General features: G+C 60.0%; 106 protein-coding genes, 1 tRNA gene and 4 pseudogenes (1 of these 111 only partly in view). 63 read left to right on the forward strand and 48 right to left on the reverse strand.

Translation table 11 applies throughout. From position 1 onward, the window contains the following. Positions 1-395 precede the first annotated feature (395 nt). From ACSQ83_RS16915 to ACSQ83_RS16925, 3 genes are all read left to right on the forward strand, one after another. Positions 396-1,703 (forward strand): dicarboxylate/amino acid:cation symporter, encoded by a 1,308-nt coding sequence (locus tag ACSQ83_RS16915; RefSeq protein WP_414952408.1) that lies wholly within the window; start codon positions 396-398, stop codon positions 1,701-1,703. An 85-nt stretch (positions 1,704-1,788) separates the two neighbouring features. After that, positions 1,789-3,798, forward strand: a complete 2,010-nt coding sequence (locus ACSQ83_RS16920; protein WP_436228940.1) for a sensor histidine kinase — start codon at positions 1,789-1,791, stop codon at positions 3,796-3,798. A 94-nt stretch (positions 3,799-3,892) separates the two neighbouring features. Next, a complete protein-coding gene (locus ACSQ83_RS16925; protein ID WP_414952410.1) occupies positions 3,893-5,233 on the forward strand; it encodes a sigma-54-dependent transcriptional regulator in 1,341 nt (446 codons plus the stop codon). A gap of 102 nt (positions 5,234-5,335) precedes the next feature. On the opposite strand, the gene ACSQ83_RS16930 is transcribed toward ACSQ83_RS16925, so the two are convergent. Further along, positions 5,336-5,872, reverse strand: a complete 537-nt coding sequence (locus ACSQ83_RS16930; protein WP_436228941.1) for a peroxiredoxin family protein — start codon at positions 5,870-5,872, stop codon at positions 5,336-5,338. Between the two features lie 258 nt (positions 5,873-6,130). On the opposite strand from ACSQ83_RS16930, the gene ACSQ83_RS16935 reads away from it, so the two are divergent. Next, entirely contained in the window at positions 6,131-6,745 is a 615-nt protein-coding gene (locus tag ACSQ83_RS16935) for a hypothetical protein (RefSeq protein WP_436228942.1), read from the forward strand. A 386-nt stretch (positions 6,746-7,131) separates the two neighbouring features. On the opposite strand, the gene ACSQ83_RS16940 is transcribed toward ACSQ83_RS16935, so the two are convergent. Beyond that, a complete protein-coding gene (locus ACSQ83_RS16940) occupies positions 7,132-8,826 on the reverse strand; it encodes a YifB family Mg chelatase-like AAA ATPase (RefSeq protein ID WP_436228943.1) in 1,695 nt (564 codons plus the stop codon). Between the two features lie 102 nt (positions 8,827-8,928). Continuing rightward, positions 8,929-9,213 (reverse strand): accessory factor UbiK family protein, encoded by a 285-nt coding sequence (locus ACSQ83_RS16945; protein WP_414952413.1) that lies wholly within the window; start codon positions 9,211-9,213, stop codon positions 8,929-8,931. Between the two features lie 463 nt (positions 9,214-9,676). Here ACSQ83_RS16945 and ACSQ83_RS16950 point away from each other — a divergent pair, with 463 nt between their 5' ends. The 7 genes from ACSQ83_RS16950 to ptsP (ACSQ83_RS16980) all read left to right on the forward strand — a co-directional run bounded on the left by ACSQ83_RS16950 (position 9,677) and on the right by ptsP (ACSQ83_RS16980) (position 17,494). Continuing rightward, entirely contained in the window at positions 9,677-10,015 is a 339-nt protein-coding gene (locus tag ACSQ83_RS16950) for a P-II family nitrogen regulator (protein WP_031364354.1), read from the forward strand. A 32-nt stretch (positions 10,016-10,047) separates the two neighbouring features. Continuing rightward, positions 10,048-11,538 (forward strand): ammonium transporter, encoded by a 1,491-nt coding sequence (locus ACSQ83_RS16955; protein WP_414952414.1) that lies wholly within the window; start codon positions 10,048-10,050, stop codon positions 11,536-11,538. Between the two features lie 287 nt (positions 11,539-11,825). Beyond that, complete coding sequence (gene gshA, locus ACSQ83_RS16960; RefSeq protein ID WP_414952415.1) at positions 11,826-13,115, forward strand: glutamate--cysteine ligase; 1,290 nt, start codon at positions 11,826-11,828, stop codon at positions 13,113-13,115. Positions 13,116-13,266: 151 nt separating this feature from the next. Further along, entirely contained in the window at positions 13,267-14,226 is a 960-nt protein-coding gene (gene gshB, locus ACSQ83_RS16965) for a glutathione synthase (RefSeq protein ID WP_414952416.1), read from the forward strand. A 358-nt stretch (positions 14,227-14,584) separates the two neighbouring features. Further along, the gene (locus ACSQ83_RS16970; protein WP_414967131.1) at positions 14,585-15,100 is read left to right on the forward strand and encodes a PTS sugar transporter subunit IIA; all 516 of its coding nucleotides are present in this window, start codon (positions 14,585-14,587) and stop codon (positions 15,098-15,100) included. Between the two features lie 129 nt (positions 15,101-15,229). Continuing rightward, positions 15,230-15,499 carry an HPr family phosphocarrier protein gene (locus ACSQ83_RS16975; RefSeq protein ID WP_414952418.1) on the forward strand — a complete coding sequence of 90 codons (270 nt, stop codon included), beginning with the start codon at positions 15,230-15,232 and terminating at the stop codon, positions 15,497-15,499. Between the two features lie 234 nt (positions 15,500-15,733). Continuing rightward, positions 15,734-17,494 carry a phosphoenolpyruvate--protein phosphotransferase gene (ptsP, locus tag ACSQ83_RS16980; RefSeq protein ID WP_436228944.1) on the forward strand — a complete coding sequence of 587 codons (1,761 nt, stop codon included), beginning with the start codon at positions 15,734-15,736 and terminating at the stop codon, positions 17,492-17,494. On the opposite strand, the gene ACSQ83_RS16985 is transcribed toward ptsP (ACSQ83_RS16980), so the two are convergent. From ACSQ83_RS16985 to gpmA, 4 genes are all read right to left on the reverse strand, one after another. Further along, on the reverse strand, positions 17,482-18,723 hold the full coding sequence (locus ACSQ83_RS16985; protein WP_436228945.1) for an autotransporter strand-loop-strand O-heptosyltransferase: 1,242 nt from the start codon (positions 18,721-18,723) through the stop codon (positions 17,482-17,484). The genes ptsP (ACSQ83_RS16980) and ACSQ83_RS16985 overlap by 13 nt on opposite strands. Before the next feature lie 149 nt (positions 18,724-18,872). Then, entirely contained in the window at positions 18,873-19,631 is a 759-nt protein-coding gene (locus ACSQ83_RS16990; RefSeq protein ID WP_436228946.1) for a HesA/MoeB/ThiF family protein, read from the reverse strand. Between the two features lie 340 nt (positions 19,632-19,971). Beyond that, positions 19,972-21,585 (reverse strand): S41 family peptidase, encoded by a 1,614-nt coding sequence (locus ACSQ83_RS16995; RefSeq protein WP_414952422.1) that lies wholly within the window; start codon positions 21,583-21,585, stop codon positions 19,972-19,974. A 563-nt stretch (positions 21,586-22,148) separates the two neighbouring features. Then, the gene (gpmA, locus tag ACSQ83_RS17000; protein WP_414952423.1) at positions 22,149-22,895 is read right to left on the reverse strand and encodes a 2,3-diphosphoglycerate-dependent phosphoglycerate mutase; all 747 of its coding nucleotides are present in this window, start codon (positions 22,893-22,895) and stop codon (positions 22,149-22,151) included. A 200-nt stretch (positions 22,896-23,095) separates the two neighbouring features. On the opposite strand from gpmA, the gene ACSQ83_RS17005 reads away from it, so the two are divergent. The 4 genes from ACSQ83_RS17005 to ACSQ83_RS17020 all read left to right on the forward strand — a co-directional run bounded on the left by ACSQ83_RS17005 (position 23,096) and on the right by ACSQ83_RS17020 (position 25,408). Continuing rightward, positions 23,096-23,521 (forward strand): rhodanese-like domain-containing protein, encoded by a 426-nt coding sequence (locus ACSQ83_RS17005; RefSeq protein WP_436228947.1) that lies wholly within the window; start codon positions 23,096-23,098, stop codon positions 23,519-23,521. Beyond that, the gene (gene grxC / locus ACSQ83_RS17010; RefSeq protein WP_158937140.1) at positions 23,518-23,778 is read left to right on the forward strand and encodes a glutaredoxin 3; all 261 of its coding nucleotides are present in this window, start codon (positions 23,518-23,520) and stop codon (positions 23,776-23,778) included. Before ACSQ83_RS17005 ends, grxC begins: the two co-directional genes overlap by 4 nt. 133 nt (positions 23,779-23,911) lie before the next feature. Further along, entirely contained in the window at positions 23,912-24,385 is a 474-nt protein-coding gene (gene secB / locus ACSQ83_RS17015) for a protein-export chaperone SecB (RefSeq protein ID WP_414952425.1), read from the forward strand. Between the two features lie 24 nt (positions 24,386-24,409). Further along, entirely contained in the window at positions 24,410-25,408 is a 999-nt protein-coding gene (locus ACSQ83_RS17020; RefSeq protein ID WP_436228948.1) for an NAD(P)H-dependent glycerol-3-phosphate dehydrogenase, read from the forward strand. Positions 25,409-25,439: 31 nt separating this feature from the next. Here ACSQ83_RS17020 and trmL read toward each other — a convergent pair whose 3' ends face one another. Continuing rightward, the gene (trmL, locus tag ACSQ83_RS17025; protein ID WP_436228949.1) at positions 25,440-25,910 is read right to left on the reverse strand and encodes a tRNA (uridine(34)/cytosine(34)/5-carboxymethylaminomethyluridine(34)-2'-O)-methyltransferase TrmL; all 471 of its coding nucleotides are present in this window, start codon (positions 25,908-25,910) and stop codon (positions 25,440-25,442) included. Between the two features lie 21 nt (positions 25,911-25,931). Continuing rightward, positions 25,932-26,675, reverse strand: a complete 744-nt coding sequence (locus ACSQ83_RS17030) for a ComF family protein (RefSeq protein WP_436229018.1) — start codon at positions 26,673-26,675, stop codon at positions 25,932-25,934. Between the two features lie 228 nt (positions 26,676-26,903). Here ACSQ83_RS17030 and ACSQ83_RS17035 point away from each other — a divergent pair, with 228 nt between their 5' ends. From ACSQ83_RS17035 to ACSQ83_RS17070, 8 genes are all read left to right on the forward strand, one after another. Next, complete coding sequence (locus ACSQ83_RS17035; RefSeq protein WP_436228950.1) at positions 26,904-27,875, forward strand: methyltransferase domain-containing protein; 972 nt, start codon at positions 26,904-26,906, stop codon at positions 27,873-27,875. Positions 27,876-28,158: 283 nt separating this feature from the next. Next, positions 28,159-28,635: a DUF2244 domain-containing protein gene (locus tag ACSQ83_RS17040; RefSeq protein WP_299702502.1), complete on the forward strand. Its 477-nt coding sequence runs from the start codon at positions 28,159-28,161 to the stop codon at positions 28,633-28,635. A gap of 173 nt (positions 28,636-28,808) precedes the next feature. Further along, the gene (gene coxB, locus ACSQ83_RS17045) at positions 28,809-30,467 is read left to right on the forward strand and encodes a cytochrome c oxidase subunit II (RefSeq protein WP_414952430.1); all 1,659 of its coding nucleotides are present in this window, start codon (positions 28,809-28,811) and stop codon (positions 30,465-30,467) included. A gap of 89 nt (positions 30,468-30,556) precedes the next feature. Beyond that, positions 30,557-32,176, forward strand: coding sequence for a cytochrome c oxidase subunit I (ctaD, locus tag ACSQ83_RS17050; protein ID WP_414952431.1), 1,620 nt, complete (start codon positions 30,557-30,559; stop codon positions 32,174-32,176). A gap of 106 nt (positions 32,177-32,282) precedes the next feature. Then, positions 32,283-32,423, forward strand: coding sequence for a cytochrome oxidase small assembly protein (locus tag ACSQ83_RS17055; RefSeq protein ID WP_089165287.1), 141 nt, complete (start codon positions 32,283-32,285; stop codon positions 32,421-32,423). Positions 32,424-32,428: 5 nt separating this feature from the next. Continuing rightward, positions 32,429-33,001, forward strand: coding sequence for a cytochrome c oxidase assembly protein (locus ACSQ83_RS17060; RefSeq protein WP_436228951.1), 573 nt, complete (start codon positions 32,429-32,431; stop codon positions 32,999-33,001). Between the two features lie 73 nt (positions 33,002-33,074). Further along, positions 33,075-33,281 carry a DUF2970 domain-containing protein gene (locus ACSQ83_RS17065; RefSeq protein WP_414952433.1) on the forward strand — a complete coding sequence of 69 codons (207 nt, stop codon included), beginning with the start codon at positions 33,075-33,077 and terminating at the stop codon, positions 33,279-33,281. An 85-nt stretch (positions 33,282-33,366) separates the two neighbouring features. Beyond that, positions 33,367-34,224 (forward strand): cytochrome c oxidase subunit 3, encoded by an 858-nt coding sequence (locus ACSQ83_RS17070; RefSeq protein ID WP_414952434.1) that lies wholly within the window; start codon positions 33,367-33,369, stop codon positions 34,222-34,224. A 314-nt stretch (positions 34,225-34,538) separates the two neighbouring features. Here the strand turns inward: ACSQ83_RS17070 and ACSQ83_RS17075 are convergent, their stop codons facing one another. Next, positions 34,539-34,748 (reverse strand): twin transmembrane helix small protein, encoded by a 210-nt coding sequence (locus ACSQ83_RS17075; RefSeq protein ID WP_089165283.1) that lies wholly within the window; start codon positions 34,746-34,748, stop codon positions 34,539-34,541. Positions 34,749-34,847: 99 nt separating this feature from the next. Between ACSQ83_RS17075 and ACSQ83_RS17080 the strand changes: the two genes are divergently transcribed. The 5 genes from ACSQ83_RS17080 (at position 34,848) to ACSQ83_RS17100 (ending at position 39,105) form a co-directional block, all read left to right on the forward strand. Continuing rightward, on the forward strand, positions 34,848-35,600 hold the full coding sequence (locus tag ACSQ83_RS17080) for an SURF1 family protein (protein ID WP_414952435.1): 753 nt from the start codon (positions 34,848-34,850) through the stop codon (positions 35,598-35,600). A gap of 161 nt (positions 35,601-35,761) precedes the next feature. Further along, positions 35,762-36,421, forward strand: a complete 660-nt coding sequence (locus ACSQ83_RS17085) for an SCO family protein (protein ID WP_436228952.1) — start codon at positions 35,762-35,764, stop codon at positions 36,419-36,421. A gap of 30 nt (positions 36,422-36,451) precedes the next feature. Then, entirely contained in the window at positions 36,452-37,597 is a 1,146-nt protein-coding gene (locus tag ACSQ83_RS17090; RefSeq protein ID WP_436228953.1) for a COX15/CtaA family protein, read from the forward strand. A gap of 6 nt (positions 37,598-37,603) precedes the next feature. Beyond that, the gene (gene cyoE / locus ACSQ83_RS17095; RefSeq protein WP_414952438.1) at positions 37,604-38,509 is read left to right on the forward strand and encodes a heme o synthase; all 906 of its coding nucleotides are present in this window, start codon (positions 37,604-37,606) and stop codon (positions 38,507-38,509) included. Further along, positions 38,506-39,105: an SCO family protein gene (locus tag ACSQ83_RS17100; protein WP_436228954.1), complete on the forward strand. Its 600-nt coding sequence runs from the start codon at positions 38,506-38,508 to the stop codon at positions 39,103-39,105. The genes cyoE and ACSQ83_RS17100 overlap by 4 nt, the downstream gene beginning before the upstream one ends. Positions 39,106-39,264: 159 nt before the next feature. Here the strand turns inward: ACSQ83_RS17100 and ACSQ83_RS17105 are convergent. The 9 genes and pseudogenes from ACSQ83_RS17105 to ACSQ83_RS17145 form a co-directional block, all read right to left on the reverse strand. Continuing rightward, positions 39,265-39,492 (reverse strand): annotated as a pseudogene (locus ACSQ83_RS17105) (transposase domain-containing protein); the annotation flags it as partial. A gap of 132 nt (positions 39,493-39,624) precedes the next feature. Next, on the reverse strand, positions 39,625-40,632 hold the full coding sequence (locus ACSQ83_RS17110; protein ID WP_436228955.1) for a site-specific integrase: 1,008 nt from the start codon (positions 40,630-40,632) through the stop codon (positions 39,625-39,627). After that, positions 40,625-41,557 (reverse strand): tyrosine-type recombinase/integrase, encoded by a 933-nt coding sequence (locus ACSQ83_RS17115; RefSeq protein ID WP_436228956.1) that lies wholly within the window; start codon positions 41,555-41,557, stop codon positions 40,625-40,627. The genes ACSQ83_RS17110 and ACSQ83_RS17115 overlap by 8 nt, the downstream gene beginning before the upstream one ends. A 32-nt stretch (positions 41,558-41,589) precedes the next feature. Further along, positions 41,590-42,264, reverse strand: a complete 675-nt coding sequence (locus ACSQ83_RS17120; protein WP_436228957.1) for a tyrosine-type recombinase/integrase — start codon at positions 42,262-42,264, stop codon at positions 41,590-41,592. A gap of 734 nt (positions 42,265-42,998) precedes the next feature. Continuing rightward, positions 42,999-44,333: pseudogene (gene tnpC / locus ACSQ83_RS17125) on the reverse strand (IS66 family transposase); the annotation flags it as partial. A 30-nt stretch (positions 44,334-44,363) separates the two neighbouring features. Next, a complete protein-coding gene (gene tnpB / locus ACSQ83_RS17130; RefSeq protein WP_436228958.1) occupies positions 44,364-44,708 on the reverse strand; it encodes an IS66 family insertion sequence element accessory protein TnpB in 345 nt (114 codons plus the stop codon). Then, positions 44,705-45,130: an IS66-like element accessory protein TnpA gene (gene tnpA, locus ACSQ83_RS17135; RefSeq protein WP_436228959.1), complete on the reverse strand. Its 426-nt coding sequence runs from the start codon at positions 45,128-45,130 to the stop codon at positions 44,705-44,707. Before tnpA ends, tnpB begins: the two co-directional genes overlap by 4 nt. 112 nt (positions 45,131-45,242) lie before the next feature. Next, positions 45,243-45,533, reverse strand: a complete 291-nt coding sequence (locus tag ACSQ83_RS17140) for a YciI family protein (RefSeq protein WP_436228960.1) — start codon at positions 45,531-45,533, stop codon at positions 45,243-45,245. A gap of 84 nt (positions 45,534-45,617) precedes the next feature. Then, positions 45,618-46,514, reverse strand: a complete 897-nt coding sequence (locus tag ACSQ83_RS17145; RefSeq protein WP_436228961.1) for a bifunctional helix-turn-helix transcriptional regulator/GNAT family N-acetyltransferase — start codon at positions 46,512-46,514, stop codon at positions 45,618-45,620. Positions 46,515-47,217: 703 nt separating this feature from the next. Here ACSQ83_RS17145 and nagA point away from each other — a divergent pair. From nagA to cyoD, 10 genes and pseudogenes are all read left to right on the forward strand, one after another. Beyond that, positions 47,218-48,321: an N-acetylglucosamine-6-phosphate deacetylase gene (gene nagA / locus ACSQ83_RS17150; protein WP_414952442.1), complete on the forward strand. Its 1,104-nt coding sequence runs from the start codon at positions 47,218-47,220 to the stop codon at positions 48,319-48,321. After that, positions 48,314-49,321, forward strand: a complete 1,008-nt coding sequence (locus ACSQ83_RS17155; RefSeq protein ID WP_436229019.1) for an SIS domain-containing protein — start codon at positions 48,314-48,316, stop codon at positions 49,319-49,321. The genes nagA and ACSQ83_RS17155 overlap by 8 nt, the downstream gene beginning before the upstream one ends. Before the next feature lie 14 nt (positions 49,322-49,335). Then, the gene (ptsP, locus tag ACSQ83_RS17160) at positions 49,336-51,927 is read left to right on the forward strand and encodes a phosphoenolpyruvate--protein phosphotransferase (protein WP_436228962.1); all 2,592 of its coding nucleotides are present in this window, start codon (positions 49,336-49,338) and stop codon (positions 51,925-51,927) included. A 118-nt stretch (positions 51,928-52,045) separates the two neighbouring features. Then, entirely contained in the window at positions 52,046-53,815 is a 1,770-nt protein-coding gene (gene nagE, locus ACSQ83_RS17165) for an N-acetylglucosamine-specific PTS transporter subunit IIBC (protein WP_436228963.1), read from the forward strand. Positions 53,816-54,130: 315 nt separating this feature from the next. Beyond that, a complete protein-coding gene (locus ACSQ83_RS17170) occupies positions 54,131-54,910 on the forward strand; it encodes a DUF1996 domain-containing protein (protein WP_436228964.1) in 780 nt (259 codons plus the stop codon). Positions 54,911-55,000: 90 nt separating this feature from the next. After that, positions 55,001-55,513 carry a CBM96 family carbohydrate-binding protein gene (locus ACSQ83_RS17175; RefSeq protein ID WP_414952445.1) on the forward strand — a complete coding sequence of 171 codons (513 nt, stop codon included), beginning with the start codon at positions 55,001-55,003 and terminating at the stop codon, positions 55,511-55,513. A gap of 281 nt (positions 55,514-55,794) precedes the next feature. After that, positions 55,795-56,688: a ubiquinol oxidase subunit II gene (gene cyoA, locus ACSQ83_RS17180; RefSeq protein ID WP_436228965.1), complete on the forward strand. Its 894-nt coding sequence runs from the start codon at positions 55,795-55,797 to the stop codon at positions 56,686-56,688. 15 nt (positions 56,689-56,703) lie between these two features. Next, a pseudogene (gene cyoB / locus ACSQ83_RS17185) lies at positions 56,704-58,588 on the forward strand (cytochrome o ubiquinol oxidase subunit I); the annotation flags it as partial. A gap of 115 nt (positions 58,589-58,703) precedes the next feature. Continuing rightward, entirely contained in the window at positions 58,704-59,312 is a 609-nt protein-coding gene (cyoC, locus tag ACSQ83_RS17190) for a cytochrome o ubiquinol oxidase subunit III (RefSeq protein ID WP_436228966.1), read from the forward strand. After that, on the forward strand, positions 59,313-59,642 hold the full coding sequence (gene cyoD / locus ACSQ83_RS17195; RefSeq protein ID WP_436228967.1) for a cytochrome o ubiquinol oxidase subunit IV: 330 nt from the start codon (positions 59,313-59,315) through the stop codon (positions 59,640-59,642). Between the two features lie 223 nt (positions 59,643-59,865). Here cyoD and rpoH read toward each other — a convergent pair whose 3' ends face one another. Continuing rightward, a complete protein-coding gene (gene rpoH, locus ACSQ83_RS17200) occupies positions 59,866-60,801 on the reverse strand; it encodes an RNA polymerase sigma factor RpoH (protein WP_414953240.1) in 936 nt (311 codons plus the stop codon). A 385-nt stretch (positions 60,802-61,186) separates the two neighbouring features. On the opposite strand from rpoH, the gene ACSQ83_RS17205 reads away from it, so the two are divergent. Further along, complete coding sequence (locus tag ACSQ83_RS17205) at positions 61,187-61,753, forward strand: acyloxyacyl hydrolase (protein ID WP_436228968.1); 567 nt, start codon at positions 61,187-61,189, stop codon at positions 61,751-61,753. Between the two features lie 45 nt (positions 61,754-61,798). Continuing rightward, positions 61,799-62,194 (forward strand): nuclear transport factor 2 family protein, encoded by a 396-nt coding sequence (locus ACSQ83_RS17210; protein ID WP_299713707.1) that lies wholly within the window; start codon positions 61,799-61,801, stop codon positions 62,192-62,194. A 169-nt stretch (positions 62,195-62,363) separates the two neighbouring features. Here the strand turns inward: ACSQ83_RS17210 and leuA are convergent, their stop codons facing one another. Together leuA and ybiB are read right to left on the reverse strand one after the other, a co-directional pair. Continuing rightward, positions 62,364-64,022 carry a 2-isopropylmalate synthase gene (leuA, locus tag ACSQ83_RS17215; RefSeq protein WP_436229020.1) on the reverse strand — a complete coding sequence of 553 codons (1,659 nt, stop codon included), beginning with the start codon at positions 64,020-64,022 and terminating at the stop codon, positions 62,364-62,366. A gap of 465 nt (positions 64,023-64,487) precedes the next feature. Then, positions 64,488-65,447, reverse strand: a complete 960-nt coding sequence (gene ybiB / locus ACSQ83_RS17220) for a DNA-binding protein YbiB (protein ID WP_414953238.1) — start codon at positions 65,445-65,447, stop codon at positions 64,488-64,490. 362 nt (positions 65,448-65,809) lie between these two features. On the opposite strand from ybiB, the gene ACSQ83_RS17225 reads away from it, so the two are divergent. The 3 genes from ACSQ83_RS17225 to ACSQ83_RS17235 are packed head-to-tail and all read left to right on the forward strand — an operon-like array spanning position 65,810 to position 67,782. Beyond that, positions 65,810-66,508 carry a fumarylacetoacetate hydrolase family protein gene (locus ACSQ83_RS17225; protein ID WP_436228969.1) on the forward strand — a complete coding sequence of 233 codons (699 nt, stop codon included), beginning with the start codon at positions 65,810-65,812 and terminating at the stop codon, positions 66,506-66,508. Between the two features lie 21 nt (positions 66,509-66,529). Next, positions 66,530-67,174: a maleylacetoacetate isomerase gene (maiA, locus tag ACSQ83_RS17230; protein ID WP_414953236.1), complete on the forward strand. Its 645-nt coding sequence runs from the start codon at positions 66,530-66,532 to the stop codon at positions 67,172-67,174. After that, entirely contained in the window at positions 67,171-67,782 is a 612-nt protein-coding gene (locus tag ACSQ83_RS17235; RefSeq protein ID WP_436228970.1) for a LysE/ArgO family amino acid transporter, read from the forward strand. Before maiA ends, ACSQ83_RS17235 begins: the two co-directional genes overlap by 4 nt. 64 nt (positions 67,783-67,846) lie before the next feature. Here ACSQ83_RS17235 and ftsY read toward each other — a convergent pair whose 3' ends face one another. Further along, on the reverse strand, positions 67,847-69,181 hold the full coding sequence (gene ftsY / locus ACSQ83_RS17240) for a signal recognition particle-docking protein FtsY (protein ID WP_436228971.1): 1,335 nt from the start codon (positions 69,179-69,181) through the stop codon (positions 67,847-67,849). Between the two features lie 372 nt (positions 69,182-69,553). Between ftsY and rsmD the strand changes: the two genes are divergently transcribed. The 3 genes from rsmD to ACSQ83_RS17255 all read left to right on the forward strand — a co-directional run bounded on the left by rsmD (position 69,554) and on the right by ACSQ83_RS17255 (position 71,280). Next, a complete protein-coding gene (rsmD, locus tag ACSQ83_RS17245; protein WP_436228972.1) occupies positions 69,554-70,243 on the forward strand; it encodes a 16S rRNA (guanine(966)-N(2))-methyltransferase RsmD in 690 nt (229 codons plus the stop codon). Between the two features lie 189 nt (positions 70,244-70,432). After that, a complete protein-coding gene (gene coaD, locus ACSQ83_RS17250; RefSeq protein WP_299713726.1) occupies positions 70,433-70,936 on the forward strand; it encodes a pantetheine-phosphate adenylyltransferase in 504 nt (167 codons plus the stop codon). 86 nt (positions 70,937-71,022) lie between these two features. Continuing rightward, positions 71,023-71,280 (forward strand): YfhL family 4Fe-4S dicluster ferredoxin, encoded by a 258-nt coding sequence (locus ACSQ83_RS17255; protein ID WP_414953232.1) that lies wholly within the window; start codon positions 71,023-71,025, stop codon positions 71,278-71,280. Between the two features lie 20 nt (positions 71,281-71,300). Here the strand turns inward: ACSQ83_RS17255 and hisC are convergent, their stop codons facing one another. From hisC to ACSQ83_RS17295, 8 genes are all read right to left on the reverse strand, one after another. Continuing rightward, a complete protein-coding gene (gene hisC, locus ACSQ83_RS17260) occupies positions 71,301-72,365 on the reverse strand; it encodes a histidinol-phosphate transaminase (RefSeq protein ID WP_436228973.1) in 1,065 nt (354 codons plus the stop codon). Positions 72,366-72,428: 63 nt separating this feature from the next. Beyond that, positions 72,429-73,037: an aminoacyl-tRNA hydrolase gene (gene pth, locus ACSQ83_RS17265; protein WP_414953230.1), complete on the reverse strand. Its 609-nt coding sequence runs from the start codon at positions 73,035-73,037 to the stop codon at positions 72,429-72,431. Between the two features lie 143 nt (positions 73,038-73,180). Beyond that, complete coding sequence (locus ACSQ83_RS17270; RefSeq protein WP_436228974.1) at positions 73,181-73,810, reverse strand: 50S ribosomal protein L25/general stress protein Ctc; 630 nt, start codon at positions 73,808-73,810, stop codon at positions 73,181-73,183. A gap of 154 nt (positions 73,811-73,964) precedes the next feature. Beyond that, positions 73,965-74,918 (reverse strand): ribose-phosphate pyrophosphokinase, encoded by a 954-nt coding sequence (locus tag ACSQ83_RS17275; RefSeq protein ID WP_158937177.1) that lies wholly within the window; start codon positions 74,916-74,918, stop codon positions 73,965-73,967. A gap of 48 nt (positions 74,919-74,966) precedes the next feature. Then, positions 74,967-75,043 (reverse strand) — tRNA-Gln (locus ACSQ83_RS17280). A gap of 55 nt (positions 75,044-75,098) precedes the next feature. Then, positions 75,099-75,995 carry a 4-(cytidine 5'-diphospho)-2-C-methyl-D-erythritol kinase gene (gene ispE, locus ACSQ83_RS17285; protein WP_436228975.1) on the reverse strand — a complete coding sequence of 299 codons (897 nt, stop codon included), beginning with the start codon at positions 75,993-75,995 and terminating at the stop codon, positions 75,099-75,101. 45 nt (positions 75,996-76,040) lie between these two features. Beyond that, entirely contained in the window at positions 76,041-76,652 is a 612-nt protein-coding gene (gene lolB / locus ACSQ83_RS17290; RefSeq protein ID WP_436229021.1) for a lipoprotein insertase outer membrane protein LolB, read from the reverse strand. Positions 76,653-76,672: 20 nt separating this feature from the next. Next, positions 76,673-78,541: a tetratricopeptide repeat protein gene (locus ACSQ83_RS17295; RefSeq protein ID WP_436228976.1), complete on the reverse strand. Its 1,869-nt coding sequence runs from the start codon at positions 78,539-78,541 to the stop codon at positions 76,673-76,675. Between the two features lie 85 nt (positions 78,542-78,626). On the opposite strand from ACSQ83_RS17295, the gene mutM reads away from it, so the two are divergent. After that, on the forward strand, positions 78,627-79,457 hold the full coding sequence (gene mutM / locus ACSQ83_RS17300) for a bifunctional DNA-formamidopyrimidine glycosylase/DNA-(apurinic or apyrimidinic site) lyase (RefSeq protein ID WP_436228977.1): 831 nt from the start codon (positions 78,627-78,629) through the stop codon (positions 79,455-79,457). Between the two features lie 4 nt (positions 79,458-79,461). Then, entirely contained in the window at positions 79,462-80,520 is a 1,059-nt protein-coding gene (mutY, locus tag ACSQ83_RS17305) for an A/G-specific adenine glycosylase (RefSeq protein ID WP_436228978.1), read from the forward strand. 7 nt (positions 80,521-80,527) lie between these two features. On the opposite strand, the gene ACSQ83_RS17310 is transcribed toward mutY, so the two are convergent. From ACSQ83_RS17310 to hpf, 5 genes are all read right to left on the reverse strand, one after another. Next, on the reverse strand, positions 80,528-81,160 hold the full coding sequence (locus ACSQ83_RS17310; RefSeq protein WP_436228979.1) for an LON peptidase substrate-binding domain-containing protein: 633 nt from the start codon (positions 81,158-81,160) through the stop codon (positions 80,528-80,530). Between the two features lie 34 nt (positions 81,161-81,194). Continuing rightward, positions 81,195-82,091: an RNase adapter RapZ gene (rapZ, locus tag ACSQ83_RS17315; RefSeq protein WP_436228980.1), complete on the reverse strand. Its 897-nt coding sequence runs from the start codon at positions 82,089-82,091 to the stop codon at positions 81,195-81,197. A gap of 122 nt (positions 82,092-82,213) precedes the next feature. Further along, positions 82,214-83,182: an HPr(Ser) kinase/phosphatase gene (gene hprK / locus ACSQ83_RS17320; RefSeq protein WP_031357600.1), complete on the reverse strand. Its 969-nt coding sequence runs from the start codon at positions 83,180-83,182 to the stop codon at positions 82,214-82,216. 185 nt (positions 83,183-83,367) lie between these two features. Further along, entirely contained in the window at positions 83,368-83,859 is a 492-nt protein-coding gene (gene ptsN / locus ACSQ83_RS17325) for a PTS IIA-like nitrogen regulatory protein PtsN (protein ID WP_306427252.1), read from the reverse strand. Positions 83,860-84,272: 413 nt separating this feature from the next. Beyond that, complete coding sequence (hpf, locus tag ACSQ83_RS17330) at positions 84,273-84,632, reverse strand: ribosome hibernation-promoting factor, HPF/YfiA family (protein WP_031357598.1); 360 nt, start codon at positions 84,630-84,632, stop codon at positions 84,273-84,275. Positions 84,633-84,634: 2 nt separating this feature from the next. Here hpf and ACSQ83_RS17335 point away from each other — a divergent pair, with 2 nt between their 5' ends. Then, complete coding sequence (locus tag ACSQ83_RS17335) at positions 84,635-84,781, forward strand: hypothetical protein (RefSeq protein WP_436228981.1); 147 nt, start codon at positions 84,635-84,637, stop codon at positions 84,779-84,781. 24 nt (positions 84,782-84,805) lie between these two features. Here the strand turns inward: ACSQ83_RS17335 and ACSQ83_RS17340 are convergent, their stop codons facing one another. From ACSQ83_RS17340 to kdsD, 6 genes are all read right to left on the reverse strand, one after another. After that, entirely contained in the window at positions 84,806-86,332 is a 1,527-nt protein-coding gene (locus ACSQ83_RS17340; RefSeq protein ID WP_436228982.1) for an RNA polymerase factor sigma-54, read from the reverse strand. Positions 86,333-86,496: 164 nt separating this feature from the next. Beyond that, a complete protein-coding gene (gene lptB / locus ACSQ83_RS17345; RefSeq protein WP_414953247.1) occupies positions 86,497-87,264 on the reverse strand; it encodes an LPS export ABC transporter ATP-binding protein in 768 nt (255 codons plus the stop codon). Between the two features lie 11 nt (positions 87,265-87,275). After that, on the reverse strand, positions 87,276-87,974 hold the full coding sequence (gene lptA, locus ACSQ83_RS17350; RefSeq protein ID WP_414953221.1) for a lipopolysaccharide transport periplasmic protein LptA: 699 nt from the start codon (positions 87,972-87,974) through the stop codon (positions 87,276-87,278). A 48-nt stretch (positions 87,975-88,022) separates the two neighbouring features. Next, positions 88,023-88,622 (reverse strand): LPS export ABC transporter periplasmic protein LptC, encoded by a 600-nt coding sequence (gene lptC, locus ACSQ83_RS17355; RefSeq protein WP_414953220.1) that lies wholly within the window; start codon positions 88,620-88,622, stop codon positions 88,023-88,025. Positions 88,623-88,627: 5 nt separating this feature from the next. Continuing rightward, complete coding sequence (locus ACSQ83_RS17360) at positions 88,628-89,191, reverse strand: KdsC family phosphatase (RefSeq protein WP_436228983.1); 564 nt, start codon at positions 89,189-89,191, stop codon at positions 88,628-88,630. Further along, positions 89,191-90,174 (reverse strand): arabinose 5-phosphate isomerase KdsD, encoded by a 984-nt coding sequence (gene kdsD / locus ACSQ83_RS17365; RefSeq protein ID WP_436228984.1) that lies wholly within the window; start codon positions 90,172-90,174, stop codon positions 89,191-89,193. The genes ACSQ83_RS17360 and kdsD overlap by 1 nt, the downstream gene beginning before the upstream one ends. Before the next feature lie 180 nt (positions 90,175-90,354). On the opposite strand from kdsD, the gene ACSQ83_RS17370 reads away from it, so the two are divergent. The 5 genes from ACSQ83_RS17370 to purU all read left to right on the forward strand — a co-directional run bounded on the left by ACSQ83_RS17370 (position 90,355) and on the right by purU (position 95,503). Next, the gene (locus ACSQ83_RS17370) at positions 90,355-92,355 is read left to right on the forward strand and encodes a cation:proton antiporter domain-containing protein (RefSeq protein ID WP_436228985.1); all 2,001 of its coding nucleotides are present in this window, start codon (positions 90,355-90,357) and stop codon (positions 92,353-92,355) included. 31 nt (positions 92,356-92,386) lie between these two features. Continuing rightward, complete coding sequence (locus ACSQ83_RS17375) at positions 92,387-92,962, forward strand: adenine phosphoribosyltransferase (RefSeq protein ID WP_414953246.1); 576 nt, start codon at positions 92,387-92,389, stop codon at positions 92,960-92,962. A 34-nt stretch (positions 92,963-92,996) separates the two neighbouring features. Beyond that, positions 92,997-93,611 (forward strand): LysE family translocator, encoded by a 615-nt coding sequence (locus ACSQ83_RS17380; protein WP_414953216.1) that lies wholly within the window; start codon positions 92,997-92,999, stop codon positions 93,609-93,611. A gap of 130 nt (positions 93,612-93,741) precedes the next feature. Then, complete coding sequence (locus ACSQ83_RS17385; RefSeq protein ID WP_414953215.1) at positions 93,742-94,587, forward strand: NUDIX hydrolase; 846 nt, start codon at positions 93,742-93,744, stop codon at positions 94,585-94,587. A gap of 46 nt (positions 94,588-94,633) precedes the next feature. Beyond that, complete coding sequence (purU, locus tag ACSQ83_RS17390) at positions 94,634-95,503, forward strand: formyltetrahydrofolate deformylase (RefSeq protein ID WP_436228986.1); 870 nt, start codon at positions 94,634-94,636, stop codon at positions 95,501-95,503. 1,059 nt (positions 95,504-96,562) lie between these two features. Here purU and ACSQ83_RS17395 read toward each other — a convergent pair. After that, complete coding sequence (locus ACSQ83_RS17395; protein WP_436228987.1) at positions 96,563-97,636, reverse strand: AI-2E family transporter; 1,074 nt, start codon at positions 97,634-97,636, stop codon at positions 96,563-96,565. Between the two features lie 88 nt (positions 97,637-97,724). Then, positions 97,725-100,598: an excinuclease ABC subunit UvrA gene (gene uvrA / locus ACSQ83_RS17400; protein ID WP_414969599.1), complete on the reverse strand. Its 2,874-nt coding sequence runs from the start codon at positions 100,596-100,598 to the stop codon at positions 97,725-97,727. Positions 100,599-100,938: 340 nt separating this feature from the next. Between uvrA and ACSQ83_RS17405 the strand changes: the two genes are divergently transcribed. Next, positions 100,939-102,141, forward strand: a complete 1,203-nt coding sequence (locus ACSQ83_RS17405; RefSeq protein WP_414953210.1) for an MFS transporter — start codon at positions 100,939-100,941, stop codon at positions 102,139-102,141. Positions 102,142-102,221: 80 nt separating this feature from the next. Then, on the forward strand, positions 102,222-102,749 hold the full coding sequence (locus tag ACSQ83_RS17410) for a single-stranded DNA-binding protein (protein ID WP_436229022.1): 528 nt from the start codon (positions 102,222-102,224) through the stop codon (positions 102,747-102,749). 69 nt (positions 102,750-102,818) lie between these two features. On the opposite strand, the pseudogene ACSQ83_RS17415 reads toward ACSQ83_RS17410, so the two are convergent. Continuing rightward, positions 102,819-103,394: pseudogene (locus ACSQ83_RS17415) on the reverse strand (transposase domain-containing protein); the annotation flags it as partial. 283 nt (positions 103,395-103,677) lie between these two features. Between ACSQ83_RS17415 and ACSQ83_RS17420 the strand changes: the two are divergent. Further along, positions 103,678-104,094 carry a CHRD domain-containing protein gene (locus ACSQ83_RS17420; protein ID WP_414949676.1) on the forward strand — a complete coding sequence of 139 codons (417 nt, stop codon included), beginning with the start codon at positions 103,678-103,680 and terminating at the stop codon, positions 104,092-104,094. 115 nt (positions 104,095-104,209) lie between these two features. Beyond that, positions 104,210-105,145, forward strand: a complete 936-nt coding sequence (locus ACSQ83_RS17425; RefSeq protein ID WP_436228988.1) for an alpha/beta hydrolase — start codon at positions 104,210-104,212, stop codon at positions 105,143-105,145. An 8-nt stretch (positions 105,146-105,153) separates the two neighbouring features. Here the strand turns inward: ACSQ83_RS17425 and ACSQ83_RS17430 are convergent, their stop codons facing one another. Then, a complete protein-coding gene (locus ACSQ83_RS17430; protein ID WP_436228989.1) occupies positions 105,154-105,996 on the reverse strand; it encodes an EcsC family protein in 843 nt (280 codons plus the stop codon). A 105-nt stretch (positions 105,997-106,101) separates the two neighbouring features. Between ACSQ83_RS17430 and ACSQ83_RS17435 the strand changes: the two genes are divergently transcribed. Together ACSQ83_RS17435 and ACSQ83_RS17440 are read left to right on the forward strand one after the other, a co-directional pair. Next, positions 106,102-107,700 (forward strand): MDR family MFS transporter, encoded by a 1,599-nt coding sequence (locus tag ACSQ83_RS17435; protein ID WP_436228990.1) that lies wholly within the window; start codon positions 106,102-106,104, stop codon positions 107,698-107,700. A 95-nt stretch (positions 107,701-107,795) separates the two neighbouring features. Further along, on the forward strand, positions 107,796-108,284 hold the full coding sequence (locus tag ACSQ83_RS17440; protein WP_436229023.1) for a MarR family winged helix-turn-helix transcriptional regulator: 489 nt from the start codon (positions 107,796-107,798) through the stop codon (positions 108,282-108,284). A 2-nt stretch (positions 108,285-108,286) separates the two neighbouring features. Here the strand turns inward: ACSQ83_RS17440 and ACSQ83_RS17445 are convergent, their stop codons facing one another. Next, positions 108,287-109,561, reverse strand: coding sequence for an amino acid deaminase (locus ACSQ83_RS17445; protein ID WP_436228991.1), 1,275 nt, complete (start codon positions 109,559-109,561; stop codon positions 108,287-108,289). A gap of 147 nt (positions 109,562-109,708) precedes the next feature. Between ACSQ83_RS17445 and ACSQ83_RS17450 the strand changes: the two genes are divergently transcribed. Genes ACSQ83_RS17450 through ACSQ83_RS17460 form a run of 3 tightly spaced genes read left to right on the forward strand, consistent with a single transcriptional unit; the run spans position 109,709 to position 112,504 of the window. Continuing rightward, positions 109,709-110,620 carry a MurR/RpiR family transcriptional regulator gene (locus tag ACSQ83_RS17450; protein WP_436228992.1) on the forward strand — a complete coding sequence of 304 codons (912 nt, stop codon included), beginning with the start codon at positions 109,709-109,711 and terminating at the stop codon, positions 110,618-110,620. A 2-nt stretch (positions 110,621-110,622) separates the two neighbouring features. Further along, complete coding sequence (locus tag ACSQ83_RS17455; protein ID WP_436228993.1) at positions 110,623-112,104, forward strand: N-acyl-D-amino-acid deacylase family protein; 1,482 nt, start codon at positions 110,623-110,625, stop codon at positions 112,102-112,104. A 19-nt stretch (positions 112,105-112,123) separates the two neighbouring features. After that, positions 112,124-112,504, forward strand: coding sequence for a RidA family protein (locus ACSQ83_RS17460; RefSeq protein ID WP_031357567.1), 381 nt, complete (start codon positions 112,124-112,126; stop codon positions 112,502-112,504). 52 nt (positions 112,505-112,556) lie between these two features. Here ACSQ83_RS17460 and queF read toward each other — a convergent pair whose 3' ends face one another. Further along, positions 112,557-112,857 carry the final stretch of an NADPH-dependent 7-cyano-7-deazaguanine reductase QueF gene (gene queF, locus ACSQ83_RS17465; RefSeq protein WP_436228994.1) on the reverse strand. It continues 530 nt past the right edge of the window, so 301 of the gene's 831 nt are visible here — the last part of the coding sequence; the start codon falls outside the window, past its right edge; the stop codon is at positions 112,557-112,559.

The raw sequence follows: 112,857 nt of genomic DNA on the forward strand, positions 1-112,857 counted from the left end.
TCTAAACCTCTCCAATCGGCCGGAACGCATCACGTCACTGACCGCCGTACCAAACACCCCAAAAACCTCGGGAAAGCCCGTAGATAAAGCGTCTCAGGGATAACCCGAATGCCGTCTGGATGGTCGGACGATGTCATTCCCGAATTCCGGAAACACGGATTTTGACCGCTTCTTGTCAACAAAAAACCCTTAAAAATCAACGCTAAACCCGAGTCAAAAACTGGCATCGACCTTGCAATATGAAGGGCAGGCCAGACAGCCCACAAAAAAGACAGGGAGACGACTCGATGCACCCCATCCCATCCAGCTTGATCTGATTTTGCCGACGCCAGACGCGCATCGCCGCAACCTAGCGCCGGCGCGTTTTTGTCTCACCCTTTTGCGACTCGCCGACCATGCCCGGAACCACTGTGACAACCGTCAAGAAACCTTTTTATAAAGTCCTGTACGTGCAGGTGCTGTTGGCGATTGCCATCGGCATTGCGCTCGGGCATTTCTATCCCGCGCTCGCCACCGAGATGAAACCGCTTGGCGATGGCTTCATCAAGCTCATCAAGATGGTGATCGGCCCAATCATCTTCTGTACGGTCGTGACCGGTATTGCCGGCATGGAAGACATGAAGAAGGTCGGGCGCGTGGGCGGCAAGGCGCTGCTGTACTTCGAAGTCGTCTCCAGCTTCGCGCTCGTGCTCGGCCTGGCCGCAACGCACCTGCTGAAACCGGGCGTTGGCTTCAACATCGATCCGGCTACGCTGGATGCCAAGGCAGTCGCCTCGTACGCCGCGAAGGCGCACGGCCAGACGACCACCGACTTTCTCATGCACATCATTCCGGACACGATCTCGTCGGCATTCGCTCAAGGCGAAATCCTGCAGATCCTGCTCGTCGCGCTGCTGTTCGGCGCGGTGCTGGCTACCGCCGGTGAGAAAGGCCGCGTGGTGACGAGCTTTATCGAAGGCTTGTCGCACATCCTGTTCGGCATCGTGCGCATCATCACGAAGCTGGCCCCGATCGGCGCGTTCGGCGCAATGGCGTTCACCATCGGCAAGTACGGCATCGGCTCGCTGGTGCCCATGCTCAAACTGATCGGCACGTTCTATCTGACATCGATCGTGTTCGTGGTCGTCGTGCTCGGCGCGATTGCACGCATGGTGGGCTTCAACATCTTCCGCTTCGTCGCGTACATCAAGGAAGAAATGCTGATCGTGCTGGGCACGAGCTCGTCGGAAGCCGCCTTGCCGCAACTGATGCTCAAGCTCGAAAAGCTCGGCTGCTCGCGCTCGGTCGTCGGTCTCGTGGTGCCGACCGGTTATTCGTTCAACCTCGACGGCACCAACATCTACATGACGATGGCCGTGCTGTTCATCGCCCAAGCGACGAATACGGACCTCACGTGGACGCAGCAACTGACGCTGCTCGCGGTGACCATGCTGACGTCGAAGGGCGCAAGCGGCGTGACCGGCGCTGGGTTCATCACGCTGGCTGCAACGCTGGCTGTGGTGCCGACCATCCCGCTGTCGGGCATGGTGCTGATCCTTGGCATCGACCGCTTCATGAGCGAGTGCCGCGCGTTGACGAACATCGTGGGTAACGGTGTGGCGACGGTGGTTGTCGCGGCATGGGAAAAGGAACTGGACCGCAACAAGCTGCGCGATCAGCTCAAGCACGGCGCAGTGGATACCGAAGCCGAAACCGTGTCCTGATCGGGCGAAGCAGCGGCTTATCTACGCGCGCTGCTTACCCGATACTTCCATTCACGCCTATTCACGCGAATCAGGATCAACAGCAATGAAAGCGGCGAAGCATTCGGTGGCGGATGCTTCGCCGCGTCCGTTTACGGGGACTGTCGCGAAGACGCCGGCCGACAACGCATTCGAAGCGGTGCGTGCCACAATCGGGGGTCTCCATCGTCTGGAACCCGTTCACGTGACGCGGCGTTTGATCGTTTTCCTGATTCTTCTCGCTGCGCTCGCCGGCGCGTGCACGCTGACGTGGAGCATCGCGTGGCAGCGTGGCCTCGACACCTTGCGTCAAAACGCGGCGGCGCGCGTCGACCGCACGACGGCCGAGCTGAAAAGCACGCTCGACCGTTACGAATATCTGCCTTATCTGCTGTCGCGCCATCCGTTCGTGCAGGAAGTTCTCGCCGATCCGAACCCGCAATTCGCCGCCCGCGCGGACCATTATCTCGCCGACCTCAACACGCGCGCGCGCGCCACCGCGACCTACATCATCCAGTCGAACGGGCGCTGCGTGGCGGCAAGCAACTGGAACGGCCCGGATAGTTTCGTGGGAGCGGAATACCTGTTCCGGCCATATTTCGTCGATGCCGTCAAAGGCGGGACCGGCCGCTTTTTCGGACTGGGCACCATCTCGCGCGAGCCCGGTTATTTCATCTCGCAACCCGTACTCAAAGAAGGTACGCACGAGATTATCGGCGTGGCGGTGGTCAAGCTGAATCTCGAATGGCTGCAAGGCGCCGATGCTTCCGAGCCGCTTCTCGTCACCGACGATCACGGCGTGATCTTCCTGTCGTCCGTGCCGGCGTGGAAATATCACACGCTGCGGCCGCTGCCTAAGGATATCGAAGCGTCGGTTTATTCCGCGCGGCAGTACGCGCAGCATCCGATCACCGCGTTGCCGATGACCGTCGTGCGCACGCTCGAAGGCGGCGCGCAAATCGTGCGCGTGGGCGGCGGCCGTGATGCGCCGAGTTTCCTCGCCACGCAGCGCGCGCTGGGCGAGCCCGATTGGCACTTGATGACCATGGTCTCACTCGATCCGGCAGTCGATGCCGCGTGGAGCGCGACCATCGTGACGGCGCTGGTGTTTGTGTCGCTGTGTTTGCTCGCGTTCTACTGGCGCATGCGCCGTGCGCGGGTACGCGAAATGATCCGCAGCCGCGCGTTGTTGCAGACCGCTTATGCCGAGTTGAACGAACGCGTGGCTGAGCGGACGGCGGATTTATCGGAGGCGAACGCGTTGCTGACCAAGGAGGTGAGCGAGCGCACGCGGGCCGAACAGGACTTGCGCGCCGCGCACGACGAACTGATCCAGGCGAGCAAACTCGCGGCGCTCGGACAGATGGCGGCGGGCATCACGCATGAGCTGAACCAGCCTCTCGCTGCGTTGCGCAGTTTCTCCGACAACACCCGCGTGCTGATCGAGCGCGGCGATCACGTGGCGGCGCATGAGAATCTAGAGGCGATCGCCGCGCTGACCGAGCGAATGGGAAAGATCACGAATCAGCTGAAATTGTTTGTATCGAAGGCCCGTCCGAAAAACGCGCGTACCGATGTCGGTCGCGCATTGCGCAACGTGCTCGCCATGTTGCAACCGCGCATGAAAAACGTGGCGCTCGCCTTCAACGCCAACGAACGAGCCGATTCCAGTCCACCGCTTTACGTGCGCTGTGAAGACCTGCGGCTGGAGCAAATCCTGATCAACCTGATCGGCAACGCGCTGGACGCGGTGGCCGCGTGCGATGTGCCGCGTATCGAAATCGAATTGATGAGGCATGAAAGGACCGTCGACATCGTCGTGCGCGACAACGGTCCGGGCATTCCACCCGACGTCCTGCCGCGCCTTTTCGAGCCGTTTTTCACGACGAAGGAAATGGGCCACGGATTGGGTTTGGGGTTGGCGATTTCATCGGCTATCGCACGGGATTACGGCGGCACGCTGGTCGCGCGCAATCTGATCCCGCAGATGGAAGTGGATGGGCCCGAAGGCGGCACGCAGGCCGACGCGGATCGCTCGCACGGCGCAGAATTCGTGATTACGCTGCATCGCGCGTGACCGGCGCACCAGCACGCTTCGCTTGCTGGGAAAATGCCGGGGCACAAAGGCGATTCACGCTGAAAGCAGCAACACGACGCAGGAGTAGAAACCCATGACCACAGGCCTTCAGGTGATCTTCATCGAAGACGATGAACTGGTGCGCCGCGCAAGCGTGCAAAGCCTTCAGCTCGCGGGCTTCGAGGTGACCGCATTCGGCAGCGTGGAGGGCGCGTCGCGTCTGATCGATGCCAGTTTCCCCGGCGTGATCGTGAGCGATATCCGCCTGCCGGGCGCGAGCGGTCTCGACCTTCTGGCTCAATGCCACGAACGCGCGCCCGAAGTACCGGTGATCCTCGTGACAGGCCACGGCGATATCTCGATGGCCGTCCAGGCCATGCGCGACGGCGCCTACGATTTCATCGAAAAACCATTCGCGTCGGAGCGCTTGATTGAAGCGGTCCGGCGCGCGCTGGAACGGCGCACGCTCGTGCTGGAGAATCGCGCGCTGCGGCGCGAACTCGCCGGGCAAAGCAGCGTGGCGCCAAGGATCATCGGACGCAGCCCGGCGATTGAACAGGTGCGCAAGCTGATCGCCAACGTAGCGCCCACCGACGCCTCCGTGCTGATCAACGGCGACACCGGTGCCGGCAAGGAACTGATCGCGCGCAGTCTGCACGACTTGTCGCCGCGCCGGGACAAGCCGTTTATCGCGGTGAATTGCGGCGCGTTGCCCGAGCAGATGTTCGAGTCGGAGATGTTCGGCTACGAAGCCGGCGCGTTCACCGGCGCGCAGAAACGCCGCATCGGCAAGCTCGAACATGCGTCGGGTGGCACGCTGTTCCTCGATGAGATCGAAAGCATGCCGCTCGCGCTGCAGGTGAAATTGCTTCGGGTGCTGCAGGACGGTGTGCTGGAGCGGCTTGGCTCGAATCAGCCGATCCGCGCGAATTGCCGTGTGATCGCCGCCGTGAAGGGCGATATGGCCGAGCACGTCGCGGCGGGCACGTTCCGGCGCGACCTGATGTATCGGCTGAACGTGGTGACGATCACGCTGCCGCCGCTTGCTGAACGCCGCGAAGACGTGGTGCCGTTGTTCGAGCATTTTCTGCTCGATGCCGCCGTGCGATACGAGCGCCCCGCGCCATTGCTCAGCGATCGCCAGCGAGCAGAACTGATGCAGCGCGACTGGCCGGGCAATGTGCGCGAACTGCGCAACGCGGCGGACCGGATGGTGCTGGGTATCATCGACGAAACAGGCGTTCCGCTCGATGCCGCCACGCAATCGCTCAAGGAGCGCACGGAGCAGTTTGAACGTGCGGTGATCGGGGAGGCGCTGGAGCAGTGCGGCGGCGTGGTGGCTGCCGCAGCCGATCGGTTGCAGCTCGGCAAGGCTACGCTCTACGAGAAGATCAAGCGTTATGGGCTGGCGGCGAAGGGTGAGGCTGAGCGCTAGGATTTTCTGCGTATCGTTACGCTCGCCATAAACAAAAACGCCCGCCGATGAATCGGCGGGCGTTTTTGTTTTGCTCGTGTAACGCGTGTGCTCTCGGCGACTTCAGGCTGCGTTCAGCGCTTTGTCGAGAAGCGCGTCGAGTTCTGCGAACGTCGGCTCGCCGACGTAGCGCTTCAAGATCTTGCCGTCCTTATCCACGACAAACGTAGTCGGCGTCAGTTGCACGTTGCCGAACTGCTTTGCTGCGCTGCCGTCGTCCATGGCGACCTTGAACGGCAGGTTGCGCGTCTGCGCGTAGTTGGTGACGTACATTGGCGCGTCGTATTTCATCGCCACTGCGACGAATTCCAGGCCGCGGCCCTTGAAACGGTTATACGTGTCGACCATCGCCGGCATCTCTTTCATGCAGGTTTCGCAATCGGTCGCCCAGAAGTTGATCAGGTAGACCTTGCCCTTGAGATCCGTCGATGTCGATATCTTCTGGCCCGACAACAACGTGAACGTCGCGTCCGGAACACGTTGCTGACCGCCGAACGCAAAATAGCCGGTGCACGCGATCACGCCCGCGACAATCGCCATCACGACGTAGCGCAGCGGGCTCTTGCTGCGCCCCGGTGAAACCTGTGAATTCTCTGACATGGAAACCTCGAGCGTGCTCGGTTCGTACTGGGTTCGTACCCGATCCGTAGTTGGCAAATTCGCAACGACGCCAGCTTGACTGGATGGACCGCATTTTAGCCCCAATCTTGAAAAGGCGTTTTGCCGATGGCTGCCTGAGCCTTGCCGTGAGCTGTTTGGAAGACAGGGCGCCGCCTCGTTCGAACGCTGCCACTTTGGTCGCCGGCGACGGTTTCAGCACCGGCAGCGGATAATCACGCTTTTCCCCGCAGCTTTCTCATGATCCGATCTTTTCCCCGCGCCTTGAAGCGCGCTGTTTTTGATACCGCCGGGCGTTCCCCGCGCACGTTGCTCAAATCGGCCGCTTCGGCCACCACGCTCTTGATCACCGCCGGCGCGCTGTTGGCGTGCACGCCGTCCTACGACTGGCGCACGATCCAGAACAACGACGACGCCTACGAAGTCACCTTCCCGGCGAAGCCGCGCTCCGATGCCCGCGATATCGACATTGCCGGCAAGCCCATGCACATGAAGATGCAGACGGCCGAAGCTGGCGACGCGGTATTCGCCGTCGGTACGGTTGACCTGCCCGATGCCGACCCCGCGACCCAGCGCGCCGCGCTCGATTTTCTTCAGCAAGGCTTGGCCCGCAATCTCAACGCCGCGCCCGCTGCGCACCCGGTGGATATCGAAGTGGCGGCCGGAGGACGTTTGTCCGGCGCGGAAATCACCGTCAGCGGCACGAGCGGCAACACCGAAAAAAGCGAAACGCGTCAGATCCGGGCGCGTTTCATCGCCAAAGGGAATCACGCATACCAGGTCGCGATCGTCTCGACCAAGGCCCCGCCGCCCGATCAAATCGACCAGTTTTTTTCCTCGTTCAAACTTTTCTAAATATTTGCCCTAAACCGCATGCATTCATTCGCGCCTATTTCTCAAATTGAACGACACGCAGCAAACGTTTCGCGCATGAGAAATCGCACAAGCATTTTCAGCTAAAACTAGGATTTGTCTCAGTTTTTTGAACTATCCACAGAGGCTGTGGATAACTTTGTGGAAAACCTCACGGGAGCCTCGCCAAGTGCCCGTCTGACGCGGCTTTCCTTACTTTGCCTTGAATCAGTGCACCCGAAAATAGTTAATTAAATCAATGGTCTGCTGATCATTGCCAAAATCAGTGTTTGATCAGATGTTAGGGAAACGCAGAACGTTGCAGTGTGCATAAGTCAAGTCTTGACAGGCGATTTTCTTTTTTGTGAGGGCTGCAACGCGGCGGTGGATTATGCGGTCGTAAATGCCCGTCGATATTGAATCGCTTCGGCGAGGTGCGCCGCGGTCGGCGAATCCGCCGCCGCGAGATCGGCGATCGTGCGGGCCACTTTCAGCACGCGGTAATACGCCCGCGCTGACCAGCCAAATCGTTCGCCGGCCTCGCGAAGCAGGGCTTCGCCGGTGGCATCGAGTTGGCAGACGGCGTCCACTTCACGGCCGTCCAGCTCACGATTCGTCTTGCCTTGCCGTTCGAGTTGCCGGTCGCGCGCGATAGCAACGCGCCGCGCCACGACGGCGCTGGTTTCGCCGACGGATGCCTTTCTCCCCGACAATTCCGCCGGCGACAGGGCGGGCAGTTCGATCTGGATATCGATGCGATCCAGCAGTGGCCCGGACAGTTTGCGCAGGTAACGCGTGGCGACATCAGGCGTGCAGCGGCATCGGCCGTTCGGATCGCCGCGCCAGCCGCACGGGCAGGGATTCATGGCTGCGACCAATTGACACGCCGCCGGAAAATCAGCCTGATGCGCGGCGCGCGAAATCGTGATGCGGCCAGCCTCCAGCGGTTCGCGCAGCGTTTCAAGCACTTTCCGATCGAATTCTGGCAGTTCGTCGAGAAAAAGAACGCCTAGATGCGCCAGCGTGATTTCGCCGGGTTGCGGCGGATTGCGACCGCCAACTAGCGCAACGGAGCTCGACGAATGGTGCGGCGAGCGAAACGGCCGCTGGCGCCATTGAGAGGGCGAAAATCCGAGCATGCTCGCGGAGAGAATGGCCGCCGACGACAACGCTTCGTCATCGGTCATGGGCGGAAGGAGGCTGGGTAGCCGGGCGGCGAGCATTGACTTGCCCGCGCCGGGCGGCCCGACCATCAGCAGATGATGTCCACCGGCTGCCGCAACTTCGAGCGCGCGGCGTGCGCCGGGATGGCCAATCACATCGACGAGATCGGGCAACGGCGCGCGCTTGCGCAGCGGGGAATCGGGCGCTGCGCCGCGGATGGGCGTAAGACGGCCATCGACTGAACCGCTGAGATGTGCACACAAAGCGGGCAGATCAGAAGCGCCGAATACATCGATACCCGGCACCAGCGCCGCTTCCGCTGCACTTCCCAGGGGCAGATAGATTTCGGGCATGCGGGGATCGGACTCGCGAACGGACCCGCCTTCGAGCGCTGACCCCGACCCCGACCCCGACCCCGACCCCGACCCCGACCCCGACCCCGACCCCGACCCCGACCCCGACCCCGACCCCGACCCCGACCCCGACCCCGACCCCGACCCCGACCCCGACCCGGCGCGCGCATACTGACGCGCTGCACCACAGGCCATGGCGAACGCGCCGCGCATGGGGCGCAGTGCACCGGTCAACGACAACTCTCCGGCGAACTCCCGATGCAGCAGCGCCTCGGCCGGAATCTGGCCGCTCGCCGCCAGAATGCCCAATGCGATTGGCAAGTCGAAACGGCCAGACTCCTTAGGCAGGTCGGCGGGGGCGAGATTGACGGTGATGCGTCGAACCGGGAAATCGAAACCGCAATTCTGGAGTGCTGCGCGCACTCGCTCGCGGCTTTCGCGAACTTCGAGATCGGGCAGGCCGACGATTGAAAACGAAGGTAATCCATTGGCGAGATGAACCTCGACGGTCACCTCGGGCGCGCGCCCAGGGGCGGGCGCGCGGCTGCGCACCACGGCAAGCGACATGATTTTTCCCCGCTGCCGTTGCCTCGATGATTCGAGGCGCCGGCTTAATGACCCAACATCACGGCTCGCTTAGCCTATGACACGCTTTAGAACTTCCGGACGTTAGTCCTGGACGCTGGACGAACTCGACGAAGACGACGATGGTCCGCCGCCCAGCTTCGCTTCCAGTTTCGCGACGCGTTGTTCCAGTTCCTCGAGCCGGGCGCGCGTGCGGACGAGCACTTGCGTCTGAGTATCGAATTCTTCGCGTGTCACCAGGTCCAGTTTCGAAAAGCCCTGGGACAGCATGGCTTTCATATTCTTTTCAATGTCCTTTGCCGGCGAATTCTTAAGCAATTCGCTCATCTTGGCCTGGAAGTCATTGAATACGTCGTTCGGCTGTTTCATGCAGATTTCCTCTTGCGCACCATATAAGTGCATTCATTGTTAGCTCAGTGCTCCGGCAAACCGGATGATCCGTTTTGGTGCGCTTTCTCGCGCACCACGAGAACGGCGGCACATCCGCGCAGCATGTTTCTGCGCTTTGGAACTTGTCCGTTTGCCTGAACCTTGCGAGCACTCTAGCAACGTTCCACGGTGCGCGCCAGCGAACGCAAGCGTTGCTGGCCATCCGGTCTACCCCACGCACACCATGCCTTTCGAGCCAATCAGCAGGCTGCGGACACGCGCATGGCATACGAGTTGCATATGTGCCCCGGGCCTTGTCCGTGCGCGCTTTTCCGGGCGGTCGATAACGCGGCGCGGCGCAACAGACGCCGCTCGCGACGGGCATGAAGCAGCGAGGGAACCGGCATCGGACCAGATTAAGGCGCTCAAGCGCCAGCTCTGTTCGACACACAGCGAGGGATAAATGAAGCTCATTACCGCAATCATCAAGCCGTTCAAGCTCGACGAAGCACGCGAAGCATTGTCGGCTATTGGCGTCTCGGGCATCACCGTGACCGAGGTGAAAGGCTTCGGCCGCCAGAAGGGCCACACGGAGCTGTATCGCGGCGCCGAGTACGTGGTCGATTTCCTGCCGAAAGTGAAGATCGAAGCAGCGGTTTCCGACGACATCGTCGACCAGGCGATCGAAGCGGTCGAGCGTGCCGCCCGCACGGGCAAGATCGGCGACGGCAAGATCTTTGTCACCCCGATTGAACAAGTCATTCGCATTCGCACCGGTGAGACCGGCGCGGACGCTCTCTAAAAAAAGACACGGCGATAAGAGGAAACAGCAGAATGCGTAAATTATTGATGTCTTTGTTGATGGCGGGGTCGCTGCTGGGAGTCAGCGCCGGCACCGTGATGGCGCAGGATGCGTCCGCGCCAGCGGCTGCATCCGCCGCGGCCTCAGACACGACCGCAGCAGCGCCTGCCAGCGCACCGGATACCGCCAGCGCGGCCCCGGCGTCGGGCGCTGACGCAGCATCGGCGGCCGCTCCGGCTTCCGGCGCATCCGATGCCGCAGCCGCACCTGCCGCACCGACGGAACCGTTCTCTGTTGATTCGTCGAAGATCAATTCCGGCGATACCGCCTGGATGCTGACTTCCACCGCCCTCGTGCTGTTCATGACGATCCCGGGCCTGGCGCTTTTCTACGCGGGCATGGTCCGCAAGAAGAACGTGCTCGCGACCGTGATGCAGAGCTTCGCGATCTGCTGCCTGGTCACGATCCTCTGGACCGTGGTGGGCTACAGCCTTGCGTTCACGCCGGGTAACGCGTTCATCGGCGGCTTCTCGCGGGTGTTCCTGCACGGCATGAACTACATCCACGGCGACAAGGCGACCACCCTGACCGTCAGCCATCTGGCTCCGACGATTCCGGAATCGGTCTACTTCGTCTACCAGATGACGTTCGCGATCATCACCCCGGCGCTGATCGCCGGCGCGTTCGCCGACCGGATGAAGTTCTCCGCGATGCTGGTCTTCATGGGACTGTGGACGATCATCGTCTACTCGCCGATCGCGCACATGGTCTGGGAACCGACGGGCTGGTTGTCGGCCGCTGGCATCCTGGACTTCGCAGGCGGCACGGTGGTTCACATCAACGCCGGTATCGCAGGCCTGGTGTGCTGTCTGGTGCTCGGCAAGCGCGTCGGTTACGGCCGCGAAGTCATGGCGCCGCACAACCTCGTGCTCTCGCTGATTGGTGCTTCCATGCTGTGGGTCGGCTGGTTCGGTTTCAACGCGGGTTCGGCAGTGGCGGCTGATGGCCGTGCCGGGTTCGCAATGCTGACGACGCAAATCGCTACCGCATTTGCCGCATTCGGCTGGATGTTCGCCGAATGGCTGGCCAAGGGTAAGCCTTCGGTGCTCGGCATCATCTCGGGCGCGGTGGCCGGTCTGGTGGCCATTACGCCGGCTTCGGGTTTCGTCGGCGTGACCGGCGCGATCGTGATCGGTATTGCGGCTGGCGTGGTCTGCTTCTGGTCGGCAACGTGGCTCAAGACGAAGCTCGGCTACGACGATTCGCTCGACGCGTTCGGCGTCCACGGCGTGGGCGGTATTCTCGGCGCGCTCCTGACCGGCATCTTCGCGGTCAAGGACATCGGCGGCGCGGACGGCAGCATCCTGCTGCAAGCCAAGGGCGTGCTTACCACCCTGGTCTACAGCGGCGTGGTCAGCTTCATCTTGTTGAAGGTTATCGACATGGTCATGGGTCTGCGTGTCACAGAAGAAGAGGAACGTGAAGGCCTCGACGTGACACTGCATGGCGAGCACGTCGAATAAGAAGTTTTCGTTTTGGGCGATGCCCGGCGCGAGAGGCCGCGGCGTCGTCCCTATCATCGTGCGCAGGCTTTAAGCACGACTCCGAGACAAGCGCAGCGATTTTGCCCGCCCACTGACCGGCGGGCATTTTTTTGTTCCGATTTTGTACGAGGTAACGGTTTCCGGCAGGCAGGATTGATGCAAGCAGCGGCACGAACCGTGCGAATAGGCTTGGGAAAAGGGAGTTCATACCCAAATACGTGAGGCGTTTGCTCTACAATCTTTCCTCTTAAGTCCGCGAGTCATCAATGGTTCCGCACCTCGTTACGGCTTTAAACGGCCCCTTGCTCGATCTCGAGCGGAAGATACTCGACGCGACGCCGTCCATCGAACGCTGGTTCCGGCTGGAGTGGCAAGAGCACACTCCGCCGTTCTACTGCTCGGTAGACTTGCGCAACGCCGGTTTCAAGCTCGCTCCCGTCGATACCAACCTGTTCCCCGGCGGCTTCAACAACCTGCCGGTGGAAGTGCTGCCGCTCGCCGTCCAGGCCGCGATGGCGTCGATCGAAAAGATCTGTCCCGACGCAAAAAACCTGCTCGTGATCCCCGAGCGTCATACACGCAACGCGTTTTATCTCGAGAACGTTGCGCGGCTCGCGACCATCATGCGTCAGGCCGGGTTGAATATCCGCTTCGGCACGCTCGATGAAAATATTCACGGACCTGTCACTATCGCGCTGGCCGACGGGCAGAAGATCGTCCTGGAACCGCTTGAACGCACGCCGCGCCGGCTGGGCCTGAAAAACTTCGATCCCTGCTCGATCCTGCTGAACAACGACTTGTCCGGCGGCATTCCGCCGGTGCTGGAAAATCTCCACGAGCAATACTTGCTGCCGCCGCTGCATGCAGGCTGGGCCGTGCGCCGCAAGTCGAATCACTTTGCGTGTTATGACGACGTCGCGAAGAAGTTTTCGAAGCTTGTCGAGATCGATCCGTGGATGATCAACCCCTATTTCGCGCACGTGGAAGGCGTGGATTACGAGGCGCGGACCGGCGAGGAAGCGCTGGCGGATGCTATCGATGGCGTGTTGAAGAAGATCGCGAAGAAATATCGGGAGTACGGAATCAGCGAGAAGCCGTATGTCGTGATCAAAGCCGATGCCGGCACCTACGGCAAAGGTGTCATGACGGTGCACGACGCGTGCGAAGTCGCCGCGCTGACCAAACGTGAACGCGTGAAGATGAACGACGCGAAGGACGGTCTCGAAGTCCACGACGTGATCGTCCAGGAAGGCGTGCATACGTTCGAGCGCGTGGAAAACGCGGTCGCCGAGCCGGTGGTTTATATGATCGACCGGTATGTGGTCGGCGGGTTTTATCGTGTGCATGATTCGCGCAACCGCGACCAGAACCTCAACGCGCCGGGCATGCATTTCGTGCCGCTCGGCTTCGAACACACGGCCTTGCCCGACGCCCACGCGAAGCCGGGCGCCGCGCCGCCGAACCGCTTCTATATGTATGGCGTGGTGGCAAGGCTGGGGTTGCTCGCGGCATCGGTGGAACTGGAAAAGACCGATCCCGAAGCCATTCAGGTCTAAGCTTCAACCCATCACGACGGCCGCACGAAGTTGCGGCCGTTTTGCACTTCAGGCGCGAACCTGCGCGACGTGTTAAAAATCGCGTATTGCAGACTGCGGTCTGCCGCCACCTCTTGAATCAATCAAGGCCGAACGGCCGCTCTGGACGCTTATGGATATCCTTTTTATCGCCGATCCGCTCGATCATTTCAAGATCTACAAAGACACGACCTACGCGATGATGGCCGAAGCCGCGCGTCGCGGACACACGATCTACGCGTGCGAGCCGCAGCATCTGGCGTGGGTTGACGGCAAGGTCGAGGGGACGGTTCAGCGCATAACCATCGTCGGCGACGAAGCGGATTCGGCGCGCTCGCCGTGGCACGAAGCCGCCGCGCCGGAGATCCTCGACCTCAAGCATTTCGGCGCTGTCCTGATGCGCAAAGACCCGCCGTTCGACATGGAATACGTGACGTCCACGTGGCTTTTGGAACTGGCGGAGCGCACCGGCGCACGCATCTTCAACAAGCCAAGCGCGATCCGCGATCACTCGGAAAAGTTGGCGATTGGCGAGTGGCCGGAGTTCGTCGTGCCCACGCTGGTGACACGCGATGCCGCGCGCCTGCGCGCTTTCCACGCCGAACACGGCGATGTGATCCTGAAGCCGCTCGACGGCATGGGCGGCATGGGCGTGTTTCGCGTGAAGGCTGATGGCATGAACCTCGGCACGATCGTGGAAATGCTTAGCGACAACGGCGCGCGCAGCGTCATGGCGCAGAAGTTCATCCCGCAAATCACCGATGGCGACAAACGTATCCTGCTGATCGGCGGCCAACCCGTGCCGTATTCGCTTGCCCGGATTCCGCAAGGCAACGAAGTGCGCGGCAATCTGGCTGCCGGCGGTTTGGGCGTCGCGCAACCGCTCACCGAGAACGATCGCAAGATTGCGGAAACGCTGGGTCAGACGCTTTTCAATCGCGGCTTGCTGCTGGTTGGACTCGATGCCATCGGTGACTATCTGACCGAAGTGAACGTGACCAGCCCGACGTGCTTCCGCGAAATCATGGACCAGACAGGTTTCGATGTCGCCGGCATGTTCATCGATGCGTTGGAACGAGCGGCTGCAGCCTAGCAACAGGCTTCGCTCTCAAGCGGGAAAGCGGGAAAATTAGAGGGGGCTGTCGAAGAGGCAGCCCGGCTGTTGATTTCTCCCAGACTGTTACAATCTCCCGCTCATGAGATTCGTTTCGTGGCGCGATCCGGCCCCGAAATTGAAGTGGAAACTTGCTGCAGCGCAAAACGCTGCGCATTGCGTGCAAAATCCGACTAAGCTTACGTATAGACGCTCGTTGACCGTTTTGCACCCGGATCGATGTTGCAGTCGCGTTTTGCAATGTTTGTGCAGTATTTGGCGCCGCAATCGCATATATAACAGCAGGTTCCCACGATTTCCGACGTATCTCGTCGTTTTTGGGGCAGCACACTCTGACATGGCTGGCATTCTAATCATTGCTCACGCTCCGTTCGCTTCGGCGTTACGTGAGTGCATTACCCACATTTACGGCGGTTTGCCCGCGCGCATTGGCGTGATCGATGTGAAGCCGGATTGCGATCCCGTGGAAGTTCGGGCGTTTGCGCGCTCCGAAATCGACCGTCTGAAGGAAGAGAACGGTGCGATCGTCCTGACCGACGTATTCGGCGCAACGCCTGCGAATATCGCGCAAAGCCTGGCAAGCAACAGCGTTCGCGTACTTGCCGGCGTCAATCTGCCCATGCTGGTCCGCGCTGTCTGCTACAGGACCACGCCGCTCGACACGCTGGCTGAAAAATCGCTGCAAGGGGGATCGAAGGGCATTCAGGAACTCGATGCCTCGACGCCCGCCAATCCTTGCGCAATGGCCAGCGCCGCAGCCGCTGCGGCGGCCGCCGTGAGTAGTTGCGCTGCAGGCGTTGCCGCGACCAGTTGCATGCCGGCCAAGATACCGGCCAAGGCGGAAGCTCACTGAGTCAGCAGGTGGCGTTGATGCCCATTTGCCGGCTTGCTGGCAGCATACTGGCCGCACGTTAAAAGTCCGTTGGAAAAGAAATGACCCGGCTGCATCGCGTCAGCCATCTCACTTAGCGCCCGGAGCATCATGCTGCAACAGGAAACAACTATCGTGAACAAGCTGGGGCTGCACGCGCGTGCTTCAGCCAAGCTCACACAAATGGCAGGAAACTTTCAATGCGAGATCTGGATGAGCCGCAACGGCCGCCGGATCAACGCGAAAAGCATCATGGGCGTCATGATGCTTGCGGCGGGAATTGGCAGCACGGTGACCATAGAAACCGAAGGCTCCGATGAAGCCGAAGCCATGAAGGCCATCCTTGCGCTTATCGCAGATAAATTTGGCGAAGGACAATGACCTTGTCCTGCCTGCAGCACTCAGAAAAAGCCGCGCATCGACGCGGCTTTTTTGTGTCCGCAGACTGGACGACGGGTGACATAGGGCGCAATAAACTGCGTCGTTTTGTGACAGAAACTTGCTGCAGCGCGAAGGGTGTCAAATCGCGTTCGAATTTATAATGGTGCGCGGACTCGCATCGCCAGCCGGTGATCGACAAAACCGTGAGACACCCATAACTAGAGAGAGGTGCGCGTGTCGTTCACGCTGCATGGAATTCCCGTTTCGCGTGGTATCGCTATCGGCCGCGCGTATCTGATCGCGGCGGCTGCACTCGATGTCGACCACTATCTGGTTGAACCGGATCGCATCGACAGTGAAATTGAACGCTTTCACGCAGCGCAGGCGCAGGTTCACGCGGAGCTGGACGCTCTGCGCGACGACCTGGCTGCGGATGCGCCCAGCGAGATGGGCGCGTTTATCAACGTCCATTCCATGATCCTGAACGACGCCATGCTCGTTCACGAAACCATCGATCTCGTGCGTACGCGCCGCTACAACGTAGAGTGGGCGCTGACCGAACAGCTTGAAATCCTGAGCCGCCATTTCGACGATATCGAAGACGAATATCTGCGCGAGCGAAAGGCCGATATTCAGCAAGTCGTGGAGCGCGTTCTCAAAGCGCTGGCCGGCGCACCGTCCACCGCTACGCTCGTCGTCGATGGCGCGGCCACCAACGGCCACAACGACATGATCGTGGTCGCTCATGACATCGCGCCCGCCGACATGCTGCAGTTCAAGACCCAGGCGTTCAAGGGATTCGTGACGGACCTCGGCGGCCGCACCTCCCACACGGCTATTGTGGCTCGCAGCCTCGGCATTCCCGCGTCGGTCGGCGTGCAGCAGGCGAGCGCGTTGATCCGGCAGAACGACTTGATCATCGTGGATGGGGATCACGGCATTGTGATCGTCGATCCGGCGCCGATCGTGCTGGAAGAGTATTCGTACCGGCAGAGCGAGAAGGTGCTTGAGCAGCGCAAGCTGCAGCGCCTCAAGTTCTCGCCGACGCAAACGTTGGACGGCACGAAGATCGACTTGTGCGCGAACATCGAATTACCCGACGACGCCAAGACCGCGCTCGACGCGGGCGCAATGGGCGTAGGCCTGTTCCGCAGCGAGTTCCTGTTCATGAACCACAAGGACGAGTTGCCGGAAGAGGAGGAGCAATTCGCGGCCTACCGGCGTGCAATCGAGCTGATGAAGGGCCGTCCGGTGACCATTCGCACGATCGATGTGGGCGCGGACAAGCCGCTTGAGTCCATGAGCGGCGGCGACGGTTACGAGACCGCGCAGAACCCGGCACTTGGCTTGCGAGCGATCCGCTGGAGCTTGTCCGAGCCGCAGATGTTCATGACGCAATTGCGGGCAATCTTGCGGGCATCGGCGTTCGGCCGGGCGAAGATCCTGATCCCCATGCTCGCGCACGCGCAGGAAATCGACCAGACGCTCGACCTGATTCACGAAGCGAAGCGTCAACTTGACGACGCGGGGATCGACTACGATCGCAACATCCAGGTCGGCGCGATGATCGAGATTCCGGCGGCCGCGATTGCCGTGCGGCTGTTCCTGAAGCGGCTGGATTTCCTGTCGATTGGCACCAACGACCTGATCCAGTACACGCTTGCCATCGATCGCGCCGATAACGCCGTCGCGCATCTTTACGATCCCTTGCATCCCGCGGTGTTGCACTTGATCGCGTTCACGTTGCGTGAAGCGAAAGCGGCGGGCGTCCCGGTTTCCGTCTGTGGCGAAATGGCCGGCGATCCTTCCGTGACGCGCTTGCTGCTCGGCATGGGCCTCACCGAGTTTTCGATGCACCCAAGCCAGTTGCTCGTGGTCAAGCAAGAGATCCTGCGGGCGGATCTGAAGGCGTTGCAAAAGCCGGTCGCGGACGTGCTCGCCGCGTATGAACCCGCGGAGTTGCTCGCGTCGCTGGCCGTGCTTCAGAAGGCCTGAGCCTGAGTTTGAGTTTGTATAAGGCTGCGCTCGGCGATGAGTTTATCGACGACGCGCATCACGAACTCAGGGGTGATCACCGCCGTGCATTGGAACGGTTGCGACTTGTCGAAGCGGCGGGGGCACCAGGCGAAATTCTGGGCATCGAACTCGGTGGTCGTGTCGTTGAAGCAGCTATTGCAGCCGTGGAAATTGATCACGCGATACGGCGTGCGGAACTCGGTCGATGGATGCGAGAAGCCGCTGATCATGACCACGGGCGTACGGGCTGCCCATGCGAGCCACGATAGTCCGCTCCCCAATCCGATAAAGAAATCCGCGTGATGCAACAGGCTCATGCGTTCCTGCAACGGCCGGTTGCCGGTGAAATCCTCGGCGCCTTCCGGCATCAGGTTCATGTATTCCGCGTTGCCGTATTGCTTGTCGCGGTCAATGCACAACACTCTATAACCCAGCGTTTTCAAATGCTCGATCAGCGTCGGCCAGCCGCGCGGATTGTTCCAGTACTTGCATTGCGCGGTGGATTGCGTCGCGATGCATACATAACGTTCGGCAATCGTGCGCGTCTTGTTTTCTATCACCACATTCGGCCGGCGTTCCTCGCAAGGCACGCCCAGCAGATACGCGATCATGTCCTGCATGTTGCTGACGCGCGGATCGGTGGGCTGGTGATCGCGTTCAGAGAATGGTTTCAGCAGACCAAGGTAATACGTCGCGTAGTACGTACCGTTCTGGCGGTCCAGTTCAACCTCGGTCGCGATGTTCAGGTCCGGATAACCATCGCGGAAAAGCGGCTGCAAATGCGCTGGCAAAGGGAGGGAAACCTCGCAGTCATGTTGCTTGCGGAATGCATCGATAACCGGCACCCACGCGAGCGAATCGCCCAGTGCCAGCGCGTGCATGCGTAGCAAAACCTTCTTGCCGGTTGCGTTGTACGAATGGGAAAACACGAGCCGCGAGCCGTCGAATACTTCAAGCAGGAAGCGCACGAAGTACTTGCGTCGGCTCGTGATCACGGCGTTTGCTTCCACCGCTTCATCCAAGAGGACGTTGAATGTATCGAGATCGGTCATGCGGACACGCCAGCCATCGACTGGCACTTGTACGCGGCAACCGTAGTTGAAGTCGTAGAGGATGCCTTCCGGACCGCTCAGGGCGAGTGCGCCGGGCCGCGCGAATTCGGTTTCAATCCGGCCGCGTTGGGTGCTGGGGTGTGCTGTCTCGCTCACGTGTTGCTCCAGTAGCGTTGATAAGTGATGCGACCACGATAAGTCGGCCGAACCCTCAGGCAAATTGGAGAACTCTTAAATTTGAGACGGCGGCGCGAATAGACGTTCGCTTGGCAAGTGAAGGGGCGATGTCCGTTCCCGTGAACAAACTATTCCTGTGCGTGCGTTCCACAAACCGGGCAGGTCGCCTGTCGCGTAATGCGCATCGTGTTCCATTCCATGCGCAACGAATCGAGCATCATCAGGCGGCCTTGCAGCGTCGTACCGAAACCGCCAATCACGCGTAACGCCTCGGCCGCCTGCATCGCGCCGATGATGCCGACCGTTGGCGAGAAGACACCCATCGTCGAGCACGCGACTTCCTCGAACGCTTCGTCCGGCGGGAACACGCAGGCGTAGCAGGGCGATTCGGCGGAGCGAAAGTCGAAGGTGCTGATCTGGCCATCGAAGCGCAGCGCGGCGCCTGATACGAGCGGCACGCCGTGGGCAAAACAGGCGGCGTTGATGGCGTGGCGAGTGGCGAAGTTGTCGGTGCAATCGAGTACGGCGGTGGCCTTCGGGACGTTTGCGTCGAGCCACGCGGCATCGGCGCGAACGGCGGCCGTGGTGACCTTTACGCCGGGGTTGAGCGCCGCGAGCGTAGCGCGGGCAGAATCCACCTTTGGTTCACCAACCGATGCACTGGTGTGCAGGATCTGGCGCTGGAGATTGGTGAGGTCGACGGTATCGGCATCGACCAGCGTGATCTCGCCCACACCGGCTGCGGCCAGGTACATCGCAGCCGGAGATCCGAGACCACCCGCACCAATGATGATGGCGTGTGCATCGAGGAAGCGCTGTTGCGCTTCAATGCCGATTTCATCGACGAGGATATGCCGGGAATAACGGAGAAGCTGATCGTCGTTCATCGAGCGCTCAAGTAGGCTACGACCGGAACGCCTGGCAGCAGAAAGCAGGCGTGCGATCGCGTGAAATTGCCATTTTAAGCGCGTGTCGAGGAGAGTTGGCGTTAGCGCTTGATCAGCGCGTACTCCGGCACTGCGGCATTGCGGGTCCCATGGAGGGCGTCTACTCCCGGTTCCAATGCAATCATGGTATGCCGGGGTGAAGCTGAGGGGCAGAGGGAAAACTGGCGCGACACTCAGGGTGTGCCGGAAGAGACTGATGCGGATTCTTTGGTGCTTGCAGCTTGCTGTTGAGAATCGGTTGGCGCAGAAAAGCCCGCGCCAACCGAAACCTGGACAAAACTTACTGTGCAGCCGAAGCGGCGGCCGGTGCGGATGCCGGCGCCGGCGTAGCGTTTGCACCCGGTGCGCCCGACGCAGGCGTTGCATCTGCCCCTGGCGTAGCCGGCAACGCTGGCTTGACAACGATAGGAGCCGAAGCCGATGGAGCCGGCTTATCCTGCGCCAGTTTCCGTTCGGAATAAGACTTCGATTCCTGAACCGGCTTGCCTTCAAGCTTGTTCAGCGCTTGCGTGAGCATGAAGTCGTCAGCCGTGCCGAAGTCAACAGGCTTACGCTCGCGATCCTTGCGGCGCTGCTCCGGCGTCTTTTTGTCGTTCTGTTCTTCAAGAATCCGCAGTTGCTCGAGCCGGTCCGCTTCGCGCGCTTCCTGTTCCTTCTTCTCGTTCGGATCCTGCGTATTGGCCAAGTGGTTCGAATAATCCACTTCGCGCGTAACGAGCGCGTCGTCCGGATCACCTTCAGCGTATTGATCGACCGGAACGTCCGGGCGGATGCCCTTGTTCTGGATCGACCGGCCGCTCGGCGTGTAGTAATACGCCGTGGTCAGGCGCAGCGCGGTGTCAGCGGTCATCGGCCGGACGGTTTGCACCGAACCCTTTCCGAACGTGGTCTTGCCGACAATCAATGCGCGATGATGATCCTGCAGCGCACCCGCGACAATCTCGGAAGCCGACGCCGAGTACGCATTGGTCAACACGACCATGGGCACCTTCTTGAAGATTTCCGGGAGGTTCTTCAGCGGATCGGAGTCGAAGGAAGGCAGGCGATAGTTGTCGTAGGTGTCGCGGAAGGTTTGCTTCGCGTCCGCAATTTGTCCGTTCGTCGACACCACCACCGCGTTGTCCGGCAGGAACGCGCCGGCTACGCCGACCGCGCTCTGCAGCAAACCACCGCCGTTGTTACGCAGATCAAGCACGAGGCCCTTCAGGTCTGGCTGCTGGCGCGCGAGATCCTGCAGCTTTGCAGCGAGATCCGGCACGGTACGTTCCTGGAAGCTTGTGATCCGGATGTAGCCGTAACCTGGCGCCGGAACCTTCATCTTCACGCTCTGCACGCGGATGATTGCGCGCGTAACCGTGACAGGGAAAGTCCGGTCGTCGGTCTTGCGGAAAATGGTCAGCGTGACCTTGGTGCCCGGATCGCCGCGCATTTGCTTGACGGCGTTATCCAGCGTCATGCCGCGTACCGGCTTGTCATTGATGCGGGTGATCAGGTCGCCCGGACGAATGCCGGCGTGAAACGCCGGCGTATCTTCAATAGGCGAAATCACCTTGATCAAGCCATCTTCCGACGAAATCTCGATACCAAGGCCCGCGAAGCGACCTTTGGTCTGCTCCTGAAGCTCTTCGTAATCGGTTTTGTCGAGATAGGACGAATGCGGATCTAGGCTCGACACCATGCCTTTGATGGCCGCGGTGAGAAGCTTTTTATCGTCGACCGGCTCGACGTATTCATGCTTGATTTGCCCGAATACTTCGGCAAACAACCGCAATTGATCGAGCGGGAGAGGCGCGGTGGCGGCTTGCTGGGCAGATGCGGAGAGTTGCAGCGTTGCAAATGCGCCGGTAGCAAGGCCCGCGGCGATCAGGCCGATGTTTTTCAGGTTCTTTCGCATAGAGTCTGTTGCGGTCGGAAGCGGATTAGGCTGCGTCGTGGTTGACTGGGCAGTATAACTGCAAGCCTCGGACCACGACTTAAACGCAGCTTAAAGGGCTTCGCCGGGAAATGGATGGGCGGGGTTCTTTTAATGTGCGGCGGTTTCCAAACCGGTATACGGCCGCAAAAGTCGGGCCCGGTTTAAAGGTGATCCGCAAAGCATGAGATCGCATACCCTTTTTTCATGCGTTTGTACGATAAATGCCTGTGAGCTGGCGGAATGGCGAATCCGCGCGCTTGCCCGGATGCTGATTAATCTGGACGTGCCGGCCGAAAGCGCGAAGGCGCAGGTTGCCGTCGCCATAAGCCACGCCGCGGGGCGGGGTGCATAAATCACGGGTGGCGCATTCGAGCCAACACGAGACCTCGCGCGGCCGATCTCTGTGCGATACATCCGGAGAACACCACGAGCGACGTGCACAGCGAAAAAAACATTGGACGCTGTTTCAAGCCCGCGGTCACCGGCGCGAGATCAAAGCACCCGCGACCGCCGGCCATTCTCGAAACAACAGAACAACAGCCTTAGCCCGCCTTCCCTTGCTTCGCCACTGCCGCCTGCGCCTTGGCAATCGCTTCCGGGTCGCCGAGATAATAGTGCTTGATCGGCTTCAGGTTTTCGTCGAGTTCATACACGAGCGGCACGCCGTTCGGGACGTTCAGCCCGACGATGTCGTCGTCGGAAATGCCGTCCAGGTACTTGATCAGCGCGCGCATGGAATTGCCGTGTGCCGCAATCAGCACACGCTTGCCCGATTTGATAGCCGGCGCGATGGACTCGTTCCAGATGGGCATGACGCGGGCGACCGTGTCCTTCAGGCATTCGGTCAGCGGCAACTGTTCACGCGGCACTTTTGCGTAACGCGGGTCGTTGAACGCCGTGCGTTCGTCGGAAGGATCGAGCGCAGGCGGCGGCGTGTCGTAGCTCCTGCGCCAGATCAGCACTTGCTCGTCGCCGTATTTCTTCGCGGTCTCAGCCTTGTTCAGGCCGGAGAGGGCGCCATAATGCCGCTCGTTCAGCCGCCACGAATGGACCACGGGCAAGTACATTTCGTCCATCTGATCCTGCACGTGCCAGAGCGTGCGGATCGCGCGCTTGAGCACCGATGTGTAGGCCAGGTCAAAGCTGAAGCCGGCTTCCTTCAGCAGCAGCCCCGCCTGTTGCGCCTCGCGGGTGCCTTGTTCTGTCAGGTCGACGTCGACCCAGCCTGTGAATCGGTTTTCCTTGTTCCACGTGGATTCGCCGTGGCGGATGAGCACTAGCTTGTACATGATGTCCGTTGAGAGGTCGGTTAGTTAGGAAGCGGCAAAAAAGCAGGAAACTGGCATCGATTCTGTGCGGCAACGCGTTCTGACGCAACTCAGCCGATCGGCCGAGTCCATCGCGGAGGACGGTTATTTTATAATGACCGGATTGTCCCGATTTTTTTCGACCTTTCATTTTTCCACAATCCCAATCCGGCGGTCCCGACGTGAAGTTTTTCACCGATTACACCAACCTTGTTCTTATCGCCGTCGCCCTCATTTCTGGTGGGTTGCTGCTTTGGCCGACGATTGTCCGGCGTGGCCGCGGAGGGGTTTCCGCGCCCGAGGCTATTCAACTGATCAACCGGCGCAACGCCTCCGTGATCGACGTGCGGCCGGCCGCCGAGTATTCGAAGGGGCATTTGCCGGCGGCGCGAAACTTCGAAATTTCGGAGCTTCAAGCAAAAATTGGCCAAATCGCGAAGAATAAGAGCAATCCGGTCTTGCTCGTATGTCAGACCGGCCAACAGTCCCAGAAGGCGAGCCAGATCGTGAGCGATGCCGGTTACGCCGAGGTCCACGTATTGCAAGGCGGGCTGGATGCCTGGCAAAAAGCCGGCATGCCGGTCGTGAAACAAGGAGCGGTAAAGTGAATAAAGTGATCATGTACAGCACGCAGGTGTGCCCGTATTGCCAGATGGCCGAACGTCTACTAAAGTCGCGCGGCGTGGAAAACGTCGAGAAGGTGCTGATCGACCGTGATCCGGCCCGGCGTGAAGAAATGATGACGCGCACGGGCCGCCGCACGGTGCCGCAGGTGTTCATTGGCGAGACGCATGTTGGCGGTTACGACGATCTGTCCGCGCTCGATCGCAAAGGCGGCCTGGTGCCGCTGCTCGAAGCCGCCTGAACAAGCAGCGGATCATCGGGCCGGGCGCGTCGGCCTGTATGCATTCGCTGCGCAATTAAGCTGCCCGTGGTTTTTAGCCGGAAAAAACCGGAAAAACCACGAGCGGCACATTAAATAATCAAGGGAATCAACCATGTCTGACGACAACAACCAGCCGTTCTTCAACATCCAGCGCATCTACTTGAAGGACATGTCGCTTGAGCAGCCCAATTCGCCGGGCATTTTCCTCGAGCAGGAAATGCCGTCGGTTGAGGTAGAAGTGGACGTGAAGGCCGAGCGCTTGGCGGAAAGCGTGTTCGAAGTGCTGGTCACGGGCACGGTGACCGCGAAGGTCGCGGACAAGGTCGCGTTCCTGATCGAAGCCAAGCAAGCCGGTATTTTTGATATCCGCAACATTCCCGCTGATCAAGTTGATCCGCTGGTCGGCATTGCGTGCCCGACCATCTTGTTCCCGTATTTGCGCTCGAACATTGCCGACGCCATCACCCGCGCCGGTTTCCCGCCGATTCACCTCGCCGAGATCAATTTCCAGGCGCTGTACGAACAACGTATTTCGCAGTTGTCGGCAGCTCAGGAAGGCGTGGCCAACGGCGCGACGCTGAACTAAATCCCGCATATTCCGGAGCCGGGCATGCAAGTAGCCGTTCTCGGCGCCGGTGCGTGGGGCACCGCGCTGGCTGGTCATCTGGCCACTCGCCACCCCACGGTGCTCTGGGCGCGCGATCGTGCGCTCATCGAGTCCTTGTCACATTCGCACGAAAACGAGCGTTACCTGCGCGGCATCACGCTGCCCGCAGCGCTTCAGTACGACCCCAATCTCGCTTCAGCACTGGCCCACGGCGCCGCCGAAGATGCCCTGTGCGTGGTTGCCGCTCCGGTAGCCGGGTTGCGTGCGTTATGCCGCAGCATGCGCGAACTCGGCATTGTTCCTGCGCATATCGTCTGGTTGTGCAAAGGTTTTGAAGCCGACACACAATGTCTGCCGAACGAGGTGGTCGCGGCCGAACTGCCGGAGCAAGCGAGCAACGGCACCCTTTCCGGGCCGAGCTTCGCGCGTGAAGTTGGGGAAGGTTTGCCTGTGGCGCTGACGATCGCGAGTGCATCGGTCACGCTGGGCGAGCGGACCGTTGCCGCGTTTCATCACGGCGCGATGCGCATTTACACCGGCGACGATGTAATTGGCGTTGAAGTGGGCGGCGCAGTAAAGAACGTGTTGGCCATTGCAACCGGCATTGCCGATGGACTCGGCCTGGGCCTGAACGCCCGGGCCGCGCTGATTACGCGCGGACTCGCCGAAATGTCGCGGCTCGGTGTCGCGCTTGGCGGCCGTGCGGAAACCTTCACGGGCCTGACCGGGCTCGGCGACCTGATTCTCACCGCAACGGGTGACCTGTCGCGCAATCGCACGGTCGGCATGCAGTTGGCAACAGGCCGTTCGCTTACCGACATTCTCGCCGCGCTCGGTCATGTGGCCGAGGGTGTGCGCTGCGCGCGTGCCGTGCTGGCGCTGGCGGAGTCTCGCGGCATCGAAATGCCTATTACGCACGCGGTGTGTCGCGTGTTATTCGAAAACGTCGCCCCGCGCGACGCGGTTCACGCGCTGCTGAGCCGGGACGCAAAAGCGGAGTGAGGGTTCTCGTGGGCGCGGGGAAAGTCGAGAACTATTCGCCGCCCTCGAACCCTGTCTGACGCCACGCTTCGAACGTCACGATTGCCACCGTATTCGATAAATTCAAACTCCTGTTCCCGGGCCGCATCGGCAAACGCACGCGCCGCTCGTTCGTGAACTGCCCAAGCACTGAGTCCGACAAGCCCCGGGTTTCGGCACCGAAGACAAACCAGTCACCCGCTTTGAATGCATGCCCGAAAAATGGCGTTGAGCCGCGCGTGGTGAAGGCGAACATGCGGCTGGCGTCGGGGACTTCCTTTGCGAGAAAAGCGTCCCAGTTCGCATGGACATGCATCTGCGCGTACTCGTGATAGTCGAGTCCGGCGCGACGCATCTTGGCGTCGTCGAGAGGAAAACCGAGCGGTTCGATCAAATGCAGGCGCGCGCCGGTATTGGCGCACAGCCGGATCACGTTGCCGGTATTCGGCGGGATTTCAGGTTCGACCAGTACGACATTGAACATAAGCGATATAAACCCGTGGAATTAGTCTTGCGGCGTGCGCAGCGCGACGAAGTTGGTAACACGCCGCGCGCCGGCGGCTTTCAGCGTAAACGCCAGCGCGTCGAGCGTGGCGCCTGAGGTCATCACGTCGTCGACGATTGCCACGTGCTGGCCGCGTATGTCACGCAACACTGTGAACGCACTGCCGACGTTTTTGCGTCGTGTATCGAGATCAAGCTTTGCTTGCGGCGCCGTATCTCTCGTGCGCTCGATCAGCGTTGCGTCAGCCAACGAGCCGAGCCGGCGCGCAAGCGGCTTTCCGATCGACCACGCCTGGTTGTAACCGCGCGTCCTCAGGCGCCGTGGCGACAGCGGCACGGGTGCAACGACATCGGGCGTCGCCGCGTCTGTGCTCTCGAACGCCGCTTGCAACTGGCGCGCGAACTCGTCGGCCGTTGCCAGCCGCGCGTGGAACTTGAGATCGAGCGCGAGTGTATCGAGCGGCGCATGATAGTCGGCCAGCGCAATAGTCGCGTCGAAATGCGGGGGCTCCGCAATGCACCGCCTGCAAGGCAAATAGGCGCCATTTTTAACGCCGGCGGACGCAGCCGGGCCCGCCGCGAGAACCGGCACGGGTAATGCACAAACCGGGCACCGTGTGCGCGCCTGATTCCAATACTGTTCATCGCAACCGGCACACAACACTTTCTGCGACAAATTGCCACACAATGCGCACTGACTGGGCAACGCGATGTCGCGCAACTGGCCGATCCGCCGCAGCGCCATGGCAGAAGCCTCGCGCAGCGAGCCTGGAGCGCGCCATACGACACCAAAGCATAGCTTCATACGTTCGATCCAAAGAATGCGCGGCAGCGCAAAAATCCGCCCTGAGTGAGCACGGGATCAGCCCACGAGCGCATTGGAGAACCGCGGGAAACCGTTGTGCTGCCTGGTTTGGCTGAACGTTTCAGGAATCGACCGAGTATACTTCGCACTCTTAGAAAGTAGGTTGTCATGTCCCCAACTCCTGCCAATGCTGGCCGTCCGGCCTACGATTCGCGCCATTTGCAGCGAATTTTCGACCGTCGGGCCGCAACGTTCGATGACGTTGCATTCCTGCCGCGCGAGATCGCGCAGCGCATGCGCGAGCGCCTTGACTACATCAAGGTAACCCCGGTGCGCGTGCTCGACGCGGGCTGCGGCATGGGCGCAGACCTGCCGGGCCTGCGCGAGCGTTTCGCAGATGCGTCGGTGCTCGGCATGGATTTGTCGGCAGCCATGTTGGCCCGGGCGAACCAGGCCGAGATGGCCGAATCTGAAGCCAACGCCGGCTGGCGGCGGTTTCTTCCGGCCACGCTGGGCAAGGCATTCGGCGCGCGCGGCCCGCAACTGGCGCAGGGCGATTTTGCCCACCTGCCCTTTGTTGCAAGTGCGTTCGAGATGCTCTGGTCGAACCTCGCGCTGCACTGGAATGCGCGCCCTGACCTCGTATTTCCCGAATGGGCACGTGTGCTCAAGGTGAACGGCCTGCTGATGTTCAGCACGCTCGGTCCCGACACATTGAAAGAGCTCAGCGGCGCATACGCGCAGGCGGAAAAATCACTGGGTCTGACGCCGCAGCGCCACACTATCGAATTCGTCGATATGCACGATCTCGGCGACATGCTCGTCGAGAGCGGTTTCGAGATTCCGGTGATGGATCAGGAGGTGCTGACGATCACGTACAAGTCGCCGGAATCGTTGCTGAAGGACGTCCGCCGATGGGGTGCTTATCCGCGTGACGTTGCACCGCAAAAGCAGGCTCGGGCGTTGCGTGACGCGCTTCACACGGCGCTTGAAGCGCGTCGCCGCGAAGACGGCACGATCCCGCTGACCTTCGAAGTGATCTACGGGCACGCATGGAAGGCGGTGCCGCGAATGACGGCGGAAGGGCACGGTATTGTGAGGCTGGAAGATATAGGACGAGGCTCAAAACGGAGCAAGTAAACCAGTCAAAAAGGCCATTCCCACCCCTCGAATACACGCGTTGACAAGCATCCAAAAGGATGCGGCAAAAGGGCGCAGAGGCTTGTGCGGCTTGGCTTTGCGGCGTGCACCACCTTGCTTGTGGATGCTGGGCAACGCGCCTATAATGCGTCAGTTTGTCGCCGGGCTGGCATGATTTTGGGCGCATTCCGAGTAGTTGGCGCTGGCCCAATAGGTGAGCAATAGATAGGCAATACACGCAACACGCAGCGCGGGTGAGACAAATCTGACGCGGGAGACGGCGATGCAAGCAACTGATCTGCCGATGGACACCGAACCGGTCGTAAAGGACTGGTTGATCAAGCGGAACTGTTCTGTCTCGCCGCGGCAATTCGTGGCCTTCTATGTGTCGCTGGCGCTGTTCTCGTTGCTGATCGCGAGTTTGCTGGTGTGGGCGGGCGCTTGGCTGGTGCTGCCTTTTACGGGTATCGAATTGCTGGCGGTCGGTATCGCGTTCGTCATTTATGCGCGGCATGCTGTCGACTATGAACGGATTCTGCTGTTTCACGATCGGCTGTTGATCGAGCGCATGGATGCGGAAACGCTCACGCAGATGGAGTTCAATCCGCGCTGGGTGAGAGTCGAGCCGGGAGCAACGCCGAGAGATCCGGTCAAGCTCGTGTCGCGGGGGGAGTCGGTGCCGGTCGGGATACATCTGGCGCAGCATCGTCGCAAGCAGTTCGCCGTCGAGTTGCGCATGTGGCTGAGACGTTGCAACTGACGGCCTGAAAATCGGCCACCCGCGATGTCCGGTTCGCAGCGCCCGGTTTGAAGAGAAGAAGCAGTGAAGGTCGTAGCAAGCGGCACACGCATCGACACGCGCCGCCGAGTAGATCGTTTCCAGGGGAGGCGATGCATGAGTCGGACGGGTGCATACGGGGGTCGAGGGTCTGAATGGAAATTTTGGGTAAGGAAGCTATGAAAACAATCAAGCGAGCCCTCTCGGGCGTGCTGGCGTTAAGCGGACTCCTGTTCGCCGGCGCAGCCCTGGCGGTCAACGACAGTCCTGGCGGTCCTGCAGTTAACGAACTTAACTTCCAGACGCCGGTGACGAAGATCGCCGAAGAGCTCTACAGCCTCCATACGTTCATGCTGATCATCTGTACGGTGATTTTCCTCGGCGTGTTCGGCGTGATGTTCTATTCGGTCCTGATGCACCGGAAGTCGAAAGGACACAAGGCTTCGAATTTCCACGAAAGCACCACCGTCGAAATCATCTGGACGATTGTTCCGTTCGTGATCGTCGTGCTGATGGCGCTGCCGGCCACGAAGGCCGTCGTCGCCATGAAGGACACAACCAACGCCGACCTGACCGTGAAGGTCACCGGCTATCAGTGGAAGTGGGGTTACGACTACGTGAAGGGGCAGGGCGAAGGCATCAACTTCCTGTCCACGCTTTCTACCCCGCGTAGCGAAACGAACGGCCAGGCGCCCATTTCCGAGCTGTATCTGCAAGAAGTCGACAACCCGCTCGTGGTTCCGGTCGACAAGAAAATCCGCATCATCACCACCGCTAATGACGTCGTCCACTCGTGGTACGTCCCGGCATTCGGCGTGAAACAGGATGCGATCCCCGGCTTCGTGCGTGACACGTGGTTCAAGGCCGAGAAGACCGGCACGTTCCGCGGCTTCTGTACCGAGTTGTGCGGCAAGGAACACGCGTACATGCCGGTCGTGGTCGAAGTGTTGTCCGCTGAGGACTACACGGCATGGGTCGATGGCCAGAAGAAGAAAATGGCCGCCAGCGCGGACGATCCGAACAAGACTTACACCATGGACGAACTGAAGGCGCGCGGCGCGCAGGTCTATTCGTCGAATTGCGCGGTCTGTCACCAGCCGACCGGCAAGGGCGCAGGCCAGTTTCCGGCGCTCGACGGCAGCAAGATCGCCAATGGCCCGATCGCGGACCACGTGAGCATTGTGCTGAAAGGCAAGGGCGCAATGCCGAACTGGGGCGCGACATTGAACAACGTCGAGATCGCTTCGGTGATCACGTACGAACGCAATACCTGGGGCAATCACACCGGCGACATCCTGCAACCCCTTCAAGTTGCCGATGCACGTAACGGCAAGATGCCGGCGGGTGGCGACCATCTCGCGGGTGCAGGTGCTGCAGCAGCTTCGGATACGGCGGCGAGCGGCGCGGCAGCGGGTTCGGATGCGGCAAGTGCGGCTCCGGCGGCATCTGCTGCGCCGGCAGCGGCATCGGACGCATCGGCTCCGGCGGCAACCGCCGCTTCGTTGCCGGCGAGCGTCTATTTTGAGACGGGTAAGAATGCTTTGCCCGCCGATGCCGCCAGCGCAGTCCAGACAGCAGCTGATTACGCGAAGGCGCATCCGGACGCTAAGCTGACGCTGTCGGGCTTCACCGACGCAACCGGCTCTGCCGCGAAGAACGCCGAACTGGCGAAGACGCGCGCGCAGGCCGTTCGCGATGCGCTGAAGGCCGCGGGCGTAGCGGAAGACCGCATCATTTTGAAGAAGCCGGAAACGATCACGGGCGGTGCTGACCCGAGAGAAGCACGGCGCGTTGAGATCAGTCCGGCTGCCTGACGGTCGTACCCAAACGGCCAGCTTCCTTCTGAAAGGAAGCTGGCGTAGCGTACACCCAAGTGCCGCAGTATTCGCTTTAGGAGATTGTCATGTCTAGCATCGGACACGATGTAACCGCGGGCCATGAACATGGTCACGCCCACGACGAGCATGCGCACGAGCTGCCGTACGGCTGGCGTCGCTGGCTATTTGCGACGAACCACAAGGACATCGGTACCTTGTACCTGTTGTTCTCGTTCATCATGTTCCTGTCCGGGGGCGTGATGGCGCTGATGATCCGCGCGGAGCTCTTCGAGCCCGGCCTGCAGATCATGCGGCCAGAGTTCTTTAACCAGTTGACCACCATGCACGGCCTGATCATGGTGTTCGGCGCGATCATGCCGGCGTTCGTCGGTTTCGCGAACTGGCAGATTCCGCTGCAGATCGGCGCATCGGACATGGCCTTCGCGCGGATGAATAACTTCAGCTTCTGGCTGCTGCCGGTGGCTGCCATCCTGCTGATCACGTCGTTCTTCGTTCCCGGCGGCGCAACCGCTGCCGGCTGGACGCTGTACGCACCGCTGTCCACGCAGATGGGCCCGGGCATGGACTTCGCCATTTTCGCGATCCACTTGATGGGTGCGTCGTCGATCATGGGCGGTATCAATATCGTCGTGACGATCCTGAACATGCGCGCGCCCGGCATGACGCTGATGAAGATGCCCATGTTTTGCTGGACCTGGCTGATCACCGCCTACCTGTTGATTGCCGTGATGCCGGTGCTGGCAGGCGCGATCACCATGGTGCTGTTCGATCGCCACTTCGGCACGTCGTTCTTCAATGCAGCAGGCGGCGGCGATCCGGTGATGTACCAGCATATTTTCTGGTTCTTCGGGCATCCCGAGGTGTACATCATGATCTTGCCGGCGTTCGGGATTGTGTCTCAGGTGATCCCGGCGTTCTCGCGCAAGCCGCTGTTCGGTTATAGCTCGATGGTGTACGCAACGGCATCCATCGCGATCCTCTCGTTCATGGTGTGGGCGCACCACATGTTCGCCACCGGCATGCCGGTGACGGGCCAGCTCTTCTTCATGTACGCGACCATGCTGATCGCGGTGCCGACGGGCGTTAAGGTGTTCAACTGGGTCGCCACCATGTGGCGCGGTTCGTTGACCTTTGAATCGCCCATGCTGTTCGCCATCGGCTTTCTGTTCGTGTTCACCATGGGCGGTTTCACGGGCCTGATCCTCTCCATGGCGCCGCTCGATATCCAGATGCACGGCACTTATTACGTAGTGGCGCACTTCCACTACGTGCTGGTGGCGGGGTCGTTGTTCGCGCTCTTTTCCGGGTGGTACTACTGGTCGCCGAAGTGGACCGGCTGGATGTACAACGAGACGCGCGGGAAGATCCATTTCTGGGCGTCGATGATCTTCTTCAACATCACCTTCTTCCCGATGCACTTCCTGGGCCTCGCCGGCATGCCGCGTCGTTATGCGGATTACCCGGCGCAGTTCACGGACTTCAACCAGGTTGCGACAATTGGCGCGTTTGGTTTCGGTCTGGCGCAGGTGTACTTCCTATTCGCGGTCGCATTGCCGGCGTATCGCGGCGGTGGTGATCTGGAGAAAGCCGAGGACAAGCCGTGGGACGGCGCTGAAGGTCTGGAATGGACCATCCCGAGCCCGGCTCCTTTCCATACGTTCGAGCAGCCGCCGCACGTGGAGTGAATACTGGCGGCGTGTCCCGTTGCGCTGATGTTGAAGTGGAACGGGACGCGCGCCACGCAGGACAATGACAGCGAAGCGCATGACTAGCGGAATAAAGCCTGAACGGATGACCCGGAATTCACAGAAGCAACGCACGCCCGCGCAGGTTCGCGCAGGCAACAAACGGCTTGGCCTGATCCTGTTGGCAGTGGCCGCGGTTTTTTTCGCGGCAGTAGTCGTCGATCAGTACGTGCGCTCCAGAGGGTAGCGAACGTGTCGACGCCCGAGGAGATCAAGGAAGATCGCGCGTTCAACCGCTCGATGATGGTCAAGCTGATTGTGGTGGCCGCCGCCATGTTCGGTTTCGGTTTTGCGCTGGTGCCCATGTATCGCGCGATCTGCTCGATTACCGGCATCAACAATCTCGTGCAGCGCGATGTCGGCGCACGGGAAGCGAAGAATACGCAGGTCGACATGAGCCGCAAGATTGCCATCGAATTCGATGCAAACGCGCGCGGCCCATTGCAGTTCAAGCCGGAGCAGAACACGCTGGACGTGCATCCGGGCGAAGTGATGACGGTGATGTACGAGGTGACCAACCAGCAAGCCCGCACGGTTCAGGCGCAAGCCATTCCGAGTTATGCGCCCATGCAGGCCACCGAGTATTTCAAGAAGATCGAGTGCTTTTGCTTCACGCAGCAGACGTTGAAACCGAACGAGACCCGGCGAATGCCCGTGGTGTTCGTGGTGGATCCAAAGCTGCCCAAGGATGTGAAAACGATCACGTTGTCGTACACATTCTTTGAATTGACCGCGCCTGCGTCGGTGTCGAAAAACGGTATTTAGTGCAAGGCTGCACTTTCCGGCCAATAAGCGCGGCAGGCCGTATATAAACCGAGCAACGCGGCGGAGACGTGAGATGGTTGAATCACAAAAGCAGGCGCCGAAGAACAGTTTTCTCCGGTTGCTGAAGGCGGTTTTCTGGTCGTTTTTCGGCGTGCGCCGTCGCAGCGACCTGGAAAACGATGCCTCGCTGAATCCGCTGCATTTGATCGCGGCCGGGGTAATTGGGGCGGTGCTATTTATCGTCGTGTTGCTGGTGGTGGTACGGGCGGTGGTGGGGTAACGCTAGTGGTGTTGCTGCGGAAGGATCAAGCGGCGGCAGTGGCAGCAAAAAATTCAAGCAACTGGATCGAAGTGGAGAATCAATAATGAGCGGTCAAAACGAAAGCCCGTACTATTTCGTCCCGCAGCCGTCGAGACATCCGATCATGGCCGCCACCGGCCTTCTGATCTCGATGGCTTCACTGGCGTCGTGGGTCAATGGTGAACCATGGGCGCCGATCACGTTTGTCATCGGCCTGCTTTGGCTGCTGTACACGCTATGGCACTGGTTTGGAGACTCCATCGGGGAATCCGAAGGCGGGATGTACGGCAAGAACGTGGATTTGTCGTACCGCTGGAGCATGAGCTGGTTCATTTTCTCCGAAGTGATGTTCTTCGCGGCGTTCTTCGGCGCGCTGTTTTACGCCCGCCAGATTGCGTTGCATGAACTGGGTAGTCTCGATTACAAGCTGATCTGGCCGGACTTCACCGCTGTATGGCCGAATAACGGTCCCGCCGCGCTGGTGTCGCACTTCCGTTCAATGACGCCATGGCCGCTGCCGACGATCAACACCGCGTTGCTGCTCAGTTCAGGCGCTACGCTGACGGTCGCTCACCATGCACTGCGCGAAAATCATCGGAACAAAACAATCATCTGGCTGGCCGCGACCGTGCTGCTCGGTCTGTGCTTCCTGTTCTGCCAGGGCTACGAATATTTCCACGCGTACAACGAACTGAACCTCACACTGGCTTCTGGCGTGTACGGCTCCACGTTCTTTTTGCTGACGGGCTTCCACGGCTTCCACGTGTTTCTCGGCGGCACAATGCTCACCGTTGTCCTTGTGCGTGTCATCCGTGGGCACTTCACTGCAGAACATCATTTCGCGTTTGAAGGCGCCGCGTGGTACTGGCACTTTGTGGACGTGGTGTGGCTCGGACTGTATGTAGTCGTGTACTGGTTGTAAGTAGTCAGATAGCGATTAGGCCGGACGGGTGCGGCGGATTGATCCACTTGCGCTGGTCTCGCTTGATGAGCTGAAGTGGAATGAAGGAAGTCGATTGAAAAAGATGCTTTGCAAAGCGCCGCCTCGACCTGACTCGGGCGGCGCTTTTTGCTTTTGAGTGCGGCTTGTGGAAATGTGAAGAAGGCGTTTCGTGCGCGGTTTTGTCGCAGCGTTGAGCGCAACGGCTCGCTAGTATTCCGCGATCCGGGGCGAACCTTCACGCTGCCGGAAAGCCCAACTTACTACGCAAATGCAACGCGTTGTTCGGAGCTTATTCAGCGTCCGAGTGGAATCCCGGTGGACTGGATCCAGCCCATCCAGTGCGCGAACAGGATGAAGAGGAACAGCGAGATCGACAGCCCGACCCGCATGGCGAGCGACCACACCATGCGCTTGGTCTTGCCCTTGTCGGTCATCATGAAGTACAACGCCGAACCCAGGCTCGCGATGATGAGAATGAATGCAACGGCAACGAATATGTGCATGAAAACAGCCAGTTGGCCTAAGAAGTTCGATCTGTCGATTATCGCACCGCAGGTAACATGCCGCGTGGGCGCTCAGGTTTCCACCGGTGGAAACGCGGTATGAAAATTCGCTTCTGGCCGGCGCTGATCATCCTGATCGTCATGGCGGTTACGGTGCGGCTTGGCTTCTGGCAACGGGACCGCGCGCATCAGAAAGAGCAGTTGAACGCGCAGATTGTCGCGTTCGAAAACGCGCCGGTGCAGCGCGTGGGCGCGACGCCGATTGCGTTGAAAGATATCAATTTTCATCGTGTACTGGCGCGTGGCACATTCATGCCCGATCGGGTCGTCTATCTCGACAACCGGCCTTATAACGACCAGCCGGGTTTCTACGTCGTGATGCCGCTCAAGCTCGATGGCGGCGGCGTCGTGCTTGTAAACCGCGGCTGGTTGCCACGTAACCTGGTGGATCGTACGGGCATTGAGCCGTATGACACGCCGTCCGGTGAAGTCGAGATTGAAGGCGTTGCGCGGGCGAATGCGTCGCAGGCTTTCGAGTTGGGACACGGCGGTTCCGCGGCGCAGCAAAAGATTCGGCAGAATCTCGATGTCGCCGCCTATGCCGCCGAAACGGGTTTGCCGCTGCAACCGTTCGTCATCCAGCAATTGAACAATAGCGGCGACAAGCTGGTGCGTGACTGGCCGGCGCCGACCATGGGCGTGGATACCAACTACGGCTATATGCTGCAGTGGTGGGGCATGGCGCTTGCCGCGCTCGGGTTCGGTTTGTACGCCGCGAGGCGCGCGGCGAAGAACGAAGGGAAGAAGGACGACGGGCCGAATGCGCCAGAACCGCTCGATGGGAAGGTTTGATCCCGCACCCTACTAACCTCGAGCAAGGTCCAGCACGGCGAATTGGCCGATAACGGACCTCCGCGCTTACGCCACAACGCAGGCGCCCAGCGCTTGATTGATTGCGTCGCGTGAATAATGAGTACGCGACGTCGCAAACGAATAGAGGCAACATTTTGTCCATGCAAACTCCCCGACCGTCCGCGTCTGCCGTTCACAAGGCGCGTGCCCAGCAGCAGGAACGCACGCCCGGCTCATGGAACAAGGGGCGCTGGATGCTGATCCTGCTCGCAGCCGTTTGCGCCGCGCCGGTCCTCGCGTCCTACTTCATGTACTACGTGGTCAAGCCTACTGGCGGCACTACGAGCTACGGCGCGCTCATTGATCCTCAACGGCCGATTCCCGACCAGCTCGCCGTCACCGACGAACAAGGCAAGCCGATGCCGCTCACCGCGCTGCGCGGCAAATGGCTGATGGTCACGGTCAATGGCAGCGATTGCAACGAACAGTGCGTCACGCGTCTGTTCTTCATGCGGCAGGTCCGTGTGCTGCAAGGGGCGGAACGCGATCGGGTGATCAACGTCTGGCTTCGTACCGATGACAAACCAGTGTCGGACGTGATCCGCACGGCTTATCCGCAGCCGGACACGCGCATGCTGGTCGCCGCCGATCCCAAGGCGGTTGCGGCGTGGTTGCCGGCGGGTGCGGATTCGCAACTCACCGATCACATCTTCCTGGTCGATCCCAACGGCAATCTCATGATGCGGTTCCCGAAGAATCCGGAGCCGGAGAAGATCAAGGCGGATCTGGCGAAGCTGCTGAAGTGGTCGCGGATCGGTTGAAGACGAGTTGAAGTTGAGGACAGGGCACGCATGACTTACGTTTTACAACTCGGGTTGATCGGCATCTGCATTGCGTTGTTGCCGCTTTCGTACGTGTGGGTGAAAGCCGACGACAACAAATTTCGCAAGCTCGTCTGGCTCACCACCTTCCTGACGCTCGACCTCGTGATGTTCGGCGGTTTTACGCGTCTCACCGATTCGGGTCTCGGTTGTCCTGACTGGCCAGGCTGTTATGGCACGTCGTCGCCGTTTATTGCGCATGCGGCCATCAACGCCGCGTATCAGGCGATGCCGACGGGACCGGTGAGTATCGGCAAGGCGTGGATCGAGATGATACATCGCTATTTCGCGATGGCGATTGGCGTGTTGATCATCGCGCAGGTCCTGATTGCCTGGACGGCCCGTATCAAGCGCCGGCCGCTGCACGTGTCGCCATGGTGGCCGACGGGCATCCTGATGCTGATCGTGGTTCAGGGCGCGTTCGGGGCGTGGACGGTCACGATGAAACTGCAGCCCGTGATTGTGACCACGCATTTGTTGCTCGGATTGGCGTTGCTCGGCTCGCTCGGGTGGCTGGCTGCGCGCTTGACGCCGATTCCGGCTATCGATCCCGCCGCCGCCCGCTGGTTGCCCGCGGCGCTCGTCGGCGTATTGCTGCTGGTCGTCCAGATCGCGCTGGGCGGCTGGGTCAGCACGAACTACGCGGTGCTCGCGTGCACGGATTTCCCGCTGTGCAACGGCGCGTGGATTCCGCCGATGAACTTCGAGCACGGCTTCCACCTTTGGCGGGCGCTCGGCATGACCGGCGACGGCGATGTCATTTCGCAAGACGCGCTCGTCGCGATTCACTGGACCCACAGGACCTTTGCGATCGTTGTCGTGCTATACACGTTGTGGCTCGCGGCGAAACTGCGGCGATTTGAGTCGTTGAGAAAACCTGCCAACGGCATCATGATCGTGATCCTCGTGCAGTTCCTGACGGGGTTGTCGAACATCCTGCTGCAGTGGCCGCTGCCTATCGCCGTGGCCCACAACGGCGGGGCGGCCATCCTTTTGCTCTTGCTCGTTATGGTAAACTTTCGAATCTCTTCCAGCCGTCCCGGCCACGTTGTGGGGTCGTCTGCCTCCGTCTCGCGCGAGCCCGTTTCCGCATCGCTTCCGCGCCAAGCTCCGTGAGTTTCTATGGACAGCACGACACTAATTTCCCCTTCCGGTAACCGCCTCTCGCAGTACATCGCGTTGACCAAACCGCGCGTGACGCAACTCGCGGTTTTCTGCGCGGTCATCGGCATGTTCCTGTCCACGCCGGGCATGGTGCCGTGGACGGTGCTGATCGGCGGAACCGTGGGCATCTGGTTGCTGGCCGGGGCCGCGTTCGCCATCAACTGCCTGATGGAACAAAAAATCGATGCCATGATGCGCCGCACCGCGTGGCGTCCGTCCGCCCGCGGCGAGATCACGCCTGCTCAGATCCTGCTGTTTTCAGCGGTGCTCGGCGGCGCGGGCATGTGGACGCTCTACACGTTCACGAACGGGCTGACCATGTGGCTGACCATTGCCACGTTTGTCGGCTATGCGGTGATTTATACGTGCTTGTTGAAACCCGCTACGCCGCAGAACATTGTGATTGGCGGCGCGTCGGGCGCCATGCCGCCGGCGCTTGGCTGGGCAGCCGTTACGGGCCACGTGCCCGGGGACGCTTGGATTCTTGTCCTGATCATCTTCGTATGGACACCGCCGCACTTTTGGGCGCTGGCGTTGTACAGGCGCAAGGACTACGAGAACGCAGGCTTGCCCATGCTGCCGAATACGCACGGCGAGAAATACACCCGTCTGCATATCCTTTTGTACACGGTGATCCTGTTTGCCGTGACCATGATGCCGTTTATCTCCGGCATGAGCGGGGTGCTCTATTTGGCGTCCGCTGTCGTGCTCGGCGGCATTTTCCTGGGTTATGCGTGGAAGATTTATCGTGAATATTCCGATGCTCTCGCGCGCAAGACCTTCCGGTTCTCCATCGTGTATTTGTCGCTGTTGTTCGGCGCGCTGCTCGTGGATCACTACGTGCGAACGGTGATCGGTTTATGAAGTTTTCAGCTCGGGGAATCGCTGTCTGGTTGGGATTCGTTTTGGCCGCCGCGCTGCTCGCAGGATGCGATAGCAAGCCGGCGTTCACCAATCTCGACATCACGGGTAATACGCAGTTCGGCAGCGATTTTTCGTTGCCCGACACCAGCGGCAAACCGCGCACGCTCGGCGATTTCAAAGGCAAGGCGGTGGTGCTGTTCTTCGGCTATACGCATTGCCCGGACGTTTGCCCGACCACGCTCGCTGAACTGTCACAGGCAATCGCAAAACTCGGCGACGACGGCAAGCGCGTTCAAGTGCTGATGGTCACCGTCGATCCCGCACGCGACACAGCGCCATTGCTGGGCGAATATGTATCGGCGTTTAGCCCGACGTTCATCGGGTTGCGTCCTGCTGACACGGCGGAACTCGTCAAGATCACGAAGGATTTTCGCGTGTATTACGCGCAGGTCCCCGGCAAGGCGGCCGGCGATTACACCATGGACCACACGGCCGCTAGCTATGTATTCGATCCGCAAGGGAAACTCAGGTTGTTCGCACGTGACGGACAGGGCGTGGATACCTGGGTGCATGATCTGAAGTTGCTGCTCGATTAAACGGGCGCTTGCGATGAGTGATGCCAAGGCCGTTTCAACTTACGTTGAAGCGGCCTTTTTCATGGGTGATGGTAAGCACCTCGCGAGGACCGTTCGCAATACGGTGGACACGTGAGGCATGATCGGGTTTCGGACGATGTGGTGCTCGCCGGCTGGCAATCAGTGCGTGGAGCCAGATAGGCAGGGCTGCTCTGGCAGTTTCCTGGCGACGTTCCAGGGTAGCAGTTCGTCGATACGATTGATGGGGTGATCAGCGATATGGGTCAGGACGTATTCGAGGTAGGTGCGCGGGTTGATCCCGTTGAGCTTGCACGTGCCGATCAGACCGTACATCGCGGCAGCCCGCTCGCCCCCGCTATCGGAGCCGGCGAACAAGAAGTTCTTGCGTCAATGCACATATGTGCATTGACGCAATAATGCGCAGCCGCAAATTATGCGGAGTCCGTCACTTTCTGAAGAGTGCCAGGCGAGTCGCCGAAGCGATCTGCAAGGATTCGCGGTTCGGCGAGCTGCGCATAATTACAGCGACTCCAGGAACTGCAGGATGTGGTCCGGCGGTCGATATCGAGGATTCTTTACTTGCGGCAGCTGAATCCTGTTCAGCGCTCGCTCCTTCATTGTCAGATCAGCTTCCATGTAGCCGTGCGTTGTCGATGGGCTTTCGTGTCCCAGCCACAACGCGATGACTGACAGGTCGACGCCTGATTGAAGTAGATGCATGGCGGTCGCGTGTCGAACCAGATGAGGAGAAACACGTCGTTTGGCGAGCTGCGGACATTGGTCTTTCGCGCGCGTTACGGCAATTCTCAGCCGGTCGGCGACATTGGAGCGAGTCATCGCATTTCCCGACCGATTTGGAAAGAGCCTCTGACTTGGTGCATCCTGGATCTGAGGCAACCACCCTTTGATGAGCCTGGCCGTAGATCGCCATAAAGGCACCGTCCGCTCCTTTCGTCCTTTACCGACAATATGGACACAGGGCGACGTGCCCAGGATTACATCGCTGACGCGCAGTGCAAGGATTTCCGAGACCCGTGCTCCGGTGTTATACATGGTTGTCAGGAGGACCCTGTCGCGTTGGCCCGGCCAAGTGTCTGGGTCGGGCGCGATCAACAGGTGCTGAATCTCATCGCGAGACAGGAATCCAACCATAGGTTTATCGCAACGCTTCATCGGCACCGAGAGTGCACGCTGTATAACGGCCAACGACGCAACGTCACGGTGTGCCGCGTACTTCAGGAACGAGCGCAACGCTGCGAGTCGAACGTTACGGGTCCGCGTGCTGTTGTGCCGTTCAACCTCGAGATGTCGCAAAAACTCCAGGATCAGCGGCGCATCCATGTCCGACAGCGTCAGATCAGTTGGGCACCTGCCAAGGCGATTCGATGCGAACTGGAGAAACAGACGAAACGCATCGCGATAGCTCGATACCGTCTCCGGACTCACCGCGCGTTGCTGCATCAACCGTTCGACGAAGAAGTCCTGCAGGAGCGTCGCGAAGGAAGGAACCAGGCGTGCTTTAGTCATGACCCACCCCTTCGGCAAAACCCGCAAATTTCTGGCTCACGATTTCCATGAGATCGGGAACCGCAGTCAGATACCAGTAGGTATCGCTCGGCTTCACATGTCCCAGATATGTTGACAGCGCGATCATCCGGTTGTCGACGTTCTCGCCATCCTGATACCACTTCAGGATTCGCCAGCACACGAACGTGTGGCGAAGATCATGGATACGAGGCAATGCATGGTCGCCTCGCGCAATCCATCCGAGTTGCTCGCGAAGCCGACCAAACGCCCAGTGCACTGTCCTGGGATGCAGCTTCCTGCCATCAAGGTTCACAAAGAACGAGTTGCACGGCTCGGTAGCGACGACCAGCGTACGGCGGGCAGCGTAACGCTTCATGGCCCGAGTTACCGTAGGATGCAACGGAATAAGCCTCGACTTGTGGAACTTCGTCTCGCGGACAGTTAGCGTCCCAGCAACAAGATTCACGTCATCTCTGGACAGATTGATGGCTTCCGAGATTCGCAGACCGGTTGCCGCAATCAAACCGAATAACGCTTCATAGGTGAGCGGTCTGATCGAACCCGCGGGTAGCATCGCCGCCGACGCAGCGAGAAGTTCGTTGAGTTCCTGCTTTGTGTAGATATGTGGTGTCAGACGACGATGAGCTCGCCCGCACAGGTCGCATCGTGGAACAACGGTGTCAGGATAGAGCTGTTTGAGATGCTTCGCGAAGGGACGGATTACCTCGATTCGACGCGCCCAGGTAATGGGCCTTTGGCTCGGCGTCGAGTGTGCCCAGGCGAGCGCCAAATCTTCGGTGATCGAACCACGATGCTCCATCGCGTCCGCAAAGCGGGCGAAGTTCATCAATACGTGTCCAGAGATCTTGAGGTCGAATCCAAGGCAGCGTCGCTCTGCGAGATATGCTTGCGCCAGCGATACCATCGTGTCAGTCGGGTTGACGTGAGCGGTGCGTTTCATGATTTACTCCCCGGCCATGGGAGCGCGACCGCCTCCATGCCTTGCAGGTCGATCTTCGTGTAGATCGCGGTCGTGTCGATGCTTTGATGGCGCAGTACATCAGCCACTTCCTTTAGCGACGAGCCGGAACGAAGCAGTCGTCTGGCAACGCTGTGTCTCAGAAGATGAGTTCCAGATTGTTCAGTCCAACCACAGCGAACATATGCGGCACGCACTGCCTGATGGACACGACCGGTTCCCAACGGAACGTCGGCAGGCGCGTAGTGCCGCACAAAGACGGCTCGCGAGGTCGTCGTTGCCCTTCGGGCTAACCGGAGATAGTCGGCGATCGCGCGACCTGTCGGCTCCGGCAGCGGAATGATGTAGCCCCGGCGTGATTTGGTACGACGGATTTGCAGCGTGCCTTCGCGCCAGTTCAAATCGTCGAGCTGGATTTGCACGACTTCCGCAGCACGCAATCCAAGGTCTGCCAGACAACGTACCATTGCGTAATCACGCAAGTCGGCCGCTGTCTCATGATCAAAGGAATTCAGGATCTGTCCGATCGCAGCGTCCGAAAGCGTTTCGGGTATTGCCGCCAACCTCCATCCTGCTACGTTTGGGACCGCCGCGATCAGCTCTGCGACCTGTTCGTTATATTGCAAACTCCTGAATCGCAGATAACTGCGCAACGTTACGCCTGCTACGTGAGCTGTTCCAGCTTTGCATCCGTCGGGGTAGCGTGTCACGAATCGACGGACATCCCGAATCGTTAGCTGCTTCATGACGATGGGTCTGCTACCAAAGCACCGATGCAAGAAGTCGCGAATGATCCGACCACGTTGATATCGAGTACACTTGGCTAGGCCGCAAACGTCCTTGAGATGGTCAGTAAAGCGACACACCTCCTGCTGCACCGAGTCCGATTGTGCCCGCAGAAACCGAGGGACAGCGCACGCGCCCAGGACGACCAGCAAATGCCGAAGTGCAGCGTTCACGTCTGGCCGCCCCCTCGGAATCGGGTCGGGACAGGTACATCGCCGCAAATGGTCGTTCACGAAGCTGCAGACAAGTCGGTCGTCGACACTTGCTACGGCTATACGGTGCGTTGTAAGCCAATACGCAAAGTGCGCGACGCACCTCACGTAGATGTTGATGGTGCGAGCTGCGTAGCCGGTATCAACGAGATATTCGCAGTAGCGCTCTGCGAAAGGAGAAAGGACGCTACGCCACAACCATGCCTGAGGTTGCGGCTGTAAGGGGATCAAGCCGATCATGATGATTCTCCTGAATGGATAACAACCCAAACAGGAAAGCACCTTTTTTATGTGCAGTTTGCTCCCACCCAACGATCCACACAACGCGCGCCCCACGGACGATCGTGACGTCCCGTACAACGCAAACTCCGCATAATTTGCGGCTGCGCATTATTGCGACCCAAACTCACACAGCGCAGCGCGTTTTCGGCCAGAGCGTTGCTGATCTCAGCACGGCCTTGTTCGCAGTACAGCGCGAGCGCATCCCACTGGTTGAGCGAGTAACGGATCGCTTTGGCCAGATCGGATTTCTTCGACAGCGTGGCGAGCTTGTCCGTCATCCACGTCTTGATGCTCGCGAGCAGCGGCACGCTTTTCTCCTGCCGCACGCGCAGCCGTTCAGCGGCTGGCTGGCCGCGGATGTCGGCCTCGATGCCGTAAAGTTCGCCGATCAGTTCGAGCACTTGTCGAGTCGCGTCGGTAGGCGTGCGGACGTGAACGTCGTATATGTACCGTCTCGCGTGGTCCCAGCATGCAGCCTCACGAATCTTGCCGCCTTCATACAGTTCGTTGAAGCCACTGTAGGCGTCGGCCTGCAGAATGCCCTCGAATCCAGCGAGATGGGTCTGGGGATGGATGCCTTTGCGGTCGGGCGAGTAAGCAAACCACACCGAGGCCGGTTCCGTCGAGCCCGAGCGGGTGTCATCGCGCACATACACCCACAGTCGCCCAGTCCTTGTCTTCTTCTTGCCCGGCTCGAGCACCGGGATCGGCGTGTCATCCGCGTGCAGCTTCGACGGTGTCATCGTGTAGCGGCGCAGCGCCTCGGTCAGCGGCTCGCAAAGGGCCTCACACTGGCCGACCCAGCGTCCCATGCTGGCCGGGTCGAGCTTCACGCCGTCGCGCGCGGCAATCTGCGACTGCCGGTACAACGGGGCGTGGTCAGCGTACTTCGAGACGAGGATGTCGGCCAGCAGGCTCGGGTGGGCGATGCTGCGCGTGATCGGCATGCCGGGCATGGGCGGCTGCGAGAAGTGGTGGCCGCATGGACAGAGCGTCTTGCGCCGGATCGTGCGAATCACCTTGAACATTGCCGCGACGCGGGAGAGCTGCTCGGACACGTCTTCTCCGAGCGGCTGCATGGCGCTGCCGCACTTCGGACAGGTCGCGTCAGCGTCGAGGACACGTTCTTCGCGTGGCAGATGCGGCGGCAGCGCTTCTTTTGGCGACACGTCGCCCACAGGCGTGCTCGCGCTTGATTGGCGGGCGCGTCGCACATCAGCGACACCACGCTCACCCGTCAAATCCTCGAGTGCGCTTTCGAGCCGCGCGACCTCCCGGTCCAACTGCTCGGACTTGCGTCCGAACTGCATGCGCTTAAGCTTGTCGATCTGCGCCTTGAGCTGCTCGATCTCCAGATCGCGCTCGGCAAGCTGGGCACGGGCCTCGACCAGCAAGGCCCGCAGGGTTTCAACATCGTCGGGAAGTTCGGCGCCGTTCGACATGTGGCGCAGTTTACGAGCCTTCCGCGCGGTTTACAACATCGACAGTGCAGCGGTCCGACGCGGCTGCCGCCAATCGATGCCTTCGAGCAACATCGACAGTTGCGCCGCCGTCAGATGGACCTTGCCGCCATCGGCCTGCGGCCAGACGAAGCGGCCACGCTCAAGCCGCTTCGCGAGAAGCCAGAGCCCGTCCTCCGTTGCCCACATGACCTTCAGAAGATCGCCTCTGCGTCCTCGGAAGATGAACACGTTGCCACCCAGCGGATTGTCCTCGAGCGCCGTCTGCACCTTCGCCGCCAGCCCTTGGAATCCGCAGCGCATGTCGGTGACGCCTGCCACCAACCAGACGCGTGTACCAGTGGGCAGAGAGATCACGATCGCACGCTCCCCAGTACGACCCGTAGCGTGTCGGCGTCAACGGCGCCGTCGACCTTGACTACCACGCCACCGAACCGAATCTCGATCGTCCCGGCTCGCGCAGTCGGATTGCCGACGTCGCGTCCATTCGGGGGCATCGCCACGCGCTGCGGCGGCGTCTCATGAACTACCGCCACTGGAATCAGGGACGTCGTTTCGGCTTGCAATTGCTCGCGATAGCGACGCCGCCAGGTGAACAGCATGTTTGCATTGATGCCATTGTCCCGCGCCAGCTTAGCGACCGACGCACCAGGCTCACACGCTGCGGCCGCAAGCCGGCGTCGAAACTCACGATCATAATTCGGGCGTCCCTTGCGGCTACCCGGTTTGGCTTCCGACTCTGTCACAGTGATGTCCATCAAATCAAAAATGATGGGCACTACTTTGACGTCGGTTCTCGCCGTCGTCTACGACGGTCGTCGTGAGGTGCTTACGGTGATGCGGATTGATTCCCGCACCACTCCGTCGAAGAAGAAAAATTGCAAACCACCCTTACGGCAACTGCGGCAAATGCATTCCCGGAGCGAGCCGCGTGGCATTGAATTCGATGATCTCGTAATGCACGAGCCGTTGCTGCGAGAACGGATCTTCCGCGATGATCGCGTCAAGCCGGTCACGGTCCATGGCCACCGCCACAATAACGCCGCCGTCGCGCGGCACTTTGGGTCCGGCGATAACAAACGCGCCTGCGTCGAACTGCCGTTGGAGATAGAGGCGATGCGCGTCGAGTGCATCGTCGATTTCAGCGAGCGCGCCGGTGTAGCGCAGATGGATGACGTACATGGGCGATTCCAGCCAGTGAGGAACGGGCCTTAATATTAAGCCCACGCAGTCGACGCAGTGCGCACGCTTTTAAACGGTGCGGAGCTATTTCAAGCGCTTTTCCCATTCTCGCTGGCCGCTCAGTTCCTCGAACCCGAACGGGCTAAGAAGAGCGGCGAGCGGAGCCGGGCTCACATCGGATGCGCAGACGATGCGGTCATATCCGGCCTCTGTGGCAAACGTCACGCACGCTCGGACCAAACGGCGGGCGATACCGCTCCGCTTCACGCCCGGTTCCATGAACAAAGCCGCAAGCCGTGCATTCCCGGCCTGCGCGCCTATCAGCAGGCTCGCGCCTACGCTGACGCCATCGCACTCGGCGATCCAGCAGCCATTGCGCAGCGGATCGGGCGCAGTCAGGTAATCCGCCACGACCATCGCCGTACGCGTTTCCCGCTCATGTTGCGCTTGCATTCCACCCGGGGCGAGTTGCGCTTCACGCTCGACAATCCAGCCAAAATCGCCCGGTCGCGGACCCCGCAGATGAACGCGCGCCGCGTCGATGTTCGGCCCCAGCAAGCGCTGGATACAGCCCAAGGACGCCAGCAATTGCGCGCGTTCATCCGGCGACATCGCGTCCATCGTGGCAGAAAGGTCGTCGCGCACGTGCGCGCTTCCTGCTGCCAGCGTCGTTTCTCCGGCCGTGGTCAATGAAAGCTGGTTGCGGCGCGCATCGCCGGAAAACGGCTGCCGCTCGATCAATCCGACGGCTTCGAATTGCGTCAGCATCCGGCTCAGGTAACCGGTATCGAGCCCGAGCGTGCGCGAGATGTCGGCCGCCGTGCAGGTACCGGCATGCATGACGGCAAACAGCACACGCATTTCTGTCAACGACAGTGCGCTGTGCTCGACCCACTCATGCGGCGCCCTGACGTGGCGTGCATAAAACCACTGGAAGCGGCGCACCGCGTCCGTCAGGCCGTCGCTCATAGAACTGTCCATATCCGCCTCGATCTCTCGTTTTTATGTCGTTCACCGTTTTCCCCAGTGAATCCGTTGAGACCATTGTGCCGATTAAAAGCATGATCGTGCATTAAAGCATTGGCGGCACCTCTTGCCGCGGTTAAAGGGCGTCTATAGTGTGTAGACCGGCCACAGGGAAGTGGGCTGTCATTCAAGGGTAATTACCGATACGAAAGCGTTCCAGAAATAAATTTGAGACGCGTTCAACCCGTTGATAATTAACAATTTTGTTCGCATTTGAGCAATTGATTTTGAAAATTGACTGGTATTATTTTGGTTATATAATGGGCTCGCCAAAGATAGCCGCTTCATGACCATTCTTATGCACATTCGATCAGTCCAACGATCGTAAAAATTCGTCGCAAAGTGTCAATCAAGGTGTCTGGATAACGCCCTGTTCTTGCGTTATCCGTGCATCTGGCATCGCACCAGAGTCCTCTCTGCTAACGGACCGGCGAGACGTCGAAACAGGCGTCGCAAAACAACTCCAGAGGCGAAAAACGCCCTCGCGGAAAGTCACCGGGGAAAGGTTTTATCGGCGACTTTCGGCCTGCTCGCAGCGGGTGCGAAGGTTGATGGAGCTTCGTTATGCGCACAGCGCGCGCCGCCAGACGCGCAAAACGCGCCAAATGTGCCGAACGTGCCGACGTACATTAAGCGGCACGTTTCATGAGAGAGATTGATGCTGAAAGGAAACATCCTGACGACCGATGGCTGGATATACGGCTCGGTCGAGTTTGCGAACGGACGGGTGACTGCGCTCGAAGGCGCGCGCGTGGACCCGAAGACCAACGATGCGCCGTACATCTTGCCGGGCTTTGTTGACTGCCATGTGCATGGCGGCGGCGGTGCGGACATCATGGAAGGCGGCGACGCCGCGAGTACCGTTGCGCGCGAGCACGCAAAGCATGGCACCACCAGCATGCTTGCCACCACCATGACCGCTCCACGCGACGAACTCATGGCGGTTGTAAAAGGCCTGGGCGAACAATCCATTCGCCGTGCGGCCGGTGGCGCACGCGTGCTTGGCGTACATCTTGAAGGTCCCTATATCAATCCCGGCAAGCTCGGCGCGCAACCTGATGCGGCAGCGGTTGCCGTGCGCGACGAAGTGCTGAAGTACCTGTCGCTTGCGCCCATCCGCGTGGTGACAATTGCGCCGGAAATTTCCGGGCATATTGAAGTAATCCAGGAAATGGCGGCGCGCGGCGTGCGCGTGCAAGTGGGCCATTCGCTCGCAACTTACGACGACGCGGTCAACGCGCTCAAACACGGCGCCCGCGGCTTCACACACTTGTTCAACGCCATGTCGCCGCTGCATCACCGCGATCCCGGTGTGGTCGGCGCTGCGCTCGCGCATGCCGAGTATGCCGAACTGATTCCCGATCTCATACACGTGCATCCCGGTGCGATCCGCGCCGCGCTGCGCGCCATTCCGCGCCTATATGTGGTCACCGACAGCACCTCGGCGGCCGGCATGCCCGACGGCGAATATCGCCTGGGCAGCCAGCACGTCACGAAGTGCATGGGCGGCGTGCGTCTTGCCGACGGCACGCTCGCGGGCAGCACGCTGACCATGGATCAGGCGCTGCGCAATCTTGTCTCCATCGGCTTGCCGATAGCGGACGTTTCCAATCGCCTGTCACGCTACGCCGCCGATTATCTCGGCCTCGAGGACAGAGGCCGCATCGCGCGTGGTGCGTGGGCGGACCTCGTTGTTTTCGATCGCGAACTCGCGTTGACGGCTACTTATGTAGAAGGTGAATCAATTGTCGAATATGCTTGACGAGGCGCTGGCCTCCGCCGAAGTGGTGGTCGCCCAGCTCGCCGATACTTCCCACATCGAAGCACTCGCCGCACGGCTCGCCGAAGAACCGCGGCACGTAGCATTGACCGTTGCGCGCGGTTCATCGGATCACGCCGCCAGTTACTTCGCAGGCCTGACCATGAGCCGTATCGGCGTGCCGGTTGCGTCGTTGCCCATGTCTGTTGCGACCTTGCAGCAAGCACCGTTGCGCGTGAGAGGCCAACTGGCCGTCGCGTTTTCTCAATCGGGCAAGAGTCCCGATCTCGTTGGCACCATGCAGGCGTTGCGTGCCGCCGGCGCGCTGACTGTGGCCGCTGTCAACGTGCCGGGGTCCCCGCTTGCCGAGGCGTGTGAGTGGAGCTTGCCGTTACTGGCCGGTCCCGAGTTGTCGGTGGCGGCGACCAAGAGCTATATCGCGATGTTGTCGCTGTCGGCGATCGTGATTGCGCACGTGCAGAAAGACGTCGAATTGCTGAGCGCGCTGAAAACATTGCCGGACGCATTGCGCGCGGCGGGCAAGCTTGACTGGTCGCACGGTGTCGATGAACTGAAGAACGTCGACCGCATGATCGTGATCGGCCGTGGACTTGGCCTCGCGATTGCCCAGGAAGCGGCGCTCAAGCTGAAGGAAACATCGGGCATCCAGGCTGAAGCGTTTTCGAGCGCGGAAGTGCGGCATGGTCCTATGGAACTCATCGGCGAGGACTATCCGCTGCTGGTGTTCGCACCGCGCGGTCCGGAACAGGCTGGCTTGATCCAGCTTGCCCGTGACATGCGCGCGCGGGGCGCACGCGTGCTGCTCGCCGCGCCCGCCGACGTTCCCGAAGCCACGTTGCCGCTCGTCGAGACTGCGCATTTCGCGCTCGATCCGATCGCTGCAATCCTGTCGTTCTATGTGATGGCCGACGCCTTGGCTGCCGCGCGCGGGCGTAATCCCGACGCGCCGCGTCACCTGGCCAAAGTCACCGAAACCCGTTAATCGAGAGTCATCCGATGCGCCGTGCCGAGGAGTCCCTGTTGAATCATTCCCCTGAAAACCCGAACGATTTCGTGTTGCTCGCACCGTTCACCGGCCCGATGGTGCCGCTCGCGGACGTCCCCGATCCTGTGTTTGCGGACGGCATGTTCGGCGATGGCATTGGCATCGATCCGTTGTCAGGCGAGCTGCTTTCGCCGTGCGATGGCGTCATCACGCATCTCGCGCGTACGCATCACGCCGTGACGCTGCGCACCTCGCAAGGCGCGGAAATCCTGGTGCATATCGGCATTGATACGGTCGAGCTTGCTGGCAAAGGTTTTACGCCGAAGGTCGAGCAGGGCGCCAGTGTGCGCACCGGTCAGGTGTTGATCGAATTCGACGCCGACTACGTCGCGCAACACGCGCCGAGCCTCGTTTCCGTGATTGCGGTCGCCAATAGCGACGCGTTCGAGGTGGTCGATCGTGCTGGCCGAGGCATGCTGAAAGCGGGCGAAAGCCAGTTGCTCGTGCTGCGCGGCAAGGGCGGCGTGAAGGCGGACGCGGCCCGCAGCGATTCGAATTTCACCGATGAAGCGCGCCGCAACGTGACGCTTGGGCATGCAGGCGGTTTGCACGCGCGGCCCGCGGCACGCGCCCGCGAAGCGGCGCGTGGTTTCGACGCCAAGGTGGAAGTGCGTTTCAACGGCCGTAAAGCGCCGATCGAAAGCGTCGTCGGTTTGCTCGGACTCGGGGCCGGTGAAGGCGCGACCATCGAATTGCTTGGCGTGGGCGCGCAAGCGGCTGCGGCGGTTGAAGCCGTCGCAGCGGAATTGCTGCGTGAAGCCCATGGTGAAGTGGAAGAGAAACCGGCGCGCACGCAATCGCCTGCACCGGTCGCTGTTTCGCGCGATCCGGGCAAGCCGCTCGATCCGAACACGATTGCGGGCGTCTGTGCATCGCCGGGAGTTGCCGTCGGCAAGCTCGTGCGCTGGGACGACAACGACATCACGCCGCCGGAGCAGGCAACCGGTACATCGGCAGCGGAAAGCCGCTTGCTGGACAAGGCCATTGCGACCATCGACGCGGAACTGGACGAAACGGTACGGACTGCTTCGCAACGCGGCGCGGTGGGGGAGGCGGGAATTTTCGCGGTGCATCGCGTATTGCTGGAAGACCCCACGCTGCTCGACGCCGCGCGCGATCTGATCAGCCTCGGCAAGAGCGCCGGCTTCGCGTGGCGTGAAGCGATTCGAGCGCAGATCGTGTTGCTGTCGAATATCGAGGACGCGTTGCTGGCTGAGCGCGCCGCGGATTTACGCGATATCGAAAAGCGCGTGCTGCGCGCGTTGGGCTACACGAACACCGCGGCGCGCGAATTGCCCGACGAGGCCGTGCTCGCCGCCGATGAATTCACGCCGTCCGACTTGTCGTCGCTGGATCGCACGCGTGTCACGGCGTTGGTGATGGCACGCGGCGGCGCGACATCGCATGCGGCGATCATCGCGCGCCAGATCGGCATTCCGGCACTGGTCGCAGTGGGCGACGCACTGCACGCGATTCCCGATGGTACGCAAGTCGTGGTCGATGCCTCCGCCGGCCGGCTGGAGCACGCACCGACCGCACTCGATGTGGAACGCGCGCGCCTCGAGCGCCAGCGTCTCGCGGGCGTGCGTGAAGTGAACCGGCGCACGTCGCAGGAAGCGGCTGCCACGAGCGATGGCCGCACGATCGAAGTCGCCGCGAACATCGCGACACTTGATGACGCAAAAACTGCCGTCGATAACGGCGCGGACGCGGTCGGTCTTTTGCGCACCGAACTGCTGTTCATCCATCGCCAGTCCGCACCGACCGCGACTGAACATGCGGAAAGCTATCAATCGATTGTCGGCGCGTTGAACGGCCGTACGGCGATCATCCGCACGCTCGATGTGGGCGCGGACAAGGAAGTCGATTACCTCACGCTGCCGCCGGAAACGAACCCGGCGCTGGGCCTGCGCGGCATTCGGCTGGCGCAAGTGCGCCCGGATCTCCTCGACGACCAGTTGCGTGGTCTGCTCGCGGTGAAACCCTTCGGCACGGTGCGCATCCTTCTGCCAATGGTCACCGATTCCGGCGAACTCGTGCGCTTAAGGAAGCGTATCGATGAACTCGCGGCGGAGATTGGCCGGACTGATCCCATTCAAGTGGGCGTGATGATCGAAGTGCCGTCGGCCGCGCTGCTGGCCGATCAACTCGCCCGGCACGCGGATTTCCTGTCTATCGGCACGAACGATCTCACGCAATACACGCTCGCGATGGACCGTTGCCAGGCCGATCTCGCCGCTCAAGCCGACGGTCTGCATCCGGCCGTGCTTCGCCTGATCAAGGCAGCAACGGACGGCGCAGCCAAACACGGCAAGTGGGTCGGCGTATGCGGCGCGCTGGCCGGCGACCCGGTCGCCGTGCCCTTGCTCGTGGGCCTTGGCGTGACGGAATTGTCGGTGGATCCGGTTTCGGTTCCCGGCATCAAGGCGCTCGTGCGCAAACTCGATTACCCACTGTGCCGTCAGCGCGCTGAGGACGCCTTGGCGCTCGAATCAGCACAGGCAGTAAGAGCAGCAAGCCGCGAAATCTGGCCGCTGGACTAACACGTCCGTCTGGCAGCCGGCCTTCGCGTTTATCGCGTTTATTAGTAAAAAAAGCTTCGATCGACAACATGTTGTACCAACACGATCAACGACAAGACACTTATCTCTGGAGAACCTGATGGACGCTAACCTGTTTGCGAGAATGCAGCGTCTCGGCCGCGCGCTGATGCTGCCGATCGCCGTGCTACCGGTGGCCGGGCTGCTATTACGCCTCGGCCAGCCGGATGTCTTCAACATCAAGATGATCGCCGATGCCGGCGATACTATCTTTACAAACCTGCCACTCTTGTTCGCCATCGGCGTGGCGGTTGGTTTTGCGAAGGACAACAACGGTACAGCCGGTCTGGCGGGTGCGATCGGTTACCTGATCGAAATCGCAGTGATGAAGGACATCAACGACAAGCTCAACATGGGCGTGCTGTCGGGGATCGTTGCAGGTTGCGTAGCCGGGTTTCTCTACAACAAGTACAAAGACATCAAGTTGCCTGAATACCTCGCGTTCTTCGGAGGGAAACGCTTCGTGCCGATTGTCACGGGCGTGTCCTGTCTGGTGATCGGGATTGTCCTGGGCTATGTCTGGGCGCCGATTCAGGCCGCGATCGATGCGGCGGGCGGCTGGCTGACGGGCGCGGGCGCGCTCGGCGTGTTCGTGTTCGGCGTGCTGAACCGGATCCTGCTGGTCACGGGTCTGCACCACATCATCAACTCGCTTGCATGGTTCGTGTTCGGTTCGTACACACCCCCGGGCGGCGGCGCGGCGGTGACGGGCGATTTGCATCGCTTCTTTGCCGGCGACAAAACCGCAGGCGGCTTCATGACGGGTTTCTTCCCGGTCATGATGTTCGGCTTGCCGGCAGCATGTCTGGCCATGTTCCATGAAGCACCGAAAGAACGTCGCGCGATGGTCGGCGGCTTGCTCTTCTCGATGGCGCTTACCGCGTTCCTGACGGGCGTGACCGAGCCGATCGAATACACGTTCATGTTCCTCGCACCGGCGCTGTATGCCATTCACGCCGTGCTGACGGGCCTGTCGCTTGCGATCTGCTCGGCACTGGGCATTCACCTTGGCTTTACGTTCTCGGCGGGGGCTATCGACTATGTGCTGAACTATGGGCTTTCGCAGCGCGGCTGGCTGGCGATTCCGGTGGGCCTCGTCTACGGTCTGGTCTATTACGGCTTGTTCCGTTTCTTCATCCGCAAGTTCAACATGGCAACGCCGGGCCGTGAGCCTGCTACGACAGACGCAGAAGTCGATTCGTACGACAACACGGGCTTTGTTTCCCCGACAGCCGGCGCTACCGTGCCGCGCGCCGTACGCTACATCGCTGCTTTGGGCGGTGCGTCGAACCTGACGGTCATCGATGCCTGCACGACCCGCCTGCGTCTTTCGGTAGTGGATTCAGCGAAGGTTTCAGAACCCGAGTTGAAGTCGATTGGCGCGCGTGGTGTATTGAAGCGCGGCGCGACAAGCGTGCAGGTCATCATTGGACCGGAAGCCGATCTCATCTCCGATGAAATCCGTAGCGAACTCGAGCGTACATCCGCGGGAGGCGCGGCGCGAGCTTCGTCCACTCCTGCTGCTGCCGCGCCCTTGGCTGCGGTTCCTGCAGGTGAAGAGGGCCCGCTCGATCCGGACCCGGTGCGCTGGCTTGCGGTGTTTGGCGGCGCGACCAATGTGGCTTCACTCGATGCAGTCGCGGCCACGCGCTTGCGGGTGGTGGTGCGTGATCCGTCGTCGGTGGACCGTCAGCGTTTGTCGTCGCTTGATGTCGCCTGGGTTTCCGCTGATACGTTCCACATTGTTGTAGGCAATGCCGCGCAACGTTACGCCGACACCATGGCGAAGCGTCTTTCGCACGGCGGTGGCGCAGCTCCGCTGCCGGCGTGAGTTCATAACACGCACGTCGCGGCCGGGTTTCTAACAACACGGTCGCGAGTTTCAGACTTCCTCGATTTACTTTTAAGACCCGGCATGACGAAAGTCGTGATCCGGGTCTATTATTTGTCTTCCAAACAATCAGTTAACCTAATTAAATACACATTTTGTTTTTTGCGTGATGGTCGTTTCACTTTGATCGAATCTTGTGTTTTTGCACGTTGGTTATGACATTTGTTGTTGCAGATAAATTAATAAATATAACTAACTAAATAGCCTAGAGAAATAAATCCACCCAGCGTTTCCGCTTTTTGCCAGGAGTCGTTCATGAAAATAAAACTTGTCATCTGGACCATGTTCATGTGTGTTGCAGGCGTTGCTCATGCCAACAATTTCAACACCGATTGCAACTATTCGCACACGCTGCCCGATGACCCTATTGTTTATCCCGGGAAAGCGGGGGAAGCGATGGTGCACGACTTTTTTGGCAATTCAAGCACGAACGCGTCCAGTACCTACGATTCGCTTAGCAGCAACAAGGTAATAACCTGCGATTCGAATGCTGATCGATCAGCGTATTGGGCGCCGCAATTGAAACGACCGTCCGGGATCGTCAGTCCGAAGTATGAGAAGACGTACTACAAGGACGATCAGCATGTCGCTTCGTTTCCCATCAACGCAATTCCGCTGGGACTCCAGATGCTGGCCGGAAATCATATGGGGACGGCGCCTAATCCGCATGTCAACTTCCTCTGCCGTGGCAGTGGCAATTACACCTCGACAATGCCAGCAAGCTGCCCACCCAATCCCAATAGCGACGGCGATCCTTCGCAACTCGACATCTCCGTGCATTTTCCTGATTGCTGGGATGGTGTGAACCTGGTGCCGAATCTGGGAAGCGGCCGGAAAAACCGGATGAAGGGATTGATGAAGGCGGCTGACGGAGCCCTCAACGTGGCGTATCGGAACTCCGATGGCACCTGTCCCGCCGGATATAAAGTCAAGATTCCTGAGCTTCAACTCAACATCTCTTATCCGCTCGGTGCTGATCCTGATCTGACTACCGCACAGTTGTCACTCGATCCAATTTTGCAGAACGGTCAATAGGTGCCGCAATGGGGCAGCATGTACACCGCTCACGGCGATTTTTTCAATGCCTGGCACGCGGAAAGCATGCAATACATTGTGGATTCCTGCATGAACAAGCCGACCACGGCAGGTTCAACGTGCAGCAAGAACATCCCGGTCTATTACTCGGCGGCCAGCGCGAATGCCCGATTGACCAGTACGGGATCCATTGAGACGTCGGGCGCGACGCTCGTCTCGGCGCCAAACGACGTGATCTTCATTAAATTCCCGACACCAGCCAATCTCAATGACTACGCCTACGTCGGTTCGTTCCTGCAAACGCTGGGTGGCAATGTGACCGATACCGCCGCAGTGTCCCTCTACTTATATGCCGCCTCGACGGATTGGGACGACGCAGCCCACCCGCCGACGGCCGCGGCGTGCGGCGCGACTGGCTCCATTGGCAGGTTCTATGCGGACAACGTGCAGCAGGTGCGAACCACCGACATCAGTGCGTATGTCGAGGCACAAAAACAAGCTGGAGCGAAGGAAATCGCCCTCTGCATTCGCAACACGACAACCAAGACCTTCCAGTTTTCCTCGCGCCAGGGATCGTGGACGCCAGGGCTATATCTGAAGTGATGGCTTAGCCAATCTGGCGGCGTGAGATGAAGGCCTGGAGATCCAGGCCTTCGTTGTTTTATTGCTTTTATTTATTTGCAGAAGCTATTATCTCGATAATCCGAGTCAAATCGTCGCACTAAAAATAGACATAAGTCCGCGGCAACACGACGCATCGAATAAACGCAAAATATTTTTCGAAAAAGTTGGAATAAGTAGGCTATTGAAATCGCGCTACCCTTTGCCTGAGGCTGATTAAAGTCTAAACGTAATATCTCAAAAACGTTGAAATCGGGCAAGGTATGAAACAAAAATCCGGGTCAGGGTTTTGCAAATTGTTTGCAATTGTCCCTGCTCTTCTTTTGTCAGGCTGTGGCGGTCAGATGGATCTTCTTGATCCTAAAGGCAGTATCGGACTGGCTGAGAAGAATCTTATTCTTACGTCCACCTACGCCATGCTGATCGTGGTGGTGCCGGTTATTTTTCTGACGCTGTTATTCGCGTGGAAATATCGGCAATCCAATACATCGGCCGAATATTTGCCGAAGTGGGCGCACTCTACCAAGATTGAAGTGGTGATCTGGCTCGTCCCGAGCTTGATTATTCTTTATCTCGGAATATTAACGTACAAAAGCACGCACGCACTTGATCCGTATAAGCCGCTTGTCTCCGCGGTCAAACCGATCAATGTCGAGGTTGTTGCACTCGACTGGAAATGGCTTTTCATTTATCCGGATCTGGGTATTGCGTCGGTTAATCGGATTGAGTTTCCCGTTGGTACACCGGTGAACTTCAAGATCACGTCGGATTCGGTGATGAACTCATTTTTCATCCCGCAATTAGGCGGTCAGATTTACGCAATGGCAGGCATGCAGACCAAGCTCCATTTAATCGCCGATGAAGCCGGCGACTATGCGGGCATCTCTGCGAATTTCAGTGGTCAAGGCTTCTCCGACATGAAATTCCGCGCCGTGGCAACGACGCCTGAGGAGTTTGATGCCTGGGTGGCGAAGGTGAGGTCATCGTCGAGTCAACTCGACGGCGTCAACTACGCAGCCGTTGCCGCGCCGACCGAAAAACATCCGGTCCAGTACTTCTCCAAGGTCGACGCGAATCTGTTTCAGAACATCGTCGCGAAATATAACAACGGGCATGCTCGCAACATACCCGACCCGATCTGCCGTACGAAGGGGTAAGCCATGTTTGGAAATTTGTTGGGAAAATTAACGCTGGCGGACATACCGTTCGACCAGCCAATCATCATGGCCGCGGCGGCGTTCATGGCCCTCATTGTGGTGGCCGTGGTCGTCGGGCTGACATGGTTCAAGAAGTGGGGTTATCTCTGGAGTGAATGGCTGACCTCCGTCGATCACAAGAAGATTGGCGTGATGTATATCGTGGTCGCAGTATTAATGCTGCTGCGCGGTTTTGTCGATGCGCTGATGATGCGCGCGCAACTCGCGCTCGCTTATAACGGGCCGGGATTCCTGCCGCCGGAGCATTACAACCAGGTCTTCACGGCGCACGGCGTCATCATGATTTTCTTCATGGCGATGGCGTTCATGATCGGCTTGATGAACATTGTCGTGCCGCTGCAAATTGGCGCACGAGATGTCGCGTTCCCGTTCATCAACTCGCTGAGTTTCTGGATGACCGCGCTTGCCGCCATCCTGATCAACATCTCGCTGGTGATCGGAGACTTCGAGCAAACTGGCTGGCTCGCGTATCCGCCGTTGTCGGAACTGCAATTCAGTCCGGGGGTGGGCGTCGACTATTACTTGTGGAGTTTGCAGCTCTCCGGCATAGGAACGTTGCTCACCGGCATCAACTTCTTCGTGGCCATCATCAAGATGCGCGCGCCGGGCATGACGTTGATGAAGATGCCGGTGTTCACCTGGACGTCGCTGTGCTCGAACGTGCTGATTCTCGCCACGTTCCCGATCCTGACCGCAACGCTTGCGTTGCTGGCGCTCGACCGTTACCTCGGCATGCACTTCTTCACGAACGACGCTGGCGGCAACGCCATGCTGTACCTAAACCTGATCTGGGCGTGGGGACATCCGGAGGTGTACATCCTGGTGCTGCCGGCATTCGGCATCTACTCGGAGGTCGTGGCTACATTCGCGAAAAAGCCGTTGTTCGGCTACAAGACAATGGTCTACGCCACGTGCTCGATCATGGTGTTGTCGCTGCTCGTCTGGTTGCATCACTTCTTCACGATGGGTTCCGGCGCAAACGTGAATGCGTTCTTCGGGATCATGACCATGATCATCGCCATTCCGACCGGCGTGAAGATCTTCAACTGGCTGTTCACCATCTATAAGGGCCGGCTGGAGTTGTCCTCGCCGGTATTGTGGACGATCGGCTTCATGATCACGTTCACCGTCGGCGGCATGACGGGCGTATTGCTGGCTGTGCCCGGCGCTGACTTTGTGCTGCATAACAGCCTTTTCCTGATCGCTCACTTCCATAACGCGATTATCGGTGGCGTGGTGTTCGGGTATCTCGCCGGCTTCACCTACTGGTTCCCGAAGGCGTTCGGTTTCAAGCTGAACGAAACGCTCGGCAAGTGCGCGTTCTGGTGCTGGTTCGTGGGCTTCTGGACTGCGTTCATGCCGCTGTACGTGCTGGGTTTCATGGGCGCGACGCGCCGCATGAATCACTACGACACGCCGGGCTGGCAGCCGTACATGGTCATCGCTTTCGTTGGTGCGTTGATCATCTTGCTGGGCGTTGTGTTCGAGATCGCTCAGGTCGTTGTCAGCGTCGTGAAGCGGAATTCGCCTGCGTACAAAGACGTTACCGGCGACCCGTGGAACGGCCGCACGCTTGAATGGGCGACCAGTTCGCCGCCGCCCGTCTATAACTTCGCAGTCGTGCCGGTGGTCCATGAACTCGACGCCTTCGCACACATGAAGGAACGCGGCCGTACGCGCCTTGCGCGCGAGGATTATCGCGACATCCACATGCCGCGCAATACAAGCGCCGGTTTGGTTATCGGCTTGTTCAGCCTGGCGATTGGTTTTGCGTTGGTCTGGCACATCTGGTGGCTCGCCATCGCGGGTCTGCTGGGCGTGGTTGTCACGCTGATCCTTCGTAGCTACGACGGCGACATCGACTGCACCATTTCCGCCCAAACCGTCGCCGGCATGGACGGCACGCCGACGCCCACGACGCCAGCGCGGACGCAAGATCTGCAGGAGGCACTGTAATGTTGCAAAAGACTATCCCACTGGATCTACCGGGATCGCACGATGACCACGGCGCGTCGAATACGGTGCTAGGGTTCTGGGTGTACCTGATGACCGACTGCATTATCTTTGCGTCGCTATTCGCCGTGTTCGCCGTCATGGGCCATCAGTTCGCGGGCGGCCCGACCGGTCAGGACCTGTTCGAGCTTCCGCTCGTCATGCTGGAAACTTCCATCCTGTTGGTGAGCAGCATCACGTTCGGCTTTGGCATGCTAGCCGCTCAGAAGGGCAAGTCGGCTGCGCTGCTGGCGTGGCTCGGCGTTACGTTCCTGCTCGGCGTGGTGTTTATCGCGCTGGAAATCCACGAGTTCAGCACGCTGCTCGCGCAGGGTTACGGCCCTGACCGCAGTGCGTTTTTGTCCGCGTTCTTCACGCTGGTCGCGACGCACGGTTTGCACGTAGCCGTTGGCCTGATCTGGATGGTGGTCCTGGCGGTGCAGGTGATCGGCAACAAGAAGATCACCCCACGCGATCTGACGCGCCTCACGTGTCTCAGCCTTTTCTGGCACTTTCTGGACATCGTGTGGATCTGCGTCTTTACCTTTGTTTATCTGACGAGCGTCGTATAAATGGCAAACGCACATTCAATCGATACCGCGGGCCACGGCAGCGTGCGCTCGTATGTCATTGGCTTCGTCCTGTCGGTCGTGCTGACGGCCGCAGCCTTCGGACTGGTCATGCAGCAGATGTTTGGGCCGACAGAATCGATCATCGCCATCGCGGTGCTCGCATTCATCCAGATCCTCGTGCATCTGGTGTTTTTCCTGCACATGAACACCTGTTCGTCGCAACGATGGAATCTGCTCTCGCTCGCATCCGCCGTGCTGGTGGCGGTGATCCTTATCGGCGGGACGTTGTGGGCGCTCCATAACGTCAGAGCGCACATGATGTCGCGCTGAGTTCGCAGAGAGTCTCTGCTGACTTGACGCATGGCGGCGCTAGAGGAAACCTCTGGCGCCGCTTTTTTTGTTGGTGGCAGCAGGCCGACGGTCAGGTCCATTCGAGCAGGCAAAGAAAAGCCCGCCGTCTTGCGACGGCGGGCTTTCAGGTTTTCACCAAATCTTCGATACATAGAGCCTGGGCGCCGCCAAAACTCAGCGGCAAACCCAAAGCCCTAAACGCTTAAGCGTACTCGTGCAGCGCCGTGCGCATTTTCTTCATTGCGCTGGCTTCGATCTGACGAATCCGTTCAGCCGACACGCCAAACTCGTCCGCGAGTTCATGCAGCGTCTTGCCGCCCGAGCCGTCGTCTTCCACTTCGAGCCAACGCGCCTGAACGATCCGGCGGCTGCGTTCGTCGAGCGATTCGAGCGCGGTCGACAACCCTTCGCTTTGCAGCTTGTCGAACTGGCGCGACGCCAGCACGTTGGTCGGCTCGTTGTGCGAGTCGGCCAGATACGCGATAGGTGCGTACGATTCCTCGCCGTCGTCGATCTGACCTTCCAGCGCGATGTCGCCGCCGGAAAGACGCGTTTCCATCTCGGAAACTTCCTCGCGCTTCACATTCAGCTCTTTCGCCAGGTTATCGACCTCGTCCGGCGTGAACGCGTTGTGTCCGGTCTTGTGGCTGCGAAGGTTGAAAAACAGCTTGCGCTGCGCCTTCGTGGTCGCCACTTTCACCGTGCGCCAGTTACGCAGGATGTACTCGTGAATCTCAGCCTTGATCCAGTGCATGGCATACGACACCAGCCGCACGTTCTGTTGCGGATCGAAGCGTTTGACGGCTTTCATCAAGCCGATATTGCCTTCCTGAATCAGGTCGGCATGGGGCAGCCCATAACCCAAATAATTGCGGGCAATCGATACCACCAGCCGCAGGTGCGACAGCACGAGCTGACGAGCGGCATCTAGGTTGTCGTTGTCACGGAATTCGGTGGCGTACTGACGTTCTTCCGACGGCGTTAGCATCGGAATCCGGTTGACAGCCGAAATGTAGGCGTCGATGTTGCCGATCTGGCCGGTCAACATGGACGACTGCGCAAACGTCAGCGCACCTGCCGAAGCGGCCTTGGCCGGCGCCGAGTGTCCAGTATTCGGGAGGGTCATCGCATTGGTCACGCTGGTGTGCTCCTTATCAACAAAAAACCCGATGAAAAACCGGGTCTAGCAGGATATTAGCACTCTGCTATTTCGAGTGCTAAAGATTAGAGGGGCGATATGTGGGCAAGTTCCCATACGCTATTAGAATCGTTCCTCCAATAGCTCATAAGCGTTTTCCATGATCGTTGCAAGATGCGAAACGCTTTCTCCGTCAAACTTACCGAAAGAAATTTGCAAGTTTTCGCACGAATTACCCGTCATTCAGGATTCGACGAAACTAAATTCCGTGTTTTCGCCATTCAGCAGAACTCTTCTGAGCACATTTTTGAGACCGTCTCTAAAATGTCGATTTGCTGCGACTGCGGCACGCCCCGTCTTGTGAGAATCCAGCTCCGGAGTATTCATGCAGAAGAACAAAAGTGTCTGGCAAAAGCGTCTTTCCTACGGTGCCTTGTTCGGTGCGCTCGTTTTGGCTTCGGCCACCGCCCGCGCCGATCAATTCGGTTTGCAGATCGCTGGCGGAGTGGCCGACCACGATGTCCGGAAGGCCGATGTCGGCGCAGTCTGGGATCCCAACTGGACGTGGTGGGAAATCGGCGGTTTCCACTTCACGGTTGTAGGCGAAGCGCACGTGGCCTACTGGGATATCCGCGAAAGCCAGGCATCGCATCCGGGCATCTGGGAATTCGGCTTTACGCCGGTGTTCCGGTTCATCAAGAGTTCGGGATGGATCCGGCCCTACGTGGAAGCGGGCGTTGGCGTGCGACTCCTGTCGCATGTCCGCGAGACCGAGACGCGGACCTTCTCCTCGTCCTTCCAGTTTGCCGATATGGTGGGCGTCGGCGCTCAATTCGGGGCGCACCAGAACTATCAGGCGGGCTTCCGGTTTCAGCATTTATCCAACGCCGGTTTCGAACACCCGAATCCTGGTATAAATTTCAGCCAGATATATTTGCAATACAACTTCTGACGGGGACCGCGTCCATCGGTTCCTCAAGCGCGCGAGGAATCGACGATGCCGGCACAACCCATCGACACGCCCATTGAGGCAATCCGTGAACTCGAGCGCGACCGTTTCCGCGCGATGGTCGACGGTGACGGCGAATTGCTGGACGCGCTGCTGGCGGAAAATGCTAGCTACGTTCATACCAATGGCAAACGCGAGACGAAGCGGCAGTTTATCGATGCCATCACCGCGGGGCGCCGGCGTTATCGGCAGATCGAGATCCAGTCGCAGGAGTTGATGCCGGGCGGGCGGGACACGTGGATCGTGTATGGGCGCGCGTTGCTCGAGATGGAGTCGAAGAACGGCGCGCTGTTGTTTCCGATCGCGTACACCGCCATTCACATTCAAGTCGATGGGCAATGGCAGTTGCTCGCGATGCAGGCAACACGCGTGGCGCTGGATTAGCACCGCTTCGACACCGTTCGGTTGGGCGTCGCGGTTCGGCTGGCGGGCCGGCGCCTTGTGAGCGGCAGCCGTCATGTCGACACCGGTTGTCGTGTTTTATCGCCTGCTTCGCGAGTTTCCCTCTGTCATTCAACTACTCGGCTATGCTTTCCAGAAAAGCTGAAGGTCCTCACGCAGCTACCGCTTCGCTTTCCATTTCCTTGCGCCCTGCCCAGCGCACGCGATTTGCCGCGCTGACGATGGCATCGGCGACTGCCTGAGCCGCGTTCGCATGCACGGCGACGCCGAACCGCATCGCTTGATCGCCAATCCGGCAGCCAACGAACACCGCCGTCTCACCTTTCGCGGTCGCGGCGGTTTCAAACGATGCCACCTCGATCGCGACACCCGCGACACTGGCAACCGCCGCGGCGACGGCCTGCGCGTGCGCTTCATCGGCGACCGCGGATATGGGCAGCTTCACGTGGCGTCCATCGAAATGCAGGGTTGATGCATCTGCTCGTGATGCCGGTCCTTGTGCGTCGAAGTATTCGCGCTTGAACAACGCGCAAATGGCTTCGCCGGACACTTCCGCGCCCGATGCATCGGCGACTTTCTGCACGGCATGGCTGAATTCGATCTGCACGCGGCGCGGCGGCGTAAAGCCCAGCCCGCGTTCAAGCAGAAACGTCGCGCCGCCTTTACCCGACTGGCTGTTCACGCGGATCACGGCGTCATAGCTCCGACCAAGGTCGGCAGGGTCGATAGGCAGATACGGCACGTCCCACACCGTACCCGTCTCACGCTGGGCAAAGCCCTTGCGGATAGCATCCTGGTGCGAGCCAGAGAAGGCCGTGAACACGAGATCGCCGGCATACGGATGACGCGGATGCACGGGAATCTGGTTGCAGCGCTCGACCACGCGGCGCACGCCATCGATATCGGAAAAATCCAGCCCTGGGTCAATGCCCTGCGTGTACAAATTCATCGCGAGCGTGACGAGATCCACGTTGCCGGTGCGCTCGCCGTTGCCAAAAAGACAGCCTTCGACGCGATCAGCGCCCGCGAGGATCGCGAGTTCCGCCGCAGCGACTGCCGTGCCGCGATCGTTATGCGGATGCACGGAGAGCACGATGCTGTCGCGATAACTCATGTTGCGATCCATCCACTCGACCTGATCGGCGAACACGTTCGGCATGGCCGCTTCTACCGTGGCCGGCAAGTTCACGATCATCTTGTGGTCGGGCGTGGGACGCCACATTTGCGCGACGGCGTCGCAGACTTCGCGGGAAAACGAAAGCTCGGTCATGCTGAACGTTTCCGGCGAATACTGATAGATCCAGTGGGTATCGGGGCGCGCGGCGGCGCACTCCTTGATGATGCGGGTTCCTTCTACAGCCAGCGCTTTGGTGTCTTCCTTGGACTGATTGAAGACGATCTTGCGAAACGACGGCGCAATCGCGTTATACAGGTGCACGATCACCCGGGGCGCGCCTTCCACTGCTTCAAACGTCCGCTCGATGAGTTCACGGCGCGACTGCACGAGTACTTCAATGGTGACGTCGGCGGGAACACGGTTTTCCGCGATCAGCTTGCGCACGAAGTCGAAATCCGTCTGCGATGCCGACGGAAAGCCCACTTCGATTTCCTTGAAACCTACCGCTACCAGCATCTCGAAGAATTCGAGTTTGGCGTCAATGCTCATCGGGTCGATCAGCGCCTGATTGCCGTCGCGCAGATCGGTGCTCATCCAGATGGGCGCGCGCTCGATCGTGCGAGTGGGCCATCGGCGGCCGTTGAGGTTGACTTGGGGGAAAGGGCGGTATTTCTCGGAAGGGTTGCGCATCATCATCGTGGGCCTCGGCTGAACGCGTTGTACGCGTGAAAGCGCAGTCGTTGCGAGGCGGTCGAGCGGCCGGCGGCTTGCCGGCATCGTTCCAATGCGCGCTGTACAGGTTCGCGACGTCCCATGGCATGGGTAACGCCGGTGACGAACGTGAACGATGCAAAAGCAGCGTGCATGTGATCCTCGCGTTTTCGAACCGTGGATGAACGGACGAAAGCAGACGACTACGGGTGGTGAAAAGGGAACTGCAAAGGGGAACTACGAAACTGCGGAGGGGACCGCGCGCGGAACGCGCGGCGCCACGTTTAGCGACTTACGCTAGACGTAGCGATAGGGGCCGCGCTAGGCGACCCTGGGTAATTCGAAGGGAGGGGAATTGGGCAAAGCTCATTTCTGCACATTAGCGTACGGCGTGCGCTTTTGTCAACAGCGACGGTTTCTCGACTGAAGAATGCCTTGGCGAACGCTCTAGCGCCTGACGATGTCAGCAATCAACTCCGCTTGGCGCGCGAGCGCGGGCGGAATGGGTGCTTCGCCGCGCAGTACGGTTTCGATCCAGCGGGCGGTGGTCGCGGCATCGAGCGCCTCGGGCAACGCCACCACGGGCGCGTCCGGCGAGGAGCGTTCCGGCGATATCAGCGTTTCCGCGTGGCCGTCGTGGAACCAGTCCACCTGCACTTGCCGGCGCGTGTCCGCGACCGCTTCGCCTTCCGTTCCGCGAGCGAGCAGGGCGCCGCCGGCGGCAGCGTCGGGATGTTCGGTGAACAGTCCCGTCAAGCTCTCGCGATACTCCGGATGGGTGTAGTTCACCAGCCGCAAACCGGGCTGCGCGAACGGCTGCAGGATCTTGACCAGCGTATGCGTGGAATTTCTCACGCCCATGATTCGCCGGATGGCGAGCAGGCGCGCGAGCTTGGGTGCGAGCACGGCGATCGGCGCGAACGCGAGGCGCCGCGAGGCGAGGCTGTCTTCGATTTCATCGTGGGAAGTGGCTTCGGGAATGCCCAGTTCGGCGAAAATCGCGGCGCTCGTGACGCGGCCGGGATCAGTCGTGACGCCATGCACGAGCACCGGCACACCGTCCCGCGCGAGCAGCATCGCCAGCAACGGGGTCAGGTTGGGTTGTTTGCGCGCGCCGTTATAAGTGGGGATGGAAACGGGCCGCGCGTGATCGCGGCCATTCTGGATATGCAGGGGCTCGAACGAGCGATGCGCGGCGGCCAGCATCGCGGCCAGCTCCGCGGCAGTCTCGCCTTTCACGCGATACGCCAGCAACACAGCACCGAGTTCGAGATCGGAGACGCGGTTGTCGAGCATCGCTTCGTAGAGGGCGTAGGTGTCCTCGCGGGTCAGCGCTCGCGCGCCGTTTGGCCCGCGGCCGATTTCCTTGATGAAACGGGCGCACGGGAAAGGAGCTGTGTCGGTCATTGATTGGTCTGAGTAGCCGGTTTGCAAACGGGGTGAATCGTCTTGTACACCCGTGTGCGCCCGTTTGCACGATGGGCCGCTGCAAGTCTGGAAATACAGGAATCACATTCAGTACCGCATTTGAGCCGGGCTTGCAAGTCGCGGTGCTGCCCGGCGGCGGCTTTCGGGACGCTTGCCTGCGCGTTTGTTCGATGATCGCAGCTTGGGACAGGTCACGGGAATTGCGGACCTGACCGCGTGCTTTATTACGTAATGTCCTGGGGCACATAGGCCGTTCGGGCGAATCGCGATGCGCAACCGCGCACGTTAAACTTGAGGTTCAGGTCGATGCTTCAATACTTCATCAATCAGGAGAGAACGCAATGAGTCACGTATTTGCTCCGGCGCCCGCGGTCGCGGTGCCTGTTGTCGGTTCCAGCGACCAGTTTCCTGTTCGCCGGATTTATTGCGTCGGCCGGAACTACGAGGCGCATGCACGCGAGATGGGACACGACCCGGATCGCGAACCGCCGTTTTTCTTCGGCAAGCCCGCCGACGCCGTGCTGTACGTCGCGCCCGGTGCGACCGGCGAATTCCCTTATCCGTCGCAGTCCAAGAACGTCCACTTCGAGATGGAACTCGTGGCGGCGGTCGGCAAGCAAGGCAAGGACATCCCCGCTGAGAAAGCGCTCGATTACGTGTATGGCTACGCGCTCGGTCTCGACATGACGCGCCGCGACCTGCAAGCCGAAGCAAAAAAACTGGGCCGTCCGTGGGACACGGCCAAGGGCTTCGATCATTCGGCTCCGCTGGGTCCGATTCATCCCGTCGCGAAGGTCGGGCATCTGGAAAAAAGCGCGATCTGGCTCACCGTCAATGGCGAAGAGAAGCAGCGATCGGACATTTCGCAACTGATCTGGTCGGTGGGCGACACCATCGCGTATCTCTCCACGCTATTCGAGCTGTTCCCAGGTGACCTGATTTTCACCGGCACGCCTGAAGGCGTTGGCGCGGTTCAAAAGGGCGACCTGATGAAGGGCGGTGTCGACGGAATCGGAGAGTTTTCCGTGCGCGTGGTCTGAGCATAAAAACGGAGGGGACTCATGAAGCTATACAGCTATTTTCGCAGCTCGGCGGCGTACCGGGTGCGCATCGCGCTGAATCTCAAGGGGCTCGCGTATGAGTACGCGCCGATCCATCTTCTGCGCGATGGCGGGCAACAACTGAAGCCGGATTATCGCGAGCTGAATCCCGACGGCATCGTGCCGACGTTTATCGACGGTGACAACATACTCACGCAGTCGCTTGCGATCATCGAATATCTGGACGAGACGCATCCCGAGCCGGCGTTGCTGCCGGGTACGCCATTGGATCGCGCGTTTGTTCGTTCGGTCGCGCTTCAGATTGCGTGCGAGATTCATCCCGTCGACAACTTGCGCATTCTGAAGTATCTGAAACACACGCTGAAGGTTGGCGATGAAGCGAAAGACACGTGGTACCGGCATTGGCTGGAGTCGGGTTTCGAGTCGCTTGAAAAGCGGCTCGCGAATGACTCGCGCGTGGGCAAGCTGTGTTTCGGTGATGCTCCGACGCTCGCGGATCTGTGCCTCGTGCCGCAGGTGTACAACGCGCGGCGTTTTAACCTCGATATGAGCCGTTATCCGACGATCGAACGTATCGCCGATCACGCTGCGCAAATCGATGCGTTCGCGCGCGCCGCGCCCGGGCAACAACCGGACGCCGAATGACGACAGCTGTTTTTCTATCCGGCGCCGGGCTTGGCGCAAGTCTGATTATCGCGATTGGGGCTCAAAACGCTTTTGTCTTGCGGCAAGGATTAAAACGGCGGCACGTAGGCTGGGTCGTTTTTATCTGCGCGCTGATCGACGTATTGCTGATCGGGTTTGGCATTGGGGGGATGGGCGCACTGATTGCGCGAGCGCCCGTGATGCTTTGGGTGATTCGATGGGCGGGCGCGGTGTTTTTGTTCTTGTACGGCGCGCGAGCTTTTCACGCGGCGTGGAAGGGACCCGGACATTTGCAGGCCGAGAACGGCGAATCGCAAACGGTGGCAAAAGCGGTAACAACGGTGCTCGCTTTATCGCTGCTGAATCCGCACGTTTATCTCGATACCGTCGTCCTGCTCGGCGGCATTGGTGCGCGTTACGGCTGGCCGGGGAATGTGTGGTTTGCCGCGGGGGCAATGTGTTCATCGATCATCTGGTTCACCACGCTCGGGTTCGGCGCGCGCTTGCTCCAGCCTTTGTTCGAGAAAGATGTCTCGTGGAGAGTGCTCGATGTGATCGTGGGGATTGTGATGTGGTGGATTGCGGCAGCGCTAGTTCTGTCCCGATAGCGCGTGACCGCGGTCTGGCTGAACGCCAGGCCGCGGCATCGGGTTAACTGGCTTAACTTCCCTGCTAACTTCCGAGCAATGCGTCGGCGAATTCATCGGCGCTGAAGGGCTGCAAGTCCTCCACCTTCTCGCCCACGCCAATGAAGTACACCGGAATTGGCCGTTGCCGCGCAATAGCCGCGAGAATGCCGCCCTTCGCAGTGCCATCGAGTTTGGTCACGATCAAACCCGTCAAGCCGAGCGCATCGTCGAAAGCCTTCACTTGAGCGAGTGCGTTCTGGCCCGTGTTTGCATCGATGACCAGCAGCACTTCGTGCGGTGCGTCCGGTTGCGCTTTCGCAATTACGCGCTTCACCTTGCGCAGTTCTTCCATCAGGTGAAGCTGCGTCGGCAGGCGGCCGGCCGTATCGGCCATCATCACGTCGATCTTGCGGGCACGCGCGGCGCCGACTGCATCGAAGATCACGGCGGCTGCATCGCCGCTTTCCTGCGATACCACTGTCACGTTGTTGCGTTGACCCCAAACCGTGAGCTGTTCACGTGCGGCAGCGCGGAAGGTGTCGCCGGCGGCCAGTAACACGGACTGGTCGAAGCGCTGTAAATGCTTGGCCAGCTTGCCAATGCTCGTGGTCTTGCCCGCACCGTTCACGCCGGCGATCATCATCACGAGCGGTTTGGCGCGACCGAGCATCAGCGACTTCTCGAGCGGCCGCAACAGCTCCGCGAGCAGTGAGCGAAGCGCGGCCTTGACCTGCATCGAATCGGTGAGCCGTTCACTGCGCACTTTTTCCCGCAGCGCTTCGAGCAGGTATTCGGTGGCATCGACACCGGCGTCCGACATCAGCAACGCCGTTTCGAGCTCCTCGTACAAATCCTCATCGATCTTCGCTCCGACGAAAATCCCCGTCAGGCCCGAACTCGTCTTCGATAAGCCCGTCTTCAGGCGCGTGAGCCATGAACGCTTTGCGTTTTGTTCCGGCTCGGGCGGCGGCACGATCACGACGGTTTCAGCCGGCGCCTTCCACTGCGATGCCGTGCGGCCTTGCCAATAGGGCTTGGATTCCGCGCTCGCTGGCGAGGCCGATTGCGCGATTGGCGCGGGCGTTCCTTCAGCCGCTACACCGGGAGCGTCTGCAGGCGCCGGATCAGCCGGGCGCGCCGGCCGGTCAAGCGATTCCAAATCCCGATCCGACGCCGCAACGCCTTCCCGCGCGGTTTCCACGGGCTGAGCGGGTGTGACAGGCGTGCTGGCGTGCCGGAGCCCTTCTGCGGGCTCGGGATGCACTTCAGCGCCGGCCTCGCCTCCGTTTTCCTCGGGCGCATCGGTATCCGTATCGATATCAGTCTGGGTATCGTTATCGGCTGATTTGCCTACTAATCGTTTGAAAAAGCTGAACATGGTCTGCAGTGGTGGGGGTGGCGCGTTTTATCGATGCCATCGCGACCGCGTTGCTGCGTTGAACGAGCGAACAACACGAACAACGCAAACGCAAAGGTGGCGATAGCTGCCGTGCCGCGAAAAACCGCCGAAAACAGCGGAGAGAGCCGGGCGAATGCGCAAAAAAAGCCAAAGAAACGTATTTTATCAGCCGTCACCGATTGTAGTGCCTGGCAGGGTGGCGAACCCCTGCATCGGGCGCGGCGAGGCTGTGGTAACGTGCCCGCATCGGCGCACACGAATTGTTGCAAACCGATCACGTTGTCACCCGGCCCGCGCGGGTCATCCCGCCGCCTCTACCCACGCAGTACGCACCACGTCCCACGCACGTCCATGTCCCGTTCCTCGATCACCCGCACATTAGAGCGAAATCCCGAGCGAAATCGCGAACGCAGCCCCGAGCGAACCGCCGAGCGCGCGCCGAAAGTCCGCGAAGCCGCGCCATCGCGCGGCGGCAAGGCGCATTCCATTCGTATTATCGGTGGCGAGTGGAAACGCACGCCACTGCCCGTTCTGAGTCTGGACGGCCTGCGTCCGACGCCGGACCGGGTGCGTGAGACGCTGTTCAACTGGCTAGGCCAGTCGCTCGATGGCAAGCGTTGCCTCGATCTATTTGCCGGTAGCGGCGCATTGGGCTTCGAAGCTGCGTCGCGCGGCGCGTTGCGCGTGCTGATGGTGGAACGCAGCGGCCGCGCGGTGGCGCAACTAAAGGCGAATCAGACGCGCCTGGCCGCGAAAAACATCGAAATTGTGGAAGCGGATGCGCTGCGGCTCGCTGCGGGCCTCGCACCGAATTCCTTCGATGTCGTCTTCCTCGACCCTCCATTTGGCGATGCCGCCATGCTCCAGCGCGCCGTCGAACTGGCCGTGCCGCTGGTGTCGCTGGGCGGTGCACTGTATATCGAAGCAGGTGAACCCGTCGATCCGAGGCAAACGCCGGCATTGTCCGGATGGGCGATTACCCGCGAAGGCAAGGCTGGCGCGGTCCGCTATCATTTGCTGCGGCGCGAAAATGAGGAATAATGCGCGTTCCCAAATGCGTGGCCGGGCAATGTCCTCCAACTGTGGACGCGGCTCAATGCCCATGGCGGATGTAGCGGACTTCAAGGACGATGCGGTATCGGAAGCGCTTTTTGGTCTTGTCGATACCGCCAGCGGCCCAATCTGCAGCGAAAGATGTACCAGAAGAAGGTTCAGAAGAGGAGATGCTCCATGGTTGTAGCCGTTTATCCCGGAACGTTTGACCCACTCACGCGCGGTCACGAAGACCTCGTGCGACGTGCATCGAGTATTTTCGATACGCTGGTGGTTGGCGTCGCCGATAGCCGCAACAAGAAGCCGTTCTTCAGTTTGCAGGAACGGCTGGATATAGCGCATGAGGTGCTGGGCCATTATCCGAACGTACAGGTGATGAGCTTCAAGGGGCTACTTAAGGATTTCGTGCGCAAGAACAATGCGCGCGTGATCGTGCGGGGCTTGCGTGCGGTTTCCGACTTCGAATACGAATTCCAGATGGCGGGCATGAACCGTTATCTGCTGCCCGACGTCGAAACGATGTTCATGACGCCGTCGGATCAATATCAATTCATCTCGGGCACGATCGTGCGCGAGATCGCGCAACTCGGCGGCGATGTCTCCAAGTTTGTTTTCCCCTCAGTGGAAAAGCGCTTGCAGGACAAAGTCGGTCCGATCGCGCAAGACCCAACGGTGCCGTGAGCGTTTTAGCTGCTCACCAAGCGCGCTCATTCAGAGCGCGCGGGCACCGAAAAGCCGGCTGAGATGCCGGGCGAAGAGAGTAAAGCATGGCCCTGTTTATTACCGATGAGTGCATCAACTGCGACGTGTGCGAGCCCGAGTGCCCGAACGACGCCATCTCGATGGGTATCGACATCTACGTGATCGACCCGAACAAGTGCACCGAATGCGTCGGCCACTACGACGAACCGCAATGCCAGCAAGTGTGCCCGGTGGACTGCATTCCACGCGACCCGGCGCATGAGGAAAACGCCATCCAGCTGATGGCGAAATATCACGGATTGATGAAAGCGAAGGGCGCTTGATTTAGCGTCTCAGGCTGTCCTTAGAGCAGCGCGCGCAGCGCTGCCAGCAGAGCGTCGCAGTCGGCATCGGTGCCAACCGTAATCCGCAGATGCTGATCGATTCGCGGCAGCTTGAAATGCCGCACGAAAATCTCCTTCTCCTTCAGGCGCGCCGCTAGCGTGGCGGCATCGTGTTCCGGATGGCGTGCGAAAACGAAATTCGCCGCCGACGGAACCACATCGAATCCCAACGCCTCCAGGTCCGCCGTCAGCCGCTCGCGGCTAGCGATAACCTTTGCACAGGTTTCGCGAAACCAGTCGTCGTCTTCAACGGCCGCGATCGCGGCGACCTGCGCCAACCGGTCGAGCGGATAGGAATTGAAGCTGTCCTTCACACGCGTCAGCGCCTCGATCAACGCTTCGTTCCCGAGTGCGAACCCGACCCGCATGCCCGCCAGTGAACGGGCTTTCGACAACGTCTGCACGACCAGCAGATTCGGATTTTCATCGATAAGCGCCACCGCCGATTCCGCGCCGAAATCCACATACGCCTCATCGATAACAACAACCGAATCCGGATTCGCCGCGAGCAAAACCTTGATCTCGGCGAGTGGCAACGCGCGGCCCGTCGGCGCGTTCGGATTGGGCAGCAGCACGCCACCGTTGGGCGCGCGGTAGTCGTCCACATCAATGCCGAAGTCTGCGTTGAGCGGTATCACGTCGACCGCTACGCCGTATAACTGAGCGTAGACGGGATAAAAGCTGTACGTGATATCGGGGAAACGGATTGGCTTGTTGTGCTTGAGCAGCGCCTGGAACGTGTGCGCGAGAACCTCGTCCGACCCATTGCCGACAAACACTTGTTCCACGCGCAAACCGTGATGCTGCGCGATAGCCGCGCGCAACGCATGCGCTGTCGGGTCGGGATATTTGCGGAGCGAGTCGCCGTCGTCGCCGAGTTCACGCCGGATTGCCTCGACTACGCGAGGTGAGGGCGGATAGGGATTCTCGTTCGTGTTGAGCTTCACGGGACGCGCGAGCGCGGGTTGTTCGCCCGGCACATACGGCGTCAGCTTATTGACGATATCGCTCCAGAAACGGCTCAAGATTCGCTCCTCAATTGTTCCCGATGTCCTCGCGGGACGGGGTGCTGCGGTTACCGCTATTGGTTAAGGCTGCGCGTTGCGATGCAGGTTCATCATCGCACGCTCCATACCGTCGTTGAGCGCGATCGGCATGACGGCAAGCGCGCGTTCAATCGATGCATCGATTACATCCTGCTCTTCGCGGCGCGGCGGCTTCAGCACGAAATTCGCGACATCCGGCTTCGCGCCCGCCCGCGACGCTTCGGGAATCAGATCACGCGGATGCCCGATACCAATCCGCAAGCGCCAATACTGCTGCACCGACAAATGCGCGGAGATGTCCTTCAGGCCATTGTGCCCGCCGCTGCCGCCGCCGAGCTTCAGTTTCACCGTGCCAGGCGGCAAATCGAGTTCATCGTGCGCGACCAGGATCTCATCCGGCAGGATCTTGAAGAACTGCGCTACGGCCACGACCGATTGCCCCGACCGGTTCATGAAGGTCTGCGGTTCGAGCAGATGAATCTCCTGGCCATTAAGCCGGCCGCGCCCATAGTGACCGTGAAACCGGCGTTCGTCCCGCAGCGATGCACCCGCATCGCGCGCCAGTTGGTCGACGAACCAGAAGCCGGCGTTGTGGCGGGTCGCGGTGTATTCAGCGCCCGGATTGCCGAGCCCGACGATCAGTTTGATCATGTTCAATCTTGGCGGCGTAGCGACTTCAACCGCACCGGAAAAAGGCCATAAAAAAACCCGCCGGAGCAGAGCAACGGCGGGTCACTTCGTCCGCTCTTACGGGCGGACCCGAGCGGACTCAAGCGGACAGGCTTTAGGCAGACTTACGCAGCCGGCTTGTCGCCGTCGCTCGGAGCAGCAGCGCCCGAAGCAGCTTCGTCAGACACGACCGCAGCCGGGATGGTCGCCGAAGCGATCACCGGGTTTTCTGCTTCGAGGTGAGCGATCAGCGCCACGCCCTTCGGCAAAACGATGTCCTTCACGTGCAGCGTGTGACCGGCTTCAATTTTCGCCAGATCGAGTTCGACGAATTCCGGCAGATCGGCCGGGAGGCATTCGATTTCGACTTCGTTCAGAACGTGCGAGATAACCGCGCCGCCGATCTTCACAGCCGGATTCGTTTCCTGGTTCAAGAAGTGGACCGGAACCTTGGTGTGCAGCTTCTTCTTCGAATCGACGCGTTGGAAGTCAACGTGCAGAACCATTTGCTTGAACGGATGGTATTGCACATCGCGCAGCAGAACCTGTTGCGTCTTGCCTGCCACTTCCAGTTCGAGGATCGACGAATGGAAAACTTCTTTCTTCAGCGCGTGCCAAAGGGCGTTGTGATCGAGCTCAACAGCCAGAGCCTCAGCGTTCGCGCCATATACGATACCCGGCGTCTTGCCCGAGTTACGCAGGCGGCGGCTCGCACCCGTACCTTGCAGATTGCGCTCAAAAGCGACTACTTTCATGATTCAACTCCATAATCTGCCCGCGACCAGGCAGTGAAAACGGGGCTGTCCGCAAGTCGCGTTCAGCCCCAGAGCAGCGGTTCAGGCCTTCGTTCGCCTGAACCGATTACGCTGTTCAGCAGAGGTTTGATCCTCTGCTGAACAGCAAATACTTTTAACCTTCCGCGAACAGCGACATGACCGAGTCGCCGCGACGAATACGCGAGAACGTTTCAGCCAGCAATCCCGCGCTCGACAGAATACGAACCTTGGTACAGGCACGTGCTTCTTCGGAGAGGGGGATGGTGTCGGTAACGACGAGTTCGTCGAGTTCCGATGCTGCAATCCGCTCGCCCGCGCCGCCGGACAGAACCGGGTGCGTGGCATACGCAAACACTCTCGTCGCGCCGCGTTCCTTCAAAACCTGTGCTGCCTTGCAGAGCGTGCCGGCGGTGTCGACCATGTCATCCATGATCACGCACGTGCGGCCTTCCACTTCACCAATGATGTTCATCACTTCAGCGACGTTCGCCTTCGGGCGACGCTTGTCGATGATCGCGAGATCGGTGTTCAGTTGCTTCGCCAAGGCCCGGGCGCGGATCACGCCGCCCACATCGGGCGACACCACCAGCAGGTTTTCGTAGTTCTGCTTGCGCAGATCGCCGAGCAGCACGGGCGTAGCGTAGATGTTGTCGACCGGGATGTCGAAGAAACCTTGAATCTGGTCGGCGTGGAGGTCCATGGTAATGACCCGATCCACACCGGCAATTTCCAGCATGTTCGCCACGACCTTCGCCGAGATAGCGACGCGGGCCGAACGGGGCCGGCGATCCTGACGGGCATAACCGAAGTACGGGATAGCTGCAGTGATCCGGCCAGCAGATGCGCGCTTGAGCGCATCGACCATGATCATGAGTTCCATCAACGTGTCGTTGGTCGGGGCGCAGGTGGACTGCAACACGAACACGTCTTTGCCGCGCACGTTCTCCTGGATCTCAACCATGATTTCGCCGTCTGAAAAACGGCTCACCATTGCCTTGCCAAGAGGAATTCCAAGGATTTTGACGACTTCCTGTGCAAGCGCGGGATTCGCGTTGCCAGTGAATACCATCAGGCCGTCACTGCTCATCGTGCACCTGTTTCTTGGCTGGGGCGAGAGGGAAAACGCGAGAAATTATGGCAGGGGAAGAAGGATTCGAACCTTCGCATGCTGGAATCAAAATCCAGTGCCTTAACCAACTTGGCGACTCCCCTACACTAACTTTGAGTCTTGCCGGGCAGTGTAGGACAAACCCGTCAAAACGAAACTTTACGACGCGAAAGTGAAGAGAGGATGCGAATCCAGACTTTCGGTCACTTTGCTTTTCCAGCTTGCCGGGAGTTTGGCTTGCGCTATCTCAGCTTCGGCTTTGCTACGAAAAGCGGCAAACACGCTCGCTCCAGATCCGGTCATTCGCGCAGGTGAAAGATTCGAAAACCACTCAATCACCTTAGCTACCTCCGCGTACTTCTCAACCACAACTGCCTGCATATCATTTCGGCCGAAGCTGTCAGGCCAATCTGCGTCAGAACTATGTTGTGCAAGGAAGTCCGTAATTGTGAGGACTTTTGAGTCCCTCGTCAACCCTTTCTCTGAAAAAATCGCAGCGGTTGGAACATGCACCGCAGGAGTCACCACCAGGAAGAAACGCTTCGGCAGATTGACGACCTGCAGCGCCTCGCCCACGCCCTCAGCAAAAGCATTTTGCCCGAAGACGAAAAACGGCACATCGGCACCCAGTTTCAGCGCCAGATCCTGCAATGCTTGTCGCGATAAATCCAGGCCCCACAAGTGATTCAGGGCAAGCAGCGTAGTCGCGGCGTCAGAACTGCCACCGCCGAGACCGGCGCCCATAGGCAGTATTTTATCAATTTCTATGTCTACGCCAAGGGGGGTGCCCGTTGTCGAGTGCAGCAGACGCGCAGCACGTACGACAAGGTCATCGGCTTCCGGCACGCCGGGAACGTCGGTTTTGCGGGCGATCACGCCGTCGTCGCGACGGGTGAAGTGCAGCAGGTCGCCCCAGTCGAGCAACTGGAATACCGTCTGAAGCGCGTGATAACCGTCCGGACGACGTCCGGTGATATGCAGGAACAGGTTGAGCTTGGCCGGCGCGAGGCAATTGCGCAGGGAAGCGTCGGCCGGCGGGCGCAGCGGCGCCCGCAATGAACCCGATTGAGGTGACGACATGCTTATAAGTTGCGGAAAACGTTACTGGTCGAGGACGAGCTTGATCTCGAGCGGAGGTTCGGCGCGCGACAGATTCACGCGCTTTACGCCAGTGGCGGGGGCGTCGGCGTAAGCCAGGTAGTCGATGGTCCAGCCGTCCTGCTTGATTTCCTTCAGGCGGCCGTTTTCCGACGATGAATCCATGGTCGTGCGTGCCCGCGAGGTTGGCGCAGGCGATGGCTGCAGCCAGTATCGCAAGCCTTCCACCGGCAGCGCGAACCCGAGGGTGTTGCTCATCAGCTGGGAGACGTTATCGGCGGTCTGCGGGTCGCGGTTCGGCAATTCGAGCGTGGCCGACGACGGAGACGACGTCACGATAGCCAGCGTTTGCCCAAGCGGATTGCGCAATTGGAGCGTGACGGTGTCTCCGGTTTCCTGCCAGTCGAAGTTGCCGTACGCGTTGCGTTGCTGACCGGTCTGGTCGTCGTACTGGACTGCGAACCGCCCGTGATATGCCCGGCTGGTCTGCGCGGTCACCGCGGTTGCTGCATTCGATGTACTCGGCACCCGGGGTTTGATCGCGCACCCCGACACCACCACCACACCCGCTGCCATTAGCGCCAACGCACCGCGACGCGCGCGCTGGCCACCCATGAAATTCGTTGCAATCAAGTTCAAAGGTCGTTCACCTGGAATCGTTTGAGCGTTTTCACCAATGTGTCGTTGCCCGGTTCGAGCTTTTGCGCCTGACGCCATGTATTGCGCGCCTGATCCTGCTGCCCTGACTTCCACTGCACTTCGCCCAGATGAGCGCCAATTTCGGCGTTCGGCTGCAGGTCGTAGGCTTTCTTCAGGATGCTGGCCGCTTCCGCCTGATTACCCAACCGATACTTCGCCCAGCCGAGGCTGTCCATGATGAACGCATCGTTCGGCGCAAGCGACACCGCCTTCTCGATCAACTTCTCTGCCTCGTCCAGACGCTCGTTGCGATCGACGAGCGAGTAGCCCAGCGCGTTGTACGCTTGCGCGTTGTCCGGCTGCTGTTTCATCAGCTTGCGCAACTGCGTTTCCATGACGTCGTAATGGCCGTTCTTTTCAGCCGCCATGGCATAGTCGTAGGCAATGTCCGGGTCATCGGGGAAAGCCGCTGACGCCTTCGCCAACGCCGCTTCCGCTTCCGGGTACCGCTGCGCCTGGAACAGCATGGCGGCGTCGGTACGGGCGAGCAGCGCCAGATCGCGCGGATCCGATGTCTGCAGGCTGCCAAGCAATTGACGCGCTTCGTCGACCTTGCCGTGCGAGGCGAGGATCTGCGCGCGCGTGACCTGCGCCGGCAGATACTGCTGGCTCGCGCGTGGAATCTTGTCGAGCCACTGGTTCGCAGCTACGTCGTCCTTCTTTTCCAGCGACAACTGCGCGAGATAGATATAGGCCTGACCCGGATCGGCGTTCGGCGTGCTTTCAGCGGCGGCCGCGTACTGTTTCAGATAATCCTGCGCTTTGTCCGGCTGTTTCTTCTGAATGTTGATCAGCGCGAGCGCCATCAGCGGCGTCAGGTCTTTCGAATCGTTCTTGCGCATGATTTCAAACTGCTTCTGGGCGTCGTCGAGACGATCCGCCGACAGATACAGTTGCGCCAGCGCGAGCCGCGCGTCGTGCGACTTCGGATCCTTCTCGAGATACTTCTCAAACGATGCAATGCCTTCGTTGCGCTCGTTCGGTCCCATGCGCGCCAGCGTCAACGCCGCAGGCAAATAGTCCGGCTTCAATTTCAGCGCTTGTTCAAGCGATGCCTTCGCACCTGGCAGGTCGTCGGCGGCAATTTCCTGCCGGGCGAGCGCCAGTTGCGTTTCCGGCCGGTCCAGATCGTTCTTGACCAGATCCTTCAGCACATTCAACCCGCCTACGCGATTCGGTCCGCGAGAGAGCAGGATTTGTAGCGAAAGGATGGCGTCGCCGCGCTGATCAGGCGGTACCTTCGCGAGCTCGGTGGTGAGGATCGGCTTGGCGTCGTCGGGCTTGCCGGAGAGGATCAGCAGCGACGCGCTCAACTGCGCCGCACGTTCCGAATTCGGCGAAAACTGCTGCCAGAGCTGGACTGCCGTTAGCGCGTCGTTGGGACTCTGTGCGGCGATCGCAATCTCGGTCGCGCGCTGCGCGAAGCGTGGATCGTGCGTGTCGCGCGCGAGGGCAAGATACGTCTGATAAGCGGGCGCTGCCTGATTGCGTTGCAAAGCGACTTCCGCCGCGAGCACCTGGAACACGATCTGGCTGGACGCAGCCACATTCGGCAGGTCCTGTACTTCCTTGCCCGTGGGCGGTGCGGTGATCAGGTCCGCTGCGCTGATGGCCGATTGGTCGTCGTCAGGCGTCGGGAGTTGCGCGGGGCTCTGCGCGTAGGCAGGCGCCAGCGCAAACGCCGCCACCGCGAACGCCACTGCGGCCGCGAGCTTGCTCGGGTAGACCGGCTTACCGCGTGCGGCGCTCGTTTGAGCGGTCGCTGCACGCTGCTTCGAAAACAACTTTACGAAGGACAAGTTCATGGAAATCCGATCAATGTTTCAGTCGATTGTAACGCGCTCGCTACAATACGCGCACATCCCACAGCAAGTTACAGACCAGTAAAACATGCCAGAGTTGCCGGAAGTCGAAGTAACCCGACGCGGGATCGAACCGTTTGTTACCGGACGCCGGGTCGAGCGTGTCGATGTCCGGACACCGGCGCTGCGCTGGCCCATTCCGCCGCATCTTGCCAAGACAATGACGGCGCTGAAAATCGACAAGGTCGAGCGGCGCGGCAAGTACCTGTTGTTCGAAACCTCTGAAGGCTGGCTGATCGTGCATTTGGGCATGACGGGGACGCTGCGGGTATTGCGTAACGTGCCGCGGCCGCCGGATGCGGCGAAGCATGATCATATAGATGTGATCTTCGATGACTTCATTTTGCGCTTTCGCGATCCGCGGCGTTTCGGCGCAGTGCTCTGGCACGCGCGCGCAGACGGCGATGTCCTCGACCATCCGCTGCTGGCAGGCCTGGGCGTAGAGCCATTCACGCCCGAATTTTCCGGCGCGCTGATGTATCGTCAGACGCGCGGGCGCAAGGTGTCCGTAAAACAGGCGCTGCTCGCGGGCACGATGGTCGTCGGCGTGGGCAACATTTATGCGTCCGAGAGCCTGTTTCGCGCGGGCATCCGGCCGACCGTCGCGGCCGGCCGCGTTTCGCTCGTGCGCTACGATCTTCTCGCCGACGCCGTGCGTACAACCCTGGCCGCGGCGATCGAAAAGGGCGGCAGCACGTTGCGCGATTTCGTGGGCAGCAATGGCGAGTCCGGCTATTTCCAGCTCGATTATTTCGTCTATGATCGCGCGGGATTGCCCTGCCATGTTTGCGGAACGGCCATCAAACAAATCGTGCAAGGCCAGCGATCCACGTACTTTTGCCCGCGCTGCCAGCGCTAGTTCCATGCTCCAGCTCACCGACTTCTCCACGCGCCTGATCGCGTGGCAACGTGTTCATGGCCGTCACGACCTGCCATGGCAAAACACGCGCGATGCTTATCGGATCTGGTTGTCCGAAATCATGCTGCAGCAGACGCAGGTATCGACGGTGATTCCGTATTACGCGCGTTTTCTCGACCGTTTCCCCACCGTGAACGCGCTCGCTTTCGCGCCGCTCGACGACGTCATGGCGCTCTGGGCCGGCCTCGGCTATTACTCTCGTGCGCGAAATCTGCATCGATGCGCGTTTGTGGTGGCGACAGAGCACGGCAGCGAGTTTCCACGCAGCGTCGATGAGCTGGCAGAACTGCCGGGTATCGGGCGATCGACGGCGGCAGCCATTGCGTCGTTTGCGTTCGGCGCACGCGCGACGATTCTCGATGGCAACGTGAAGCGGGTGCTCGCGCGTGTGTTTGGTATCGACGGATTTCCGGGCGAAAAGCGCGTGGAAAATACCATGTGGACGCTGGCTGAATCGCTGCTTCCCGATGCCGCGCACAAGGACGATGTCACCGCGTACACGCAGGGCTTGATGGATCTGGGCGCAACGCTGTGCGTGCGCGGCAAGCCGGATTGCGCGCGCTGCCCGTTTGCCGCCGATTGCGTGGCGAACGTGACGGGACGGCAAAAGGAATTGCCGACGTCGCGCCCGAAAAAGACGGTGCCGACACGCAAGACCTGGATGCTGGTGCTGCAAGACGGCAATAGCGTCCTGCTCGAGAAGCGTCCGCCTACGGGCATCTGGGGCGGATTATGGAGCTTGCCTGAAGCACAGGACGAAAACGCGCTCGCCGCGGTTTCGCATAGCTTCGGCGGGTCTGCCGAGCTTCAACGGCTTACGCCCTTCACGCACACGTTCACGCATTTCAAACTGGATATTGAGCCGCGTCTTGGCCGAGCGAACGGTGTGCCCGACGCCGCCGATAGCAAGACCGTGTGGGCGCCGCTTGCGAATATCGACGCGTATGGCGTGCCCGCGCCAGTTCGCAAACTGCTCGATGCGCTGCAGGGCTCGCTGATTTAAAGCCGCTTCAAAGCAGCTGATGTTGCTGCATGTAGTGATGCACGACATCGATCCGCGCGGCCGCGTCTTCAAGCTCCATCAGCTTTTGCCGGGCGCGCATGGGGATTGGCAGGATCTCGGATAAACGGTTGGATACCCACGTTGGATCGTCGAGAAGGAAGGGCTCGGTGAAGGGCAGATCCTTCGGCTCGCGTGCCTTGATTGCATCGATGATCCGCTCCAGCACTTCCGCGCACGCGCCAAACTTCACCAAGGCTTCCGTGCCGTCCAGCGGTGTGTCGTCGCCGATGGTTTCCGCCACGCCCACGAGCAGATTGCTCGGCTCAACGCGATGCGACAACAGCCGAAAACGCGTCGTTCCCCGCGCCTGGACCAGCAGCATGCCGAACGTGTCCACGTCGCATTGCGTGATCTCGGCGAGGCAACCGATGTTCTCGGGCACCGACCGATCCCCCGGCGACGCAATTTCATTGCCGCTTTTCAACAGGCACACGCCGAACGGCGTACCTTCGCGCAAACACGCGCGCGCCATGTCGAGATAGCGGGCTTCAAAGATTTTCAGGGGAAGATGGCCGCCCGGAAACAACACGGTATGCAGCGGAAACAGCGGCAGGTCGGCGAGAAGGGGATTGGTGGACATCGCGCGCTTCTTTAAAAAGGCCGCCCGAAGGCGATCAGGTTTGCATGGGCGCGACGTGTCCATCGAGAGCGATGGGTGCGTCGCGATGCCGCACAATCACGTTGGCCTTGTCACCGAAGCGCGCGGCGAGCGCCTGGGCGATGAATACCGAGCGATGCTGGCCACCCGTGCAGCCGATTGCCACCGTCAGGTAACTACGGTTGTCGTCACGAAATTGCGGTAACCATTTAGCGATGAACGTGCCTACGTCGTCGATCATTTGGTGAACCATCGGCTGGGCGGACAAAAAGTCGATAACCGGTTTGTCCAGGCCCGTCAGCGGCCGCAATTCGTGATCGTAATAGGGATTCGGGAGCGTGCGGACATCGAAGACAAAATCGGCGTCGAGCGGCACACCGCGCTTGAATCCGAACGACTCGAACATCAGCGTCAGCCCGGCCGTTTCCTGCTCGATAAAACTCTTCACCCACGCGCGCAACACGTTCGCCCGCAGATTGCTGGTGTCGATCTGGTGACCGAATTCGGCGAGCCCCGACACGAGTTCGCGCTCCCGTTCGATCGCTTCGCCCAACGACGTGAACAGCCCCACGTCGGCGTCGTGGCCCGGCGAACCTGACAGCGGATGGCGGCGGCGGGTCTCGGAAAAACGCTGGATCAGCGACTGTGTACTTGCGTTCAGAAATAGGACGCGAAGGTCGAACGCTTGCGACAGATCTTTGATAATGGCGGGCACTTCGTCGAGCGACCGGCTCGACCGCGCGTCGATAGCAACAGCTAGACGTGCCTGCCCCTGGCTATTGAGATAGGCCGCGAGCTCAGGCAGGAAGCGCGGAGGCAGGTTGTCGACGCAATAGTACCCGGCGTCTTCGAGAGCGTTCAGGGCAACCGATTTGCCGGAGCCGGAAATACCCGTAATCAGAATAATGCGCATGAATAAGGACTCGTTCGCTCTAGGTAATCGCACGCAAAAGACGCAGCACGCAAAGCCCGCAAAAATTCGGGTCCGGGCGGTGGCCGAACGCTCGATGCCGCCGGTCCAGCCATCTCAACCGGTCAGATCAGCTTGCCGGGGAACTGGCTTTCGGGGTCCTGCATCGCGAGGCGCTGACGATCCATGAAGTCGCGCAAGGTATCGATACCGCGCAATTGCAGGATCGTGTTCCGCACAGCAGCTTCAACCAGCACGGCCAGATTCCGGCCGGCCGCCACCTGGATAGTCACCTTGCTGATCGGCAGGCCGAGCACGTCGACCGCCTGGCTTTCGAGCGGCAAGCGCTGAAATTCACCGTCCGGACGACGCACAAGTTGAACGATCAACTTGAGCTTCATTTTCCGCCGAACGGCGGTTTCCCCAAAGATGGTCTTGATATCAAGCAGCCCGAGGCCGCGGACTTCCAGCAAGTTCTGCAGTAGCGGCGGGCATCTGCCTTCGACAAAATCCGGTCCGAGGCGCACAAAGTCTACGGCGTCGTCAGCGACAAGACCGTGACCGCGGCTGATCAACTCAAGCCCGAGTTCGCTTTTACCGAGACCGGAATCGCCAGTCAACAGGACGCCCATGCCGAGGATGTCGAGGAACACGCCGTGCAAGGTGGCGCGCGGAGCAAGGATCCGCGACATATAGAGCCGCAGGCTGTCGATCACGGCTGCCGCCGACATGCGGGTGGTGAAGAGCGGCGTGGACGAGCGCGTGCAGCGCAGGACCAGTTCAGGCGGCGCGCCGACTTCGCCTGCCACCACCAGAAACGGCGGTTCCAGCGCGATCAGTTCGGCCATGTTGCGTGAGCGGTCTTCGTCGGACTGACGCTGGTAGTAGGTGATTTCGGCGTCGCCGAGCACCTGGATACGGTTGGGGTGAATCAGGTTCAAGTGCCCCACGAGGTCGGCGCTTGACGTTGCATTGGCAACGGTTTCGGTCGAAAAGCCGCGCTCCCAGCCTTCGTGTCCCGTCAGCCAGCTCAGTTTCAGCGCGGCCGCGTTATCGTCGAAAATACTCTGGGCGTTGATGCTGGACGTATCCATGAGGGCCGGAACTCCGAGAGAGGCCGCGAGCATGGGGCAATTGAAGAGCCGGGTTGGTCTCTTCAATGCTCCGCTCAATAGGACTGATTGTGCGCTAGAAGGGCCGCCGGCGCGAGAGGGCCATTCGGCCTGGTTCTCCGTACCGATCCGGCTTCACGTCCAGCACGAGGCCCGGCTCATAGAGCTCAGGGCTGCCATTGCGTGAGCACTTGGTACAGCGCTTCACGATTTTCTTCAGTGTTCAGGCGTTCGCGTGCATCCCGGTCGGAAAGCAGTTGCGCTATTTCCGAGAGGATTTCGAGGTGCTGTTGCGTGGCCTGCTCGGGAACAAGCAGAAAGATCAGCAGCGACACCGGCTGTCCGTCCGGCGATTCGAAGGCGATGGGCTCAGCCAGGCGCACGAAGGCGGCGAGCGGATGCTTCAGGCCCTTGATGCGTCCGTGGGGAATAGCGACACCTTCGCCGAGACCGGTCGAGCCAAGGCGCTCGCGCGCAAAGAGATTGTCGGTGACGGTACTGCGGCCAATGCCGTTCTGGTTCTCGAAGATCAGGCCCGCTTGCTCGAATACACGTTTCTTGCTAGTGACGGACAGTCCGAGGACGACATTTTCGAGGGGAAGAAATTTGGCTAAACGATTCATGTTGGCAGGCAGATGCGTGGCCTGAATTCTCCTCATCGTGGCGTCTGCAGAACCTGCACGAAACGCTCACGGCGATTTTTGGTAAGGATGCGCGGGAGACAAAAGTCTCGCTTCACTCCGATTAACAACCCCGGTACCCGGTACTAACTTCTGACCGGACCATTATAGAACAGCGTAATCAAACGATGGTGCGGCGCGCCATACAGTTGACGCGTTTGTTGCACATAACGCGACGCTCGCTGCTTCGCCCAAGTTCGCCCTGCTGCGACGAAAAACCGCCCCAAACCGGTGGCGACAAAAAAGCCGCCTGCTTTCAGGCGGCTCGTGCCGGGACTATCGGACCGATGGGCTCCGGCCTATATTGCTCCGGAGTCCGGCGCATCGAAAAAACTTCCAGCCGATGCGCCGTTCAACCCATTTGAATTACTCCTCTAACCGTTCACGATTCCTCACGGCGCCGGAACTTCGCTCTCCTGCGGTTCGTGTCCGTACTTCATGGTGGCGTGCGCGTGGCCCTGGATCTTGTCCTTGTGGCGGAGCACTTGCCTGTCCAGCTTGTCGACCATCAAGTCGATCGCTGCGTACATATCAACGTCACAACTCTCGATGAAAATGTCCTTGCCCTTCAGGTGCAAGTTGATTTCGACCTTTTGCCGCTTGTCCTTTTCCCTATGATTGTCGACCGAGAGGACCACACTGCCGTCGATCACCTGATCGAAGTGCCTTAGCACCCTATCCAGTTTGGTGATCACATATTCTCGCAACGCAGGCGTCAATTCGAGATGGTGTCCACTGATCTGCAGATTCATAGTTGCTCTCCAAGCTGATGGCCGCCTGGGACGCTATCACGCTGCTCAAACCGGTCGCTGCTTGCCCGTACCTGTCCATTCTCGCGAACGGCGGAACGGGACGGGACGCATCGGCCGGCTCGCTCGCGCTTTCGCGACGCGGCCGGTAAAGGCCCGCCGCGACATGCAGCGGGCTACAGAGATTTTCGCAAGTTCACTGCCGGAATTTTCAGAGCTTCGCGATATTTGGCCACCGTGCGGCGTGCCACCACGAATCCCTGTTCTGCCAGCAACTCTGCGATGCGGCTGTCTGAAAGAGGAGATTTTGAGTCTTCGGCTCCTATCAGTTGCTTGATGAGTGCCCGGATCGCCGTGGACGATGCCGCGCCACCCGTGTCGGTTGAAACGTGCGATCCGAAGAAGTACTTAAATTCAAGCGTCCCGAATGGGGTCAGCATGTACTTACCGGTTGTCACACGTGAGACGGTGGATTCGTGTAAACCCAGCGTATCAGCAATCTCCCTCAAAACCAAGGGCCGCATTGCAATTTCACCGTGCGCAAAAAAGTTCTTCTGACGCTCCACAATGGCTTGTGCAACGCGGAGAATCGTCTCGAATCTTTGTTGAATATTCTTGATCAGCCAACGTGCTTCCTGCAGCTGTTGGCGCAACGATCCACTGCCCGGATCGCCGCGATTGTTGCGCAAAATATTCGCATAGAGGTGATTGATTCGAAGCCTCGGCACAATTTCCGGATTCAATTCTGCCGTCCAGCCGCTGGACATTTTGCGCACCAGAATGTCAGGAACTACATAATCCGCTTCACTTTTTCCGAACGCGGCGCCCGGGAAAGGTTCCAGTGAGCGGATCAGCAAATGAGCGTCGCGCAAGGCGTCGTCGGATGCCTTGAGCTGCTTGCGCAAGCGTGTGAAATCGCGGGCGGCCAGGAGCTCCAGATGGTGCATCACAATATCGAGTGCGAGCGTCCGGGTGGGTGACGGATCGAGCCGCAGCAACTGCAGCTTGAGACATTCCGACGCGGACCGGCCGCCCACTCCAGGCGGATCGAAACTCTGCAGTAACGCAAGCGCTGCGCTCAATTCGTCGACATCGACTTCCAGTTCATCCGGCAGATCCGCCTTCACTTCCTCGAGCGATGACGTGAGGTAACCGTCTTCATCAAGCGATTCGATGAGGAACGTGATCAGCGCGCGATCGCGCTGATTCGCCTTCGTCATGCGCAGTTGCGACGTCAGGTGATCGCGCAGCGTAGTGGTCGATTCGTGGATTTGCAGCGGCGGCAGGTCGTCGTCGTCGGAGCCGCTATTCGAGCGGCCGTAATCTTCCAGGTTCCACGAGCTCGAATCCGGCCCGTTATCCGACGAACTCATGCCGTTGTATTCGTCTACCCCTTGAGGCTCGCCGTTTTCGGAGCGGTCAGTCGTGGACGTGCTGCTGCTCGACGACGAGCCGTTGCTCATCATGGAGTCGGGCGCGTTCACCGATGCCCCCGCTGACGTGATCAGCGAGCCGTCCGCCGCCACGCGCAGCGGGCTGGTGGTCCAGTCGTCCTCGTTCTCGAGCAGCGGGTTTTGCGCGACAGCCATCGCGACCTCCTGCTGCAGTTCGAGCGTCGACAACTGCAGCAGCCGGATGGACTGCTGCAGTTGTGGGGTCAGCGCAAGATGCTGCGATAGGCGGAGTTGGAGGCTGGCTTTCATGGCAAGGTTTTAATCATTGTAGAGAGTTTGCCACGGGCGCGACACCTCGCGGGGATCGACCAAAAACAAGTGCCGCCTCGCGGGCGGCACACAGGATTCGCTGGCGGCGCGGGACGCCGTCCTCAGCGGTGTTGAAACGAGCGCACGATGCTGCACCCGCGCAATCACATACGGAAATGCTCGCCGAGATAAACGCGCCGCACGCTCTCATTTTCGATGATCTCGCTTGGCGCGCCTGCCGCAAGGACGCTGCCGTCGCTGATGATGTAAGCATGATCGCAGATGCCGAGCGTCTCGCGCACGTTGTGGTCCGTGATCAGCACGCCAATGTTGCGCTGCTTCAGGAACTTCACGATCTTCTGGATTTCGAGCACGGCGATCGGATCGACGCCCGCGAACGGTTCGTCCAGCAGGATAAACGCAGGATTGGTCGCGAGCGCACGGGCAATTTCCACCCGACGCCGTTCGCCGCCCGAGAGCGACAAAGCCGGGTTTTCACGCAGATGCGCGATCTGGAGTTCGTCCAGCAACGCTTCCGCGCGATCCGTAATCGCTTGCTTGGAGAGCGGCTTTTCGCTTTCGTCCGTCTGCAGTTCAAGCACTGCGCGAATGTTCTGCTCCACGGTCAGCTTGCGGAACACGGAGGCTTCCTGCGGCAGATACGAGAGCCCGAGGCGTGCGCGTTTATGAATGGGCAGCAGGCTGATGGAGGTGCCATCGAGCAGGATTTCGCCTGCATCCAGCGGCACCAGCCCGACGATCATGTAGAACGACGTGGTCTTGCCCGCGCCGTTTGGACCGAGCAGTCCGACCACTTCGCCGCTTTTCACGTCGAGCGAGACGTCCTTCACGACCGTGCGCGAGCCGTAGCGTTTCTTCAGGTTGCGGACGGTGAGCGAACTGCTCGTGCCGGCCGGCTTACGATGAGGCATGGCGGGCGAATTCACGGCTGCGGCGTTCCTTGCATCTTGGTGGACGGCGTCAGGGTCGCCGGTGCGCCGGTCAGCGGCGCGGCGCCGCCGTTACGCGGGGCGAGCATGGCGCGCACGCGGCCGGTGGGGTTGCCTGGGCCGGCGACGTCAGGTCCGGCCTTCGCCGTATAGAAGTCTTTCTGGCCATCGTAGGTAATCACGCTGCCGTGCACTTCGTCCTGGATCTTGGTAAGGCCCACGAGACGGCGCACAACTGCACGCGTGGTCAGCGTGGTGAGATCCTGCTTGCCGTCGTAGTCAATCCGCACCGCATTGCCTTCGATATATTCGTCGAGGCCGTCGCGTTTCTGGCGGAAATACGAGAGGTTGCCACCCGTGGACGTGCCGGTCGCGTACTGATACCCCTGCGGATCCTGGGTTACATCGACACGATCGGCCTTGATGATGATCGTGCCTTTGGTCGCAACAACGTGGCCAGTGAAGATGTTGACCTGCTTCAGGTCGTCATAGGTCATGTTGTCCGCTTCAATGTTCAGCGGCTTGTCGTTGTCGGCGCGTTCGGCGTGCGCGGCCGGGGCAAATGCCGCCAGCGGCAACGCCACGCAAAGTGCCGTGATCCCGAATTGCACGATACGTGCGGCGCGGCGCGAAAATGCAGCGCGCGCTGCACGCAGACGGCCGGATTCAGGTCGGAGAAACGGTTTGTTCATGCAGTCACACTTGAATGGATTAAGCGCAATTCGTCGGAACTGCCGGGTTTATTTGGATGAGGTGCCGAGGGTATCGGAAGCAGCGATCTGGCCGCGTACCGTCCCAAACAGCTTCATTACCCGGGTCGCGTTGTTGTAGTTCATGCCGTCGCCCGTCATCACGGACGGACCGCGCTGAAGTTTAACCGGCTTTTCCGTTTCGATGACATCGTCGTTCACAAGGATGCGAAAGTGCTCCGAATCCGCCGTCATCTGCGGGTCGCCGTAGCCGGCCACACGCAAAATGTGGGCGTTCTCGTACAGGTTGACGATCGAGACGTCGCCGTTCACCGTGCCGCGCTCGGAGGTTGCCGTCACGGTCGGGCGCAGCGGCTGGAACATGCGCATCGCGGGTTTCGTGAGGTCGCTGACTTCATCGTCTTCGTAATGCACCATCGAAATCGCGGTCAGCCTGTACTGCGTCGTGCCGGTGGTGTCGAGTTCGGAGACCGAGAAGTTCGTCGCGAAGTAGTCGGGCGCGTGTTCCTTCGGGCGCTCCGGCTCCTGGGGCTTCGGCAGCGTAGCTTGCAGCAGCCAGTAGGTGATGCCCGCGAGGATGGCCAGCGCGACGACGGGCAGCGCTGACGTCAGTTTGGTGGGTCGTGGCATGGGATTCAGGTTCCGATAGCCGCGGCAAGCAGGCCGTCGTAGGAATTCTGGGCGCGCAGGATGGCGTCGCATACTTCGCGTACCGCGCCTTCGCCGCCTCGTTTGGTCGTCGCGAAATGCACGCGGTTCAATATTTCCTCATGCGCATTGGCGGGCGCCGCCGCGAAACCGCACAAGCGCATCACGGCGAGATCGGGCCAGTCGTCGCCCATGTAGCCGCATTCGGTCGCCGAGATGCCCGTGGTTCGCAGCAATTCGGCGAATGCAATGGTTTTATCCGCGACGCCTTGATGAAGGTGCGTCACGCCCAGCTCGCGAGCCCGTGCCGCGACGATGCCGGAGCTGCGTCCCGTAATGATGGCCGTTTGCACGCCCGCCGATTGCAGCAGTTTCACGCCGTGGCCATCGAGTGAATTGAAGGACTTCATGGCGTCGCCGTCGACGGAGAAGAACAGGCTGCCGTCGGTGAACACGCCGTCGATGTCGAAAATCATCAGCTTCACGCGGCTCGCGCGGTCGTGCGCGTCTTCCGTTGCAGCAATATCCGGCGTGAAAGACAAGGTCGACATCAGATTACCTTCTTGGAAAAGAGGTCATGCATGTTCAGGGCGCCGATCAGGATCGCGTTTTCATCCACAACCAGCATCTGATTGATGCGATAACGCTCCATCAGTTCCACCGCTTCCACCGCGAGATGGTCCGGACCGATCGTACGCGGATTACGCGTCATGACATCGACGAGCGGCAGCGTGCGGAAATCGCCGTCGCGCTGAAGAATCCGGCGCAGGTCGCCGTCGGTGAAAATGCCTTCAACGTGACGCTTTTCGTTGACCACGGCCGTCATGCCCATGCGCTTGGCGGTGATCTGGAAGAGGGCGTCGGAGACGGTGGCGTCGAGCGGCACTTCCGGCACTTCCGGCCCGACGCGCATCACGTCGCGCACGTATGTAAGCAGTCGCCGGCCAAGCGCGCCGCCCGGGTGCGAGCGCGCAAAGTCTTCAGGGCCGAAACCGCGGGCGTCGAGCACGGCAACGGCGAGCGCGTCACTCAATGCAAGCGCGGCAGTTGTACTGGCGGTCGGCGAGAGATTCATCGGGCAGGCTTCTTTATCGACGTGCGCATTCAGATGCACGTCGGCGAGTTTCGCGAGGCTTGATTCAGGCCGCCCGGTGATGGCGATCAATTTTGCCCCGAGGCGCTTGATGATGGGCAGAATGGCAACGAGTTCGGAGGTTTCGCCCGAGTTCGACAGGGCGATGAACACGTCGTCGGCGGTCACCATGCCGAGGTCGCCGTGGCTCGCTTCGGCCGGATGAACGAAGAAGCCGGGCGTGCCGGTGCTTGCGAGCGTAGCCGCGAATTTGCGGGCGATATGCCCGGATTTGCCGATACCCGATACCACCACGCGGCCCTTGCATCCGAGCAGGAATTCGACGGCGCCGGTGAAGTTGTCGTCGAGTTGTGCGGACAGGCCGCGCACAGCGTCGGCTTCAATTTCGAGCACGGTGCGAGCCAGCGCGAGTGCCCGGTCGCCATTGATTTTCGCTATCATGCGCGAAGTATAACAAAGGCACCTTTGCGCCGCGCCGGAGACGGGGCGGCCTTCAGCCGCTCATCCGCCCCCGCAAGGCCGTGTGTTTTGTTGCGCGCAACGCTTGCGCGCGTTAAAAAACACAAGATACGGATGCGCTACCCGAGCCGCCATCCGCCGACAAACGAGGACGCTAGACGGATGACTTCCCCGCTTGAAATGACGTTGCTGTTGCTGCTGTGTTCAGTGGCAGGGGTCGTCGTATTCCGCTTCTTCAACCTGCCGCCCATGTTGGGGTACCTGGCGGTTGGGATCATCGTCGGACCGCACGCTGCCGGCATTGCGCCGGATAGCGACCGCGCGCAGCATCTGGCTGAATTCGGCGTGGTGTTCCTGATGTTTTCGATCGGGCTGGAATTCTCGTTATCGAAATTGCGTTCAATGCGGCGGATTGTGTTCGGTCTCGGCGCCAGTCAAGTGGCCGGGACGATTGCGTTGGCGCTTTTGTTCGGATGGATCGCGAACTTCTGGACCGACATGTCGTGGGAGGCGAGCATTGCGTTGGGCGGCGCGTTGTCGATGTCGTCGACCGCCATCGTTTCGAAAATGCTTGCCGAACGGCTCGAACTGGAATCCGAGCATGGCCGCAATATCTTCGGCGTATTGCTGTTCCAGGATCTGGCCGTGGTGCCGCTGCTGATCATCATTGCCGCGTTTGGCAACGGCAATTCGAAGGAACTGGCGTTCTGGCTCGCACTCGCCGCGATCAAGATCGTGGTGGCGTTGACGGTGCTGCTGTTCATCGGCCAGAAATTCATGACGCGCTGGTTCAATATTGTCGCGCGCCGGCGCTCGCAAGAACTCTTCATGCTGAACCTGCTACTGGTGACGCTGGGCGCGGCGTTCATCACCGATAAATTCGGCCTCTCGCTCGCGCTCGGCGCGTTTATCGCGGGCATGCTGATCGCGGAAACGCCGTACCGGCATCAGGTGGAAGAGGACATCAAGCCGTTCCGCGACGTGCTGCTCGGGCTGTTTTTCGTGACCACGGGCATGCTGCTCAATCCGCGCGTGATCTGGGATCATCCGTTTCTCGTGGCGTCGTTTTTCATCCTGCCGATCCTGCTGAAAGCCGTGATGATCACCGGCCTCGCGCGGCTATTCGGCTCGCCGCCGGGCGTGGCGATGCGTACCGGTCTCAATCTCGCGCAGGCCGGCGAGTTCGGGTTTGTGCTGCTGAACCTGATCCTCGATAAACACCTTGTCGAGCCCGTGTTGCTGCAAGCCATCCTTTCGTCGATGCTGCTTTCCATGCTGGCCGCGCCGTTCATCATCCAGAATGCCGACCGGATCGTGCTGCGGCTTTCCTCCACTGAATGGTTGCGGCAGTCGCTGCAGATGACGCGGATTGCGACGCAGAGCATCAAGCAAAGTGGCCACGTGATTATCTGCGGCTACGGCCGCGCGGGGCAAAATCTGGCGCGAATGCTGGAACACGAAGGGTTGTCGTACGTTGCGCTCGACCTGGACCCCGATCGCGTGGCGGCAGCGGCGGCTGCGGGTGAAAGCGTGGTGTACGGCGATGCCGGCCGGCGCGAGGCGCTCGTCGCGGCCGGTATTCATCGCGCGGCCACGGTCGCGATCACCTTCGCGAACACGCCGTCCGCGTTGCGCGTGCTGCACAGCATTCATGAGCTGGAACCCACGTTGCCGACCATCGTTCGTACGGTTGATGACGCCGATCTGGAGAAGCTGATTGCGTCGGGCGCGACGGAGGTGATTCCGGAAATCGTGGAAGGAAGCTTGATGCTGGCGTCGCATACGCTGGTGCTGATGGGCGTGCCCATGCGGCGCGTGGTCCGGCGCGTGGAAGAAATGCGCGACGAGCGTTACAGCATGCTGCGAGGTTATTTTCACGGCGCGGATGAAGACGACGATGAGCGTCGCGAACAGGTCCGGCTACAATCAGTTCCCGTCGATGAAAACGCCGACGCGGTCGGCCGTACGCTCGATGAGCTCGGGCTGGTGGGCGACGGGGTGGAGGTGACAGCCATTCGCCGGCGCGGAATTCGCGGCGTAGAGCCTGATCCCGACACCAAGCTGCGGGCGAGCGACATTGTGGTGCTGCGCGGTTTGCCCGAGGCGCTGCAGCAGGCCGAAGAACGGCTGTCGCGCAATCGCCGTGCGGGCGCGGTAGCCTGAGGTTTTCCAGGAGACATCATTCATGTCTGAAATGTCTGAGTTCGCAGCGTCCTCTGTATCGAGCGTATCCAATCCTGCCGCTTTTATCCGGGAGCGGATTCGCACGGTGCCGGACTGGCCGCAGCCCGGTGTGCAATTCCGCGATATCACCCCGGTTTTGCAGGATCGGCGCGCGCTGCGCACGCTGATCGACATGCTGGTGCAGCGTTATATCGATGCACGAATCGACACTATTGCCGGACTCGATGCGCGTGGTTTTATCATCGGACCGATTCTCGCTTACGAACTAGGCCTGGGATTCGTGCCGATCCGCAAGAAGGGCAAGCTGCCGTTCAGGACGCTGTCGCAGTCGTATGAACTTGAATATGGCAGCGCGACCGTCGAAATTCACGAAGATGCGTGCAAGCCCGGCGAGCGGGTAGTGCTGGTCGACGACCTGATTGCAACGGGCGGCACGATGATGGCCGGCAAGATGTTGCTCGAACGGCTCGGCGCGGTGGTGGTCGAGGGAGCGGCGATTATCGATTTGCCGGAGCTCGGCGGGTCAAAACTTCTGCGCGAATCGGGCTTGCAGCTCTATACGGTCTGCGAATTCAGCGGCCATTAATTTCTCCGGGTTACTTCTCCGACTTCTCTCACTCATGCCAAATTTCCTCCTGTTTCTCGCGGCTTCCATTGCCATTACCGTGGCGCCCGGTCCGGACAATCTCCAGGTGCTCGCGCGCGGCATTTCGCAAGGGCGTGCCGCCGGGCTGGTTGCGGCGGTTGGATTTGCCGCCGGGATCTCGTTTCATACGACGCTCGCCGCGCTTGGCGTGGCCGCGTTGCTCAAGTCTTCACCTGTCGCGTTTGAGGCGGTCAAGCTGGCTGGCGCTGCTTATCTGATCTGGATTGGCATCAAGTCGATTCGCAGCAAGGGTTTGTCGAGCGCGCACGAGCGGCCGAGCCAGCCGTTGACTGTCGTGTTTCGGCAAAGCGTGATCGGCAATATGTTGAACCCGAAAGTGACGCTGTTTTTTATCGTGTTCCTGCCGCAGTTCGTGAATCCGCATGGCGTCCAAAGCGTCATGTTGCAGATGTTCGAGCTTGGCGGCGTGTTCATGTTGCAGACGGTGGTTGTGTTCTCGGTTTTTGGCGTCGCCGCCGGGATGATCGGCGCTTATTTGAAGCGGCGTCCGAAGGTGGGCGTGTGGCTCGACCGGCTGGCTGGCGCGACATTTATCGGGCTCGGGATTCGCGTGGCGTTAAAGGATTAGGACGGAGTCGTCACGGTGTGCGCGGGGAGCTACTGCGGTTTGACCCGGGCGGTCAAACTCAAACGCCGGTCTCGCTGCTAATAAAACCCCCTGTACAATTTCCGGCTTTCCGTCGCCGCCGGAGCCCCTCATGAGCTTGCCTGCCATTGTCGCCGCACGTCGTTTCGATGTTTCGGCGCATTTGCCGTTTTACATCGGCCGTGAACGGGTCGGCTGGATCCGGCGCATCGATGCACCCGCGCTGCAGTCGTGGCCGGATGTGTTTCACATCGATCAAACGTCGATCCGCCTCGCCGATACTTTCGCCGACCTCAACGCGCGCAGCGCCGCGCTCGGCGCGGTGATCGGCATGCTGGCCGCCGATGGCCGCATTCCCGGCTGGCGCAATGAAACCTACGCCATCCGTAATGCCTTCGACGCCGAGCCGCTTGCGTTTATCGAACGGGCGGCTTCGCGGTTCTTCGGCACAATGACGTACGCGGTTCATCTGAACGGCATTGTTGAAGAGCCGGGCCGCGCGCCAGAGCTCTGGATCGCCCGGCGCAGCGACACCAAAGCGACCGATCCCGGCATGCTAGATAACGTGGTCGCCGGCGGTATCGGCTGGGGGATGGGGATCGAGGAAACGCTCGTGAAGGAGTGCTGGGAAGAATCGGGCATGCAGCCGCAGTTGGCGGTCCAGGCTATTCGCGGACGCGAATTCTATGTGCTTCAATCACTGCCCGAAGGCACGCAAGCCGAGCTGATTTACGTTTTCGACCTGACCCTGCCTGCTGATTTCGCGCCACGCAATCAGGATGGCGAAGTGGGTGAACATCGGCTTGCGCGCATAGATGAAGTCGCGCGATGGATTGAAGAAGGCGCAATGACAGTCGATGCCAGTCTGGCCACTCTGGATTGCCTGCTGCGCCGCAAGTGGATAGATGAAGAAGCGTGCGAGGGCATGCCGGCGATTTATTTACCGCCGGTAGTTTGAAAACGTGTTGAACGTGCTTTGAAATATCTCAAAGGAGTATCGATTCATGTCGACCGAACATAGTTTTATCTTGAAGTTGTCGTGTCCGGATCGTCCCGGCATTGTGCATGCCGTGTCTGGTTTCCTATTCGATCTCGGCAGCAATATTCTCGATTCCGCGCAATTCGGCGACAGTCACACCGGCGAGTTTTTCATGCGTGTGCACTTCCAGCAAGTTGGCGGTGATCCCGGTCTCAATGCGTTGCGCACTTCGTTCAGCACACTCGCCGATGAATTCGGCATGAAGTGGGAACTGCACGATGCGTCGATGAAACCGCGCGTGATGATCATGGTGTCGAAGATCGGACATTGCCTGAACGACTTGCTGTTCCGATATCGCACGGGGCAACTTGGGATCGAGATTCCGGCGATTGTTTCGAATCACCGTGAGTTTTATCAGTTGGCCGCTAGTTATGACGTGCCGTTTCACCACTTACCGTTGATGGCATCTACGCCCGAAGCAAAGGCATCGCAGGAAGCGCGGGTGTTGGAGATTGTCGATCAGCACAAGATCGATCTCGTCGTGCTCGCGCGTTATATGCAGATTTTGTCGCCGGAAATGTGTGCGGCGCTTAATGGCCGGGCTATTAATATTCATCACTCGTTCTTGCCGAGCTTTAAAGGCGCCAAGCCTTATTATCAGGCGTTCGATCGTGGCGTTAAGTTGATTGGCGCTACTGCGCATTATGTGACGACGGATCTTGATGAAGGGCCGATCATCGAGCAGGAAGTTGAGCGCGTGGACCACAGCATGGCGCCGGATCAGTTGACGGCAATCGGGCGTGATGTGGAATGCGTGACGCTCGCGAGGGCCGTGCGGTGGCACGTGGAGCACCGGATCGTGTTGAATGGGAGTAAGACGGTGGTGTTCAAGTAGGGGACGTTCGCACTTGATCGGGGGGCGGTTCGGGGGGGCGGGGTTGTGTCGGGGTGCCCGGGTTCTGCGTTAGCGGTCGGAGTCTATGCCGGATTGGTAGGTTCCGGGGGTAGCGGTCTGGGTCAATGCCGGGTTGCTGCTTTCCAGGTTTTTGCGCGTTCGGTGTTAGCTGATCTTTTTCGCTCTATTAGCCACTGTGCGTGGCGGCACGTCGTTTCTTTGTTCCAAAGCCGAAAGCGACAAAGAAACGAAGCAAAGAAAGCGCTTTCACCTCTCTAAAAATTAAGTGTCCACAGCGTGCAGTTTTATTTCATTGGTACCCCAAAAGCACGGTGCTCGCCAGAGCCACGGATGTGTGAAACCCTCCTTCTCGCGAATCCTGACAGTAAAACGCTTCGCCCGTACGTTCTCGGGCAAGCACCTTTTCCAAGCAAACCCGCACGGCCTCACGCACTTTCCAGGTTCCGTTTCTTTAAAGTTTGGTTGTGTGGTCTGCGCTGCAGAGATGCGTGCTCAGCTTCACGGATTACGGACTGATGTGTACTGCTGCTTCAGTTTTTTGCGAAGCAGCTGGTGGCTTGCAGTCATTTTGTCGGGTACGGCCTCACGCATTTTGGAGGCCTTGTTCCCCGAATGGTTTTGCAGCATGTTTCGTCATGCGTACAAATTTGGTGGACGGTTCACGCGGATAGCGCGGGGTGCTCTTCGAGTAGGTTCAGTCACTGGTGGCGAAGCGTGGGGTATCCGTGTTCGGAGAAAGAGGGGTTCACACATCCGTGGCTCTGGCGAGCACCGTGCTTTTGGGGCCCCAATGAATAAAAACTGCACGCTGTGGACACTTAGGGTAGTGCTGTTAAAAGCGCTTTCTTTGCTTCGTTTCTTTGTCGCTAAGGACCAAGAAATGACGCGCCGCCACGCGCAGTGGCTAATAGTGATAAAGAAAACATCCAACATAAAACGCGCGAAAACCTGGAAAGCAGCAACCTGGCACTGACCCCGACCGCCAACCCCGCAACCAATGATCCGTGCAATCCCGCCACCGGCGCGAGCAAAAAACCGCTAAACCAGCCTCAAATAAACCAACTCACGCTTGAGATAAGCATAAAAAATCGGCGCGGCAATAACACCTGGCAATCCAAAAGCGGCTTCCATCGCGAGCATGGCCAGCAGCAATTCCCAGGCGCGCGCTTCGATCTGGCCGCCAATGATCCGCGCATTCAAAAAGTATTCGAGCTTGTGAATGACGATCAGGAAGATCAGCGAAGCCACAGCCGTCCCAAACGACACCGACAATGAAATCCCCACAATAATCGCGTTCGAAACGAGGTTGCCGATCACCGGCAGCAATCCGACGATAAACGTCACCATCACCAGCGTTTTCGATAGCGGAAGCCGTTCGTGAAACACCGGCAGCGCAACCAGCAAATACAGCGCCGTGAACGTTGCGTTGATCGCGGAAATCTTGACCTGCGCAAAAACGATCCGTCGAAACGCCTCTGAGAAACGCGTCACGCGCGTCACGAGCGCAGTTGAAAGCGGCAAGCGATGCGATGTCCGGGGAACGCCCACCGCGATAATCGCGCCCACGATCATGCCAATCAACACATGCCCGAAGCCGCGCGCCGCGTCTTTGCCGCCCTGCTGCAACATGGCGGCGTGGGTTTGCATCAGCTCGGCGGCCTTGTCCTTCATCTGTTCGGCATCGACAGGAAGGTAGTTCGCGATCCAGTCGGGCACTTGCAGGCGCGCATGCGACGTGAGCTTCATCAACTGATCGAGAAGCTTTTGAACGCTCGGGACATCGCGCTGAAAATGATCGATGAGCAGGACAGTTCCTCCCGCCAGCCCACCGACAATCACCGCCGCCACGATCACGACCGCGACCCAGCGCGCCCGTCCGCTCGTCATGGTCTTTTCGATCACGGGCGCGATCATATGCACAAGCTGATACACCAGCATTCCCGCCAACAGCGCGCCAAGCAACTGCAGATGCAGCACCAGGAACAAACCGGCGAACGCGGCGATATAACTGCCAATCTCGACCGCCGACAACTTCGGCATGCTCATGTCACTCGTCAGCCGGACGGGCCGGACAGCGGGCCTGGTCTCGGCCGCTTCGTTGCGCTTTGCCATGAATCCTTTTGTCTCCTGCCGCTAACGGGTTATCAACTGCCGCGGCCCGAACGGCACGCGGCTCCTTGTTGCGGTGTGGGCGAATCTGTCATGCGGCCGATCTTGGCCTTTGCAGCAAAGGCGCAAGATACCGGCCGGTAAAACTGGCCTTCGACTGCGCGACGTGCTCCGGTGTCCCCTGCGCGATGATCTGGCCGCCACCGGCGCCGCCCTCCGGACCGAGGTCGATGACCCAGTCCGCAGTTTTTATTACATCCAGATTATGCTCGATGATTACGACAGTATTACCTTGATCTCGCAGCCGGTGAATCACTTCCAGCAAGAGCGCGATGTCGTGGAAGTGCAGGCCCGTGGTCGGTTCATCGAGGATGTACAGAGTCCGACCCGTATCACGCTTGCTCAGTTCCAACGAAAGCTTGACGCGCTGCGCCTCGCCGCCCGACAGCGTGGTCGCTGACTGACCGAGCCGGATATACCCGAGACCCACGTCGAGCAAGGTTTTCAGCTTGCGCGCGACAATGGGCACGGGTTTGAAGAACTCGTGCGCGGCTTCCACGGTGAGGTCGAGCACCTCGTGGATGTTCTTGCCCTTGTACTGGACATCGAGCGTTTCGCGGTTATATCGCTTGCCGTGACAGACGTCGCAAGGCACGTAGACGTCGGGCAAAAAGTGCATTTCGACCTTGAGCACGCCGTCGCCCTGGCACGCTTCGCAGCGTCCGCCCTTCACATTGAACGAGAAACGGCCGGGATCGTAGCCCCGTTCCTTCGATGCCGGTACGCCCGCGAACAATTCGCGGATCGGCGTAAAAAGGCCCGTATAGGTCGCGGGATTCGAGCGCGGCGTACGGCCGATCGGCGATTGATCGACGTTGATCACCTTATCGAAGTGTTCCAGCCCTTCAATGGATTCGTAGGGTGCGGGCTCTGCGGACGAACCGTACAAATGCTGGGACACCGCGTGATACAGCGTGTCATTGATGAGCGTGGACTTGCCCGAACCGGATACGCCCGTCACGCAAGTCAGCAATCCGACCGGGAGATCAAGCGACACGTGCTTCAGGTTGTTGCCGTAAGCCTCGATGATCCGCAGCCGCCGTTCGTCCGGCGGCGTGCGGTCGGTCGAATAGCTGATGCTCCGTTTCCCCGATAAATACTGTCCGGTCATCGAATTCGGATCGTTCTCGACGTGCTTCGCCGACCCTTGCGAGACGATCTCGCCGCCATGCACGCCCGCGCCCGGACCCATGTCGACCACGTAGTCGGCCATGCGGATCATGTCTTCATCGTGTTCGACCACGATCACCGAATTGCCGATGTCGCGCAGATGCTTGAGCGTGGCAATGAGCCGGTCGTTGTCGCGTTGATGCAAGCCGATCGACGGTTCGTCGAGCACGTACATCACGCCCGTCAAACCGGAACCTATCTGCGATGCCAGCCGGATACGCTGCGCCTCGCCGCCGGAAAGCGTCTCGGCGCTGCGTTCCAGCGACAAATAGTCGAGCCCGACGTTATTCAGGAACGTCAGCCGCGCGACGATTTCCTTGATGACCCGATCGGCGATCTCGCCTTTCGCGCCTTCAAGGTGCAGCGTGTGGAAATAACCGAGCGTCTCGCGCAGCGGCCAGCCGCTCACTTCGTAAATGGCGCGCGCATTTTCGCCGGTGCCCAGCTTGACGTTGCGCGCCTCGGTCCGCAGCCGCGTGCCTTCGCACGCCGGGCACGCCTGGTTGTTCTGATACTTCGCCAGTTCCTCGCGGACCGCCGCCGAATCCGTTTCCTTGTAGCGGCGTTCCAGACTAGGAATGATCCCTTCGAATGCATGCTCGCGGACCGTCGTACGGCCGCGCTCGTTGATATACGAGAACGGAATGACCTCTTTGCCCGAGCCGAAAAGCAGGACCTTGCGGACGTTTTCCGGCAGATCCTCGAAGGCGCCGTCTATATCGAAATCGAAAAACGACGCCAGGCTTTGCAGCATCTGGAAATAGAACTGGTTGCGCCGGTCCCATCCTTTCACCGCGCCCGCCGCCAAAGACAGCGACGGATGCGCGACCACCCGCTTCGGGTCGAAGAACGTGATCTGGCCGAGGCCGTCGCACTCGGGGCACGCACCCATCGGGTTGTTGAACGAGAACAGGCGCGGCTCAAGTTCCTGCAGCGAATACGAACAGATTGGGCAAGCGAACTTCGAGCTGTACAGGTGCTCTTTCTCGGAGTCCATTTCGAGCGCGATCGCGCGGCCATCGGCGAGACGCAATGCTGTTTCGAACGATTCCGCGAGCCGTTGCTTCATGTCCGGCCGCACTTTCAACCGGTCGATAACGACATCGATAGTATGTTTGTCGTTCTTCTTCAGCTTGGGCAACGACTCGATTTCGTAGATTTTCGCGACGCCTTCGTTGGCCGTTCCCCCGCCCGACCGCACGCGAAACCGGATAAAACCCTGCGCCTGCATGGCTTCGAACAATTCCAGATGCTCACCCTTGCGGTCCGCGACCACGGGCGCGAGGATCATCAGCTTCGTTTCCTCGGGCATGGCGAGCGCGGCGTCGACCATTTGCGACACGCTTTGCGCTTCGAGCGGAATGTGGTGGTCGGGGCAGTGCGGCGTACCGACGCGGGCAAACAGCAGGCGCAGGTAGTCATGGATCTCGGTGACGGTGCCGACGGTGGAACGCGGATTATGCGAAGTCGCCTTCTGTTCGATAGAAATAGCCGGCGACAATCCTTCGATCAGGTCGACGTCGGGTTTCTCCATCAACTGCAGGAATTGACGCGCGTAGGCAGACAAACTTTCGACGTAGCGACGCTGACCTTCGGCGTAGAGCGTGTCGAACGCAAGCGACGATTTCCCCGAACCTGACAAGCCCGTAATCACGATCAGCTTGTGACGCGGCAAGTCGAGATTGATGTTCTTAAGGTTGTGGGTGCGAGCCCCACGAATACGAATTTCTTCCATGAACCGGGCGGAAAGTAAGGGGGCTAAACCTGCTACTATAACGACTTTTCGAGGGGGCGTTGCCCGCGCCCGTCGACGTCAATCAAGCATGCGGCGGGGTTGTGAAGGGTGCTGGCGGATTACTGATGGTCCATTAAAGGATCACTCATGGTCTACTTAAGAGGCGCTCAGGTAACCTCCGCGCGAATTTTGCGTCTGACGCTGGCGCAGGTCTGAAGCAGATCCGGACGCCTTAGCGACCAGTCTCATATAGTGCCGTTCCGGGCAACCACAAGGCGGCCGTGCTTGAGTTCCGCGTCCGCGCGCACGGCTAGACGCGTTTCCACATTACCTCGTCCCGATGTCCAATCCGTCTGCTACGTCCACACGTCTGAGCGCGCCCGAGTTGCGTGCGACCGTGTCGCTTGCCGCTATCTTTGCGCTGCGCATGCTCGGTCTCTTCATGATCATGCCGGTGTTTTCGATCTACGCGAGAACCATCCCCGGCGGTGACAACGTGCTGCTGGTCGGCATTGCGCTCGGCGCTTACGGCGTCACGCAGTCGCTGCTTTACATCTTCTATGGGTGGGTGTCCGACAAGCTCGGGCGCAAGCCCGTCATTGCTTTCGGGCTGATCGTGTTTGCAATCGGCAGCTTCGTGGCGGCGGTCGGCCATTCCATGACGTGGATCATTGTCGGCCGGGTCATCCAGGGCATGGGAGCGGTATCGTCGGCGGTAATCGCGTTTATTGCCGACCTGACCACGGAAGAAAACCGCACGAAAGCCATGGCCATGGTGGGCGCGAGCATTGGTGTCTCGTTCGCGGTCGCCATTGTGGGCGCGCCAATCGTGTTCCAGTGGGTCGGCATGAGCGGTCTGTTCACGCTGATCGGATTTTTATCGATACTCGCGGTCGGCGTCGTGATCTGGGTCGTCCCGGACGCGCCCAAGCCGCCTGTGCACGTGAAAGCGCCGTTCGCCGAAGTGCTGCACAACGTAGAATTGTTGCGCCTGAACTTTGGCGTGCTGGTGTTGCACGCTACGCAAACCGCTTTGTTTCTCGTTGTGCCGCGCATTCTGGAAGCGGGCGGTTTGCCCGTCGCAGCGCATTGGAAAGTCTATCTACCCGTGATGGGCCTGGCGTTCGTCATGATGGTGCCGGCCATTATTGCCGCCGAAAAACGCGGAAAAATGAAGGCCGTGATGGTCAGCGCCATAGGTCTTATCCTGATTGGCCAGTTGTTACTCGGCGCCGCTCCGCATACCCTGTGGGCAGTGGCCGCAGTTTTGTTCGTGTACTTCCTGGGCTTCAATGTGCTGGAAGCGTCGCAGCCGTCGCTCGTCTCCAAACTCGCGCCTGGCACGAGAAAGGGAGCGGCGGCAGGCGTCTACAACACAACGCAATCCATCGGCCTCGCTATTGGCGGGGTGATCGGCGGCTGGCTATTGAAAGTAGATGGGCAGAGCGCTGTGTTTTTCGCGTGCTCAGGGTTGGTTTTTGCATGGCTGATCGTAGCGCTGAACATGAAACCGCCGCCGCAGAAAGTCCGGCGCACGGCTTGAGCGGCAGTCGTTTTTTGTCGTGCGAGCGCACGGCATCAGGTCAAATTGAATTGAATTGAATCGAATCAACAGGAGAAATCATGGCATCCGTCAATAAGGTCATTCTCGTCGGCAATCTGGGAGCCGATCCGGAAACTCGCTATCTGCCGAGCGGCGACGCCGTGGCCAACATCCGTCTTGCCACCACCGATCGCTTCAAGGACAAGACGTCCGGCGAGATGAAGGAGCTGACGGAATGGCATCGCGTGTCGTTCTTCGGGCGGCTGGCCGAGATCGTGAACGAGTATTTGAAGAAGGGCTCGTCGGTGTATATCGAGGGCCGGATCCGTACGCGTAAATACACCGATCAGGCCGGCGTGGAAAAGTATGCGACCGAGATCGTCGCCGAGCAGATGCAGATGCTGGGCGGACGCAGCGGCGCAGGCGGCGGTGGCGATGAAGGTTACAGCCGTGCACCGGCCGAGCGCAGCAGTGGCGGCGGTGGTGCTAGCCGTGGCGCCGCAGCGGGCGGACGTCCTGCGGGCGGCGGCAACGCTGGCGGCGCGAGCCGTCCGAGCGCGCCTGCGGGCGGCGGTTTCGACGAAATGGACGACGATATCCCGTTTTAAGAAGCTACTAAGGTAGATTTTTGTTGATTGGAGCCCGTGTTGCCTTTGCGCACGGGCTTTTTCTTTACCCACACTGTTGGTGTCGTAGCGACCGAAATTGATATCGGCGACCAGATGCGTCGGAATCGCGGTGAGCGTCACTGCGCGCACTTGCGGATAACTGGCCACCTTGCCACTGGCGTAACCCTGTGCGCCGATGTGCTCACGGTTGGCCGGGCTGTCGGGCGTGCGCAGCGTGGTGCCGTCCATCGCCCACAGACTCAACCCCTTGAATGCATGGTGAGCCGCGTCTTGCGTCGTCCAAGCACGTGCTGTCTGCTCAAACAGCCAAGCCAACGGTGCTTCGCCGACGCGCTGACGCGCCTGCGCCGCCGCGCTCTTGCTGACAAACGGCGCGGCCTCGTTGGGCAACGCTAGATCAAGGCTGTCCAGCACCTCGCTGACTGACCAGTGCCGATACATCGCCAGCGCGATTACCAGCCACACCACTTGTTCCGCGGGCAGGCGGCGGCGCCGGATGCTCGCTGTGCCCGTTGCCTGGACCGCCCGTTCGATCCATTCATAAGGCAGATGCTCAGCCAGCCGGCTCAGCTCGGCTAGCGGCTCTTGCGCTTCGATCAGATAGGTAAGGTGGGCTGAGAGCATCGCGCTGAAAAGTTAACATCTCGACGCGTTGTTTACAACCTCTTCCTGCTTCAAAAACAAAATGCCGCTCAGCTCTTAACTGAACGGCATTACCACTCGCGTGGGGCTTTTTCGCATTTCCAGCCCGGTATTGGCTACCCGGGTTCATTGAAAAGGGCCAGACACGCAAAATGCACTACCATGGCGCGTCGATGAGCAGACGACTCGTTCACTCATCAGTCACCCAGGGAGAGCAAGCATGTTCACGAGATTCAGTCTGCGTAACAGTGTGTTGGGTTTGAGCATGGTGTTGATGTCGTCTGTAGTGTCAATCGCGTCAAGCTCAGCTTTTGCCGATACCGTCGCTTTGCAAGCGAACCTGCAACCGTCGAGTGAAGTGCCTCCGCGCGTGAGCAAGGGGCATGGGATGCTGAAAGCCACCTTCGACACCACGACCAAGACGCTGCAGTGGACCGTGACGTACGCCGAGTTGTCGGGCCCTGCGACGATGGCCCACTTCCATGGCCCCGCGCCGGTGGGCCAGAACGCGAAGGTGCAGGTCGCTATCGATAAGAACGCGCTGCCGAGTCCGATCTCGGGTCAGGCCACGCTTTCCGAGGAACAGGCCAACGAACTGATGGCCGGCCAGTATTACTTCAATATCCACACCGAGAAGAACCCGACTGGAGAGATTCGCGGACAGGTAATGCCGGCGAACTGACGAGGCGTTTTGCTTCGCAGCGCACAGGAAACGCACCGCGGCCCTTTTGGGCCCTCTTCATACGCGACTAGACGAACGATCGTACTATTGACGTTCACGGAAAAGAGGAGTCGCCATGAGTTGGCAAAGTGCGCTCGCTTGCTGGGTTTTACGTCACCGGATGCGGCCCGAAACGGGCAAGCCCGGTATCGATGTTGCGCGAGCCCGGGCATTGACGTCGAAGCGCGTGTGGCTGCCGAAACCGCCGTCGGGCTGGCGTCTTGAAGAGCGATACAGCCAGGACCATGCCCCGCTTCGTGGCGAGTGGCTGTGGCCCGGTCAGCCGTCTGACAGCACGATCCTGTACCTGCATGGTGGCGGTTATTATTTTTGCTCGCCCGCGACGCATCGCGGGCTCGTCTTTCCCCTCGCAAGAAGGTCGGGCGCGCGGACTTTTTCCCTCGATTACCGGCTTGCCCCTGAGCACCCGTTTCCTGCCGCGCTGGACGACGCGCTGGCTGCTTATCGACAACTATTGGCCGATGGCGTGCCGCCTGCCTCCATGGTGATAGCCGGCGATTCGGCCGGCGGCGGTCTTGCGCTTGCGACCTTACTGGCTTTACGCGATGCGGGTGATTCGCTGCCCGCAGGCGCGGTGTTGTTTGCGCCATGGACGGATCTGGCGGCGACTGGCGCGTCGATGACGACCAACGATGGTCGCGATCCCATGTTCTACGGCCGGGCGTTCGCGCCGGCGGGCAAGCTTTATACGGGCAGCGCTAGTGTCCGCAACCCCTACGTGTCACCGCTATACGGGCGCTTCGACGGTCTTCCGCCGCTCTTTGTCCAGGTCGGCGATACCGAAGTGCTGCTCGACGATTCCACGCGCGTTGCGGAGAAAGCGCGTGCGGCGGGCGTCAGTGTCGAGCTTCAGATCTGGCCGAAAATGCCGCACGTCTTCCAGATGTTCGCGCCGTTCGTGCCGGAGGCGAACCGCGCGCTGGAGCAGGCGGCTGGGTTTGTGCGCCGGGTTACGGCTTCTCAAACCGTGGAGACATTGCAGGCAAGCTAGCTAGTGGTTCACTTCCCGCTGCCTATATCGATGGTCTGAAAAGCGCGCTCGACCGCCAGTTGCCCGTATTGCCGCTCCAGCCGCCGTACGGTGAAATGTCCGTGCGCCATCTGCTGGAAATGATCGATGAAAACCGTGTTGACCATGGCCCCCAGCACTGCGCCGATCGCCGGAATCGACTTGGCGGCGACCTGTTCGCTGACCTGCACCGAGAACCGCGACGCCACCGTCTGCAGGAACTTGAGCAATGCAGTCGAGCCGTGTCCGCTCAAACCCTTCGCCGCCAGTTCGCTCGTCGCCTTCGATACCGACTGCGCCAACGTCCCACGCACGATGAAATAGCCGATATCGGCGGCATCGTCGCTCGAACTGGGACCGCCCATGCCGAGCACCATCAAGCATTGCAACTGGGTATCGATGAGGTGTACGTCTTCGCCCTCGCTGCGCGCAATATCGCAGATCGAGCGGAACATCAACGTGGTCGTGACGGGCAATTCCACCGGCAACGCGAATAGTCCAAACGCTCCGCCAGCCGCACCCGTTGTCGCAACAGCCAGCTTGTGCATCAGGTTATGCGGCTTTTCGGGCGGCAGCACGACGCCGTCAACCGTCGTCTTACTGAGCGTGCGCAGCGCGAGTTGCAGGCATTTCTTGAGCGCAGCCTGGGTTGCGTCGTCGATTTTCTCCTGCGCGACGTTCGGCATCCGGGCCATCAGCTTTTCGATCGGCGAGCCAACCACGCTCGCCAATTTCATCGTAAGCGAGGGACTTTCGAGCGCTTCCTTGGCTCGGCGCAAGGTCGCGAGATCTTCCTGCGAGAGGGGCGAAGCGGCGATTGGCGTCGGTTCCATGGCAATTTTAGAAAAGGTTGAGAAGGCGTCTGGCCTTGGATTAGAGCCTTTTGCCGTGCTATGATTCCCATTCTGTTGATAAGTCAATCATTGCGGTATCAAAAAATGGCTGTTCATACTGCCGAGCATCACTCCGCGGGACAAGTGCTCCCGTTTCGCGAATCGCTGATGGCGATGTTGGGCATCTGCTTCGTGACCATGCTGGTCGCACTCGATCAAACCGTGGTGGGCACCGCGTTGCCCACTATCGTCGCTGAACTCAGGGGTTTCGACCTCTACGCCTGGGTCGCCACTTCGTACTTGCTCACATCCGTCATCACCGTGCCTATTTTCGGCCGGCTTGGCGACTATTACGGCCGCAAACCGTTCGTAATCGCGTCTATCGTCGTGTTCACCGTCGCGTCCGCGCTCTGCGGTCTGGCCAACAACATGCTGTTCCTCGTGCTCGCGCGCGGCCTTCAGGGCATTGGCGGCGGCATGCTGGTTGGTACTGCGTTCGCGTGTATTGCCGATCTGTTTCCTGACTCCGTCGTGCGCCTTCGCTGGCAAGTGATGATGAGTTCAGCGTTTGGTATTGCCAACGCGGTCGGTCCATCGCTTGGCGGGATTCTGACCCAATACTACGGCTGGCGCTCCGTCTTCTACGTGAATCTGCCCGTCGGTTTGTTGTCGGTGTTTTTCGTCTGGCGCTTCCTTCCGCACCTTCGGCACGTCAAGCATGAAGGCAAGATGCGTCTGGACTGGCAAGGCGCGGGCCTGATCGCGATTGCGCTGGGTTCGCTGCAATTGTTTGTCGAAATGTTGCCGAAGCACGGGCTGTCGGTGGAATCGTTGATGCTGCTGGTAGTAAGCGTTGCATCCGGTTACGCGCTGTGGAAGTGGGAACGGCGCTGCGATTACGCCATTCTTCCCGTCGATATGTTCCACAACAAGAGCCTCTCTGCGCTCTTTACGCTCGCGATTCTCGGCGGTTTCACGATGTTTTCGCTGCTGTTCTACGCGCCTCTGCTATTTCAGGGCGGTTTTGGCATGTCGCCGAAAGACGCCGGCCTGATGATCACGCCGCTGGTGGTGTTCATTACGATCGGCAGTATCGTGAATGGACGGATTGTGACGCGTGTGAAGAATCCGAATGCCATGTTGTTTGTCGGTTTCGCGTTGCTCGCGCTGGCGTGCCTCGGCGTAGTGATCGCCACGCGCTCAATGCCGCGACCCCTGTTGATGGTGTTCATGGTGCTGGGCGGAATGGGCCTGGGTTTTGTCATGCCGAACCTGACCGTGTTCGCGCAATTGACTGCGGGAAGGGAGCATCTGGGTATTGCGACGGCGCTGCTGCAGTCGCTGCGCATGATTGGCGGGATGATTGGCACGGCGCTGACGGGTACGCTGATCAGCCATCTGTATGCGAGCGGCGTGCAGCTTTCACTTGAAAAAGCCAACGCCAACCACTGGTTTGGCGACCTGAGCGATCCGCAGATCCTGATCAATCACGACGCGCAAACCACGCTGCTGTCGCAGCTTGCGAGCGCGGGTCATGACGGCGCGATGCTGCTTGAATCGGCACGCGAGTCGCTGGTTGCGGCTATTCACATTGGTCTCGCGGTGGCAGCTGTTGTGGCGGTGCTGGCGGTGTGGCAATCGCGTCGCGTACCGCCGGTGCGCTTGAAGGGCGTGAAGGTTGAACCGACGATAGTGGCCGAATGAGCGCGACATCAGAAGCCGGGCACGCGAAGAACGACGCGCAAACGCGCAACACGGAAGCAACTAGCATTAAAGCAGTCAGCCGGGAACCAATCAGCATGGACGAGACGGAACGTATCGCCTTCATACAGCAGTTTGGGCGCACTTATCGAACGTTCATGCAGGCGTTCGAGTCGCAGGTCGGCCATCCAATGCCGCGTTGGCGCATCCTGCTTGCGCTGCACGATCATGCAGGCGAGTTGTCGCAGAAGCGGCTGGTCGAAAGGCTCCGCGTGGATCCGGGCGCGCTCACGCGGCAGTTGAAGACGCTGGAGGCGCTGGGCTGGATTGTGCGTAGTGTCGACCAGCGTGACAACCGGGTATCGAACGTGGTTCTCACCGATGCCGGCCGCGCCGTCACCGAAGCCGGCATGCCGCGCCGCAATGCCTTCCTTCACGAGACACTGTCGACGCTTCCTGACGACGCCGTCACCGCGCTCTCCGGCGCGTTGCGTGCGCTTGAGCAGCGCATCCAGGAAGTGGCCGCCGGAACCGCCGAATTGAACGGCCCGGGCGAGCTTGGAAGTCCCGTCTCCGACGACGCTTAAGCTTAGAACGACGTTTCGATCACTTCCTTCACGCGATATTTTGTATCGACGACCAGAATCTGGCGCCATTTGTCGAAGGTGAGGCAAGGGTGCGAGATGTCGAAGGCGATCATGTCGCCGACCTTGATGTCGTCGCCCGGTTTGATCCGCAAATACGCATGCTGGTCCATCATGCCGAAGATCTCCCAGCCTTCATCGCTCGCAATGTCGCGAGGCCATTGCGTACCGGGACGGAAGTGGCGAGCGGGTTCGGGCATGCCGGCATCGAACGCGGCATCGCGTTTTCCCAGGCCAATGATCACGCGATCCGGCTCCGGAATCGATTGCACATAGGCCCACAATTGCAGCGCCGGTTTTAACCCTTCGCCCATCTTTTTCGCAATCGGGTTGCGCGCGAAAATCTCGCTCTGCGCTTTCTTGTACACGCCCACATCGTGCGTCAGGTAACAGCCCGGACGCAGGATCACTTCGATAGCATCGCTGTTCGCTTTCGCGAATTCATCGGCGACAACGTCGTACCACGCCGATCCCGCGCCCGACAAAATGGCCGGCTTGCGCTCGATCTTGCCGTCGTCGACCAGCTTGCGCGTCACGTCCACCGCGTGCTGCAGAAACGCCCGCACCTTCGTTTCGTCCTGCAACACGCCCTCATATATCTCGACGCCGGTTAGCTTCACGGCATCGGGCCAGCGTGCAATGGCTGCCAGCACCGCGTCGCGCTGCGCGTCGTCGCGAATACCCGTTCGGCCGCCCGCCACGCCCAGTTCCAGCAGCACGTTCACGTGCTTGTTCACATCGCTGAAAAACGCGCCGAGCTGGTCGACGTTGTCCGCCGAATCCACCAGGCAATGGAACTCAAAATTGGGATCGGTCAGCAATTCCGCGATCATGCCCATGTTGCGTTTGCCGACCAGCTGATTCGCCATCAGCACACGCTGCACACCGCCGCGATACGCCGCGCGCACCTGATGTGCCGTGGCAAGCGTGATGCCCCACGCGCCGGCGTCCAGCTGGCGGCGGAACAATTGCGGCGCCATGGTCGTCTTGCCGTGCGGCGCGAGTTTTACGCCGTATTCAGCCACGAACGCTTGCATCCACTTCAGGTTGTGCTCGATCCGGTCCGCGTAGAGGACGGCGGCCGGCAGGCTCACGTCCTCGTCGAGCAGATTCCAGTCAAGGCGCGCGGCATCTACCAGATGCACGCTGACGCCCGGCACCATGCCCAGACCCTTGCCAAATGGGTCGATTGTCGCGCTTTGATAGTTTGTAACTTTCATGTGCTGCTACTCCATCTTCCGTTTGTATAGAGTTGGGGGCTTGTTTTGCTGTATCCGATTTAATATCGAGATTGACGCGACAATGGTACAGAAAGTACGATGCCCAAGACATTGTTATTTAGTACCACGCCTGCCGAAAAGGTTTTCATGAACGTGTCATCCGAACCGCCCGCTTTCGATATCGTCGCCCGGATTGCCGAGCGCGCGCCCGAATTGCGTTCGGCGGAACGGAAGGTCGCGGCGCTCATTCTCGACGATTTGACCGGCGCATCGCGCGCCAGCATCGGTGCGCTCGCAAAAAAAGCCGAGGTCAGCATTGCGACCGTGACGCGTTTTGCGAAGGCGGTCGGGTGCCATGACGTCCGCGAGCTTAAATTGCGGCTGGCTCAGGCGGCGGCGGTTGGCCAGCGGTTTTTGCGCGGCGGTTCGTATGACGAAACCGATGCCGACGATCCCGCCGATTCCCTCGCCGCCCGTATTTTCGACGATATCCAGACTACGCTCGCCCACAATCGCGGCGCGCTGCGGGCGGCGCCGATTGCCGCTGCCGCCGACGCGCTCGCCGATGCCCGGATGATCTACGTGTTCGGCATGGGCGGAGGCTCGACCGCGTTAGCCGATGAAATGCGCTTTCGTCTGGTTCGGCTGGGGCGCCCGGTGGCGTCGTATCAGGATGGCTTACTGCAGCGGATGGTCGCCGCGACGCTCTCGCGTGAGCACGTGGTGGTGGCGTTATCGGTGACGGGGCAAACGCCGGAGATGGTCGAAAGCTGCCGGATCGCGCGGGAGTACGGCGCGCGGGTGATTGCGCTGACTGCGCCCGCGTCGCCGCTCGCGCAACTGGCCGACTGGCTGATCCCGATCATCGCGAATGAAACCGATTTTATCTACAAGCCGTCGACATCGCGTTACGCCATGTTGATGGCGCTCGACCTGCTTGTGACCGAACTTGCCGTGAAGCAAGGCGATACGAGCCGCGAGCTTTTGCGGCGCATGAAACACGCGCTGGATGCTTATCGTGGTGGCGGCGTCGACGAACGTCAGCCTTTAGGAGATTGAACATGGCATCGGTTGGAGAACACGTCGATACGCTGATCAAAGGCGCACGGGTGATCGACGGAACGGGCGCACCGGCGGTTCAGCGCGACGTGGCCGTGAAATATGGCCGGATCGTCGCGATCGGTGAGCTGAGCGGCTGGACGGCGGAGAACGTCGTGGAGGCGGAAGGGCGGGTGCTGGCGCCGGGTTTTGTCGATGTCCACACGCACGACGATACCCATGTCATTCGCTCGCCGCAGATGCTGCCGAAGATATCGCAGGGCGTGACGACGGTGATTGTCGGCAACTGCGGCATCAGCGCGTCGCCGGTGACGTTGAAAGGCGATCCGCCCGATCCGATGAACTTGTTAGGCGAACGGCACGATTTCTCTTATCCGACGTTTGCGGCTTATATCGATGCAGTCAACGAAGCGCGTCCGGCGGTGAACGTGGGCGCGTTGATCGGGCACACGGCGTTGCGGAACAACCATATGGATCGGCTGGATCGCGGGGCGTCGGCTGAGGAAATCGACGGCATGCGCGCGCAGCTGGAAGAAGCGTTGTCGCATGGCGCGCTTGGGTTGAGCAGTGGTCTTGCCTACGGCTCGGCGTTCAGCGCACCGCCGGAAGAAGTGATGGCGCTGGCCGAGCCTTTGGCCAACGCCGGCGCGTTGTACACCACGCACATGCGCACCGAATTCGATGCGATTCTCGACGCAATGAACGAGGCGTATCAAGTCGGCAAGCATGCGCGCGTTCCCGTCGTGATCTCGCATTTGAAGTGCGCGGGGCCATCGAACTGGGGGCGTAGCACGGAGGTTTTGGCGTCGCTTGAAAACACGCGCGAGGGTCAGCCGGTTGGATGCGATTGTTATCCGTACAACCGGAGTTCATCGACGCTCGATTTGAAGCAGGTGACCGGCGATATCGACATCACGATCACGTGGTCGGAACCGCATCCGGAGATGGCGGGGAAGTTGATTTCCGAGGTTGCCGCCGAATGGAACGTGACGCAGCAGGAGGCGGGCAAGCGCTTGCAGCCGGCGGGCGCGGTTTATCACAACATGTCGGAAGACGATGTCCGGCGGATTCTGTCGCATCCGGCAACCATGGTCGGTTCCGATGGTTTGCCGAATGATCCGCTGCCGCATCCACGTTTGTGGGGCGCGTTTCCGCGAGTGCTGGGGCATTACGCGCGGGATACGTCGCTGATCGCGCTTGAGGAAGCGGTGCGCAAGATGACGGGGTTATCGGCGCGGCGATTTGGGTTGTCGGAGCGCGGTCAGATTCAAGTGGGATATCACGCAGATCTCGTTCTCTTCGATGCCGACAAGGTCCGCGATAAAGCTACGTTCGCCAAGCCTCGGCAGGAGGCGGATGGTATCGATGCGGTTTGGGTAAATGGCGTGCTTTCTTATTTCGACGGCGCTGTGACCGGATTAAGAGCGGGACATTTTGTGGCGCGCGGCGAGGGTTCCAGACTCGATGCGCATGGGCACTTTTGATTAACGTTGAGGATGTGCAATGAAACGATATGGCGTGGAAGGCGGTAAAGGACAAGGCGGTGCGGTAATGCCGTTTTCGCGGGCTGTGGAAGCGGACGGATGGCTTTTTGTTTCGGGTCAAACGCCGATGGAAAACGGCGAAGTTATTGAAGGCGGGATTGTTGCCCAATCGCATAAGGCTATCCAGAATGTTTTCGCGATTTTGAAAGAAGCCGGATATGGCGCGGAGCATGTCGTGCGTTGCGGCGTTTGGCTCGATGATCCGCGGGATTTTGCATCGTTCAACAAGGTGTTCAAGGAATACTTTGGCGAACATCCGCCGGCACGCGCTTGCGTGGTTTCATCGATGGTGATCGATTGCAAGGTTGAAGTGGATTGCGTGGCTTATAAGAAGGCCTGAGGGATGTTTTATTCGCGCCGGGGGATGCTTATGCCAGCCGGCGCGAATGCCCCTATTGTCGCGCTAGTCTCGCATTATCCGGCAACGGCAAATTGAAGTTTGTCCTGAACGGGTTGATATCCAAACCGCCGCGCCTCGTATAGCGCGCATAAATGGCCAACCGTTCAGGCTTGCACTCGCGCATCACGTCGAGAAATATCTGTTCGACGCATTGCTCATGAAACCCGGTATGTTCCCGATAAGAAATGATATATCGCAGCAATCCGGCATGATCGATTGGCGCACCAACATAACGAATCTGCACGCTGCCCCAATCCGGTTGCCCAGTCACCGGACAATTCGATTTCAGAAGA

It is taken from the genome of Caballeronia sp. LjRoot29 (assembly GCF_964252755.1).
In the GTDB taxonomy this organism is placed as follows: Bacteria; Pseudomonadota; Gammaproteobacteria; order Burkholderiales; family Burkholderiaceae; genus Caballeronia.

Excerpts from the sequence above, each read along its gene's own strand:
- hprK (WP_031357600.1), bottom strand. The coding sequence starts at position 83,182 with ATGGATACGTCCAGCATCAACGCCCAGAGTATTTTCGACGATAACGCG.
- ybiB (WP_414953238.1), bottom strand. The coding sequence starts at position 65,447 with ATGACCGACACAGCTCCTTTCCCGTGCGCCCGTTTCATCAAGGAAATC.
- nagE (WP_436228963.1), top strand. The coding sequence starts at position 52,046 with ATGGACGCTAACCTGTTTGCGAGAATGCAGCGTCTCGGCCGCGCGCTG.
- ACSQ83_RS17445 (WP_436228991.1), bottom strand. The coding sequence starts at position 109,561 with ATGAAAGTTACAAACTATCAAAGCGCGACAATCGACCCATTTGGCAAG.
- ACSQ83_RS17115 (WP_436228956.1), bottom strand. The coding sequence starts at position 41,557 with ATGGTATCGCTGGCGCAAGCATATCTCGCAGAGCGACGCTGCCTTGGA.
- ACSQ83_RS17450 (WP_436228992.1), top strand. The coding sequence starts at position 109,709 with ATGAACGTGTCATCCGAACCGCCCGCTTTCGATATCGTCGCCCGGATT.
- rsmD (WP_436228972.1), top strand. The coding sequence starts at position 69,554 with ATGTCCCGTTCCTCGATCACCCGCACATTAGAGCGAAATCCCGAGCGA.
- ACSQ83_RS17090 (WP_436228953.1), top strand. The coding sequence starts at position 36,452 with ATGACTTACGTTTTACAACTCGGGTTGATCGGCATCTGCATTGCGTTG.
- ACSQ83_RS16935 (WP_436228942.1), top strand. The coding sequence starts at position 6,131 with ATGATCCGATCTTTTCCCCGCGCCTTGAAGCGCGCTGTTTTTGATACC.
- ACSQ83_RS17055 (WP_089165287.1), top strand. The coding sequence starts at position 32,283 with ATGACCCGGAATTCACAGAAGCAACGCACGCCCGCGCAGGTTCGCGCA.
- gshB (WP_414952416.1), top strand. The coding sequence starts at position 13,267 with ATGGATATCCTTTTTATCGCCGATCCGCTCGATCATTTCAAGATCTAC.
- ACSQ83_RS16915 (WP_414952408.1), top strand. The coding sequence starts at position 396 with ATGCCCGGAACCACTGTGACAACCGTCAAGAAACCTTTTTATAAAGTC.
- ACSQ83_RS16950 (WP_031364354.1), top strand. The coding sequence starts at position 9,677 with ATGAAGCTCATTACCGCAATCATCAAGCCGTTCAAGCTCGACGAAGCA.
- ACSQ83_RS17140 (WP_436228960.1), bottom strand. The coding sequence starts at position 45,533 with ATGTACGTCATCCATCTGCGCTACACCGGCGCGCTCGCTGAAATCGAC.
- rapZ (WP_436228980.1), bottom strand. The coding sequence starts at position 82,091 with ATGCGCATTATTCTGATTACGGGTATTTCCGGCTCCGGCAAATCGGTT.
- ACSQ83_RS17020 (WP_436228948.1), top strand. The coding sequence starts at position 24,410 with ATGCAAGTAGCCGTTCTCGGCGCCGGTGCGTGGGGCACCGCGCTGGCT.
- lptC (WP_414953220.1), bottom strand. The coding sequence starts at position 88,622 with ATGCCACGACCCACCAAACTGACGTCAGCGCTGCCCGTCGTCGCGCTG.
- cyoD (WP_436228967.1), top strand. The coding sequence starts at position 59,313 with ATGGCAAACGCACATTCAATCGATACCGCGGGCCACGGCAGCGTGCGC.
- ACSQ83_RS17170 (WP_436228964.1), top strand. The coding sequence starts at position 54,131 with ATGAAAATAAAACTTGTCATCTGGACCATGTTCATGTGTGTTGCAGGC.
- hpf (WP_031357598.1), bottom strand. The coding sequence starts at position 84,632 with ATGAATCTGCAGATCAGTGGACACCATCTCGAATTGACGCCTGCGTTG.
- trmL (WP_436228949.1), bottom strand. The coding sequence starts at position 25,910 with ATGTTCAATGTCGTACTGGTCGAACCTGAAATCCCGCCGAATACCGGC.
- ACSQ83_RS17380 (WP_414953216.1), top strand. The coding sequence starts at position 92,997 with ATGCCAAATTTCCTCCTGTTTCTCGCGGCTTCCATTGCCATTACCGTG.
- ACSQ83_RS16955 (WP_414952414.1), top strand. The coding sequence starts at position 10,048 with ATGCGTAAATTATTGATGTCTTTGTTGATGGCGGGGTCGCTGCTGGGA.
- ACSQ83_RS16995 (WP_414952422.1), bottom strand. The coding sequence starts at position 21,585 with ATGCGAAAGAACCTGAAAAACATCGGCCTGATCGCCGCGGGCCTTGCT.
- pth (WP_414953230.1), bottom strand. The coding sequence starts at position 73,037 with ATGATCAAACTGATCGTCGGGCTCGGCAATCCGGGCGCTGAATACACC.
- ACSQ83_RS17295 (WP_436228976.1), bottom strand. The coding sequence starts at position 78,541 with ATGAACTTGTCCTTCGTAAAGTTGTTTTCGAAGCAGCGTGCAGCGACC.
- ACSQ83_RS17210 (WP_299713707.1), top strand. The coding sequence starts at position 61,799 with ATGCCGGCACAACCCATCGACACGCCCATTGAGGCAATCCGTGAACTC.
- mutY (WP_436228978.1), top strand. The coding sequence starts at position 79,462 with ATGCTCCAGCTCACCGACTTCTCCACGCGCCTGATCGCGTGGCAACGT.
- ACSQ83_RS17145 (WP_436228961.1), bottom strand. The coding sequence starts at position 46,514 with ATGGACAGTTCTATGAGCGACGGCCTGACGGACGCGGTGCGCCGCTTC.
- ACSQ83_RS16975 (WP_414952418.1), top strand. The coding sequence starts at position 15,230 with ATGCTGCAACAGGAAACAACTATCGTGAACAAGCTGGGGCTGCACGCG.
- mutM (WP_436228977.1), top strand. The coding sequence starts at position 78,627 with ATGCCAGAGTTGCCGGAAGTCGAAGTAACCCGACGCGGGATCGAACCG.
- ctaD (WP_414952431.1), top strand. The coding sequence starts at position 30,557 with ATGTCTAGCATCGGACACGATGTAACCGCGGGCCATGAACATGGTCAC.
- uvrA (WP_414969599.1), bottom strand. The coding sequence starts at position 100,598 with ATGGAAGAAATTCGTATTCGTGGGGCTCGCACCCACAACCTTAAGAAC.
- ACSQ83_RS17270 (WP_436228974.1), bottom strand. The coding sequence starts at position 73,810 with ATGAAAGTAGTCGCTTTTGAGCGCAATCTGCAAGGTACGGGTGCGAGC.
- ACSQ83_RS17340 (WP_436228982.1), bottom strand. The coding sequence starts at position 86,332 with ATGAAAGCCAGCCTCCAACTCCGCCTATCGCAGCATCTTGCGCTGACC.
- ACSQ83_RS16945 (WP_414952413.1), bottom strand. The coding sequence starts at position 9,213 with ATGAAACAGCCGAACGACGTATTCAATGACTTCCAGGCCAAGATGAGC.
- ACSQ83_RS17255 (WP_414953232.1), top strand. The coding sequence starts at position 71,023 with ATGGCCCTGTTTATTACCGATGAGTGCATCAACTGCGACGTGTGCGAG.
- ACSQ83_RS17360 (WP_436228983.1), bottom strand. The coding sequence starts at position 89,191 with ATGTCGACCTTGTCTTTCACGCCGGATATTGCTGCAACGGAAGACGCG.
- ACSQ83_RS16990 (WP_436228946.1), bottom strand. The coding sequence starts at position 19,631 with ATGAACGACGATCAGCTTCTCCGTTATTCCCGGCATATCCTCGTCGAT.
- lptA (WP_414953221.1), bottom strand. The coding sequence starts at position 87,974 with ATGAACAAACCGTTTCTCCGACCTGAATCCGGCCGTCTGCGTGCAGCG.
- ACSQ83_RS17435 (WP_436228990.1), top strand. The coding sequence starts at position 106,102 with ATGGCTGTTCATACTGCCGAGCATCACTCCGCGGGACAAGTGCTCCCG.
- ACSQ83_RS17375 (WP_414953246.1), top strand. The coding sequence starts at position 92,387 with ATGTCTGAGTTCGCAGCGTCCTCTGTATCGAGCGTATCCAATCCTGCC.
- ACSQ83_RS16925 (WP_414952410.1), top strand. The coding sequence starts at position 3,893 with ATGACCACAGGCCTTCAGGTGATCTTCATCGAAGACGATGAACTGGTG.
- lptB (WP_414953247.1), bottom strand. The coding sequence starts at position 87,264 with ATGCCTCATCGTAAGCCGGCCGGCACGAGCAGTTCGCTCACCGTCCGC.
- gshA (WP_414952415.1), top strand. The coding sequence starts at position 11,826 with ATGGTTCCGCACCTCGTTACGGCTTTAAACGGCCCCTTGCTCGATCTC.
- ACSQ83_RS17225 (WP_436228969.1), top strand. The coding sequence starts at position 65,810 with ATGAGTCACGTATTTGCTCCGGCGCCCGCGGTCGCGGTGCCTGTTGTC.
- ACSQ83_RS17100 (WP_436228954.1), top strand. The coding sequence starts at position 38,506 with ATGAAGTTTTCAGCTCGGGGAATCGCTGTCTGGTTGGGATTCGTTTTG.
- ACSQ83_RS17385 (WP_414953215.1), top strand. The coding sequence starts at position 93,742 with ATGAGCTTGCCTGCCATTGTCGCCGCACGTCGTTTCGATGTTTCGGCG.
- ACSQ83_RS17425 (WP_436228988.1), top strand. The coding sequence starts at position 104,210 with ATGAGTTGGCAAAGTGCGCTCGCTTGCTGGGTTTTACGTCACCGGATG.
- kdsD (WP_436228984.1), bottom strand. The coding sequence starts at position 90,174 with ATGATAGCGAAAATCAATGGCGACCGGGCACTCGCGCTGGCTCGCACC.
- ACSQ83_RS17065 (WP_414952433.1), top strand. The coding sequence starts at position 33,075 with ATGGTTGAATCACAAAAGCAGGCGCCGAAGAACAGTTTTCTCCGGTTG.
- purU (WP_436228986.1), top strand. The coding sequence starts at position 94,634 with ATGTCGACCGAACATAGTTTTATCTTGAAGTTGTCGTGTCCGGATCGT.
- gpmA (WP_414952423.1), bottom strand. The coding sequence starts at position 22,895 with ATGTACAAGCTAGTGCTCATCCGCCACGGCGAATCCACGTGGAACAAG.
- ACSQ83_RS17370 (WP_436228985.1), top strand. The coding sequence starts at position 90,355 with ATGACTTCCCCGCTTGAAATGACGTTGCTGTTGCTGCTGTGTTCAGTG.
- ACSQ83_RS16930 (WP_436228941.1), bottom strand. The coding sequence starts at position 5,872 with ATGTCAGAGAATTCACAGGTTTCACCGGGGCGCAGCAAGAGCCCGCTG.
- ACSQ83_RS17395 (WP_436228987.1), bottom strand. The coding sequence starts at position 97,636 with ATGGCAAAGCGCAACGAAGCGGCCGAGACCAGGCCCGCTGTCCGGCCC.
- ACSQ83_RS16920 (WP_436228940.1), top strand. The coding sequence starts at position 1,789 with ATGAAAGCGGCGAAGCATTCGGTGGCGGATGCTTCGCCGCGTCCGTTT.
- ACSQ83_RS16940 (WP_436228943.1), bottom strand. The coding sequence starts at position 8,826 with ATGTCGCTTGCCGTGGTGCGCAGCCGCGCGCCCGCCCCTGGGCGCGCG.
- ACSQ83_RS17085 (WP_436228952.1), top strand. The coding sequence starts at position 35,762 with ATGCAAACTCCCCGACCGTCCGCGTCTGCCGTTCACAAGGCGCGTGCC.
- cyoC (WP_436228966.1), top strand. The coding sequence starts at position 58,704 with ATGTTGCAAAAGACTATCCCACTGGATCTACCGGGATCGCACGATGAC.
- ACSQ83_RS17030 (WP_436229018.1), bottom strand. The coding sequence starts at position 26,675 with ATGGCGCTGCGGCGGATCGGCCAGTTGCGCGACATCGCGTTGCCCAGT.
- ptsN (WP_306427252.1), bottom strand. The coding sequence starts at position 83,859 with ATGAGGAGAATTCAGGCCACGCATCTGCCTGCCAACATGAATCGTTTA.
- secB (WP_414952425.1), top strand. The coding sequence starts at position 23,912 with ATGTCTGACGACAACAACCAGCCGTTCTTCAACATCCAGCGCATCTAC.
- ACSQ83_RS17440 (WP_436229023.1), top strand. The coding sequence starts at position 107,796 with ATGGACGAGACGGAACGTATCGCCTTCATACAGCAGTTTGGGCGCACT.
- ACSQ83_RS17455 (WP_436228993.1), top strand. The coding sequence starts at position 110,623 with ATGGCATCGGTTGGAGAACACGTCGATACGCTGATCAAAGGCGCACGG.
- coaD (WP_299713726.1), top strand. The coding sequence starts at position 70,433 with ATGGTTGTAGCCGTTTATCCCGGAACGTTTGACCCACTCACGCGCGGT.
- cyoE (WP_414952438.1), top strand. The coding sequence starts at position 37,604 with ATGGACAGCACGACACTAATTTCCCCTTCCGGTAACCGCCTCTCGCAG.
- maiA (WP_414953236.1), top strand. The coding sequence starts at position 66,530 with ATGAAGCTATACAGCTATTTTCGCAGCTCGGCGGCGTACCGGGTGCGC.
- ACSQ83_RS17405 (WP_414953210.1), top strand. The coding sequence starts at position 100,939 with ATGTCCAATCCGTCTGCTACGTCCACACGTCTGAGCGCGCCCGAGTTG.
- ACSQ83_RS17155 (WP_436229019.1), top strand. The coding sequence starts at position 48,314 with ATGCTTGACGAGGCGCTGGCCTCCGCCGAAGTGGTGGTCGCCCAGCTC.
- ACSQ83_RS17275 (WP_158937177.1), bottom strand. The coding sequence starts at position 74,918 with ATGAGCAGTGACGGCCTGATGGTATTCACTGGCAACGCGAATCCCGCG.
- ACSQ83_RS17430 (WP_436228989.1), bottom strand. The coding sequence starts at position 105,996 with ATGGAACCGACGCCAATCGCCGCTTCGCCCCTCTCGCAGGAAGATCTC.
- ACSQ83_RS17075 (WP_089165283.1), bottom strand. The coding sequence starts at position 34,748 with ATGCACATATTCGTTGCCGTTGCATTCATTCTCATCATCGCGAGCCTG.
- ACSQ83_RS17420 (WP_414949676.1), top strand. The coding sequence starts at position 103,678 with ATGGTGTTGATGTCGTCTGTAGTGTCAATCGCGTCAAGCTCAGCTTTT.
- ACSQ83_RS17205 (WP_436228968.1), top strand. The coding sequence starts at position 61,187 with ATGCAGAAGAACAAAAGTGTCTGGCAAAAGCGTCTTTCCTACGGTGCC.
- ACSQ83_RS17035 (WP_436228950.1), top strand. The coding sequence starts at position 26,904 with ATGTCCCCAACTCCTGCCAATGCTGGCCGTCCGGCCTACGATTCGCGC.
- ACSQ83_RS17310 (WP_436228979.1), bottom strand. The coding sequence starts at position 81,160 with ATGTCCACCAATCCCCTTCTCGCCGACCTGCCGCTGTTTCCGCTGCAT.
- ptsP (WP_436228962.1), top strand. The coding sequence starts at position 49,336 with ATGCGCCGTGCCGAGGAGTCCCTGTTGAATCATTCCCCTGAAAACCCG.
- ACSQ83_RS17040 (WP_299702502.1), top strand. The coding sequence starts at position 28,159 with ATGCAAGCAACTGATCTGCCGATGGACACCGAACCGGTCGTAAAGGAC.
- nagA (WP_414952442.1), top strand. The coding sequence starts at position 47,218 with ATGCTGAAAGGAAACATCCTGACGACCGATGGCTGGATATACGGCTCG.
- ftsY (WP_436228971.1), bottom strand. The coding sequence starts at position 69,181 with ATGTTCAGCTTTTTCAAACGATTAGTAGGCAAATCAGCCGATAACGAT.
- ACSQ83_RS17175 (WP_414952445.1), top strand. The coding sequence starts at position 55,001 with ATGAACAAGCCGACCACGGCAGGTTCAACGTGCAGCAAGAACATCCCG.
- ACSQ83_RS17070 (WP_414952434.1), top strand. The coding sequence starts at position 33,367 with ATGAGCGGTCAAAACGAAAGCCCGTACTATTTCGTCCCGCAGCCGTCG.
- ACSQ83_RS17460 (WP_031357567.1), top strand. The coding sequence starts at position 112,124 with ATGAAACGATATGGCGTGGAAGGCGGTAAAGGACAAGGCGGTGCGGTA.
- ACSQ83_RS17080 (WP_414952435.1), top strand. The coding sequence starts at position 34,848 with ATGAAAATTCGCTTCTGGCCGGCGCTGATCATCCTGATCGTCATGGCG.
- leuA (WP_436229020.1), bottom strand. The coding sequence starts at position 64,022 with ATGATGCGCAACCCTTCCGAGAAATACCGCCCTTTCCCCCAAGTCAAC.
- lolB (WP_436229021.1), bottom strand. The coding sequence starts at position 76,652 with ATGGGTGGCCAGCGCGCGCGTCGCGGTGCGTTGGCGCTAATGGCAGCG.
- ACSQ83_RS17410 (WP_436229022.1), top strand. The coding sequence starts at position 102,222 with ATGGCATCCGTCAATAAGGTCATTCTCGTCGGCAATCTGGGAGCCGAT.
- ACSQ83_RS17235 (WP_436228970.1), top strand. The coding sequence starts at position 67,171 with ATGACGACAGCTGTTTTTCTATCCGGCGCCGGGCTTGGCGCAAGTCTG.
- cyoA (WP_436228965.1), top strand. The coding sequence starts at position 55,795 with ATGAAACAAAAATCCGGGTCAGGGTTTTGCAAATTGTTTGCAATTGTC.
- coxB (WP_414952430.1), top strand. The coding sequence starts at position 28,809 with ATGGAAATTTTGGGTAAGGAAGCTATGAAAACAATCAAGCGAGCCCTC.
- ACSQ83_RS16970 (WP_414967131.1), top strand. The coding sequence starts at position 14,585 with ATGGCTGGCATTCTAATCATTGCTCACGCTCCGTTCGCTTCGGCGTTA.
- ACSQ83_RS17110 (WP_436228955.1), bottom strand. The coding sequence starts at position 40,632 with ATGACTAAAGCACGCCTGGTTCCTTCCTTCGCGACGCTCCTGCAGGAC.